General features: G+C 68.9%; 111 protein-coding genes, 1 tRNA gene, 1 other RNA gene and 1 pseudogene (2 of these 114 cut by a window edge). 35 read left to right on the top strand and 79 right to left on the bottom strand.

Features of this window, described 5'->3' with window-relative positions; all coding sequences use genetic code 11:
• A protein-coding gene (locus OED01_RS06685; protein WP_264157594.1) for a hypothetical protein crosses the window boundary here: on the top strand, nucleotides 1–184 show its 3' portion. It extends 113 nt beyond the left edge of the window; 184 of the gene's 297 nt are visible here — the last part of the coding sequence; the start codon falls outside the window, past its left edge; the stop codon is at nucleotides 182–184.
• 10 nt (nucleotides 185–194) lie between these two features.
• Here the strand turns inward: OED01_RS06685 and OED01_RS06680 are convergent, their stop codons facing one another.
• Genes OED01_RS06680 through OED01_RS06670 form a run of 3 tightly spaced genes read right to left on the bottom strand, consistent with a single transcriptional unit; the run spans nucleotide 195 to nucleotide 2810 of the window.
• Nucleotides 195–1373 (bottom strand): acetyl-CoA C-acetyltransferase, encoded by a 1179-nt coding sequence (locus OED01_RS06680; RefSeq protein ID WP_264157593.1) that lies wholly within the window; start codon nucleotides 1371–1373, stop codon nucleotides 195–197.
• Nucleotides 1370–2023, bottom strand: a complete 654-nt coding sequence (locus OED01_RS06675; protein ID WP_264157592.1) for a CoA transferase subunit B — start codon at nucleotides 2021–2023, stop codon at nucleotides 1370–1372. The genes OED01_RS06680 and OED01_RS06675 overlap by 4 nt, the downstream gene beginning before the upstream one ends.
• A gap of 1 nt (nucleotide 2024) precedes the next feature.
• On the bottom strand, nucleotides 2025–2810 hold the full coding sequence (locus OED01_RS06670) for a CoA transferase subunit A (protein ID WP_264157591.1): 786 nt from the start codon (nucleotides 2808–2810) through the stop codon (nucleotides 2025–2027).
• A 101-nt stretch (nucleotides 2811–2911) separates the two neighbouring features.
• Between OED01_RS06670 and OED01_RS06665 the strand changes: the two genes are divergently transcribed.
• Genes OED01_RS06665 through OED01_RS06650 form a run of 4 tightly spaced genes read left to right on the top strand, consistent with a single transcriptional unit; the run spans nucleotide 2912 to nucleotide 5935 of the window.
• Nucleotides 2912–3694 (top strand): IclR family transcriptional regulator, encoded by a 783-nt coding sequence (locus OED01_RS06665; protein WP_264157590.1) that lies wholly within the window; start codon nucleotides 2912–2914, stop codon nucleotides 3692–3694.
• A 40-nt stretch (nucleotides 3695–3734) separates the two neighbouring features.
• Nucleotides 3735–4181 (top strand): MarR family winged helix-turn-helix transcriptional regulator, encoded by a 447-nt coding sequence (locus OED01_RS06660; protein WP_264157589.1) that lies wholly within the window; start codon nucleotides 3735–3737, stop codon nucleotides 4179–4181.
• A complete protein-coding gene (locus OED01_RS06655) occupies nucleotides 4178–5410 on the top strand; it encodes an MFS transporter (protein WP_264157588.1) in 1233 nt (410 codons plus the stop codon). The genes OED01_RS06660 and OED01_RS06655 overlap by 4 nt, the downstream gene beginning before the upstream one ends.
• A 36-nt stretch (nucleotides 5411–5446) precedes the next feature.
• Nucleotides 5447–5935, top strand: coding sequence for a YbaK/EbsC family protein (locus OED01_RS06650; protein ID WP_264157587.1), 489 nt, complete (start codon nucleotides 5447–5449; stop codon nucleotides 5933–5935).
• On the opposite strand, the gene OED01_RS06645 is transcribed toward OED01_RS06650, so the two are convergent.
• The 3 genes from OED01_RS06645 to OED01_RS06635 form a co-directional block, all read right to left on the bottom strand.
• The gene (locus OED01_RS06645; RefSeq protein ID WP_264157586.1) at nucleotides 5922–6332 is read right to left on the bottom strand and encodes a protease inhibitor I42 family protein; all 411 of its coding nucleotides are present in this window, start codon (nucleotides 6330–6332) and stop codon (nucleotides 5922–5924) included. The genes OED01_RS06650 and OED01_RS06645 overlap by 14 nt on opposite strands.
• A 17-nt stretch (nucleotides 6333–6349) precedes the next feature.
• Entirely contained in the window at nucleotides 6350–7441 is a 1092-nt protein-coding gene (locus OED01_RS06640; RefSeq protein ID WP_413231613.1) for a PQQ-dependent sugar dehydrogenase, read from the bottom strand.
• 91 nt (nucleotides 7442–7532) lie between these two features.
• A tRNA-Lys gene (locus OED01_RS06635) sits at nucleotides 7533–7605 on the bottom strand.
• A gap of 141 nt (nucleotides 7606–7746) precedes the next feature.
• Between OED01_RS06635 and hisN the strand changes: the two genes are divergently transcribed.
• Both hisN and OED01_RS06625 read left to right on the top strand, forming a co-directional pair.
• Complete coding sequence (hisN, locus tag OED01_RS06630) at nucleotides 7747–8550, top strand: histidinol-phosphatase (protein WP_264157584.1); 804 nt, start codon at nucleotides 7747–7749, stop codon at nucleotides 8548–8550.
• 19 nt (nucleotides 8551–8569) lie between these two features.
• Entirely contained in the window at nucleotides 8570–9136 is a 567-nt protein-coding gene (locus OED01_RS06625; protein ID WP_264157583.1) for a hypothetical protein, read from the top strand.
• An 88-nt stretch (nucleotides 9137–9224) separates the two neighbouring features.
• On the opposite strand, the gene ssrA is transcribed toward OED01_RS06625, so the two are convergent.
• Nucleotides 9225–9594: a transfer-messenger RNA gene (gene ssrA / locus OED01_RS06620) on the bottom strand.
• 131 nt (nucleotides 9595–9725) lie between these two features.
• On the opposite strand from ssrA, the gene OED01_RS06615 reads away from it, so the two are divergent.
• Nucleotides 9726–10391 (top strand): SIMPL domain-containing protein, encoded by a 666-nt coding sequence (locus OED01_RS06615; protein ID WP_264157582.1) that lies wholly within the window; start codon nucleotides 9726–9728, stop codon nucleotides 10389–10391.
• 34 nt (nucleotides 10392–10425) lie between these two features.
• On the opposite strand, the gene hflX is transcribed toward OED01_RS06615, so the two are convergent.
• Nucleotides 10426–11937 carry a GTPase HflX gene (gene hflX / locus OED01_RS06610; RefSeq protein ID WP_264157581.1) on the bottom strand — a complete coding sequence of 504 codons (1512 nt, stop codon included), beginning with the start codon at nucleotides 11935–11937 and terminating at the stop codon, nucleotides 10426–10428.
• 71 nt (nucleotides 11938–12008) lie between these two features.
• Between hflX and OED01_RS06605 the strand changes: the two genes are divergently transcribed.
• Nucleotides 12009–12650, top strand: a complete 642-nt coding sequence (locus tag OED01_RS06605) for a class I SAM-dependent methyltransferase (protein WP_264157580.1) — start codon at nucleotides 12009–12011, stop codon at nucleotides 12648–12650.
• Nucleotides 12651–12654: 4 nt separating this feature from the next.
• Here the strand turns inward: OED01_RS06605 and OED01_RS06600 are convergent, their stop codons facing one another.
• The 16 genes from OED01_RS06600 to dapA form a co-directional block, all read right to left on the bottom strand.
• Entirely contained in the window at nucleotides 12655–13314 is a 660-nt protein-coding gene (locus tag OED01_RS06600; RefSeq protein WP_264157579.1) for an HAD family hydrolase, read from the bottom strand.
• A 13-nt stretch (nucleotides 13315–13327) separates the two neighbouring features.
• Nucleotides 13328–14200, bottom strand: a complete 873-nt coding sequence (dapF, locus tag OED01_RS06595; protein ID WP_264157578.1) for a diaminopimelate epimerase — start codon at nucleotides 14198–14200, stop codon at nucleotides 13328–13330.
• Nucleotides 14201–14226: 26 nt separating this feature from the next.
• Nucleotides 14227–14646 carry a GNAT family acetyltransferase gene (locus OED01_RS06590; protein WP_264157577.1) on the bottom strand — a complete coding sequence of 140 codons (420 nt, stop codon included), beginning with the start codon at nucleotides 14644–14646 and terminating at the stop codon, nucleotides 14227–14229.
• Nucleotides 14643–15104, bottom strand: coding sequence for an NUDIX hydrolase (locus tag OED01_RS06585; protein ID WP_264157576.1), 462 nt, complete (start codon nucleotides 15102–15104; stop codon nucleotides 14643–14645). Before OED01_RS06585 ends, OED01_RS06590 begins: the two co-directional genes overlap by 4 nt.
• A 9-nt stretch (nucleotides 15105–15113) precedes the next feature.
• Complete coding sequence (locus tag OED01_RS06580; RefSeq protein ID WP_264157575.1) at nucleotides 15114–15644, bottom strand: dihydrofolate reductase family protein; 531 nt, start codon at nucleotides 15642–15644, stop codon at nucleotides 15114–15116.
• Nucleotides 15641–16546, bottom strand: a complete 906-nt coding sequence (miaA, locus tag OED01_RS06575; protein ID WP_264157574.1) for a tRNA (adenosine(37)-N6)-dimethylallyltransferase MiaA — start codon at nucleotides 16544–16546, stop codon at nucleotides 15641–15643. The genes OED01_RS06580 and miaA overlap by 4 nt, the downstream gene beginning before the upstream one ends.
• Nucleotides 16547–16699: 153 nt before the next feature.
• Complete coding sequence (gene miaB / locus OED01_RS06570) at nucleotides 16700–18250, bottom strand: tRNA (N6-isopentenyl adenosine(37)-C2)-methylthiotransferase MiaB (protein ID WP_264157573.1); 1551 nt, start codon at nucleotides 18248–18250, stop codon at nucleotides 16700–16702.
• A 40-nt stretch (nucleotides 18251–18290) separates the two neighbouring features.
• Nucleotides 18291–19100, bottom strand: coding sequence for a regulatory protein RecX (locus OED01_RS06565; protein WP_264157572.1), 810 nt, complete (start codon nucleotides 19098–19100; stop codon nucleotides 18291–18293).
• Nucleotides 19100–20146 (bottom strand): recombinase RecA, encoded by a 1047-nt coding sequence (recA, locus tag OED01_RS06560; protein ID WP_264157571.1) that lies wholly within the window; start codon nucleotides 20144–20146, stop codon nucleotides 19100–19102. Before recA ends, OED01_RS06565 begins: the two co-directional genes overlap by 1 nt.
• A 265-nt stretch (nucleotides 20147–20411) precedes the next feature.
• Complete coding sequence (locus OED01_RS06555) at nucleotides 20412–20636, bottom strand: DUF3046 domain-containing protein (protein WP_264157570.1); 225 nt, start codon at nucleotides 20634–20636, stop codon at nucleotides 20412–20414.
• An 18-nt stretch (nucleotides 20637–20654) separates the two neighbouring features.
• A complete protein-coding gene (locus OED01_RS06550) occupies nucleotides 20655–20963 on the bottom strand; it encodes a helix-turn-helix domain-containing protein (protein WP_243225052.1) in 309 nt (102 codons plus the stop codon).
• A 162-nt stretch (nucleotides 20964–21125) separates the two neighbouring features.
• Nucleotides 21126–21608 carry a CinA family protein gene (locus tag OED01_RS06545; protein WP_264157569.1) on the bottom strand — a complete coding sequence of 161 codons (483 nt, stop codon included), beginning with the start codon at nucleotides 21606–21608 and terminating at the stop codon, nucleotides 21126–21128.
• On the bottom strand, nucleotides 21605–22186 hold the full coding sequence (gene pgsA, locus OED01_RS06540) for a CDP-diacylglycerol--glycerol-3-phosphate 3-phosphatidyltransferase (RefSeq protein WP_264157568.1): 582 nt from the start codon (nucleotides 22184–22186) through the stop codon (nucleotides 21605–21607). The genes OED01_RS06545 and pgsA overlap by 4 nt, the downstream gene beginning before the upstream one ends.
• Nucleotides 22186–24912, bottom strand: a complete 2727-nt coding sequence (locus OED01_RS06535; protein ID WP_264157567.1) for an FtsK/SpoIIIE family DNA translocase — start codon at nucleotides 24910–24912, stop codon at nucleotides 22186–22188. The genes pgsA and OED01_RS06535 overlap by 1 nt, the downstream gene beginning before the upstream one ends.
• 84 nt (nucleotides 24913–24996) lie before the next feature.
• Nucleotides 24997–26673, bottom strand: a complete 1677-nt coding sequence (locus OED01_RS06530) for a ribonuclease J (RefSeq protein ID WP_264157566.1) — start codon at nucleotides 26671–26673, stop codon at nucleotides 24997–24999.
• Nucleotides 26674–26741: 68 nt separating this feature from the next.
• Nucleotides 26742–27719 carry a 4-hydroxy-tetrahydrodipicolinate synthase gene (gene dapA, locus OED01_RS06525; RefSeq protein WP_264157565.1) on the bottom strand — a complete coding sequence of 326 codons (978 nt, stop codon included), beginning with the start codon at nucleotides 27717–27719 and terminating at the stop codon, nucleotides 26742–26744.
• A 54-nt stretch (nucleotides 27720–27773) separates the two neighbouring features.
• Here dapA and OED01_RS06520 point away from each other — a divergent pair, with 54 nt between their 5' ends.
• Nucleotides 27774–28310, top strand: a complete 537-nt coding sequence (locus OED01_RS06520) for an NUDIX domain-containing protein (protein ID WP_264157564.1) — start codon at nucleotides 27774–27776, stop codon at nucleotides 28308–28310.
• Between the two features lie 12 nt (nucleotides 28311–28322).
• Here the strand turns inward: OED01_RS06520 and OED01_RS06515 are convergent, their stop codons facing one another.
• The 3 genes from OED01_RS06515 to OED01_RS06505 are packed head-to-tail and all read right to left on the bottom strand — an operon-like array spanning nucleotide 28323 to nucleotide 30366.
• The gene (locus OED01_RS06515) at nucleotides 28323–29084 is read right to left on the bottom strand and encodes an SDR family NAD(P)-dependent oxidoreductase (RefSeq protein ID WP_264157563.1); all 762 of its coding nucleotides are present in this window, start codon (nucleotides 29082–29084) and stop codon (nucleotides 28323–28325) included.
• Nucleotides 29084–29560 (bottom strand): dihydrofolate reductase, encoded by a 477-nt coding sequence (locus OED01_RS06510; RefSeq protein WP_264157562.1) that lies wholly within the window; start codon nucleotides 29558–29560, stop codon nucleotides 29084–29086. The genes OED01_RS06515 and OED01_RS06510 overlap by 1 nt, the downstream gene beginning before the upstream one ends.
• Nucleotides 29557–30366, bottom strand: coding sequence for a thymidylate synthase (locus OED01_RS06505; protein ID WP_264157561.1), 810 nt, complete (start codon nucleotides 30364–30366; stop codon nucleotides 29557–29559). Before OED01_RS06505 ends, OED01_RS06510 begins: the two co-directional genes overlap by 4 nt.
• Before the next feature lie 96 nt (nucleotides 30367–30462).
• Here OED01_RS06505 and OED01_RS06500 point away from each other — a divergent pair, with 96 nt between their 5' ends.
• From OED01_RS06500 to OED01_RS06490, 3 genes are all read left to right on the top strand, one after another.
• Nucleotides 30463–30873, top strand: a complete 411-nt coding sequence (locus OED01_RS06500; protein WP_264157560.1) for a thioredoxin family protein — start codon at nucleotides 30463–30465, stop codon at nucleotides 30871–30873.
• Between the two features lie 23 nt (nucleotides 30874–30896).
• Nucleotides 30897–31481: a DUF4395 domain-containing protein gene (locus OED01_RS06495; RefSeq protein WP_264157559.1), complete on the top strand. Its 585-nt coding sequence runs from the start codon at nucleotides 30897–30899 to the stop codon at nucleotides 31479–31481.
• A 72-nt stretch (nucleotides 31482–31553) separates the two neighbouring features.
• On the top strand, nucleotides 31554–31979 hold the full coding sequence (locus OED01_RS06490) for an OsmC family peroxiredoxin (RefSeq protein WP_264157558.1): 426 nt from the start codon (nucleotides 31554–31556) through the stop codon (nucleotides 31977–31979).
• A 27-nt stretch (nucleotides 31980–32006) separates the two neighbouring features.
• Here the strand turns inward: OED01_RS06490 and OED01_RS06485 are convergent, their stop codons facing one another.
• The gene (locus OED01_RS06485) at nucleotides 32007–32450 is read right to left on the bottom strand and encodes a hypothetical protein (RefSeq protein WP_264157557.1); all 444 of its coding nucleotides are present in this window, start codon (nucleotides 32448–32450) and stop codon (nucleotides 32007–32009) included.
• Nucleotides 32447–33193, bottom strand: coding sequence for a 4-hydroxy-tetrahydrodipicolinate reductase (gene dapB / locus OED01_RS06480; protein WP_264157556.1), 747 nt, complete (start codon nucleotides 33191–33193; stop codon nucleotides 32447–32449). Before dapB ends, OED01_RS06485 begins: the two co-directional genes overlap by 4 nt.
• An 87-nt stretch (nucleotides 33194–33280) precedes the next feature.
• Between dapB and OED01_RS06475 the strand changes: the two genes are divergently transcribed.
• Nucleotides 33281–33748: a GNAT family N-acetyltransferase gene (locus OED01_RS06475; RefSeq protein WP_264157555.1), complete on the top strand. Its 468-nt coding sequence runs from the start codon at nucleotides 33281–33283 to the stop codon at nucleotides 33746–33748.
• Between the two features lie 11 nt (nucleotides 33749–33759).
• Here OED01_RS06475 and OED01_RS06470 read toward each other — a convergent pair whose 3' ends face one another.
• The 3 genes from OED01_RS06470 to OED01_RS06460 form a co-directional block, all read right to left on the bottom strand.
• On the bottom strand, nucleotides 33760–34362 hold the full coding sequence (locus tag OED01_RS06470) for a histidine phosphatase family protein (protein WP_264157554.1): 603 nt from the start codon (nucleotides 34360–34362) through the stop codon (nucleotides 33760–33762).
• 68 nt (nucleotides 34363–34430) lie between these two features.
• Nucleotides 34431–35459, bottom strand: coding sequence for an aldo/keto reductase (locus OED01_RS06465; RefSeq protein WP_264157553.1), 1029 nt, complete (start codon nucleotides 35457–35459; stop codon nucleotides 34431–34433).
• 210 nt (nucleotides 35460–35669) lie between these two features.
• A complete protein-coding gene (locus OED01_RS06460; protein WP_264157552.1) occupies nucleotides 35670–37946 on the bottom strand; it encodes a polyribonucleotide nucleotidyltransferase in 2277 nt (758 codons plus the stop codon).
• Nucleotides 37947–38266: 320 nt separating this feature from the next.
• On the opposite strand from OED01_RS06460, the gene OED01_RS06455 reads away from it, so the two are divergent.
• Complete coding sequence (locus OED01_RS06455) at nucleotides 38267–39577, top strand: UDP-glucose dehydrogenase family protein (RefSeq protein ID WP_264157551.1); 1311 nt, start codon at nucleotides 38267–38269, stop codon at nucleotides 39575–39577.
• 26 nt (nucleotides 39578–39603) lie between these two features.
• Here the strand turns inward: OED01_RS06455 and OED01_RS06450 are convergent, their stop codons facing one another.
• On the bottom strand, nucleotides 39604–41529 hold the full coding sequence (locus OED01_RS06450) for a GDSL-type esterase/lipase family protein (RefSeq protein ID WP_264157550.1): 1926 nt from the start codon (nucleotides 41527–41529) through the stop codon (nucleotides 39604–39606).
• A gap of 154 nt (nucleotides 41530–41683) precedes the next feature.
• Between OED01_RS06450 and OED01_RS06445 the strand changes: the two genes are divergently transcribed.
• Both OED01_RS06445 and OED01_RS06440 read left to right on the top strand, forming a co-directional pair.
• Nucleotides 41684–42304, top strand: coding sequence for a DedA family protein (locus OED01_RS06445; protein WP_264157549.1), 621 nt, complete (start codon nucleotides 41684–41686; stop codon nucleotides 42302–42304).
• 9 nt (nucleotides 42305–42313) lie between these two features.
• The gene (locus OED01_RS06440) at nucleotides 42314–42493 is read left to right on the top strand and encodes a DUF5302 domain-containing protein (RefSeq protein ID WP_264157548.1); all 180 of its coding nucleotides are present in this window, start codon (nucleotides 42314–42316) and stop codon (nucleotides 42491–42493) included.
• Nucleotides 42494–42558: 65 nt separating this feature from the next.
• Here OED01_RS06440 and OED01_RS06435 read toward each other — a convergent pair whose 3' ends face one another.
• Entirely contained in the window at nucleotides 42559–43203 is a 645-nt protein-coding gene (locus tag OED01_RS06435; RefSeq protein ID WP_264157547.1) for an FMN reductase, read from the bottom strand.
• A 1-nt stretch (nucleotide 43204) separates the two neighbouring features.
• Nucleotides 43205–44431 carry an LLM class flavin-dependent oxidoreductase gene (locus tag OED01_RS06430; protein WP_264157546.1) on the bottom strand — a complete coding sequence of 409 codons (1227 nt, stop codon included), beginning with the start codon at nucleotides 44429–44431 and terminating at the stop codon, nucleotides 43205–43207.
• A gap of 109 nt (nucleotides 44432–44540) precedes the next feature.
• Here OED01_RS06430 and OED01_RS06425 point away from each other — a divergent pair, with 109 nt between their 5' ends.
• Both OED01_RS06425 and OED01_RS06420 read left to right on the top strand, forming a co-directional pair.
• Nucleotides 44541–45680, top strand: coding sequence for an acyltransferase family protein (locus OED01_RS06425; RefSeq protein ID WP_264157545.1), 1140 nt, complete (start codon nucleotides 44541–44543; stop codon nucleotides 45678–45680).
• 65 nt (nucleotides 45681–45745) lie between these two features.
• Nucleotides 45746–46750: an isopenicillin N synthase family dioxygenase gene (locus OED01_RS06420; protein WP_264157544.1), complete on the top strand. Its 1005-nt coding sequence runs from the start codon at nucleotides 45746–45748 to the stop codon at nucleotides 46748–46750.
• A 110-nt stretch (nucleotides 46751–46860) separates the two neighbouring features.
• Here OED01_RS06420 and rpsO read toward each other — a convergent pair whose 3' ends face one another.
• The 4 genes from rpsO to OED01_RS06400 form a co-directional block, all read right to left on the bottom strand.
• The gene (gene rpsO / locus OED01_RS06415; RefSeq protein ID WP_144877366.1) at nucleotides 46861–47130 is read right to left on the bottom strand and encodes a 30S ribosomal protein S15; all 270 of its coding nucleotides are present in this window, start codon (nucleotides 47128–47130) and stop codon (nucleotides 46861–46863) included.
• A 192-nt stretch (nucleotides 47131–47322) separates the two neighbouring features.
• On the bottom strand, nucleotides 47323–47877 hold the full coding sequence (locus OED01_RS06410) for a YceI family protein (protein ID WP_264157543.1): 555 nt from the start codon (nucleotides 47875–47877) through the stop codon (nucleotides 47323–47325).
• Between the two features lie 137 nt (nucleotides 47878–48014).
• A complete protein-coding gene (locus tag OED01_RS06405) occupies nucleotides 48015–48383 on the bottom strand; it encodes an FKBP-type peptidyl-prolyl cis-trans isomerase (RefSeq protein ID WP_264157542.1) in 369 nt (122 codons plus the stop codon).
• A gap of 246 nt (nucleotides 48384–48629) precedes the next feature.
• Nucleotides 48630–50039, bottom strand: coding sequence for a PrsW family intramembrane metalloprotease (locus OED01_RS06400; protein ID WP_264157541.1), 1410 nt, complete (start codon nucleotides 50037–50039; stop codon nucleotides 48630–48632).
• A 59-nt stretch (nucleotides 50040–50098) separates the two neighbouring features.
• On the opposite strand from OED01_RS06400, the gene OED01_RS06395 reads away from it, so the two are divergent.
• The gene (locus OED01_RS06395; RefSeq protein WP_264157540.1) at nucleotides 50099–50968 is read left to right on the top strand and encodes a fumarylacetoacetate hydrolase family protein; all 870 of its coding nucleotides are present in this window, start codon (nucleotides 50099–50101) and stop codon (nucleotides 50966–50968) included.
• 21 nt (nucleotides 50969–50989) lie between these two features.
• Here the strand turns inward: OED01_RS06395 and OED01_RS06390 are convergent, their stop codons facing one another.
• Genes OED01_RS06390 through OED01_RS06375 form a run of 4 tightly spaced genes read right to left on the bottom strand, consistent with a single transcriptional unit; the run spans nucleotide 50990 to nucleotide 55093 of the window.
• A complete protein-coding gene (locus OED01_RS06390; RefSeq protein ID WP_264157539.1) occupies nucleotides 50990–52444 on the bottom strand; it encodes an aspartate ammonia-lyase in 1455 nt (484 codons plus the stop codon).
• A gap of 53 nt (nucleotides 52445–52497) precedes the next feature.
• Nucleotides 52498–53421 (bottom strand): phosphodiesterase, encoded by a 924-nt coding sequence (locus OED01_RS06385; protein WP_264157538.1) that lies wholly within the window; start codon nucleotides 53419–53421, stop codon nucleotides 52498–52500.
• A gap of 20 nt (nucleotides 53422–53441) precedes the next feature.
• Nucleotides 53442–53777 (bottom strand): peptidase, encoded by a 336-nt coding sequence (locus OED01_RS06380; protein WP_264157537.1) that lies wholly within the window; start codon nucleotides 53775–53777, stop codon nucleotides 53442–53444.
• Nucleotides 53774–55093, bottom strand: a complete 1320-nt coding sequence (locus tag OED01_RS06375; RefSeq protein WP_264157536.1) for an inorganic phosphate transporter — start codon at nucleotides 55091–55093, stop codon at nucleotides 53774–53776. Before OED01_RS06375 ends, OED01_RS06380 begins: the two co-directional genes overlap by 4 nt.
• Nucleotides 55094–55248: 155 nt before the next feature.
• On the opposite strand from OED01_RS06375, the gene OED01_RS06370 reads away from it, so the two are divergent.
• Together OED01_RS06370 and OED01_RS06365 are read left to right on the top strand one after the other, a co-directional pair.
• Nucleotides 55249–57345, top strand: a complete 2097-nt coding sequence (locus OED01_RS06370; protein WP_264157535.1) for a S9 family peptidase — start codon at nucleotides 55249–55251, stop codon at nucleotides 57343–57345.
• Between the two features lie 427 nt (nucleotides 57346–57772).
• Complete coding sequence (locus OED01_RS06365) at nucleotides 57773–58555, top strand: hypothetical protein (protein ID WP_264157534.1); 783 nt, start codon at nucleotides 57773–57775, stop codon at nucleotides 58553–58555.
• Between the two features lie 202 nt (nucleotides 58556–58757).
• Here the strand turns inward: OED01_RS06365 and OED01_RS06360 are convergent, their stop codons facing one another.
• The 7 genes from OED01_RS06360 to OED01_RS06330 form a co-directional block, all read right to left on the bottom strand.
• Entirely contained in the window at nucleotides 58758–59786 is a 1029-nt protein-coding gene (locus OED01_RS06360; RefSeq protein ID WP_264157533.1) for a 6-phosphofructokinase, read from the bottom strand.
• A 208-nt stretch (nucleotides 59787–59994) separates the two neighbouring features.
• Nucleotides 59995–62142, bottom strand: coding sequence for a DEAD/DEAH box helicase (locus tag OED01_RS06355; RefSeq protein ID WP_264157532.1), 2148 nt, complete (start codon nucleotides 62140–62142; stop codon nucleotides 59995–59997).
• Nucleotides 62143–62358: 216 nt separating this feature from the next.
• The gene (locus OED01_RS06350) at nucleotides 62359–63330 is read right to left on the bottom strand and encodes a bifunctional riboflavin kinase/FAD synthetase (protein WP_264157531.1); all 972 of its coding nucleotides are present in this window, start codon (nucleotides 63328–63330) and stop codon (nucleotides 62359–62361) included.
• Nucleotides 63327–63719 carry a hypothetical protein gene (locus OED01_RS06345; RefSeq protein ID WP_264157926.1) on the bottom strand — a complete coding sequence of 131 codons (393 nt, stop codon included), beginning with the start codon at nucleotides 63717–63719 and terminating at the stop codon, nucleotides 63327–63329. Before OED01_RS06345 ends, OED01_RS06350 begins: the two co-directional genes overlap by 4 nt.
• Before the next feature lie 100 nt (nucleotides 63720–63819).
• Entirely contained in the window at nucleotides 63820–64188 is a 369-nt protein-coding gene (locus OED01_RS06340; protein ID WP_264157530.1) for a hypothetical protein, read from the bottom strand.
• Nucleotides 64185–65078 carry a tRNA pseudouridine(55) synthase TruB gene (gene truB, locus OED01_RS06335; protein ID WP_264157529.1) on the bottom strand — a complete coding sequence of 298 codons (894 nt, stop codon included), beginning with the start codon at nucleotides 65076–65078 and terminating at the stop codon, nucleotides 64185–64187. The genes OED01_RS06340 and truB overlap by 4 nt, the downstream gene beginning before the upstream one ends.
• Nucleotides 65079–65099: 21 nt before the next feature.
• Nucleotides 65100–65738, bottom strand: a complete 639-nt coding sequence (locus OED01_RS06330) for a hypothetical protein (protein ID WP_264157528.1) — start codon at nucleotides 65736–65738, stop codon at nucleotides 65100–65102.
• Between the two features lie 79 nt (nucleotides 65739–65817).
• Here OED01_RS06330 and OED01_RS06325 point away from each other — a divergent pair, with 79 nt between their 5' ends.
• A complete protein-coding gene (locus OED01_RS06325) occupies nucleotides 65818–66693 on the top strand; it encodes an HhH-GPD family protein (protein ID WP_318841138.1) in 876 nt (291 codons plus the stop codon).
• A gap of 40 nt (nucleotides 66694–66733) precedes the next feature.
• Here the strand turns inward: OED01_RS06325 and OED01_RS06320 are convergent.
• From OED01_RS06320 to OED01_RS06290, 7 genes and pseudogenes are all read right to left on the bottom strand, one after another.
• A pseudogene (locus tag OED01_RS06320) lies at nucleotides 66734–66919 on the bottom strand (helix-turn-helix domain-containing protein); the annotation flags it as partial.
• A gap of 2100 nt (nucleotides 66920–69019) precedes the next feature.
• Nucleotides 69020–69445: a 30S ribosome-binding factor RbfA gene (rbfA, locus tag OED01_RS06315; RefSeq protein WP_264157527.1), complete on the bottom strand. Its 426-nt coding sequence runs from the start codon at nucleotides 69443–69445 to the stop codon at nucleotides 69020–69022.
• A gap of 70 nt (nucleotides 69446–69515) precedes the next feature.
• Complete coding sequence (infB, locus tag OED01_RS06310) at nucleotides 69516–72260, bottom strand: translation initiation factor IF-2 (protein WP_264157526.1); 2745 nt, start codon at nucleotides 72258–72260, stop codon at nucleotides 69516–69518.
• A gap of 59 nt (nucleotides 72261–72319) precedes the next feature.
• Nucleotides 72320–72592, bottom strand: coding sequence for a YlxR family protein (locus OED01_RS06305; RefSeq protein WP_264157525.1), 273 nt, complete (start codon nucleotides 72590–72592; stop codon nucleotides 72320–72322).
• 54 nt (nucleotides 72593–72646) lie between these two features.
• Complete coding sequence (gene nusA, locus OED01_RS06300; RefSeq protein WP_264157524.1) at nucleotides 72647–73633, bottom strand: transcription termination factor NusA; 987 nt, start codon at nucleotides 73631–73633, stop codon at nucleotides 72647–72649.
• A gap of 144 nt (nucleotides 73634–73777) precedes the next feature.
• Nucleotides 73778–75832 (bottom strand): PhoX family protein, encoded by a 2055-nt coding sequence (locus tag OED01_RS06295; protein ID WP_264157523.1) that lies wholly within the window; start codon nucleotides 75830–75832, stop codon nucleotides 73778–73780.
• 91 nt (nucleotides 75833–75923) lie between these two features.
• Complete coding sequence (locus OED01_RS06290; RefSeq protein ID WP_264157522.1) at nucleotides 75924–76940, bottom strand: LOG family protein; 1017 nt, start codon at nucleotides 76938–76940, stop codon at nucleotides 75924–75926.
• Nucleotides 76941–77060: 120 nt separating this feature from the next.
• Here OED01_RS06290 and OED01_RS06285 point away from each other — a divergent pair, with 120 nt between their 5' ends.
• Nucleotides 77061–78041, top strand: coding sequence for an ion transporter (locus OED01_RS06285; RefSeq protein ID WP_264157521.1), 981 nt, complete (start codon nucleotides 77061–77063; stop codon nucleotides 78039–78041).
• Nucleotides 78042–78047: 6 nt separating this feature from the next.
• Here the strand turns inward: OED01_RS06285 and OED01_RS06280 are convergent, their stop codons facing one another.
• Nucleotides 78048–79802, bottom strand: coding sequence for a proline--tRNA ligase (locus tag OED01_RS06280; RefSeq protein ID WP_264157520.1), 1755 nt, complete (start codon nucleotides 79800–79802; stop codon nucleotides 78048–78050).
• 39 nt (nucleotides 79803–79841) lie between these two features.
• Nucleotides 79842–80612 carry an isocitrate lyase/PEP mutase family protein gene (locus tag OED01_RS06275; protein ID WP_264157519.1) on the bottom strand — a complete coding sequence of 257 codons (771 nt, stop codon included), beginning with the start codon at nucleotides 80610–80612 and terminating at the stop codon, nucleotides 79842–79844.
• Nucleotides 80613–80663: 51 nt separating this feature from the next.
• On the opposite strand from OED01_RS06275, the gene OED01_RS06270 reads away from it, so the two are divergent.
• Together OED01_RS06270 and OED01_RS06265 are read left to right on the top strand one after the other, a co-directional pair.
• On the top strand, nucleotides 80664–82082 hold the full coding sequence (locus OED01_RS06270; protein WP_264157518.1) for an RNB domain-containing ribonuclease: 1419 nt from the start codon (nucleotides 80664–80666) through the stop codon (nucleotides 82080–82082).
• Nucleotides 82079–82927 (top strand): aminoglycoside phosphotransferase family protein, encoded by an 849-nt coding sequence (locus OED01_RS06265; protein WP_264157517.1) that lies wholly within the window; start codon nucleotides 82079–82081, stop codon nucleotides 82925–82927. The genes OED01_RS06270 and OED01_RS06265 overlap by 4 nt, the downstream gene beginning before the upstream one ends.
• Nucleotides 82928–82952: 25 nt before the next feature.
• Here OED01_RS06265 and OED01_RS06260 read toward each other — a convergent pair whose 3' ends face one another.
• Nucleotides 82953–83591 (bottom strand): HAD family hydrolase, encoded by a 639-nt coding sequence (locus tag OED01_RS06260; RefSeq protein ID WP_264157516.1) that lies wholly within the window; start codon nucleotides 83589–83591, stop codon nucleotides 82953–82955.
• A 106-nt stretch (nucleotides 83592–83697) separates the two neighbouring features.
• Here OED01_RS06260 and OED01_RS06255 point away from each other — a divergent pair, with 106 nt between their 5' ends.
• Nucleotides 83698–85158 carry an HNH endonuclease signature motif containing protein gene (locus OED01_RS06255; protein ID WP_264157515.1) on the top strand — a complete coding sequence of 487 codons (1461 nt, stop codon included), beginning with the start codon at nucleotides 83698–83700 and terminating at the stop codon, nucleotides 85156–85158.
• A gap of 401 nt (nucleotides 85159–85559) precedes the next feature.
• Nucleotides 85560–86081: an NUDIX domain-containing protein gene (locus OED01_RS06250; RefSeq protein WP_264157514.1), complete on the top strand. Its 522-nt coding sequence runs from the start codon at nucleotides 85560–85562 to the stop codon at nucleotides 86079–86081.
• A gap of 155 nt (nucleotides 86082–86236) precedes the next feature.
• Here OED01_RS06250 and OED01_RS06245 read toward each other — a convergent pair whose 3' ends face one another.
• From OED01_RS06245 to ispG, 4 genes are read right to left on the bottom strand one after another with little or no spacing between them, the layout of a single operon-like run.
• Nucleotides 86237–87109 carry an alanyl-tRNA editing protein gene (locus tag OED01_RS06245; RefSeq protein WP_264157513.1) on the bottom strand — a complete coding sequence of 291 codons (873 nt, stop codon included), beginning with the start codon at nucleotides 87107–87109 and terminating at the stop codon, nucleotides 86237–86239.
• Complete coding sequence (locus tag OED01_RS06240; RefSeq protein ID WP_264157512.1) at nucleotides 87109–87441, bottom strand: nuclear transport factor 2 family protein; 333 nt, start codon at nucleotides 87439–87441, stop codon at nucleotides 87109–87111. The genes OED01_RS06245 and OED01_RS06240 overlap by 1 nt, the downstream gene beginning before the upstream one ends.
• 21 nt (nucleotides 87442–87462) lie before the next feature.
• Nucleotides 87463–88065, bottom strand: coding sequence for an SIMPL domain-containing protein (locus OED01_RS06235; RefSeq protein WP_264157511.1), 603 nt, complete (start codon nucleotides 88063–88065; stop codon nucleotides 87463–87465).
• Nucleotides 88065–89216, bottom strand: a complete 1152-nt coding sequence (gene ispG / locus OED01_RS06230) for a flavodoxin-dependent (E)-4-hydroxy-3-methylbut-2-enyl-diphosphate synthase (RefSeq protein ID WP_264157510.1) — start codon at nucleotides 89214–89216, stop codon at nucleotides 88065–88067. The genes OED01_RS06235 and ispG overlap by 1 nt, the downstream gene beginning before the upstream one ends.
• A gap of 191 nt (nucleotides 89217–89407) precedes the next feature.
• On the opposite strand from ispG, the gene OED01_RS06225 reads away from it, so the two are divergent.
• Complete coding sequence (locus OED01_RS06225) at nucleotides 89408–91261, top strand: chorismate-binding protein (RefSeq protein WP_264157509.1); 1854 nt, start codon at nucleotides 89408–89410, stop codon at nucleotides 91259–91261.
• Between the two features lie 10 nt (nucleotides 91262–91271).
• Here OED01_RS06225 and OED01_RS06220 read toward each other — a convergent pair whose 3' ends face one another.
• A complete protein-coding gene (locus tag OED01_RS06220; protein WP_264157508.1) occupies nucleotides 91272–92588 on the bottom strand; it encodes a M50 family metallopeptidase in 1317 nt (438 codons plus the stop codon).
• 59 nt (nucleotides 92589–92647) lie between these two features.
• Here OED01_RS06220 and OED01_RS06215 point away from each other — a divergent pair, with 59 nt between their 5' ends.
• From OED01_RS06215 to OED01_RS06205, 3 genes are all read left to right on the top strand, one after another.
• The gene (locus OED01_RS06215) at nucleotides 92648–93220 is read left to right on the top strand and encodes a hypothetical protein (protein ID WP_264157507.1); all 573 of its coding nucleotides are present in this window, start codon (nucleotides 92648–92650) and stop codon (nucleotides 93218–93220) included.
• Nucleotides 93221–93341: 121 nt separating this feature from the next.
• Nucleotides 93342–94034, top strand: a complete 693-nt coding sequence (locus OED01_RS06210) for a YcnI family copper-binding membrane protein (protein WP_264157506.1) — start codon at nucleotides 93342–93344, stop codon at nucleotides 94032–94034.
• Nucleotides 94035–94175: 141 nt separating this feature from the next.
• Nucleotides 94176–95762 carry a Mur ligase family protein gene (locus OED01_RS06205; protein ID WP_264157505.1) on the top strand — a complete coding sequence of 529 codons (1587 nt, stop codon included), beginning with the start codon at nucleotides 94176–94178 and terminating at the stop codon, nucleotides 95760–95762.
• 52 nt (nucleotides 95763–95814) lie between these two features.
• On the opposite strand, the gene dxr is transcribed toward OED01_RS06205, so the two are convergent.
• Nucleotides 95815–96894 carry a 1-deoxy-D-xylulose-5-phosphate reductoisomerase gene (dxr, locus tag OED01_RS06200; RefSeq protein WP_264157504.1) on the bottom strand — a complete coding sequence of 360 codons (1080 nt, stop codon included), beginning with the start codon at nucleotides 96892–96894 and terminating at the stop codon, nucleotides 95815–95817.
• A gap of 21 nt (nucleotides 96895–96915) precedes the next feature.
• A complete protein-coding gene (locus tag OED01_RS06195) occupies nucleotides 96916–97863 on the bottom strand; it encodes an FKBP-type peptidyl-prolyl cis-trans isomerase (protein ID WP_264157503.1) in 948 nt (315 codons plus the stop codon).
• Between the two features lie 137 nt (nucleotides 97864–98000).
• Here OED01_RS06195 and OED01_RS06190 point away from each other — a divergent pair, with 137 nt between their 5' ends.
• Entirely contained in the window at nucleotides 98001–98780 is a 780-nt protein-coding gene (locus tag OED01_RS06190) for a lysophospholipid acyltransferase family protein (protein ID WP_264157502.1), read from the top strand.
• Here the strand turns inward: OED01_RS06190 and OED01_RS06185 are convergent, their stop codons facing one another.
• Entirely contained in the window at nucleotides 98781–99260 is a 480-nt protein-coding gene (locus OED01_RS06185) for an OsmC family protein (protein WP_264157501.1), read from the bottom strand.
• Between the two features lie 34 nt (nucleotides 99261–99294).
• On the opposite strand from OED01_RS06185, the gene OED01_RS06180 reads away from it, so the two are divergent.
• Nucleotides 99295–100290 carry an asparaginase gene (locus tag OED01_RS06180; RefSeq protein WP_264157500.1) on the top strand — a complete coding sequence of 332 codons (996 nt, stop codon included), beginning with the start codon at nucleotides 99295–99297 and terminating at the stop codon, nucleotides 100288–100290.
• 54 nt (nucleotides 100291–100344) lie between these two features.
• Nucleotides 100345–101457 carry an alanine dehydrogenase gene (ald, locus tag OED01_RS06175; protein WP_264157499.1) on the top strand — a complete coding sequence of 371 codons (1113 nt, stop codon included), beginning with the start codon at nucleotides 100345–100347 and terminating at the stop codon, nucleotides 101455–101457.
• A 21-nt stretch (nucleotides 101458–101478) separates the two neighbouring features.
• On the opposite strand, the gene OED01_RS06170 is transcribed toward ald, so the two are convergent.
• The 11 genes from OED01_RS06170 to atpE form a co-directional block, all read right to left on the bottom strand.
• Complete coding sequence (locus OED01_RS06170) at nucleotides 101479–104253, bottom strand: FtsK/SpoIIIE domain-containing protein (protein ID WP_264157498.1); 2775 nt, start codon at nucleotides 104251–104253, stop codon at nucleotides 101479–101481.
• Between the two features lie 70 nt (nucleotides 104254–104323).
• On the bottom strand, nucleotides 104324–105100 hold the full coding sequence (locus OED01_RS06165) for a PP2C family protein-serine/threonine phosphatase (protein WP_264157497.1): 777 nt from the start codon (nucleotides 105098–105100) through the stop codon (nucleotides 104324–104326).
• 183 nt (nucleotides 105101–105283) lie between these two features.
• The gene (locus tag OED01_RS06160; protein ID WP_264157496.1) at nucleotides 105284–106183 is read right to left on the bottom strand and encodes a DUF5684 domain-containing protein; all 900 of its coding nucleotides are present in this window, start codon (nucleotides 106181–106183) and stop codon (nucleotides 105284–105286) included.
• A 103-nt stretch (nucleotides 106184–106286) separates the two neighbouring features.
• Nucleotides 106287–107042 (bottom strand): YaaA family protein, encoded by a 756-nt coding sequence (locus OED01_RS06155; RefSeq protein WP_264157495.1) that lies wholly within the window; start codon nucleotides 107040–107042, stop codon nucleotides 106287–106289.
• Nucleotides 107043–107123: 81 nt separating this feature from the next.
• Complete coding sequence (locus tag OED01_RS06150; RefSeq protein WP_264157494.1) at nucleotides 107124–107384, bottom strand: F0F1 ATP synthase subunit epsilon; 261 nt, start codon at nucleotides 107382–107384, stop codon at nucleotides 107124–107126.
• Nucleotides 107385–107386: 2 nt separating this feature from the next.
• Nucleotides 107387–108838 carry a F0F1 ATP synthase subunit beta gene (atpD, locus tag OED01_RS06145; protein ID WP_264157493.1) on the bottom strand — a complete coding sequence of 484 codons (1452 nt, stop codon included), beginning with the start codon at nucleotides 108836–108838 and terminating at the stop codon, nucleotides 107387–107389.
• Between the two features lie 24 nt (nucleotides 108839–108862).
• A complete protein-coding gene (locus OED01_RS06140; RefSeq protein WP_264157492.1) occupies nucleotides 108863–109762 on the bottom strand; it encodes a F0F1 ATP synthase subunit gamma in 900 nt (299 codons plus the stop codon).
• A gap of 18 nt (nucleotides 109763–109780) precedes the next feature.
• Complete coding sequence (gene atpA / locus OED01_RS06135; RefSeq protein WP_264157491.1) at nucleotides 109781–111421, bottom strand: F0F1 ATP synthase subunit alpha; 1641 nt, start codon at nucleotides 111419–111421, stop codon at nucleotides 109781–109783.
• A gap of 47 nt (nucleotides 111422–111468) precedes the next feature.
• Entirely contained in the window at nucleotides 111469–112257 is a 789-nt protein-coding gene (locus OED01_RS06130; protein WP_264157490.1) for a F0F1 ATP synthase subunit delta, read from the bottom strand.
• Nucleotides 112257–112805 carry a F0F1 ATP synthase subunit B gene (locus tag OED01_RS06125; RefSeq protein WP_264157489.1) on the bottom strand — a complete coding sequence of 183 codons (549 nt, stop codon included), beginning with the start codon at nucleotides 112803–112805 and terminating at the stop codon, nucleotides 112257–112259. Before OED01_RS06125 ends, OED01_RS06130 begins: the two co-directional genes overlap by 1 nt.
• A gap of 27 nt (nucleotides 112806–112832) precedes the next feature.
• Nucleotides 112833–112932, bottom strand: the 3' end of a protein-coding gene (atpE, locus tag OED01_RS06120; protein ID WP_067198640.1) for an ATP synthase F0 subunit C. 137 nt of this gene lie beyond the right edge of the window; only the last 100 of its 237 coding nucleotides appear in the window; the start codon falls outside the window, past its right edge; the stop codon is at nucleotides 112833–112835.

Genomic DNA, 112932 nt, shown 5'->3' with positions numbered 1-112932 from the left:
CTGGGGCATAACGATGGCCCTCGCTGTCGGCGCCGTGGTCGACATGAGCCGCGAACGCCGCGGTGTTCCCGTCGACGCCGACTCACCGCAGTCGGTCAAGAAGGCGAAGAAGGCCCAGCGGCTGCAGTTCCGCTCGCAGAAGGCACTCGCCGACACGCAGGACCACGCGAAGGACCGCCGCTGACGTCGGCGCCTCAGCGCGTCAGGATGAGCGCCTCCCCCTGACCGCCGCCGCCGCACAGGCCGACCGCGACCGTCCCCGATCCCCTGCGCGCGAGCTCGTGCGCGAGATGGACGACCAGCCGGTTTCCGCTGGCTCCGATCGGATGCCCGATCGCGATGCCGCCGCCGTGGATGTTGACGATGTCGCTCGAGAGCCCGAGTTCGGTCTGCGACCGTGCCACGACCGCACCGAAAGCCTCGTTGATCTCGACGAGGTCGAGGTCCCCCGGGGCGACGCCCTGCTTCTCGCAGGCCCGCTCGATGGCCCGCGCCGGCTGCGCCTGCAGCGAGTTGTCCGGGCCGGCGGTCTGCCCGCTCGCGCCGACGACGGCCAGGATCCTCCAACCCTGGGCCTCGGCGTTCTCTCGCGTGGTGACGACGACCGCTGAGGCCCCGTCGGAGATCTGCGAGGAGTTGCCCGCGGTGATCGAGCCGCCCTCGGCGAAGGCCGCGCGCAGTCCGGCGAGCGCCTCGATCGTGGTCTCCGGGCGCACGCCCTCGTCCTTCGAGACCAGGATCGGCTCACCCCGCCGCTGGGGCACCTCGATTGTCACGATCTCGGCGTCGAACACCCCGGCATCCTGTGCGGCGGCCGCACGCTGGTGCGACAGCGCAGCCACGGCGTCCTGCGCCTGACGGGTGAGCTCGTATCGGGCGTTGTGCCGCTCGGTGGACGCGCCCATGCTCTCACGATCGTACGCATCCGTGAGACCGTCGAACGCCAGGTGGTCGAGCACCTCGACGCTGCCGTAGGTCCATCCGTCCCGCGATCCCATGAGCAGGTGCGGTGCGCGGGTCATCGATTCCATGCCTGCGGCGACGATCGTGGTCGCATCACCGGTGCGGATCATGCGCGCCGCGTCGATGATCGCCGTGAGGCCGGACAGACACACCTTGTTGACGGAGTGCGCCGGGACGTCCCATCCGATTCCGGCGCCGATCGCCGCCTGCCGGGCGGCGTTCTGGCCGGAGCCGGCCGCCAGGACCTGCCCGATGATCACGGCGTCGACGTCCCCGGGGTCGACGGATCCCTGCGCGAGCGCGCCGCGGATCGCGCACGCGCCGAGCTGAGGCGCCGTGAACGCGGCGAGTTGCCCCTTGAGCCGGCCCTGCGGGGTGCGGGCGGCGGCGACGATGACGATGTCGGTCATGACAGCTCCTTCAGCTCCGGTGAGACGGCGAGCGGCGGCTCCGTCGCCTCGAGGACATCCTGCACCGTGACCCCCGGTGCCGTCTCGACGAGCACGAGCCCGTCGAGGGTGACGTCGATGACGGCGAGGTCGGTGATGATGCGGTCCACGACGGCCCTGCCCGTGAGCGGCAGGGAGCATTCGTTCACGATCTTGGCCGAGCCGTCCTTGGCGACGTGCTCCATCAGCACGATGACCCGTCCGGCGCCGTGCACGAGATCCATGGCACCACCGGGCCCCTTGACCATCTTCCCCGGGATCATCCAGTTGGCCAGGTCACCGGATGCCGAGACCTGCATGGCCCCGAGGATGGCGGCGTCGATCTTGCCGCCGCGGATCATGCCGAAGCTCGTCGCCGAATCGAAGAACGCGGAACCGGGCAGCACCGTGACGGTCTCCTTCCCGGCGTTGATGAGGTCGGGGTCGACCGCATCCTCGCTGGGATACGGTCCGACGCCGAGGATCCCGTTCTCGGACTGCAGCACGACCGTGACGCCGTCCGGCACGTGGTTCGGCACGAGCGTCGGCAGGCCGATGCCGAGGTTGACGTACGAGCCGTCCTGCAGCTCGGCCGCGGCACGGGCGGCCATCTGCACTCTGGTCAATGCCATCTCAGGCTCCTTCCTCGGCGGCCGGAGCCGCCACGGTGCGGCGCTCGATCCGCTTCGGTATGTCGGTGCCGACCTCCACGATGCGATGGACGAAGACTCCGGGGAGGTGGACGCGGTCCGGGTCGATCTCCCCCGGCTCGACGAGCTGCTCCACCTGGGCGATGCACACGCGTCCGGCCATCGCGGCGAGCGGGTTGAAGTTGCGTGCCGCCTTGGTGAACACGAGGTTCCCGTGTCGGTCGCCGGCCGCGGCGTGCACGAGCGAGAAGTCGGTGGTGATCGCATCCTCGAGGACGAACTCCGCGAGGGTCCCGCCGACGTCGAAGGTCCGGACGTCCTTCGCCGGCGATGCGACGGCGACCGTGCCGTCCGCGTTGTAGCGGCGCGGCAGCCCGCCCTCGGCGACCTGCGTCCCGACGCCCGTCTGCGTGTAGAACGCCGCGATCCCCGAGCCGCCGGCGCGGAGCTTCTCGGCCAGCGTGCCCTGCGGCGTGAGCTCGAGCTCGAGCTCGCCGGAGAGGAACTGCCGCTCGAACTCCTTGTTCTCGCCGACGTACGACGAGGTCATCTTCCGGATGCGGCGAGCGCCGAGCAGGATGCCGAGCCCCCAATCGTCGACGCCGCAGTTGTTGCTGACGACGCTGAGATCCGTCGTGCCCTGCGCCATCAGCGCTTCGATGAGGGCGATCGGGTTTCCGGACAGCCCGAAGCCGCCGACGGCCAGAGAGGCGCCGTCGGGGATGTCCGCCACAGCGTCCTTCGCAGACGCCCATTGCTTGTCGATCACGCGTCACTCCTTCGTGGGTGTGATTTCAGCATCCGCCTCTCGCGCCCTGATCTGAAGCGAGTGCTTGTCATGTGGTCGGATCGGACGGTAGCGTCCACTATGTGGAACCAACGACGGTGCCTGGCGCACAGGCAGTGGCGAGGGCGGCCCATCTTCTGCGGCTGGTGACCGCCGGCGGAGAGCAGGGCGGGAGTCTCCAGGAACTCGCGCGGGCGGCGGATCTGTCGCGCTCCACCGCGCACCGCCTCCTCTCCGCGCTGCGGGCCGAGGGCCTCGTCGATCAGGACGAAGCCACGGCGCGCTGGATGCCCGGCCCCGAGCTCTACCTGATGGGAACCGTCGCCGCGGCGCGGTACGACGTCACCGCCCTGGCCAGGGACATCGTGCGCTCGCTGGCGGTGAAGACCGAGGAGAGCGCGTTCCTCTCCGTCCGACGCGCCGACGAGACGGTCTGCCTGCTGCGCGAGGAGGGCGCGTTCCCCATCCGCTCGTTCGTGCTCAGCGAAGGGGTGCGCTTCCCCCTGGGGGTCGCCAGCGCAGGCCTCGCGATCCTCGCCTTCCTCCCTGCCCACGATGTGGATGCCTATTTCGATCGGCATCCGGAGCTGGCCGATCGATGGGGCTCCGCCCACCGGCAGGGACGACTGCGGAGCAGACTCGCCGAGACGAAGGAGCGCGGCTACGCCGTCAATCCCGGTCTCATCGTCGAGGGCAGTTGGGGCCTCGGCGCTGCGGTGTTCGATCGGCAGGGGCGGCCGGAATGGGCTCTCAGCCTGACGGGTGTCGAGTTCCGGTTCGGACCCGACCGCATGGCGGAACTCGGGCGGACGCTGCTCGCCCACGCACACCAGCTGTCCGCGCGCATCGCTGCCGCGCGACGATGACTCGAACTCGATCCATACCAAGGGGTATATACTTGGTGGTATGAATCGCACGGATGTCGTCCCCTCCCTCGTGCTCTCGGCACACGCGCTGGCTCGCATCGCCGCACAGGATGCCGGCAACGAGGCGCCGTCGGCCCAGTGGCGTGTGCTGAGCATCCTGGAGCGCGAGGGCGGCATCCGTCTCGGCTCCCTCGCCCGGGCCGCGCGGACTACGCAACCGGGGATGACTCGACTGATCGGCGATCTCGAACGGGCCGGCCTCGTCGAGCGGTCCAGCGATCCCGTCGACTCCCGCGCCACCGTCGTGGACATCACGGCGGCGGGACGCGAGGCGGCGCGCGAGTGGCGCACCGAGTTCCGTCGGACCCTCGCCCCGAGGTTCGCGGACCTGTCGGATGCGGATTGGGATGCGCTGGCCCGTGCAGCCGAGATCCTCGCGGCGCACACGGTCGATTCCCCGGACACGAAGACAGGAGACAGTGAATGAGCAGCGCGACAGCGACCGGATCCGTCTGGCGTCAGCCCGCCCAGGTGTGGGCGGTGGCGTTCGCCAGCGTCGTCGCATTCATGGGGATCGGACTCGTGGACCCGATCCTCCCCGCCATCGCGGAGTCGCTCGAGGCGACCCCGACCGAGACCGAGCTGCTCTTCACCAGCTACCTGCTGATCACGGGCCTGGCGATGCTCATCACGAGCTGGGTCTCCAGCCGCATCGGCGCCAAGGCGACGCTGCTGATCGGACTCGCACTCATCGTCGTGTTCGCTCTGGCGTGCGCACTCAGCGGCAGTGTCGATGCGATCATCGGCTTCCGCGCCGGATGGGGTCTGGGCAACGCGCTGTTCATCTCGACGGCGCTGGCGACGATCGTCGGCTCGGCATCCGGCGGCAGCGCGGCGGCGATCGTGCTGTACGAGGCCGCGCTCGGGCTCGGCATCGCGATCGGCCCGCTGCTGGGCGGCCTGCTGGGCGAGGTGAGCTGGCGCGGCCCGTTCTTCGGCGTCGTCGCGCTCATGGCGATCGGATTCATCGCGGTGCTGACCCTGTTGCGCCCCGGGGCCGAGCGGCGTCAGCCGGTTCCGTTCTCCGCACCGTTCCGTGCACTCGGACGTCCGGCTCTGGCGATCCTCGCGGTGACCGCGTTCTTCTACAACATCGGGTTCTTCGTGCTGCTGGCGTTCTCGCCGTTCCCGCTCGGATTCGGGGCGATGGGCATCGGCTTCACCTTCTTCGGCTGGGGCGTCGCGCTGGCGATCACCAGCGTCTGGGTGGCGCCGTGGATGATGCGGCGGATGCGTCGCACCGCGATCATCCTGACGATCATGCCGCTGCTCGCCGTGGATCTGATCGTCGCCGGTCTCGTGGCGGAGACCGCCGCATTCCTGGTCGCGTGCATCATCGTCGGCGGACTGCTTCTGGGGATCATGAACACGGTGCTCACCGAGGCCGTGATGGAGGCGACCGATCTCCCGCGTTCCGTGGCCTCCTCGGCATACTCGTCCGTGCGTTTCATCGGCGGTGCCGTCGCCCCGCCGGTGGCCGCGGTGCTCTGGCACCAGTTCAACGCGACCGTCCCCTACCTCTTCGCCGCGGCGGCCGTGCTCGTCGCGACCCTGACGGTCTTCCTGGGGCGTCGCGTGCTCGCGCGCATCGACGACGAGGCGGACGACACCGCGACCGAGGATGCCGAGGCGATCCTGATCGGCGACGCCGCCTGACCTGAGCGTTCGATGCGGGGTCGGTAGCGTAGGCGCATGAGCGATGCGACCCGCCTGCCCGAACGTTCGCGTCTGGTGCACCGGCATCTCCTGGACGCCGGCGTCGACATCGAGATCCGTGTGCTGCCGGACTCGGCCCGCACAGCAGGTGAAGCGGCGTCGGCGATCGGGTGCGATGTGGCCGCGATCGCGAACAGCCTCGTGTTCGTCGCCGACGGAGAACCCGTGCTGGTCATGACCAGTGGCGGCCATCGGGCGGAGCCCGTCGTCCTCGCGCGACAGATCGGTGCGGACGAGGTCATGATGGCCCCGGCATCCGTCGTGCGCGAAGCGACAGGGCAGGCGATCGGAGGCGTTGCACCGGTCGGGCATCCGACCCGACTGCGCACCTATATCGACGAGACGCTGGCGGAGCACGGCGAGATCTGGGCTGCCGCAGGTCACCCGCACACGGTGATGCCGCTCACGTTCGACCTGCTGCGGGAGCTGACGGGCGGTCGCGTCATCGCCGTCACCGCACCGTGACCTCGATCATCGCAGTCTCCTGCTCTCCCGGATCCTCGGGCACCTCGCCGCGGAAGCGGTACTCGAACTCGACGGTCGTCCTGCCCTCGCCGACGGCTTCGAAGCGGTAGGCGAACCGGTTTGCGGCGCCCGTGCTGCCCTCCTCGCCGAGATACTCGGACGCTTCGACGCCCTCACCGAGCACGGCGGGGTCCGGCGGGGAGACGATCACCCAACCGTCACCGACGGACGAGTTGATCTCACCGAAGTCGACGACCAGGATGTCGCCGATGGAGAGGGTCGCGACGTCTTCGCTGTACTCGACGACGACCTCGTCCGAGGCCGCGCAGCCGCTGAGCGCCACCGCTGCCGTCATCGCGACGACCATGGCGGTCGCGAACCGCGTCATTGCGCGCATGGTGCCTCCTGCACCCATCATGGCTCAACAGGGACGCGGATGATGCGATCATCCCCGGCGCGCGGATCGCCTCGACCGTCGGTGTTGTTGGTGAGCAGCCACAGCGAGCCGTCCGGAGCCACGACGACGTCGCGCAGCCGTCCGTAGTCCCCGACGAAGCGCTCGGCGGACGTCGCCGGGTCCGCCAGTGCGACTTCGCGCAGGCGTTCGCCACGCAGGTTGGCGATGAACACGGTGCCGTCGACGATCGCGATCCCGCTCGGACTCGCATCGGCCGGCGCCCACTGCTGAATGGGGTCGATCAGTCCGGAGCGCTCGGCAGTGCCTTCCGCATCCGGCCATCCGTAGTTCCCACCGGATTCGATGAGATTGAGCTCGTCCCAGGTGTCCTGGCCGAACTCGCTCGCGTACAGGGCGCCGCTGTCGTCCCAGGCGAGCCCTTGAGGATTGCGATGCCCGTAGCTGTACACCGCCGACCCGGCGAACGGGTTGTCTGCCGGGATGTCCCCCGCCGGAGTCAGCCGGAGGATCTTGCCCGAGAGCGATCCCCGGTCCTGGGCGCTCTCGCGGTTCCCGGCATCCCCCACGGCGACGTAGAGCATGCCGTCCGGACCGAAGGCGATCCGTCCACCGTTGTGGTTGGTGCCCGCCTCGATACCGGCGATGATCGTCTCGACATCGCCCAGACCGAATGCGCCGACGCCGCCGGTCAGCTCGTACCGATCGACGCGGTTCTCCCGCGCGGTCGTGAGATACGCGTAGAGGTGACCGTCGTGGACGGCGATCCCGAGCAGACCTCCCTCGCCGCGCGGCTCCACGTCGGCGATCACTCCTGTTTCCCTGACGGCTCCGTCGTCGCCGATCTCGAGGATGCGCCCGGATCCCCGCTCGCTCACGAACGCCGCGCCCTCGTGGAAGGCCACCGACCACGGCACATCGAGATTCTCGGCGATGATCGATACCGCCGCGGGACTCGCTGCGTCCGTCGTCGGCCCGGGAGCAGGGCTCGTGCCATCCCCTGCCGTCGAACAGCCTGCCGCGATGATCAGGCCGACGACGAGTACGACGACGCCTGCAGAACGCGTACCGGGACGACTCTTCACCGGCATCCTCATCGAGCACCTCCCGCCGTCGTCGGCGAAACCCGGATAGAGCAGAAAAGCCCCAGACGACTGGCGAGAGTCTTCTGGAGCTGATCCGTGCACCCCCTGGGACTTGAACCCAGAACCCACTGATTAAGAGTCAGTTGCTCTGCCGATTGAGCTAGAGGTGCGTTGCCGGTCTTCCCCGGCCGAGGAATTACGTTACCAGGTTGTCGGCCGCAAATGAAATCGAGGGCGGCATGGCTAGGGAGAGGCTGTGAAGAGGGTCTTCGCACCGGGGGCGACCGCACCCTGACGACTATTCTGATGGGGTGACCGACTCCGCTTCCGCCGCCGATCTCCGAGGCGATCTCGACCTCGCCCTCCGCCTCGCACAGGCCGCCGACGAGCAGTCGTTGCCGCGTTTCGACGCCGCCGACCTCGAGGTCTCCCGCAAGGCCGACCGCTCCCATGTGACGGACGCGGACCTGGCGACCGAGCGCGCCATCCGCGCCGTTCTCGCGGCCGAGCGCCCTGCTGACGGCATCCTCGGCGAGGAGTACGGAACGGAAGGCTCCGCGCACCGGCAGTGGATCATCGACCCGATCGACGGCACCGCGAACTTCCTCCGCGGCGTCCCCCTGTGGGGCACCATGATCGCACTCGCGATCGACGGCGTGCCGCAGGTCGGGGTCGTCAGCATGCCGGCGCTCGGTCGCCGCTGGTGGGCGGCATCCGGACTGGGGTCGTGGACCGGGACCCCCGAGGCCCCCCGGGCGCTGCGCGTCTCCTCCGTCGACGACCTCGAGGACGCCAGCGTGAGCTTCCAGAGCATCGCGCAGTGGGCAGATGCCGGCAAGCTCGATGACCTCACGCGCCTCGCCGAGCGGGTCTGGCGCGACCGCGCCTACGGCGACATCTACGCGTACATGCTGCTGGCCGAAGGACGCATCGACATGGTCGCCGAGTTCGACGTGAAGGAGTACGACATCGCCGCAGCCGTGCCGATTGTCCGCGAGGCGGGCGGCCGCATGACGTCGTACGACGGCGTCGAGACCCTGTCGGCGCTCTCGGCGCTCGCGACCAACGGCGTGCTCCACGACGCCTTCCTCGAACTGCTGCACCCGTCCGACTGACGCCGACTCGACAAGGCCCGTGATGATCCCCCGCATCCCCCTCGCCGCTGCCATCGCCCTGCTGCTGGCCGTGTCCCTCGCGGCATGCGCGCAGGAGCCGGCCCCGGCGCGTACTCCGACCGCCACGCCGTCGGCCGTCCAGACCAGCGCCCCCGTGGCGGAGGAGCCCACCGCGGATCCGGAGCCCGCCGAGGCTCCGACCTGCGAGACGCTGATCACGCCCGACTACGTCAGCACGCTCTCGAACCTCGGCTGGAGCCCCAAGCAGAGCGAGTTCCGCGTCGGCGAGACCGTGATCGAGAGCGGCATCCAGTGCACCTGGGCCGCGTGGCAGGAAGTCTCCGACCAGGTCCAGTTCTTCGCCTGGGGTGAACTGGCTCCCGATCAGGCGACCGCGATCCAGAGCGAGCTGCTGTCCCAGGGCTGGCAGCGCGAGAACGAGGACGGCGCCCTGTACTTCACCGAGCCCGCGGAGTCGGCCTTCCAGACCGACGAGAACGGCTACGGCATGACGTATCAGTTCGGCGACGGCTGGGTGAAGTTCGCCGACACCAAGCAGAGTCTGATCCTGATCGATCGCCCCTGATCACGGCGGTGCCCCGATCAGAGACGAAGAGGCCCGCCTCCCCGGTAATCACCGGCGGAGGCGGGCCTCTTCGTTCGCGACAGCGGTTCGGTGGAGCTGGGGGGAATCGAACCCCCGTCCAACGCTGAGTCTCCACGCCTTCTCCGGGCGCAGTCTGTGCAGACGTTCTACTCGGCTCCGACCTTTGTCACAGACACCTAAGTCGACAAGCCCAGCCTGGGAAGAGTCCCGCGTGACGTCCAGACGCCATCACGCAGCAAGATTCCTAGATGACGCCAGGATCCGTATCGGAATCACATACGGCCTGACGGACTATCGGGCTCGCTTATGCAGCGAGGGCGAAGTCGTTGCGCTTTGTTTCGGCAACTATTGTTTTGCAGGGAGCGTTCACGAGATAACCCTGCATCCTCGGCCCGCTTCTCGTGGATTCACAGGCGCTGTCGAAACCGATCAGCCCCGTGGTCCTTCTTGCGAAGGGACCGCTGTCGCTCTGTGGAATTGTCAGCCGGATGCCGGAGCACCCGAGCATCTCAGACTACAACGCATTCGAGCACCACGCCATTCCCGGCCGCTCGCGTAGAGTCATCGCATGAGCGACGTCACCATCACCGTGCGCGGCCAGAGCGAAGAACGCATCGCACCGGAGCGCGCCACGATCCGAGTCTCCGTGCGCGCCGAAGGGGCGGAGCGCGCCACGGTCGTCGAGCACGCGCTGCAGCTCTCCGAGCCGCTGCGCGCGGGCCTGGTCGCACGAGCGGATGCCGCCACGATCGTCGAGTGGAGCAGCAAACGTCTGTCCGTCCGCGCCGAGCGCCCGTGGAATGCGGAGGGCAAGCGCCTCTCCCCCGTCTACTACGCCACGGTCGACTTCACCGCGACTTTCAGCGAGGCATCCGAGCTGTCGATCTGGGTGTCCGAGATCTCGGCCTGGGAGGGTCTGGAGATCGGCTGGGTCGACTGGCACCTCACCCCCGAGACACGGGCGCGGGTCGAGCGGGAGGTGGCGGCCGATGCGGTCGGCGTCGCCGTGACACGCGCCGAGGCGTATGCCGGCGCGCTGGGACGCTCGAGCGTCGTGCCGATCGAGATCGCCGATGTCGGATTGATCTCGAGCGGCCAGCAACCCCCGCAGGTCACCGAGTTCAAGGCGCGGGGTGCGGCCTTCGCGGCGGCGGATGCCGGGCCTTCGATGGAATACGAACCGGACGAGATCGTCGTCTCAGCCACCGTCGAAGCGCGCTTCAGCGCGAGTTGATCGGGCGTGAGCCGTGCTCACGCCCGATCAACCGTCAGTGCGTCTCGGCGAACGGTGCGAGCTCGGCCGCCAGCCGCTCGGAGACGCGCGCGTGCACGCTCGTACCGTGCTCGCCGTGCTCCGAGGACAGCAGCATCCCCGTCTCGTGGATTGCGGCGACGAGGTCGCCCCGGTCGTAGGGCACCAGCGCGTGGATCTCGATCGCCGGCTTCGGCAGCGCCTCCTCGACGGCTTCACGGAGCTCGGCGATCCCCTCGCCGGAACGCGATGACACGAAGTGCGCGCTCGGCACGAGGCCGCGCAGCACCAGTCGCTCGTCCTCGTCGATCAGATCGGCCTTGTTGAAGACCACGATCTCCGGCATGTCGCGTACGCCGACATCGCCCAGGACATCACGGACGGTCTGCAGCTGACCCGCAGGATCCGGATGGGAGCCGTCGACGACGTGGAGTACGACATCCGCTTCGCCGACCTCCTCCAGCGTCGAGCGGAACGCCTCGACGAGCTGGTGAGGCAGGTTGCGGACGAACCCGACCGTGTCGGTCAACGTGAACACGCGCCCGTCCGCGGTCTCGGTGCGGCGCACCGTGGCGTCCAGCGTCGCGAACAGCGCATTCTCGACGAGCACGCCCGCGTTGGTGAGCGCGTTCAGCAGGCTCGATTTGCCGGCGTTCGTGTAGCCGGCGATCGCGACCGACGGAATCGTGTTGCGCTTGCGCTCGGCGCGCTTGGCCTCACGAGCCGGCTTGAAGTCCCGGATCTGACGGCGCAGCAGCGCCATCTTCGTGCGGATGCGACGGCGGTCCAGCTCGATCTTCGTCTCACCTGGGCCGCGCGAGCCCATTCCGGCGCCGCCGGCACCGACCTGACCACCGGCCTGGCGGCTCATCGAGTCGCCCCAGCCTCGCAGACGGGGAAGCAGATACTCGAGCTGTGCGAGCTCGACCTGCGCCTTGCCCTCGCGGCTCTTGGCGTGCTGGCTGAAGATGTCGAGGATCACGGTGGTGCGGTCGATGACCTTGACCTTCACGACGTCTTCGAGGGCTCGCCGCTGGCTGGGGGCGAGTTCGGTGTCGGCGATCACGGTGTCCGCACCCGTCGCCGCGACGATGTCCTTCAGCTCCTGAGCCTTTCCGCGACCGATGTACGTCGCGGGGTCCGGGTGCGGCCGGCGCTGCAGCAGGCCGTCGAGCACGACGGCGCCAGCCGTCTCCGAAAGGGCGGCCAGCTCGCGCAACGAGTTCTCCGCGTCCTCCTGAGCACCCTGCGGGTACACGCCGACCAGCACGACGTTCTCGAGCCGCAGCTGCCGATACTCGACTTCCGTGACGTCCTCGAGTTCGGTGGAGAGCCCGGCGACGCGACGCAGTGCGTGGCGGTCGTCGAGGTCCCACTGGGCGCCGTCGGCGTCGGTGTGGGTCGCCGTCGCGGCATCCTGGATCGCCTGGGCGGCTCCGAACACGTGCGCTTCAGTGCGCTGTTCGGCGTTCGCCAGGATGCGCTCGACCGTCTCGTCGGTGCGCTTGTCGTTCGTGGTTTCCGTCATCCGTCCCTGTTCTCTGTTTCTCGCGTGGAGCGCCTTAACCTTAACCCCCACTGTCCGGTACGCTCGCCTCTATGGGGTCCGACCACTACTTCACTGCGGCCCCGGCAAGCCCCGAGAATCTGCGCACCATCGATGTGACACTGGCCGGTCGGCCGGTCACGGTGACGACAGCTGGGGGTGTTTTCAGCCCCGAGCGGCTGGATGCCGGCACTGCAGTCCTCTTCGCCAACATGCCACCTGTTCCGCCCGGTGGGGATTTTCTCGACCTCGGAGCCGGATGGGGTCCGATCAGCCTCACGATGGCGATGCTGGCCCCGCACGCCACCGTGTGGGCCGTCGACGTGAACGAGCGGGCGCTCGATCTCGTGCGACGCAACGCCGACGCCTTGGGCCTCGATAACATCAACGCGGTGCGCCCCGAGGATGTTCCCGCCGACGTGACCTTCCGCACGATCCGGTCGAATCCACCCATCCGGGTCGGCAAGGACATCCTGCACGACATGCTCGAGCAGTGGATCCCCCGTCTCGACGAACGCAGTGACGCATGGCTGGTCGTGCAGCGCAACCTGGGCGCCGACTCCCTGCAGCGCTGGATGGCCGCGACGTTCCAGCCCGGGTACAGCGTGTTCCGCACGGCCACCGGCAAGGGCTACCGCGTTCTCAAAGTGCGCAAGCACGGCACGCCGCCGACGGAGCCGATCGACGTGGCGTGATCCACTATCTCGTCGACAGTCCGAGCAGTTCGGGCAGGCGTTCCATGTCGTCGAAAACCGTGGTGTTCTCGCCCTCGAGCCATTCCGCCGGCGTGAGACCACCCGAGTAGCCGAACGCGCGCATCCCGGCCGCTCGTGCGGCCGCGACGCCGAATCGGCTGTCCTCGATGACGACGCACCGGTCGGGCGGCACTCCCATGCGAGCCGCGGCATGCAGGAACAGGTCTGGCGCCGGCTTGCCTTCTGCGACATCAGAGGCGCTGAAAATGCGGTCGTCGAAGCGGCGCAGCAGGCCCGTCAGCCCCAGACTTCGGCGGATCTTCGCGTGCGAGCCGCTGGATGCGACGCACGTGGCTGCCGCCGCCACGATGCGCTCGAGCGCCGAGACGATCCCGTCCACCGGTTCCAGGTCCCGCTCGAAGGTCTCGTCGTACAGAGCCTGATACGGCGTCTCCCAGTCGTCCGCGAGAGGCCGGCCCAGATGTGCCTCGACCTCCTGGCGGAAGTGCGCAGCCGACCGGCCGACGAAACGGTGCACGATCTCGGTTTCGGTGAGGTCCCATCCGAGTTCCGACAGCACGTGCCGATCGACCCGGACAGCGAGCTTCTCGCTGTCGACGAGCACTCCGTCGCAGTCGAAGATCACCAGCTCGACCGGACCCACGCCGACGCCGCTCTCAGACCAGGTCGATCTCGCCTCGGAACACGAGCTGCGCGGGCCCGGAGAGCGCGACGTGCTCCCCGTCCTCGGCCGGGAACATCCGGACGCCGAGCGTTCCGCCTGGCACCTCGACGCGCCAGTTGTCCGGCGCACGGTCGCCCGCCCAGTATCGGACGGCGAGAGCCGTGGCGGCGACACCCGTGCCGCAGCTGAGCGTCTCCCCGACGCCGCGTTCGAAGACGCGCATCGAGACGTGACCGATGCCGTCGCGCACCAGCGGCTCTCCCGGCACGACGAACTCGATGTTCGCCCCCGCGGGCAGCTGAGGATCGAGGATGGGCGCGTACTCGAGTTCGAGACTGGAGAGCTCCTGATCGGAGGCGAGCGCTACGACGACGTGCGGATTGCCGACATCGATCCCGGTGCTGGGACGCGCGACATCGAGCCCGCGGGCACGCACCAGCGGATCGGCTCCCGTCAGCTTCCAGCGGCCGAGATCCACCTGATAGCCGGTCTCGCTGCGCGTGACATCGCGCACGCCGGCGCGCGTGCCGATCGGCAGCGTCGAGCCGGGCTCGATGGTCGCGAGCCCCGCGCGCACCAGGTAGTGCGCGAACACCCGGATGCCGTTGCCGCACATCTCCGCGATCGAACCGTCCGCGTTGCGGTAGTCCATGAACCACTCGGCTGCGGGCTCCTCGGCCAGGGATGCCGCACCCTCGGCGATGGCGTTCGATCGCACGACGCGCAGCACTCCGTCGGCACCGATCCCGAAATGCCGGTCGCAGATCGCGGCGACCTGCTCGGGGGTCAACTCGAGTTCGCCTTCGGGGTCGGCGATGATGACGAAATCGTTGCCCGTGCCGTGACCCTTGGTGAATGCGACCATGGCTCCAGTCTATTGACCGTCGGCGGTCAGTCGGAGATCAGGCGCTTCCCGGTCAAGCTGACATCGAACCGTTCGTATCCGACCTGGTCGTAGAACGCCATGACTTCGTCGTTCTCCCTGCGCACCATGAGCTGCACCTTCGGGCAGCCCATCGACAGGAGACGCTGTTCCGCTTCCGCCAGGAGCGCACGGCCGATCCCCTCGCCCCGGCGATGTGCAGCACTGGCGAGATAGTAGATCCAGCCCCGATGTCCGTCGTAGCCCGCCATCACCGACCCGACGATCCCATCGGCATCCTCGGCGACCAGGAACAGCTCGGGTTGCACGGCCACCTTGCGTTCGATGTCGGCGTACGGATCATTCCATGGACGGACGAGCCCAGCCTCTTGCCAGAGAGCCACGACCGCTTCCGAATCCGGCCCTTCGAACGGGCGGATCGTCGTCAACGGTCGAACCCGAACGCCGAGTCGAGCGGAAGCCCGCCGGAGCGCAGGCCGGCCAGCACGGAAAGTTCGTAGTCCGGCACCTCATCCGGCAGAGCATCCAGCGACCACCAGCGAATGGCGGCTGCCTTGTGCGGCTCCTGGATCGTCGGCACTCCTCCCCAGGAGGTGGCCGTCCAGAACCACTCGATGCGTTGCTCGCGGGGTGCATCCGTGCCGTCGGTGCGCTGCATGACCGTCGCGAGCGTCAGATCCTCGGGCCGGAGGATCACGCCCAGTTCTTCGCGCGCCTCCCGCACCGCCGCCTGCCTGGCCGTCTCCCCCGGCTCGACGTGTCCGGCGGCACCGGCGACCCAGCATCCGTCCATGTATCCGGTGTTGTGCCGCAGCTGAAGGAGGACGTCTCCGCCCTTTCGGAGGAACACGTAGGAAGCGGGGATCAGTGAAAAGGAGTGTGCCACCTCGAGATCCTATTCGGCGGACAGGACCCGGTACCGGCCGCACAGGAAGTTCCTGTTGCGGGCGAACTCGACCAGCTCGAGGTCGAGCGATCGCGGCAGCACGGGCGCCCCCGCGCCGAGTGTCACGGGCGCGTACTGCAACCAGACCTCGTCGAGAAGCCCGGCATCCGCGAACTGCCCGGCCAGGTCTCCTCCGCCGACGATCCAGAGATCCTTGCCGTCCGCCGCCTCGCGCATCGCCGCATGGACCTCGCGCACGTCGGCCTGTGTGAAGCGCACCTCGCCGGTTTCCGGCGCAGCCAGTTCACGGTGCGTGAAAACCCACGTCGGCTGCGTGTAGCCCCACCGGCCCTCTTCATGGCGCATCACCCACTCGTAAGTGGACGCACCCATCGCCAGGGCGCCTATCGTCTCGATGAACGATGGGTACGCCATCGGCCCTTCCTCGTCGAAGTCCTGCTTGAGCAGCCAGTCGAGCGAGTGCTCCGGCGTCGCGATGAATCCGTCGAGACTGGTGGCGGTGAAGTAGTGGGTGGTCATCGCCTCAGGATGTCAGCGACCTCCGACATCGGCGAGACCCACTCGATGCCAGGGTAGCGCTTGAACCACGACACCTGACGTCTGGCGTACCGACGCGTCAGCGCCTGCGTCTCGGCGATCGCCTCGGTCTGCGTCATCGCGCCGCTCAGCTGCGCGAGCGCCTGGGCGTAGCCGATCGCCCTGCGCGCTGTGACGCCGTCCTCGAGCCCGCGTGCACGCAGGGCCGCGACCTCGTCGAGCATCCCCTGCTCCCACATCCGAACGACCCGACGATCCAGGCGCTCCACGAGCACGGCTCGGTCGACCGCCACCCCGAGAATCCGGGTGTCGGGATGCCACAGCACCGGCTGCTCGGGCAGTGCTGCGCCATGTGTTGCCTCGCCCTGCTCGAGGACCTCCAGGGCACGGACGATGCGGCGGCCGTTCTTCGGGTCCACGCGCGCCGCAGTGGCGGCATCCTGAGCCTGCAGGCGTGCGTACAGCACCCCCGCTCCCTTCGCTTCGAGTTCGCGCTCCAGCCGTTCGCGGACCGCAGCGTCTCTGGGCGGGAAGCGGAAATCGAAGATGACACTCGACACGTACAGCCCGGACCCTCCGACGAGGATCACGTCGCCCTCGCGGGAGTGGATGTCGGCGATCACGGACCGCGCCAGCGGCTGATACCAGGCCACCGCCGCTTCCTCCGTCACCTCACGCACATCGAAGAGGTGGTGCGGGATGCCCAGGCGCTCCTGCAAGGGCAGCTTGGCCGTGCCGATGTCCATGCCACGGTAGAGCTGCATCGCGTCGGCGTTGACGATCTCGGCCGGATTGCCGCGCGCACGGAGTTCGGCCGCCAGTCGCAGCGCGAGATCGCTCTTTCCCGTGCCCGTCGCGCCGACCACCGCCCAGAGCCGGGTCACGAAAGACTCCTGCGTGCAGAGCGCGGAGATGCGCAGCGATTTCGGAGAGATCCCGGAAGAACGTCCGAACGACGCGTACATCTCCGCGGCCGGCGTACGCGAGTATCGCCGTCCACCGATGCGACCGAGCGCTTCAGGGGCACCGGATGGGTCTCAGACTCCCACGCGAAGCGTCGGCAGGCCCAGCGACACCGCACCGGGCGCGCTCGATGCTCCAGCGGGCGTCGGCACGCCGCAGGACTCCGCCTGTGCACGGTCCCACGCATCCCCACCGCGCGTGCGGCGGATCTTCAGCGGCGCTCCCGTCGGATCGTCCGCGAGCAGGTGGAAGGGCGCTCCGTGCGTGACCGTCACCGTCACGACATCGCCGGGCCGCGGGATCTCGGAGCCTGGTGTCACCTCGAAGTGCACCAGACGGTTGTCCTCGGCGCGGCCGGTCAGACGGTGCGTCTCCGCATCCTTCTTACCCTCGCCGACCGAGACCAGCACCTCGACCTGCCGTCCGACCTGGTTCCGGTTCTCCTCCAGGGAGATGCGCTCCTGCAGGGCGAGCAGGCGGTTGTATCGCTCCTGCACGACCTCCTTGGGAACCTGGTCCGCCATGGTCGCGGCGGGAGTGCCCTCGCGGATCGAGTACTGGAACGTGAAGGCGTTCGCGAAGCGCGCCTGCTCCACGACCCGCATGGTGTCCTCGAAGTCCTCGTCCGTCTCGCCGGGGAATCCGACGATGATGTCGGTCGAGATCGCCGCGTTCGGAATCTGCTCCCGCACCCGGTCGAGGATGCCGAGGAACTTCTCACTCCGGTAGGAGCGACGCATGGCCTTGAGGATCCGGTCGCTGCCGGACTGCAGCGGCATGTGCAGCTGGGGCATCACGGAGGGGGTCTCGGCCATGGCGGCGATCACGTCATCCGTGAAGGCGGCGGGATGGGGGCTGGTGAAGCGGATGCGCTCCAGCCCGTCGATCTCGCCTGCTGCACGCAGCAGCTTGCCGAAGGCCCGACGATCGCCGAACTCGACGCCGTACGAGTTGACGTTCTGGCCGAGGAGAGTGACCTCGATCGCGCCGTCCTCGACGAGCAGGCGGATCTCGTTCAGGATGTCGCCAGGGCGACGATCCTTCTCCTTGCCGCGCAGGCTCGGCACGATGCAGAACGTGCACGTGTTGTTGCAGCCGACCGAGATCGACACCCAGCCGCTGTGCGCCGAATCGCGCTTCGTGGGCAGCGTCGAGGGGAACACCTCGAGGGACTCGAGGATCTCGAGCTCAGCGTCGCCGTTGTGGCGCGCACGCTCGAGCAGCCCGGGAAGCGACCCCATGTTGTGCGTGCCGAAGACCACGTCCACCCAGGGCGCCTTGTCGAGCACGGCGTCCTTGTCCATCTGCGCGAGGCAGCCGCCCACGGCGATCTGCATGCCCTCGTGCTTGTCCTTACGGCTCTTCAGGTGCCCGAGCGTTCCGTACAGCTTGCCCGCAGCGTTGTCACGGACCGCGCACGTGTTGATGATGACGACGTCGGCTTCCTCGCCGACTGCTGCCTTGATGTAGCCGGCGCTCTCCAGGGATCCGGAGAGACGCTCGGAGTCGTGCACGTTCATCTGACAACCGAAGGTGCGCACCTCGTAGGAGCGCTGTCGTCCGTCGTCGCCGGTAGCCGCAGAGGAGGGCGCGATGATCGTCGGTTCGCTGCGCGGAGTAGTCATGATCTTCCCATTGTACGAGCGGCCGATCGCTGCCCGGGCCTCAGTCGGAGTCGACGAACCGGACGCCGCCGCCGGGACCTCCTGAGCCGTTCTCCGCCAGCGCCGTCTTGGCCGCCTTCATCGCGACCGCGCCGTTGTAGCCCCGACGTGCCAGCTGCCCGACCAGGCGCCGCAGAGCGGTGTCGTCGTCGAGCCGTGCGAGGGATCTCGCCTTCGTTCGGGCGAAATCGAGCGCGCGTTCGGCGTCGTCATCCGGCAGCTCGTCCAGAGCTGCATCGATGACGTCACGAGGGATGCCGCGTTGGGCGAGTGCACGACTGAGCGCGACGCGGCCCTGGCCCTTGCGCTCCACCCCGGAGGTCACGAGATGACCGGCCAGGATCGCATCGTCCAGGTATCCGCGGCGACAGAAGTCATCGATGACGTCGTCGATCTGCGCGGCCTCGATCCGCTGCCCCTGGAGCTCATACCCCTTCAGCACAGCCCGTGCTTCCGCGATCGAGAGCGAGCGTGTGCGGAGCTTGCGCACGAGCGTCTCTTCGGCCTTCTCACGGATGCTGTCGGCGTCCAGCGTGTCGCCGCTGTCGGCGGCCGCCTCGCTCTGGTGCGGGCGCAACGCCCTCAGTTTCGGGGTGGCGCGGGCTTCGCCCCGGTAGGCGGGATGCTGTGCACTCGGCGTACCGGAATCGGCGTCGTCTCCGCCGGCCCATGTCGGATGCCAGGATTCGGCGGCAGGAGGACCCTCGACGGCCTCGGACCGGCGCTTCGCCGGCCGTTCTGGCGCTGCCTCCCGACCGAACAGCGGGATCACGGGGGCGAGGCCGTCCTCGCCCCCGATCTCACCGGTCATCAGGCCGGGCGGCGCTGAGCGAGCTCATCCGCAGCCTCAGAAGCCGCGGCACCGCCGATGCCCAGCTTCTGCTTGATCTGCGTCTCGATCGTCCGCGCGATGTCGGGGTTGTTGAGGAGGAACGTACGCGCGTTCTCCTTGCCCTGGCCGAGCTGGTCACCGTCGTAGGTGTACCAGGAGCCCGACTTCTTCACGATGCCGTGCTCCACGCCGAAGTCGATCAGGCTGCCTTCGCGGGAGATGCCGATGCCGTAGAGGATGTCGAACTCCGCCTGCTTGAACGGCGGAGCCATCTTGTTCTTGACGACCTTCACGCGCGTGCGGTTTCCGACCGCCTCCGTACCGTCCTTCAGCGTCTCGATACGACGGATGTCCAGGCGGACCGAGGCGTAGAACTTCAGCGCCTTACCGCCGGCCGTGGTCTCCGGGGATCCGAAGAAGACGCCGATCTTCTCACGCAGCTGGTTGATGAAGATCATGGTCGTGTTGGTCTGGTTGAGACCACCGGTGAGCTTGCGGAGCGCCTGCGACATCAGGCGCGCCTGGAGACCGACGTGCGAATCACCCATCTCGCCCTCGATCTCGGCGCGGGGCACGAGCGCGGCGACGGAGTCGATGACGACGAGGTCGATCGCGCCCGACCGCACCAGCATGTCCGCGATCTCGAGCGCCTGCTCGCCGGTGTCCGGCTGGGACACCAGCAGCGCGTCGATGTCGACGCCGAGCTTCTTCGCGTAGTCGGGGTCGAGCGCGTGCTCTGCGTCGACGAACGCGGCGATGCCGCCCTGACGCTGCACGTTCGCGATCGCATGCAGGGTCAGAGTGGTCTTACCGGAGGACTCGGGGCCGTAGATCTCGATGATGCGTCCGCGGGGCAGCCCACCGACGCCGAGCGCGACATCCAGCGCGATGGAGCCGGTGGGAATGACCTCGACAGGCGCGCGCTCGTCGCTGCCCAGTCGCATGACCGAGCCCTTTCCGAACTGGCGGTCGATCTGGGCGAGGGCCGATTCGAGGGCCTTCTCGCGGTCTGCGGGTGATGGCATGACGTGCTCCTTCTGTTCGCGCTGCTGCCGCCTGTAGGCTGTCGCGGCCTCCCCTGGATGGGTCGACTCTCCGACAAGGCGTATGGCTTTGCGCCATGTCCCCCACGGTAGGCGGGGCCTCCGACATCGCATCGCAGGGTCCCGAGAACTGTGGAAAAGATGGGCTGTTCACCACTTGTGCAGAACGATACGCGCATCTCGAACAGATCTTCGACGACACGCCGAATCCCGATCGAAGATCGCTACGCCGGCAAGACGGTGCGGGTCAGCCCCGCCGCGGCTCCAGGCGCCCGACGCCATGACGGCGTTCGACCGGGACGTCCGTCTCCTCACAGAGCGCGAGCCAGATGTCACGAGGCGGCACACCGGCGGCAAGAGCCTCGGACGCCGTGCGCGAGCCCACCGCGCCCAGGACCAGATCGTCGACGAGCGACGCGGATCGCGCGCCGAACTCCGCCTCGACGGCACGCAGGAACTCACTCCGTCGCATCGAGAGCGGCAGCCCGTGTCAGTGCAGCGAGAGTTCGGGCTCGATCGAGGCGACCAGGTCGTCCGGAACGACATCCGGGAACACCTGCAGGCCTTCGAGCACCGAGATGCGGTCGCCGACCTCACGCATGATAGTGGAGATGGGAACGTCGAGCGCTTCGGCGACCGAGGCGAGGATCTCGCTCGAAGCCTCTTTCTGACCGCGCTCCACCTCACTGAGGTAGCCGAGCGCCACAGAGGCCTTGCTCGCCACCTGGCGGAGCGTGCGCCCCTTCTGGAGGCGGAAGTCCCTCAATACATCGCCGATCTCCTGGCGTACAAGAATCATCGGAACCTCCTCTCGTTCCCCGTCGCCGAGTTCGACGCCGAGCGGATCGCCAGTCTAACCCGACCGGCTATGGAAAAAACTAGCGTTGATTTCTGTGGTTCGGTTGTGAGCGCAGCAGCCCGGGCATTCATCACACCAGTGACAACCCCGGCGAGGCCGGTCCTATTCCTGCAGTGCGCGGAGGGCCGCCGAGATCGCGGCGTCGACGGACTGACGACGGATCTCCTCGCGGTCGCCCCCGAACCGGAACGCGACCGAGTGCACCCCCGCCGGCGTCGCGACCCCCACGTGCACCGTTCCGACCGGCTGCCCGTCCGGTGATGCCGGACCGGCGATGCCTGTCGTCGAGATCCCGACGTCGGCCGGTCGTCCTTCGACGGACACCGTCTCGCGCACCCCGTCGGCCATCTCCTCGGCCACCCGCGGGTGCACCGGTCCGTGCTCTTCGAGCAGGCCGGCATCCACCCCGAGCGCCGTGTGCTTGACGGGTGTCGCGTACGCGACCACGGCGCCGTTGAGAACTGCCGAGGCGCCGGGTACCGCGACGATGGCGGAGCTCACCGCTCCCCCGGTGAGCGACTCCGCGATACCAAGGGTCCATCCGCGATCGATCAGCAGCGCGACCAGCTCCGATGCCTTGGTCATGCGGCATCCGCCGATCGAGAGCCGCGCACCTGAGCGACGACGTAGTCGATGCCGCTGAGCACCGTCAGCAGCAGAGTCGCGTACATGAGCGCGGTGCCGATGCCGGTCCACCAGTCCAAGCCGATGAACTCCTGCAGCGGCAGCAACCACCATCCGAGCGTCACACCCTGCAGTGCGGTCTTGATCTTGCCCATCCACGCCGCGGCGACGATGTGCTGCTTGGCGACGACGAAACGGTGCACCGTGATGCCCCACTCGCGCACCAGGATGATGATCACGACCCACCACGGCCACTCGCCGAGGATCGCGAGACCCACGAACCCGGCCCCGGTGAGCAGCTTGTCGGCGATCGGGTCCCAGAGTTTTCCGAAGTCGCTGACGATGTCGTACCTGCGGGCCAGATAGCCGTCCACCCAGTCCGTCGAGATGGCGAAGACGAAGAGCACGCCGGCGACCCAGCGCAGGGCGAGATCGTCGGATCCGTACGTTCCGCCGAGCAGCAGGAGGATGAAGAAGACGACGGCGAGCGGGATGCGCGCGATCGTGATGGCGTTCGGCAGCTGCCGTGGGATCGCCATCAGTCGCGACCCGTCAGGCCCCAGGCGTCTTCATCGCCCTCGGCCTCCACGACGGGCAGTCCTCGGAACTGCTCCTCGACGGGATCGTGCTCGCTCACCTGCTGGTCGGCGGCGGCGGGCGCCGCGGCCGGCGCGGACGCCGGCGGATCGTCGCCGCGGATGTGCGCGAGCACCTCGGGGAGCTGCTCGGCGGTCACCAGCACATCGCGCGCCTTGGATCCCTCCGAAGGCCCGACGATCTCGCGAGATTCCAGCAGGTCCATCAGGCGACCGGCCTTGGCGAACCCGACGCGCAGCTTGCGCTGCAGCATCGACGTCGACCCGAACTGCGAGGACACGACCAGCTCGGCGGCCGCGAGCAGCAGCTCGAGATCGTCGCCGATGTCCTCGTCGATCTCCTTCTTCTTGCCCTCGACGGCCTCCGCGACGTCCGGGCGGTATTCGGGGCGGGCCTGTGCAGTCACGTGCTTCACGACCGCGTCGATCTCGCTCTCGTTGACCCAGGCGCCCTGCAGACGGAACGGCTTGGACGAGCCCATCGGGGAGAACAGGGCATCACCCTGGCCGATCAGCTTGTCGGCACCCGGAGAGTCGAGGATGACCCGGCTGTCGGTGACGCTGGTGACGGCGAACGCGAGACGCGACGGCACGTTGGCCTTGATGAGGCCGGTGACGACATCGACGCTCGGACGCTGCGTCGCGAGCACCAGGTGGATGCCGGATGCGCGGGCGAGCTGCGTGATGCGCACGATCGAGTCCTCGACGTCACGCGGCGCGACCATCATGAGGTCGGCCAGCTCGTCGACGACCACGAGCAGGTACGGGTACGGCTTCAGGACCCGTTCGCTGCCGACGGGAACCTCGACCTCCCCGGCACGGACGGCCCGGTTGAAGTCATCGATGTGGCGGAATCCGAACGACGCGAGGTCGTCGTACCGCATGTCCATCTCCTTCACGACCCACTGCAGCGCCTCTGCGGCCTTCTTGGGGTTCGTGATGATGGGCGTGATCAGGTGCGGCACGCCGGCGTAGCTGGTCAGCTCGACGCGCTTCGGGTCGATGAGCACCATCCGCACGTCCGCCGGCTTCGCACGCATGAGCAGGCTGGTGATCATCGAGTTGACGAAGCTGGACTTACCGGACCCGGTCGATCCGGCGACGAGCAGGTGCGGCATCTTGGCCAGGTTGGCGACGACGATGTTGCCGCCCACGTCCTTGCCGACGCCGATCGTCATCGGGTGCGTGCTCTTCTGCGCCGCCGGCGAGCGGAGCACGTCTCCGAGCGCCACCATCTCCTTGTCGGCGTTGGGGATCTCGATGCCGATCGCGCTCTTGCCGGGGATCGGCGACAGGATGCGCACGTCGTTCGAGGCGACCGCGTAGGCGATGTTGTTGGCGAGCTGGGTGATCTTCTCGACCTTGACGCCGTGGCCGACCTCGACCTCGTACTGGGTCACCGTCGGACCGCGCGAGAAGCCGGTCACCTTGGCGTCGACCTTGAACTGCGTCAGCACACTCGTGATCTGCTCGATGACGCGGTCGGTGGCCTCGGAGCGCACCACAGGAGGGGGCCCCTCGGCGAGCACGGAGGTCGGCGGCAGATGGTACGGGGCCACCGGCGCCTGGCGCCCGCGGTCACCCGAACCCTCGGTGCCGAACCCGTCCAGGCCCGGCAGCTCCGGCTGCTCGCCGGTGTCACCGGTGTCGTCCATGAGTGCCGTCGACTGCTGCTCCGAGAGCATCGACGTCAGAGCCTCGACGTCGGTCAGCACCTCGGTCGCAGCATCCTGCGGGTCGGCGACGACTACGGCCTGGTCGTAGGCGGGGGTCGCGCGCGTCGGAGCCGTCTGCGTGGAGAGCAGCTCGGTCAGATCCTGCGATCCGGCGGAGGAATCCGGATCCTCCTCACGACCGGTCTTGTTCCGACGCCACCACGGCAGCACATCGGGGTCGTCCGTCTTGTCGGCGTCGTCGACCGTCGGCAGCTCCTTCGTGGGCTTCTCAGGTCGTTCCGCGTCGAACATCCACGCGTACAGGTCGCCGAGCCGCTGTCCGATGCGGTTCGGCGGCGTCTTGGTGAGGATCAGGATGCTGAGCACGATGAACAGGCTCAGCACGACGTAGGCGAGGATCGGCGACAGGAAGGCCAGCGGCTCCCCCAGCATCCATCCGAACAGACCGCCGCCCGCGCTCAGCGCCGGCATGCCGTCTCGTGGCTGCGGCTGCCCACCGGCGACATGACAGATCCCGGCGATCGACACCACCATGAGCGCGAAGCCGATGCCGATCCGGCCGTTGTCGTGCACCGACGACGGATGCCGGAACAGCCAGCCGGCCAGCAGAAGCAGCAGCACCGGCATGAGGAACGCCGTGCGTCCCACGAGAAGACCGACCGTGTAAGCGCTGATGTTCTGCGCGACCTCGTTGCCGATGAAGAACCACTCGTCGACGGCGCCGAGGCACGCCAGCAGCACGAGGAACAGCGGGAAGCCGTCGCGGCGATCGTCCTTTTCGAGGGTCTCCGGGCCGAACGCGCGGAACAGCCCGCCGACGCCGTGCGCCAGCCCTGTCCAGGCGCGGACGATGACGGGCGGCTTGTCCGCGTCGTCGATGTACCGCTTCGGCGCCGGTGCGGCCTTCGCAGACGACCGCGATCCCGTCTGCCGCTTCGAGCGCGCCGCAGCGCTCTCGGACGCGCGCTGGGTCTTCGTGGTGCTCCTGGCCATGTCCTCTACGGTATGTCCGGGGTCGGACATTTGCCCGCAGTGACGCGGCTTTCAGCCCGATCGCGGCCCGGCCGCGATCGGGGTTCAGGCCTCGATGACGAGCGGGACGATCATCGGGCGACGACGCAGCTTCTGGTTGACCCAGCGGCCGATCGTGCGTCGCACGACCTGCGACAGCGCGTGCGTGTCGCGCACGCCGTTGCCTGAGGCCTCCTTGAGGGCTGCGACGATCTTCGGGACGACGTCCTCGAACACCGCGTCGTCCTCCGCGATGCCGCGGGCGTGGATCTCCGGACCGGTGATGATGCGGCCGGTCGCGGCGTCCACCACGACGATGACGGAGACGAACCCCTCCTCGCCCAGGATCCGACGATCCTTGAGGTCGGCATCCGTGATCCCGCCCACCGTCGAGCCGTCGACGTAGACGAAGCCGATGTCCAGCTGACCGGCAACGCGGGTCTGGCCGTCCTTGAGGTCGATGATCGTGCCGTTGGTGGCGAGGATCGTGTTCGCCTCGGGGATGCCGGTCTCCTGCGCGAGCTTCGCGTTGGCGACCAGATGGCGGTACTCGCCGTGCACGGGCAGCACGTTCTTCGGACGCAGGATGTTGTAGCAGTAGATGAGCTCGCCGGCGGCGGCATGCCCGGAGACGTGCACCTTCGCGTTGGCCTTGTGCACGACGTTCGCGCCGAGCTTGGTCAGCCCGTCGATCACGCGGTAGACGGCGTTCTCGTTGCCGGGGATGAGGCTGGACGCGAGGATGACGGTGTCGCCCTCTCCGACCTCGATCGCGTGGTCGAGGTTCGCCATCCGGCTGAGCACGGCCATGGGCTCGCCCTGCGAGCCGGTCGACATGTAGACGATCTGGTCGTCAGGCAGGTCGCGCGCCTTCTTGTAGTCGATAAGGACGTTCTCCGGGACGTGGAGGTAGCCCAGCTGCTCGGCGATCGTCATGTTGCGCACCATGCTTCGACCGAGGAACGCGACGCGGCGGCCGTTCGCGTGCGCCGCGTCGATGACCTGCTGCACGCGGTGCACGTGGCTCGAGAAGCTCGCGACGATCACGCGCCGCGGCGCCTTGCCGATCACCTGGTCGAGCACAGGCCCGATCGACCGCTCGGTCGGCGTGAAGCCGGGGACGTCCGCGTTCGTGGAATCCACCAGGAACAGGTCGACACCCTCTTCGCCCAGGCGCGCGAAAGCGCGCAGGTCGGTGATGCGGCCGTCCAGGGGCAGCTGGTCCATCTTGAAGTCGCCGGTGGCCAGCACGAGACCTGCCGGCGTGCGGATCACGACGGCCAGGGCATCCGGGATGGAGTGGTTGACCGCGACGAAGTCGAGGTCGAACGGGCCGACCTTCTCCTGCTGGCCCTCCTTCACCGTGAGCGTGAAGGCCTTGATGCGGTGCTCCTTGAGCTTCGCCTCCACGAGGGCGAGCGTCAGGCTGGAACCGATCAGCGGGATGTCGTTCTTGAGCCGCAGCAGATACGGAACGGCGCCGATGTGGTCCTCGTGACCGTGCGTCAGTACGACGCCGACGATGTCATCGAGTCGGTCACGGATCGGCTCGAAGTCCGGCAGGATCAGGTCGACGCCCGGCTGGTGCTCCTCGGGGAAGAGCACGCCGCAGTCGACGATGAGGAGCTTGCCCTCGTATTCGAACACGGTCATGTTGCGACCGATCTCGCCGAGACCGCCGAGCGGTGTGACGCGCAGGGTCCCTTCCTCGAGAGGTGCTGCTTCAGCGATCGGGATGGACATGCTGTCTCCTCTGTCGGGCGCGTCGCGCGCCCGGTCGTGCGTCAGGCGCGCTCCGCGCCCGTGATGTCTCAGCGCGTCGTGCCGTGCACCTTCGGCAGCGCACCGCCCGCGGCCGCATTGCGGTCGGGGCGGAAGTTGGAGAAGTCGGCACCCGCCACGTCGGTGACGAGGGCGAGTTCGTCCTCGATCAATGCGGCCTCCCACTCCTCCGGCCCCACCAGGGGCAGGCGGACGCGGGGGCTCGAGATGCGCCCGAGCCCGTGCAGGATGTACTTCGCCGACACGGTGCCCGGCACGTGCGTCATGACGGCGCGCACGAGCGGTTCGAGCCGCTTGTGCTCGGCCGTCGCGGCAGCGAGATCCCCTCGGTTCACGGCGTCGATCATGGTGCGGTACGGAGTCGCGGTGATGTTGGCGGTGACGCCGATGAGCCCGGTCGCTCCGATCGCGAGGTGCGGCAACGCGTTCGCGTCGTCGCCCGAGAAGTACATGAGGTCGGTCTGGTTGAGCACGCGACTGACCTCGCTGAAGTCGCCCTTCGCATCCTTCACGGCGAGGATGTTCGGATGCTTGGCCAGGCGCAGGATCGTCTCGTACTGGATCGGCACGCCGGTGCGGCCGGGGATGTCGTACAGGATGACCGGCAGGTCTGTGGCATCGGCGACCAGGCGGAAGTGGGTCAGGATGCCGGCCTGCGTCGGCTTGTTGTAATACGGCGTGACGATCATGATGCCGTCCGCGCCGGCCTTCTCGCTGGCCTTGTAGAGCTCGATCGCGTGGGCGGTCTCGTTGGACCCGCCGCCCGTGATGATGCTGGCGCGGCCGGACGAGACGGACTTGCCGACCTCGACGAGCTTGAGCTTCTCGTCATCCGTCAGGGTCGAGGTCTCGCCGGTCGTTCCCGTCACCACGACGCCGTCAGCACCCGCGGTGATGACGTCATCGATGTGCTTCTCGACGGCGGGCCAGTCGACTTCGCCGTCGGCCGTCATCGGAGTGACGAGCGCGACGAGAACCTGTCCGAAAGGGTTGCCCGAGTGCGTCATGCTCCCAGCGTATCGGTTCGGCACCGCCGCCCGTGCGGGGATACACTCGCCCGCATGGCCTGGCAGACCGAGCATTCCCGCGTCGTCTACGAGAATCCGTGGATCTCGGTCCGCGAGGACGCGGTGACCGGCCCCGCAGGCCCCGGCATCTACGGCGTCGTCACGATGCGGCACCCCGCGGTATTCATCGTGGCTCTGGACGACCGGGAACGCGTGTGCCTGGTCGGGCTGGACCGGTACACGACCGGTCGCTCCGTCGAGGTCCCGGCGGGCGGCAGCGACGGTGAGGATCCGCTGACGGCGGCGCAGCGCGAGCTCCGGGAGGAGACCGGCCTCCAGGCGAACGAGTGGACGCCGCTGGGCACGATGAATGCCCTGAACGGTGTCACCGTCGCCCCCGAGCACGTGTTCCTCGCGCGCGGGCTCAGCACCGCCGATCAGGCCGACGCTCGTTCGGAGGAGGGCATCGACGAGGTGCTGTGGGTGCCTTTCGGCGACGTGCTCGACATGGTCGCCGACGGGCGGATCACGGACGGCGAGACGATCGCGGCGATCGCGTACGCCGGCATCCGTCTCGGGCGCTTCCGCTGACTCCGGCGCCCCTCAGACGCGACCGCGACGCGCGGCGCGCGACGTGAGCGACGCCGGGAGCACCTTCGTCAGTGCGACGATCGCCTTGTATCGCCACGACGGGATCGAGACGGCCCGCCCCCGCGCGGCGTCGTGCAGCCCTTCTCGCACCACGTCCGCGGCGTCGAGCCACATGATCGGCGGGATGCCCTCCTCGCCCTGAGGAAGTCCCATCCGCTCGTGGAACGTGGTGTGGGTGAAGCCGGGGCACAGCGCCGTGACGGTCACGCCGTCTCGCGCGTACTCGGCGTTCGCCCAGCGGCTGAAACCGATCAGCCAGGACTTGCACGCCGAGTATGTCGAGCGCGAGATGAAACCGGCAACCGACGCCACGTTGATGATGCGTCCGCCGCGCCCGCGCATGACGGCGAGGGCCGCGTGCATGAGGCGCATCGGCACCTCGACATGCAGCCGCAGATGCCGGACCTCGTCGTCGATGTCGTTGTCGGCGAAATGAAGTGGCAGTCCGAATCCGGCGTTGTCGATCAGCAGGTCGATCGGCTGCGCCTCGTCGCCGATGCGCGAGACGACCCGATCCAGATCGCCCTCGTCGAGCAGATCGGCCGCGAGCACCTCGACCGCCACACCGTGCTGTGCGCGCAGCTCGTCGGCGAGTGCGTCGAGCGCCCCGGCCGAGCGCGCGACCAGTACGAGATCCGCCCCTCGATGCGCGAGCTGCCTGGCGAACTCCGCCCCGAGGCCGGCGCTCGCGCCGGTGATCAGTGCGATGGGCATCAGCGCTCGTATCGCAGGAACCGGTAGCGGATGCCTGTGCGCGAGGTCTCCCAGTCTCCCTCGGAGACGAGGCGCCAGCCCGTCTTGTCCGGCGCGAAGGCATCGCCCGCGACGTCGAGATCGATCTCGGTGATCTCGAGGCGGTCTGCCTCTCCGATCACCTGGCTGAAGATCTCGGCACCGCCGATGACCCAGACCTCGTCGCGACCTCGGACGGCTTCCGACACCGTGGCTGCGCGGCGGGCCCCGTCCGCCGCCCAGTCCTGACGTCGGGTGATGACCACGTTCTCACGGCCGGACAGCGGCCGGAAGCGCTCGGGAAGCGAGTCCCACGTCTTGCGTCCCATGATGACCGGGGCGCCGAGCGTGACGTCCTTGAAGTGCGCGAGGTCCTCCGGCACGTGCCACGGCATGCCACCCTCGGCGCCGATCACTCCCCCGCGCGCCTCGGCCCAGATCAGACCCACCCAGGTCATACCGCCACCGCCGCGCGGATCGGCGGGTGGTGCTGGTAGTCCTCGATCACGAAGTCGTCGTAGACGTAGTCGAAGATCGATTCGGGCTTCCGCGCGAAGCGGAGCGCGGGGTACGGGAAGGGCTCCCTCGTGAGCTGCTCGCGGACCTGCTCGACGTGGTTGTCGTAGATGTGGCAGTCGCCCCCGGTCCAGACGAAGTCGCCGGGCTCGAGGCCGACCTGGTGGGCGATCATCTGGGTGAGCAGCGCATAGGAGGCGATGTTGAACGGGACTCCGAGGAACAGGTCGGCGCTGCGCTGATACAGCTGGCAGGAGAGTCTGCCGTCCGCCACGTAGAACTGGAACAGCGCGTGGCACGGCGCCAGAGCCATGTCGGGGATGTCCGCCGGGTTCCAGGCCGACACGATCAGGCGCCGGGAGTCGGGCGACTGCCGGATCTGCTCGATGACCTCGGAGAGCTGATCGATGTGGCCGCCGTCCGGTGTTGGCCATGACCGCCACTGCACTCCGTACACGGGTCCGAGGTCGCCCGAGGCGTCCGCCCACTCGTCCCAGATGGTGACGCCGTTGTCCTGCAGCCAGCGGACGTTGGAATCGCCGCGCAGGAACCACAGCAGTTCGTACGCGATCGACTTGAAGTGCACCCGCTTCGTGGTGATCAGGGGGAACCCCTGCGAGAGGTCGAACCGCAGCTGACGGCCGAACACGCTGAGCGTGCCCGTCCCGGTTCGATCGTCCTTGTGCGTGCCCTCGGCGAGCACTTCACGGAGCAGGTCTTCGTACGGCGTCGGGATGGCTTCGCGCATGCTCCACACGATACCCGCAGACCACCGACATGGACGCGTCGGTCACGCTTCGCAACAACGGCCCCCGGCTTCACGGAACGGCCGTACCCTCGATCCATGTCGCCCGCACTCGCCCTTGTCATCGCCGGTGCTCTGATCATGCTCGCCGTGATCGTCGGTGTCGCGCTGCGTCTCGCCGACGGGCACCGGCGCGGCGGCGGCCACCTGCGCTTCGATCCGGTCGACGCCGAGGGCTCCCTGGGCTCGCGGGCCACGCTCGTGCAGTTCAGCACCGAGATGTGCGCGCGATGCCCTCAGGTGCGCCGGATGCTGAGCAGCGTGGCGTCCGCACGGGACGATCTCGCGCACATCGAGGTCGATCTCACCCATCGTCCCGACCTGTCCAGCCGCTACCGCATCCTCCAGACGCCGACGACCTTCATCGTCGATGCGACCGGCGCCGTCCGAGCGCGATTCAACGGCGTGCCGCACCCGAACGCCCTCACCGAAGCCCTCGCCGGCGTCTGACGACGACGAAGACAAGGAACGACATGTCCCCCACGCCTCCCGCCGGCATCGACCCCCGCGGCCCGCGCTTCGCCGCCGGCATCACCGCCGCTCTGCTGCTCATCGCCGTGGTGCTCTCCCTGATCGGCATCTCGACCGCGCAGGATGTGGCGAGCTTCGGATGGTTCGCGTATCAACCGCTGTCGGGCGCGACGTTCGTGCCCGGCTCCGACTGGGTCATCGTCGTCGCCCCGCTCGCGCAGCGCGCCCTGGACCCCGGTCTCCTGCTGCTGGTCGTGATCGCCCTCCTGTTCCTCTGGGGCGTCGCCTGGCCGCGCACGGCACCCTGGGGTGTGGTGTTCCGGCGCTTCGTCCGTCCGCGACTGGACCCGCCGACCGAGCTCGAGGACCCCCGCCCGCCCCGGTTCGCGCAGGGTGTCGGCCTGTTCGTCGTCGGCACCGGGATCGTGCTGCACCTGCTCGGCGTGCCGTGGGCTCTGCCGATCGCGGCCGCGGCCGCGTTCATCGCGGCCTTCCTGAACGCGGTATTCGGCTTCTGCCTCGGCTGCCAGCTGTACCTGCTGCTGCAGCGTGCCGGACTGGTCGGCCGCGCAGCGCCGGTGGCCTGATCGCCCGGTTCCGTCGGCATCGACCGATCGCTAGGCTGGCCCCACCACCCGCCTGACCTTCGGAGGAACATCATGCCCGTCACCAGCGAAGCCACCACCACCTGGACCGGTTCACTCACCGAGGGATCCGGCACCGTGTCGTTCGCCACATCGCACCTCGGCACCTTCCCGATCGACTGGAAGTCCCGCAGCGAGGGCTCCGAGACGACCACGACGCCGGAGGAGCTGATCGCCGCGGCTCACGCATCCTGCTTCAGCATGGCGTTCTCGCATGCCCTGGCCGAGAACGGCACTCCCCCCGAGCGCGTCAACACCACCGCATCGGTCACGTTCAAGCCGGGCACGGGCATCACCGGCAGCCACCTCAACGTGAACGCGTCCGTTCCCGGGCTGTCGGCCGAGAAGTTCCAACAGATCGCCCAGGACGCGAAGACCGGATGCCCGGTGTCGCAGGCGCTCTCCGGCATCGAGATCACCCTCGAGGCCACACTCGCCTGAGTCGTCGTCCGCGGAGGGGCGGATCCGTCAGCGGGTCTGCTTCTCCACCCTGATGGCCTCGCGGATGCTGGCGCGGGCGTCCTTGCGACGCCCGGCCGCGTCCTGCACGACGCCGAGACGATAGTGGGCACGCCACTCCTCCGGCGCGGACTCCGCGGCGGCCCGATAGCGGGTCACGATGCCCTCGGCATCCGCCTCGGCGATCTTCCCGCGGGCCGTCAGCTCGGTCTCGGCCTCCGGCATGCCGCCCTCGGCGTCCAGCCGGCGCCCGAGGCGATCGGCCGACACCCCGAACTGGATCTCGCGGATCAGCGCCCAGACACCGATCAGCGGCAGAACGATCGCAGCGACACCCATGGCGATGGCGATCGGCTCGCCTGTGCCCATGAACAGGAACGCCTGCTGACCGGCGACGATGAAGTACAGGATCAGGCAGACGCCCATCAGGACGATGCCGATGCGTGCGGTCATGAACGGGCTCGGATGCCGATGTCGACCATGTTCTCCAGGCCGACGACCACCCCGCGCGCGCCGAGCGCGTACGGGACGGCGAGACGGATGCCCGGCGCATACGCGAGCGACGGTTCGACCGTGTCGTGGGTGAAGGTGAGCGACTCGCCCGGTCCGGACAGGACGACATCCTGCCGTGCGATCACGCCAGGACGACGCAGGGAGTGGATCGGAACACCGGCGACCTGCTGACCTCTGGCGCGTTGGTCGACGTGCGGAGCGCTCACCGGCCCCTGATCGGTTCGGGAGGCCGCGATCAGCTCTGCCGTGCGCACCGCCGTGCCGCTGGGGGAATCGATCTTCGTGTCGCGATGCGCCTCGACGATCTCCGCGGAGTCGAAGAACGGGGCGGCCGCGGATGCCAGGGCGGAGCCGAGCACCGAGCCGAGCGAGAAGTTCGGGATGAAGACCGCACCGGTACCGGCGGCCTCGACGAGCGGACGCACCAGAGCGATGCGCTCGTTCGACCAGCCGGACGTGCCGACGAGCACGTTGAGACCGCGCTCGACGGCTGCCCTGACGACCTCGACGCTGACCTGCGGGGTCGAGGCGTCGACGACGAGATCGGCACCGTCGAGCTCGGACCAGTCGCTCGTCGAGGTGAGCACGCGCGACACCTCGAAGCCCTCGAGGCCGTCGATCACGTCCCGGATGATCGATCCGAGCTTTCCGGTTCCGCCGACGAGTGCTACCTGCGTGGTCATGCTCCCAGTCTATTTCGCGGCCGTCACCGGCCGGGACACCGCGCGGAGCGCGCTCGGGACCCTCGCGACGCCAGTAGCGTTGGTGCCATGCTCGAGTTCCGCGACGCCTCCCCCGCCGACCCCGAATCGCACGCGATCCTCGTCGAGTACTTCGCGCTGCGCGCAGCAGAATTCCCCGGTGGCTCGTACACGCCGACCTTCCCGGCGCCGGGCGCGTTCATACCGCCCGCCGGCGTCTTCCTGCTCGCGGGCCCCGAGGAAGCAGCGGTGGGCTGCGGCGGCATCCGCAGGCTGGACGACTCGGATGCCGGCGTCCGCTACGAGGTCAAGCATCTGTTCCTGCGCCCCGAGGCGCGAGGGCAGGGCTGGGGTCGGGCGATCCTGGAAGAGCTCGAGCGCCGGGCCAGGGAGTTCGGCGCCACCGAGCTCGTGCTCGACACGCACCACACGCTCGAATCCGCCGGCGCGCTGTACGAGCGCAGCGGCTTCGAGTCGATCGAGGCGTACAACCACAACCCGAACGCGACGCGCTGGTACCGCAAACTCCTCCTCTGATCCGGCTCGTGTCACACCGGGACGGGGTCGGGAAGCCCTGTCCGCAGCTCGACGGGCAGATGACCGAGGTCGTTGTGCGTGAGCAGCGTCCACGGACGCCCCTGCTTCTGCGCGATCACCGTCAGGCCGCAATGCGCCTGGTTCAGCGTCATCCAGCGCCATTCCGGGGCGCCGAGGACTTCCCGTACGAACCAGGAGACGACGAAGTTGTGGGTGATGAGCACTTCGTGCACGTCGCCCTGCTTGCGCACGAGGAACTCGTTGACCGCGTCGGCCATCTGAGCGCCGCCCGCTTCGATCTCGGCATCCGTGATCGATCCGAAGAACGGCTCGAACGCCGCCGGCGTGTCCTCGGTGAGTCCGGTGGGCACGCAGTCGAACAGCAGCGCCGACGGCTCAGGGGCCACCGCGGGCAGTCGAGCCGAGATCGCTCGCGCCGTCTCGGTTGCACGCAACAGCGGCGAATGCCATACGGCGTCGAGCGGAAGTCCGGACAGCCGATCGGCGATCAACTCCGCCTGCCGCTGCCCCCGAGGAGAGAGGGGTCCGTCATCGACGCCGTGCTCGGCATCCTGATGTTCACCATGTCTGACCAGATATATGTAGTGCGTCACAACCCACTCGCTTCGTCGCCCGCCCCCTTCGGCAGGCCTGTCCAGCCTAGCCGAGCGGTTGCGGATGCTCAGTCGCCCGCGCGGGTGAGATCGGCGATCTGAGTGCGCGACAGCGCGACACCAGCGCCCTGCATGAGCTCATCGACGTGCTGGGTCGCGAAGGTGTTCACGATCGGCGCGACCACGGTCCGCTGCGCCAGCAGCCAGGCCACGGAGATCGCCGCGACCGGCACCTGCAGATCGTCCGCCACCTGATCGAGAGCTTTGAGGATGCGGTTGCCGCGGCGGTTCAGATGCTCGCGCAGCTGCACTCCGCGCACGCCCTGCGAGGCGAGCGCCTTGCTGCGATGGCGACCGGACAGAAAGCCGTGCTCGAGCGCGTGCGACGGCGTCACGGCGAGCGTCTGCGCGCCGGCGACCAGGCGCATGTCGCCCTCGAAGGGCTGCCGGCGCACGAGGTTGTACGGCGCATCGAGCACCTCGATGCGCGGGTAGCCCGCTGAGGCGAGGATGCGCGCTTCGACGAGGCGTTCCGGACTGAATCCGAACGCGCCGACGGCACCGATCTTGCCCGCTTCGCGCAGCCATTCGACCGTCGCCAGCGTGTCCTCGATGTTCGTCGTCGCGTCGAAGGTCGCGTCCAGGTACAGCACGTCGACCCGTTCGACGCCCAGTCGGGTCAGGGACCCTTCGACCGCCCTGACGAGGTTGACCGATCCGAGACCCGGATTGTCGGCGTGCGAACCGATGCGCGCGCTGAGCAGCATCCCGTCCCTGCGCCCGCGGGAGCGCAGCCACTGACCGATGATGTGCTCGCTGCGTCCACCCGAGAAGCCGTCGGCGGTGTGGATGGCGTTGCCGCCGAACTCCACGTAGCGGTCGAGGATCTCGTGGCTGGTCTCCAGATCGACGTTCCAGCCGAACTCGGCGGCCCCCAGCATGAGCGGGAACGTCTCGAATCCGGTCTCGCCGAGCGGAACGCGCAGCGACTCCCCCACGCCTGGGCCGACGACCGGGATCGGAGCGGACGGATGCTGCGCGAGCGCGCTCTGCGCCGCCTCGGGTGTCCCGGCGGTACCGACGCCGAATATCCGCATGCTCTCACCCCCGCGAGTCGACCTGCATTGCCATGCGCTGTATGCACCCCCCGGTGCTTTTCTTCGAGAGTAGAGGACGTTCGTCGACTCCCCCGCCGTTCCGGCGAACGGCGGGGGAATTCGCCATAACGTTTTCATCACGCCGGACACGACGAAGACCCGGATCCTCTCCTGTGCGGAGCAGACCCGGGTCTTCGACCGATCAGAGGATCAGGCCTCGGTGGCCTCGGCCTCGGGCGCCGCGTCGGCTGCCGGAGCGTCGTCCAGGACGGGCTCGAGCGACAGCTTGCCGCGGTCGTCGATCTTCGTGATCTTCACGAGGATCTTCTGGCCGACCGAGAGGACGTCATCGACGTTCTCGACGCGCTTGCCACCGGCGAGCTTGCGCACCTCGGTGACGTGCAGCAGGCCGTCCTTGCCGGGCAGCAGCGAGATGAAGGCGCCGAACGTGGCGATCTTCACGACGGTGCCGAGGAACTGCTCGCCGACCTCCGGGTTGGTGGGGTTGGCGATCGCGTTCACCTGCGCACGAGCGGCCTCGGCCGAAGGGCCGTCGGTCGCGCCGATGTAGACGGTGCCGTCCTCCTCGATGGAGATCTGCGCGCCGGTCTCGTCCTGGATCGCGTTGATCGTCTTGCCCTTCGGGCCGATCAGCTCGCCGATCTTGTCGACGGGGATCTGGACACTGATCACGCGCGGCGCGGTCGGTGCCATCTCGTCCGGCGTGTCGATCGCCGCGTTGAGGACGTTCAGGATCGTCAGACGCGCGTCCTTGGCCTGCGTCAGGGCGCCGGCGAGGACCTCGGACGGGATGCCGTCGAGCTTCGTGTCCAGCTGGATGGCCGTGACGAACTCGCTCGTGCCGGCGACCTTGAAGTCCATGTCGCCGAGGGCGTCCTCCGCACCGAGGATGTCGGTCAGCGCCGCGTAGCGGGTCTGACCGTCGACCTCGTCGGAGACCAGGCCCATGGCGATACCGGCGACGGGAGCGCGCAGTGGCACACCCGCGTTCAGCAGCGACAGGGTCGAGGCGCAGACGGAACCCATCGACGTCGAGCCGTTGGAGCTCAGCGCCTCGGAGACCTGACGGATCGCGTAGGGGAACTCCTCGCGGCTGGGCAGCACCGGCACGAGGGCGCGCTCGGCGAGGAAGCCGTGCCCGATCTCGCGACGCTTCGGCGACCCGACACGACCGGTCTCACCGGTGGAGTAGGGCGGGAAGTTGTAGTGGTGCATGTAGCGCTTGCTCGTCACCGGGGACAGCGAGTCGATCTGCTGCTCCATCTTGAGCATGTTCAGCGTGGTGACACCCATGATCTGGGTCTCGCCGCGCTGGAAGATCGCCGAACCGTGAACGCGCGGGATGACCTGCACCTCGGCATCCAGCGGACGGATGTCCGCAAGACCGCGACCGTCGATGCGGACGCTGTCCTTGAGGATGCGTCCGCGGACGATCTTCTTGGTGACCGACTTGTACGCCGCCGAGAACTCGAGGGTCGCAACAGCCTGCAGCTCGCCGGCCTCGACGGCCGCGAGCAGCTCCGCGTGGACGCGCTCCTTGATGGCGTCGTCAGCGCTCTGACGCTCCTTCTTGTCGGCGATCTGGTAGACGCCGACGAGGTCGTCGTATGCGCGCTGCGCGACGAAGTCGTAGGTCTCCTGGCTGTACGGCAGGAAGACCGGGTAGACGCCGGGCTCCTTGGATGCCGTGGCGGCCAGCTCGGCCTGCGCCTTCACCAGCTGCGCGATGAACGGCTTGGACGCCTCGAGGCCCTGTGCGACGACCTCTTCGTTGGGCTTGGTGGCGCCGCCCTTGATCAGGTTCCAGCTGTTCTCGGTGGCCTCGGCCTCGACCATCATGATCGCGACGTCTTCGGTGCCGTCGGCCTTGGTGACCACACGACCGGCGACGATGAGGTCGAACACGGCCTCCGACACCTGCTCGGCGGTCGGGAAGGCGACCCACTGGTCCTCGTGCTGTCCGTTACCGGGGATGAACGCCAGGCGGACGCCGGCGATCGGGCCGGAGAACGGCAGACCCGAGATCTGGGTCGAGGCGGATGCCGCGTTGATCGCGAGCGCGTCGTAGAACTCGCCGGGTGCGATCGAGAGGACCGTGATGACGATCTGGACCTCGTTGCGCAGGCCGTCGACGAACGACGGACGCAGCGGACGGTCGATCAGACGGCAGACGAGGATCGCCTCTGTGGAGGGACGGCCCTCGCGACGGAAGAACGAACCGGGGATCTTGCCTGCTGCGTAGGAGCGCTCTTCGACGTCGACCGTCAGCGGGAAGAAGTCGAAGCCTTCGCGCGGGTGCTTGCCTGCGGAGGTGGCCGACAGCAGCATGGTCTCGCCGTCGAGGTAGGCCGCGACAGAGCCCTGGGCCTGCTGAGCGAGGCGTCCGGTCTCGAAGCGGATGGTGCGGGTGCCGAAGCGGCCGTTGTCGAGAACGGCCTCGGTGGCGGTGATTTCAGGACCTTCCAAGAGGTCTCTCCTTCTTTGTTTCCTCTCGCGGGTCCGTGTGATCCGCGAGCGTGCATCGGAGCGGAGACGGAGAGTCCGGGCGCGCGGGCATTCCCGCGAATCTCACCTGCGCTGGCCACCAGTAGAAGACCACCCGACCGTTCGTGCCGAGGAACCCACCACAGGGGACCAGCTTCTCGCCGGTTCCACTCCCTGTCAGCGTACCAGCGAGAACTCGCGAATCCGCGATCACAGCGGAAATCCGAACCCGTCACCGCCCGGTCATGCCGCGTTCACTCCTCGGTCGTACACCGGTGCGGGCGCATCGATGACATGGGTTCATGCGCATGTCAGTGATCGGATGCGGTTATCTCGGTGCGGTCCATGCGGCCGCGATGGCGTCGATCGGGCACGACGTCGTCGGCGTCGACGTGGATGCGGCGAGGATCGCGGCTCTGCGCTCCGGTCGAGCGCCGTTCTTCGAACCGGACCTGGACGATCTGCTCGCGGCGGGGCTCGCCTCAGGGCGTCTGCGATTCACCGATGAGATGTCGGCCGCGAGTGGCGCCGACATCCACTTCCTCGCGGTCGGCACCCCGCAGCGCCCCGGCGCCCATGCCGCCGATCTGCGGTACGTGGATGCCGCGGTCGACGCGCTCGTGCCGTATCTGCGCCCCGGCGACCTGCTCGCCGGCAAGTCGACCGTTCCGGTGGGCACGGCGGCGGGCATCGCCGAACGCATCTCACCGTCCGGGGCCGTCCTGGTGTGGAACCCGGAGTTCCTGCGCGAGGGCTGGGCCGTGCACGACACGATCACCCCCGATCGCATCGTCGTCGGCGTGCCGGACGGCGCCGACGGCGAGCGCGCCGCGACGCGGCTGCGCGAGGCATACGGTACGGCACTCGAATCGGGCGCGCCTTTCCTGGTCACCGACCTCGCGACCGCCGAGCTGGTGAAGGGGGCGGCCAACGCCTTCCTCGCGACGAAGGTCTCGTTCATCAACGCGATGGCGGAGATCGCCGAGGCCGTCGGCGCCGATGTGACCCTGCTCGCGGACGCGCTCGGCCATGACACCCGAATCGGGCGCCGCTATCTGGGCAGCGGCATCGGCTTCGGCGGCGGATGCCTGCCCAAGGACATCCGTGCCTTCGCCGCACGGGCGGAGGAGCTCGGTCACGGGGACGCCGTCGGGTTCCTGCGGGAGGTCGACGCGATCAACCTGCGCCGCAGGGACCGAGCGGTGCAGATGGTCGTCGACGCTCTCGACGGCCGCGTGCACGGCACGCGCGTCGCCGTCCTCGGGGCCGCCTTCAAACCGTTCAGCGACGACATCCGGGATTCGCCGGCGCTCGAGGTCGCCGTCCGGCTGCGCGGTCTGGGCGCCGATGTCGTCGTGACGGATCCGGCCGCGCTCGAGAACGCGCGTGCGCTGCATCCTCAGCTCGCCTACGCCGACGACCGCGATGAGGCCCTGCGGGGTGCGGATGCCGTGGTCCTCGTGACCGAGTGGGACCTGTACCGCCGGGAGATGGACCCGGACCGCGCCGGTGCCCTGGTGGCCCGGCGGATCATCGTCGACGGCCGCAACTGCCTGGATCCGAGCAGCTGGCGCGCAGCCGACTGGCGGTATCACGGCATGGGACGCCGCTGAACGCACGCCCGCCGACCGACAGCGACTCAGCTCACCCGCGCCTGGCGCAGGCTGGTCGACCGGCCGATGTACACGTAGTCGTCGTGCTTGGCCACGCGCCCGTCACCGGCGACGCGTCCGCGCATCCTCCGCCACGCCCACGGCAGCGCATGGTCGCGCCACCAGGCCGCCCGCGTGCTCGACTCGGATTCGTGGAGCACGGCATCCAGGGCGCCGAGCGCCTCCGCGTGCGGCACGTCCAGCACCTCTCCGGCGCGATACGCGAGGAACCGGTGGCCCCGACTGCCGAGATGGACGAGGTCTTCGCCCCAGTTGGAGCGATCCGCGAGGGACGGATGCAGATCGGTGTCCAGCAGCATGGCTCCGGTGCGCTCCGCGATCTCCGCGAGCGCACCCGCGAACGCGCCGAACCTCCGCGCGAACAGCCCGGCGGCTCGGCGATCGGGAAGGAACGGCGTCACGAGCAGCACATCGGCGCCGTCGGCTCGGAGCGTGCGCACCGCACCCTCCAGCTTGTCCGCCAGTGCGGCGACGTCGGCGTCCGATCGCACCAGATCGTTCGCCCCCACCAGGATCGACACGAGGTCGGGGCGGAGCTCGCGCGCCCGCCGCAGCTGCTCACCGCACACGTCGTCGACGCGCCGCGAGCGCACGGCGAGGTTGGCGTAGTGCAGCCCGCCTCGCGCCGCGAGCAACAGCGCCAGCCGATCGGCCCAGCCGCGCAGCGCACCGTCCGGCGCCGGGTCGCAGAGCCCTTCGGTGAGCGAGTCGCCGAGCGCCACGAAACGGTTCCAGCGGCGCCCCGGGTAGGACACCGCGGGCTCCGGCCTACGCGTGCGCGGCGAGCGCAGCGACCGGTCGACGGCGTGGAGCGTCGCGGCCTCGCCGAAATGATCGAGAAGCTGAGTGCACACCGTCGACCAGCTGCGACCGGACACGGCGATGCGGCCTGCTTCGCCGAACGCGCGTCGCTTGCGCGCGTCGCCGGCCAGGTCTGCGACGCGCATGCGCAGGTCGTCCAGGTCACCGGGGCGGTACAACCAGCCGTCGATGCCCATCCGCACGAGATCCAGTGGACCTCCGCTTCCCGTCGCCACGATCGGCACGCCGCTGGCGTGCGCCTCCTGCAGCGTCTGCCCGAACGTCTCGCTCTCGCCCGGGTGCACGAACACGTCGAGCGACGCCATCGCGGTCGCGAGCTCGTCGCCTTCGAGGTGCCCGAGGAACAGCGCCTCCGGCATCATCGCCTCCAGGCGCGCCCTGGCCGGCCCCTCTCCGATGATGACCAGGCGCACTCCGGGAATCCCTCGCAGCGCGCGCAGATCCTCGACCTGCTTCTCCGCAGCCAGCCGTCCGACGTAGCCGACCAGCACCTCTTCGGCCGACGTCCGCCGCCAGCCCGCGTCGCGCCGACTCGGCTGGAAGCGTTCGGCATCGACGCCTCTGCCCCATCGCCTGATCCGATCGACGCCGAGACCCGCGAGCTGCTGCTCGGACTCCGACGACGGTGCGAGCGTGAGGGTCGCCCGACGGTGCAGGCGCACGATGTGGTTCTGCGCGAAGGTCGTCGTCGCCGCAAGGCCGTAGCGCTCGGTGTACGCGGCGACATCGGTCTGGTACGCCGCGACCGCCGGAACGCCGAGCCGGCCGGCCGCGAGCACGCCCCGCCAGCCGAGCGCGAACGGCGACGCGAGATGGACGACGTCGGGGCGGAAGCGCTGCAGGGACGCCGCCACGCGGTGCGCGGTGGCCGCGCCGACGCGCACGTTGCGGTACCCGGGCAGCGCGAGGCTCGGCACCGGCTCCACCCTCGCGCCGTGCAGCGACTGCGGAATGCCGACGGCATCCGGTGCGAGGATGTGGGCTGCGTGCCCCTCGCGCTCGAGATGACGCAGGATCTGCATGACGGATCCCGTCACGCCGTTCATGTGCGGAAGGAAGGATTCGGTCACGATCGCGACTCTCACCGTGCCAGGATCCCGCGCCGCTGCGGCCCGACCCGACCGCAGCACCCGTTGTCGCGCAGAGTTCACCCGTTGCACGACTGCCCGTCACCCGCTATCCCCGATTCGGTTCCCGTTCACCTCGCCGCGCCAGAGTGGCGGAGTGATCACGGATGGCGTCACCGAACTCGTCACAGGTCCCTGGGCCCTCGCGGTGATGTCCCTGCTGGTCCTCGGCGACGCGTTCTTCGTCGTCGTGCCAGGCGAGATCGCGGTGACGGCTCTCGGTGCTCTCGCCATCTCCACCGGCGCACCGCCGTTGTGGGCCGTGATCGCCTGCGCCGCCGTCGCGGCGATGTCGGGCGATCTGCTCTGCTATGCGATCGGCCGCTGGGCCGGGACCGAGCGCTGGCGATGGATGCGGTCCGAGCGCGTCCGGTCAGCGCGCCGCTGGGCCAGAGGGCGCCTCGAATCCGGCACGGCCGTCGTCCTGTTCACGGCGCGCTTCATCCCGTTCGCACGGCTCGCGATCAACGTGACCGCCGGCGCGACGCGCATCCCGCTCCCCCGCTACGCCGCTCTCGTGTCGCTCGCCGCGACGGGCTGGGCCGCCTACCAGGCCGCGATCGGAGCGCTCGTCGCGACGATCCTGCCCGGCGGCCCTGTGGTCGCGATCATCGTGTCCGTGGTCTGCGCCGTCGCGATCGGGGCGCTCATCGATCTGGTGCTCCGGCGCCGCACGCGTCGGAAGAGCCCCTCCCCTTCTGCGCCGCGGTCCGACTAGGCTGGCGGCATGAGCACGCCAGACGACGCCGTCTCCTCCTCGGACGAGATGAAGCGCAAGTTCAAGGAAGCGCTCGAGAAGAAGAACGCGCAGCATCGCCAGGGCGAGGCGCACCTGGACGGCGATTCCGCCATCCACGGGACGCACTCGGCCCAGACGCACCGCGAGTTCCGACGCAAGAGCGGTTGACCGCACAGAGAAGGCCGCCCCGATCGGGGCGGCCTTCGTTCTGTCCTGACGGGTGACGCTCCGTCTCACTCGCCGGCGAGACCGCCGAGCAGGTGTCCGAACGATCGCCCCTCACCCAGGTACGTCGCCGGATCGAAGGGGTCGCCGGTGACGGCGGCATCCTTGCGTGCGATGGCGTCGGCCAGTTCCCTGGCGCCCTTCTCGACGCGCTTGCCGAGCGGAGCGACCTCATCGCCTCCGCCGCCCCAGTCGCTGGATGCCGCGAACACGCCGGTCGAGACCGGCTCCGCGTGCAGGTACGCGAACAGCGGCCGGATCGCGTAGTCGATCGCAAGCGAGTGCCGAGCCGTACCGGCATTGGCGCCGAGGAGGACGGGTTTGCCCGTCAGCGAGTCGACATCGAGGACGTCGATGAACGACTTGAACAGCCCCGAATAGCTCGTCGAGAAGATCGGGGTCACGGCGATCAGGGCATCCGCGGAGACGACCGTGTTGATCGCCGTCTCCAGCGCGGGCGGGGCGAAGCCGGTCAGCAGGTTGTTCGTGATGTCGTGCGCGAGATCGCGCAGCTCGATCACATCGACGCTGACCTCGATGTCGCGCTCGGCGAGCAGCCGAGTCGTCTCGGCTGCCAGCCGGTCGGCGAGCATGCGGGTGGAGGACGGGTTCGACAACCCCGCCGACACGACCGCGATCCGACGCATGGTCATCTCAGGCCTCCTTCCGGCCGACGCCGAATGCGGCACCCGCGGGCTGCGGGGTGTCCTGGTACGGCGAACCCGCGGTGAGGTTGTCGCCGCGGTTCGCGCCGGGGCGCGCCTCCCGTGCGGGCCCGTCGCCGTAGGCTGCGGCGACCAGAGACGCGTGCGTCGGGGCATCCGGCACGGAGGCGGGACGATTCTCGGCCAACTCGCGCCGGAGCACCGGAACCACCTCTCCACCGAGGATGTCGAGCTGTTCGAGCACCGTCTTCAGCGGCAGCCCCGCGTGATCGATGAGGAACAGCTGACGCTGATAGTCGCCGAACGTGTCACGCATCGCGGCGTACCGGTCGATGACCTGCTGCGGCGAGCCGACCGTCAGCGGCGTCATCTCCGTGAAGTCCTCCATGCTGGGGCCGTGGCCGTACACCGGTGCGTTGTCGAAGAACGGGCGGAACTCGTTCACGGCGTCCTGCGAGTTCGCGCGCATGAACACCTGGCCGCCCAGTCCCACGATCGCGGTCTCGGGATCGCCGTGGCCGTAGTGCGCCCAGCGCTGGCGGTACAGCTCGATCAGCCGCTGGTAGTGCTCCTTGGGCCAGAAGATGTTGTTCGCGAAGAAGCCGTCGCCGTAGTACGCGGCCTGCTCGGCGATCTCGGGCGTGCGGATCGAACCGTGCCACACGAACGGCGCGACGCCGTCGAGCGGACGCGGTGTCGACGTGAAGCCCTGCAAAGGGGTACGGAACTTGCCCTCCCAGTCCACGACGTCCTCGCGCCACAGCCGGTGCAGCAGGTTGTAGCTCTCGATCGCGAGCGGGAGTCCCTGGCGGATGTCCTTGCCGAACCACGGGTACACGGGGCCGGTGTTACCGCGGCCGAGCATGATGTCGGTGCGACCGTCCGACACATGCTGGAGCATCGCGAAGTCCTCGGCGATCTTGACCGGGTCGTTCGTAGTGATCAGCGTGGTCGACGTGGAGAGGATGATCCGATCGGTCTGACCGGCGATCGCGGCGAGCGTCGTCGAGGGCGAGGACGACCAGAACGGCGGGTTGTGGTGCTCGCCGATGGCATAGACGTCCAGCCCCACGTCCTCGACGTGCTTCGCGATCGTGATTGCGTCCTTGATCTTCTGCGCCTCGCTCGGCGTCTCACCCGTGACCGGGTTCTGCGTGATGTCGCTGACGCTGAAGATGCCGAACTGCATCCCCGCGGTGACGGTCTGCTCGCTCATGTGATGCCTCCAGGACGGATGCCGAGGCATCCAGTTGTATTCGTTTGAATGTATCTGTGTCAACGCGGTGCGCACAACTTTATTCCCGAACCCCGGGTAGCCTCGGAGGATGAGCAGTGCCGCGCATCCTCCGACCGGCCCCGTCACCGGATCGATCCAGCGGCCTCGCCGTCGTGTTCCCTTCTGGGACAACGCCCGCTACGCCTGCATCGTGCTGGTGGTGCTGGGTCACGCCATCCAGCGTCTCACCTACGACTCCGACATCGCCATGGCGCTGTACCTGTCGTTCTACGCCTTCCACATGCCCGCGTTCGCGATCATCGCCGGCTACTTCTCGAAGTCCGCGCCGCCGACCAAGCGCCAGATGGCGCGGGTCATCACGGACATCCTGGTGCCGTACGTCATCTTCGAGATGCTGTGGACCCTGACGAAGTGGCTCGTGGAGGGTCAGGCGTCTCCGAATCTCACCGAGCCGTCCTGGACGCTCTGGTTCCTTCTGGCTCTCGGCATCTTCCGGCTCGTGCTCCCCTACCTCGCCCTCCTGCGCTGGCCGCTGCTCTGGGCACTGCTGATCTCGATCGGAGCGGGGTACCTGCCCAACGTCGACAGCACGTTCTCGCTCTCGCGCACGCTCGGCTTCCTACCGTTCTTCGTCCTGGGCTGGTGGCTTCGGGAGCACGACGTCGTCGACAGGTTCCGGCTGATCGACTTCCGGCCGTGGTGGCTGCGGCTGGTCGCCGTCGTGATCTTCGCGATCGACGCCTTCGTGGCTTGGAACTGGGTGGAGCTGTGGTCCAGCATCGACATGGACAAGTGGTTCTTCTACGACGACTCTTACGCGGACCTCGGCAACGACGCATGGTGGTCCGGTGGCGTGCGCCTCGCCCTGATCGGCGTCGGACTGCTGCTCAGCGCCGCGTTCTTCGTGCTCATCCCCCGACGGACGACCTGGTGGACGCAGTTCGGCCAGTACACGATGTACGTCTATCTGCTGCACTCGTTCATCCTGTACCCGTTCCGCGAATCCGGCATCCTGCGCGATGCCGAACCGACCTGGCTCTGGTTGCCCAGCGTCATCCTGCTGTCCGTGGCCATCGCGATCGTCCTCGCGACGCGGCCCGTCCGCTGGCTGTTCCGCCCGCTCGTCGAACCGCGCCCTGCGTGGCTGTTCCGGGACCGTTCGCTCGTCCCGAATCCGGATCGCCGCAACGACCCGACCGGCTCACGCAGGCCCAGAGCGCGCGAGTGACCGCCCCTCGGTAACGCGGCGCAACACGGCTCGCCCCGGCGGCCCGGCGCGCCTAGCCTCGGTTCATGGCAGACCTGAACCTCCCGATCCTCGACCTGTCGCGCCTCGATGCGGGCTCCGAGGCCGCCGCACGGTTCCGCGACGACCTGCGCGCAGCGACGCACGACGTCGGGTTCTTCTATCTCACCGGCACCGGCGTCTCCGCCGAGCTCACCGCCCGTCTCCATCAGGCCGCGAAGGAATTCTTCGCCCTGCCGGAGAAGGAGAAGCTCGCGGTCGAGAACATCAAGAGCCCGCACTTCCGCGGGTACACGCGCATCGGCGGAGAGCGCACGCAGGGCCAGGTGGACTGGCGTGAGCAGATCGACATCGGCCCCGAACGCGAGGCGGTCAAGGGCGGCCCGTCGTTCAACCGCCTGATCGGCCCGAACCTCTGGCCGAGCGCGCAGCCGGAGCTGCAGGAGATCGTCCTGGAGTGGCACGCGAAGCTCAGCGAGGTGGCCAGGAAGCTGCTGCGCGCCTGGGCGCTCGCGCTCGGCGCCGAGGAGGACTACTTCGAGGCGAACTTCGGCGAGCCGTCGACACTGATCAAGATCGTCCGCTATCCGGGCACGCACGAACCGGAGCCGCAGCAGGGCGTCGGTGCGCACAAGGACTCCGGAGTGCTGACCCTGCTGTGGGTCGAACCGGGCAAAGGCGGCCTGCAGGTCGAGCGCGACGGCGACTGGGTGTCAGCGCCGCCGGTGGACGGGGCGTTCGTGGTCAACATCGGCGAACTGCTGGAGTACGCCACGGGCGGCTATCTGAAGGCGACCAACCACCGCGTGATCTCGCCGAAGGCTCCGGATGAGCGCATCTCGGTGCCCTTCTTCTTCAACCCGGCCCTGGACCGCACGCTGCCGATCATCGACCTGCCGACGGAGCTCGCGGCGCAGGCCACCGGCGTCACCCAGGATCCGGACAACCCCATCCACAGCCTCTACGGCGAGAACGCGCTGAAATCTCGCCTGCGGGCGCATCCGGACGTCGCGGCCATCCACCACGCGGATCTGATCGCACTGTCCGTGTAGTCCCGCCGCCCGGGTGGACGACGCCGCCCGGACAGGACGAAGGCCTCCCCACACCGTGGGGAGGCCTTCTCAAGAATGTTCTGCGCGATTGTACGCTGGCTCGCTTCGCGTTATCGGCGAAGACCCAGGCGCGCGATCAGCGAGCGGTAACGCTCGATGTCGACGCCCTGGAGGTAGCCGAGCAGACGGCGGCGCTGACCGACGAGCAGGAACAGACCACGACGCGAGTGGTGGTCGTGCTTGTGCTCCTTCAGGTGCTCGGTCAGGTCCTTGATGCGCTGCGTCAGCATCGCGGCCTGCACCTCGGGGGATCCGGTGTCACCGGGGTGCGTCGCGTACTCTTCGATGATCGCCTTCTTGACGTCTGCTTCCAGTGCCATAGATTCGATCCCCTCTCTGCTTGTTGCGCGGCGCCCGACGCCTGATGCGTGGGCTCTCTTTATCCGCGGCCGATCGAACGGCAACTGAACGAGTCTACCAGGCCGAGAGCGGTCCGGCGACGCGGGCTCATCGCCCGGGATGCGGAGAACCCCGCGTCCTGGCGGACGCGGGGTTCTCCGTCGACGAAGCCGTCAGTCCTGCTGAAGCGAGCCCTGCAGGTCGAGGTTGATCGTGATGTCCTTGCCGACGAGCACGCCGCCGGTCTCGAGTGCGGCGTTCCAGGTGAGACCGAAGTCCTCACGGTTGATCGTCGTGGTCGCCGAAGCGCCGGCCTTGTAGTTGCCCCACGGGTCGACGCCGAAGCCGCCGAAATCGAGCGCGAAGGTGACCGGCTTCGTGGTGCCGCGGATCGTCAGGTCGCCGTCCACCAGGAAGTCGCCGTCCTCGAGGCGGGCGCCGGTCGAGACGAACTCCATGGTCGGGTGGTTCTCGGCGTCGAAGAAGTCGGCCGAGCGCAGGTGCGTGTCGCGCCCCTCGTCCTTCGTGTCCACCGAAGCGACATCGACGCTCGCGGTGACCTTGGCATCCAGCGGGTTCTCCGGAGCCACGAGCGTGGCGCTCTTCATTCCGAAAGTCCCGCGGACCTTCGAGATCATCATGTGGCGGACGCTGAAGGTCACCTCGCTGTGTGCGGGGTCCAGAACCCAGGTGCCTGCGCGGTAGCCGGGAATGTCGATGGTGCTCATGTGCTCTCCTCGAGAAGATCGGGCCGCATCCGCGGCGTTCGATACAGGGTAACTCGTATGCGTGTGAATGTATTCCGAACAACCGGTGACATGACGAAGGCCTCCGGCTCGATGCGAGACGGAGGCCTTCGAACGGTTCAGCCGACGGCGACCAGATCGATGATGAAGATCAGGGTCTTGCCGGAGAGGAAGTGCCCGGCGCCGGCGGGACCGTACGCGAGGTGCGGCGGGATGACCAGCTCACGACGACCGCCCACCTTCATGCCGGGGATGCCGTCCTGCCAGCCCTGGATCAGGCCGCGCAGCGGGAACTGGATGGTCTCGCCGCGGCCCCAGGAGGAGTCGAACTCTTCACCGGAGTCGAACTCGACACCGGCGTAGTGCACGGTCACGGTGTCGCCGGGCTTGGCCTCGGGGCCGTCACCCTCGATGATGTCTCGGACCACGAGCTCCGTAGGAGCGGGACCGGCGGGAGCGTCGAACTCAGGCTTCGTGCGATCAGTCATGCCTCCATCCAACCCGAGCCCACTGCGCCGGTCAACGTGACGAACCGTGCTCACAGCGAACAAAGACGAGACGCCCGCGTGAGGCCCCGGCGTCGGGCCGTCCTGGGCGCCCGAGGCCAGCCGAAGTACCTCTTGACAGCGTGACCGACCGGGTGCACCCTGGTCACAGATCAACTCAGCGCCCGGGAGTCTCGCAGGCATCGCCGCAGCACCGGGCGCTGAGTCTTGCTATGGACGGCCCACTGTTCAGTACGCGAGCAGCGCGGCCCTCGCCGCCCTCGTGCGCATCAGCAGGGCGCGCTCATCCTCTGCCGCGTAGCGGTCGCGACCGCTGATCGCGCGCTGACGGACGGCGGCGAGCGCCGTCGCATCCTTGATGAACCCGCGCATGATCGGGCGCCGGTCGCCGCGCAGCGTCGCCGCCCAGGCGAGCCCGACTTTGCGGCCGGCGCGCGTCGCGAGCATGTCGACCTCCTGCGGCGTGAACCACCCCGCGACCGCGTACTCGGACAGCCGTTCTCTGGTCAGGCGGGCCTCCTCGCGCTTGAGAGCGACGATGCCGAGGATGAATCCGACGAACAGCGGCACCTGCAGCGTCACGTACAGCACGAAGAAGTCGGCGAACGTCGCCGAGCCGTTCCAGAATCCGTGCAGCAGCATCGCGCCGAGCATGCCCAGCGCACCGGCACCGAGCACACCGGCGACCGATGCTCCGCGCCGTGCCGCGAGGCCGATCGCGAACCCGGTCAGCGCCGTGAACATGGCGTGCGCGAAGGGCGACATGAGCCCGCGCAGCACGAAGGTCATGGTGAGCTGCTCTCCCCCGCCCTCGAGCAGGCTGATGGCGAAGTACTGGATGTTCTCGGTGAATGCGAAGCCGGCGCCGACCAGCGCGCCGTAGACGATGCCGTCCACGGGACCGTCGAAGGTCCGCCTGGCCATCAGGTAGATGAGGAACACGCCGAGGCCCTTGAAGAGCTCCTCGACGATGGGCGCCTGGATCACCGCCGCCGCGTCGACGTCGTCGACGCCGAACATCACGTCGAACAGCAGGGTGAGACCGACCGCGGCGATCGCACCCCAGGCGATCGCGAAGATCACGATGCGCTTGGGCTCCGGCTCCCAGCGGTCGATGAGGCGCACGCCGAAGAAGACGATGGCGAGCGGGATCAGCGCCAGCACGAGCCCGATGATCGATGCCACGGAGCCGAGGGCCCAGACGAAGTAGCCGGCCAGCGCGAGCAGCAGGAAGCCGAGCACGCCGAACAACCAGATCGAGACCGTCCGCCCCTTCCGGACCGGCATCGGCAGCGCGGGGATCGCGGGTGCCGGGGCCGGAGCGGCCGGTGCCGCGGGCGGTGCGTAGAGGGCAGGCTGCGCGAGCGCGGACGCGTACACGGGTCGACCGAACGGCGCCGGCGTGTACTGCGGCTGCTGCGGTGGCGCGTAGGCCGCCTGCTGCGGCGCGGCGAAGCCCTGTCGGGGCGGAGCCGGCGGCTGGGTCGGCGGCGCGTACTGCGGCGGTTGCCCGTGCGACACCTGCGGAGCAGGTGCATGTCCCGGCTGGGGATTCGGCTGCGGCGGCGGCGGAACAGGCGCCTGCGCCGACGGCGGCAGGTAGGACTGCTGAGGCTGGTCGGATCCTCCGGTGGTCATGGATAGAGCCTAGAGGCACTGGCGCCCGCATCAGCCGGACCTCCGGGTAGCGTAGGAGCATGCGATTCGCCCATCTGGTGCGTTCCGACTCGCCCGACGCCGTGCTCGCGGTCATCGACGGTGCGGACGCGATCCTGGTCTCCGATCTCCTCGACGTCGCCCCTGCCACGCTGCAGCATCTCATCGACGCCGGCGACGAGGCGTTGGACGCGGTGCGCGCCGCGCTGGCGGCCGACGCCGCGCCGCGGCATCCGCTCACCGGATTCGGCTGGGCGTCGGCGGTCATCTCCCCACCGGTCGTCCTCGCGGTCGGCCTCAACTACGCGGCGCATTCGAGCGAACTCGGCCTCAAGACCGACACGGCACCGACCGTCTTCACTCTGTGGCCCAACTCGCTCACAGGGCACCAGCAGACCACCCGATGGCCGCGGTCGCTCAGCGAGTCCGTCGACTACGAGGCAGAACTGGGCGTGCTCATCGGGCGCGCAGCCAAGGACGTCTCCGTCGATGATGCGCTCTCCCACGTCTGGGGCTACACGGTCGTCAACGACATCACCGCCCGCGACATCCAGTTCTCGGAGGCGCAGTGGTCACGGTGCAAGTCGTTCGACGGCTTCACCCCGACCGGACCCTTCGTCGTCACGGCCGACGAGATCGCCGATCCGCAGGATCTGCACATCTGGACGATCGTCGACGGACGGACTGTCCAGGACGCGTCGACGGGTCAGATGGTGCGCTCGGTGGCCAAGCTCATCGCCCATCTGTCCCAGTCGATCACGCTGCTTCCCGGCACACTCATCTCCACCGGAAGCCCCGGGGGCGCCGGATACTCGCGCGACCCGCAGATCTTCCTCCGCGACCGTTCGACGGTCACCGTCGGCATCGACGGGATCGGCGAGCTCACCACGCACTGCCGGAGCCACGACTGATCCGGCAGCGCGGGCGCGGTGTCAGCCGCTGACCTCGGGCGTGATGATCGGGATCGCCTGGGTGACCGCCTCGAGACCCGACAGCCGAGCCGGCGAGAGCTGCTTGGTGACCTCGTCGCGCGTCATGAGCTCCGCCTCGACGACGAGGTCGGCGACGTTGCGGTTGGTCAGCAGAGCGGTCTTGGCCAGGGCGGCCGCCGCCGCGTAGCCGATGAACGGCGTGAGGGCCGTGATGACGCCGACGGAGGCGCCGACCATCGCACCGAGGCGGTCCGTGTTCGCCGTGATCCCGTCGACGCAGTTGACGCGCAGCGTCCACATCGCCTGCCGCATCCAGGTGATGGACTGGAAGATCGAGTGCGCGATGACCGGCTCGAACGCGTTCAGCTGCAGCTGCCCGCCCTCGACGGCCATCGTCACCGTCGCATCGGCGCCGACGACCGCGAAGGCGACCTGGTTGACGACCTCGGGGATCACCGGATTGACCTTGCCAGGCATGATGCTCGAGCCGGCCTGCTTGGCCGGCAGGTTGATCTCGCCGAGTCCGGCCTGCGGGCCCGAGGAGAGCAGGCGCAGGTCGTTGCAGATCTTGGACAGCTTGATGGCGTTGCGCTTGAGGGAGGACGAGAACGACATGAAGGCGCCGGTGTCGCTGGTCGATTCCACGAGGTCGGTCGCGGTCGACAGGTCGAGCTCGGTGATCGCACGCAGGTGCTTGATCACCGCCGGTGCGTAGTCGGGATGCGTCGTGATGCCGGTGCCGATCGCGGTCGCCCCCATGTTGACCTCGAACATCAGCGAGGCGTTCTCGGTCAACCGGCTGTGATCCTCGCCGAGGGTGGTCGCGAACCCGTGGAACTCCTGTCCGAGCGTCATCGGCACGGCATCCTGCAGCTGCGTCCGTCCGACCTTGAGGACGTTGTGGAACTCCCCCGCCTTCGCCAGGAACGATCGGCGAAGCAGATCGAGCTCCTCCAGCAGCGAGCGCAGCGTCAGCGACAGACCGACCTTGATCGCGGTCGGGTACACGTCGTTCGTGGACTGGCTGCGGTTCGTGTGATCGATCGGCGACAGGAACGCGTAGTCGCCCTTCGAACGGCCCGCCATCTCGAGCGCGATATTGGTGATGACCTCGTTGGCGTTCATGTTCGTCGAGGTGCCCGCACCGCCCTGGATGACGCCCACCGTGAACTGATCGTGGAACTCGCCGTCGATCACACGCTGGGCCGCCGCGTCGATCAGGTCCGCCCGCTCGGCGTCGAGCACGCCGATCTCCCGGTTGGCCCGTGCGCTGGCCTGCTTCACCATCGCGAGCGCCCGCACCAGATCCGGGTACACCGAGATCGGTCGCTTGCTGATCGGGAAGTTCGCGTCGGCACGGGCCGTGTGGATGCCCCAGTAGGCGTCCGCAGGGATCTCCATGCTGCCGAGCGAATCGGTCTCGGTACGGGTCAGGGCAGGCGCATCGGCGGCCATGTGTCACATCCTCGTGGGTCGTGGCTGAGTGGGAAGCGGGGGATGCTCCCAGTCTAGTCCGCCGCGCTGCGCCAGCCCGGCTTGCGGGAGAACGCCTCGAGGCGCTCCTCCGGGGTCAGCACCGCCATACGTTCCAGCCACGCCTCAGAGAAGATGTCGGCGGTCTCGGCCTGCGTCACGGGAACGACGGTGTGCGTGATCGTGTCGTCGCGGACGTGCACGAGCTGGAACGCCTGCGCCGCATCCATCCCGTTCACGTCCGGAGCGGGCTTCGCCACGTTCATCGTGTAGCACGTCGCGGACGCGACACTCACCGGGACTCCCGCGAAAGAGCCGTGTGCCGAGTAGTGCAGATGCCCCGCGAGGATGCCCCGCACGTCTGTGCCGCGGATGACGGCCTCGAGTTCGTCCTGGTGGCGCAGCTCGAGGATGTCGAACAGCGGCAGGTGGCTGGGGATGGGCGGATGATGCATCGCGAGCAGCGTGCCATGCGGTGCGGGGACGCTGAGCTGATCCGCGAGCCATGCGAGCTGGTCAGCGCCGAGGTCGCCGTGATGCCAGCCCGGCACCGACGTGTCGAGCGCGATCAGTCGGAGTCCGTCGAGATCCCACACGCCGGTGACCGGCTCCTCGGTGGCCTCGGCATCCAGCAGCTCCCGACGGAGCACCGGACGTTCGTCGTGGTTGCCCGCGACCCAGACGACCGGCGCACCGAGCTCGGCGGCGACGGGCTCGACGGCATCCCGCAGTCTGCGATACGCATCGGGCTCGCCGAGGTCGGTGAGATCCCCCGTGATCACGATCGCGGATGGCGCCGGATGGACGGCACGGATCGCCTCGAGCGTCCGAGCGAAGGAGCGCACGACGTCGAAGCGATCCGCCAGTTGTGCGCCGCCGGCGAGGAAGTGCGGATCGCTGACGTGGATGATCGTGTGCGACGCCGGTTGATGGCGACCGAAGACGTAGGGGCCGGGCATGGCCCCAGCCTACGTCGACGTCAGTGGCCGATGACGATGATCAGGATGCCGGCGATGACCGCAAGGGCGCACATCACGAAGCACGCGTAAGCGCCGACGAGGGACATGCGTTTCTGGCCCTCCGTGAGCGGGTTCTTCTTCGCCGCCTTCGCCGCCTGCTTCTCCGCGCGCCGGAGCTCCTTCTCGCTGATCACGGTGATCGCGTCGGTGAACTCGGCGGGGCTGACCACGGGCGCGTGTCCGCTGCGGACCAGGAGCCGGAGACCGAGCGCATAGAACGTCACGATCGCGGCCGCGCCGATGAGGGCCGCCCCGAACACCTGGAGGAAGGCGAACCAGTCGATGGAGACGCTCATTCGCTCTTCTCCTTGGTCGTCGTGGTCTGGTTCTTCTTCGCCTTGCTCTTCGCCTTGGCGTCGGCCTTCGCCTCGGCCTTGGCCTTCTGGCGAGCCTTCGCCTCCGCGCGGGCCTGCTCGATGCGCTGCTGACGGCGCGTCGGCGGCGGCGTGTCCGGAAGTTCGACCGCGTGGCCGGATTCGGCGACGTCACTCATCGCGTTGGCGTAGGTGACCGCGTTGCGGCGCGAGCGGAAGTAGAGGCCGAGGATGATCACGACCGCGAGCACGGCGTCGATCGCCACGCCCCACGGCCCGAGCCAGACGACCAGGAGGGCGGCGAGGGCGCCGACCGTACCGGCGGCCGGCAGCGTGAGCAGCCATCCGATCGCGATGCGGCCTGCGGTCCGCCAGCGCACCGTGGAGCCACGCCGGCCGAGACCCGAGCCGATCACCGAACCGGAGGCCACCTGCGTGGTGGACAGCGCGAACCCGAGGGCGCTGGAGGCGAGGATCGTCGCAGCGGTCGAGCTCTCCGCGGAGAAGCCCTGCGCCGGCTTGACATCGGTCAGGCCCTTGCCGAGCGTGCGGATGATGCGCCATCCACCGAGGTAGGTGCCGAGTGCGATCGTGAGCGCACAGGCCACGATCACCCAGAATTCGGGCTCGTGGTGGTCGGCGGACTGCCAGCCGATCGTGATCAGCGCGAGCGTGATGACGCCCATGGTCTTCTGCGCGTCATTGGTGCCGTGCGCGAGTGCGACCAGCGACGAGGTGAAGATCTGACCCCAGCGGAACCCGTCGCGGCCGTCCGGCTTGTTGTCGTAGCGACGCGTGATCGTGTACGCGATCTTGGTGGCGATGAACGCGATGATTCCGGCCGTCAGCGGCGCGATGAGCGCGGGGAGCACGATCTTGGACAGCACCATGCCGAAATCGATCGCGCCCAGGCCCGCACCGACGAGGGTGGCGCCGATCAGGCCGCCGAACAGGGCGTGGGACGAGCTGGACGGGAGACCGAGCAGCCAGGTCAGCATGTTCCAGGTGATGGCGCCGATCAGACCCGCGAAGATCAGCGCGAGGAACAGCTCGGCGCCCGAGTCGATGATCGCGTCTTCCCTGATGATGCCGCCGGAGATGGTCTTGGACACCTCGGTGGACAGGAATGCGCCGACCAGATTGAGCACCGCGGCCAGGAGCACAGCGGTCTTGGGCTTGAGAGCACCGGTCGCGATGGGCGTGGCCATCGCGTTCGCGGTGTCGTGGAAGCCGTTCGTGAAGTCGAAGAAGAGTGCCAGCAGGATCACCAGCACGACGATGAGGGCTGCGGTTTCCACCGTTCGCTTTCGGTCGTTCGGGAAGAGGGAGATGTCGACGGGATCGACGTGGTGAACGAAGAGTTCACCGTGGGTTTTACTTCCGTTTACCGGCCCCCGAGAATCCTCCCACCGTCCTCGGCGCCGGTCAACTCGGGCTCGGCTAACGTGGAACGGTGACCGACGCCCCCGCAGCAGCCCGCCGCTCCCACATCCGCACTCATCACGGCGACGTGTTCGACGATCCGTACGAGTGGCTCCGCGACAAGGACTCCCCCGAGGTCATCGCGCACCTCGAGGCGGAGAACGCGTTCACCGAGGAGGCGACGTCTCATCTCGCCGCGCTGCGTGAGCGCATCTTCGAGGAGATCAAGGGTCGCGTCCAGGAGACCGACCTGTCGGTGCCGACGCGTCGCGGCGACTGGTGGTACTACAGCCGCACCGAGGAGGGTGCTCAGTACGGCATCCACTGCCGGGCGGCGGCCGCGGCCGACGATTGGACTCCCCCGGTGCTCGAGGCCGGGATTCCCGTCCCCGGCGAGGACATCCTGCTCGACGGCAACGCCGAAGCGGACGGCCACGAGTTCTTCGCGCTCGGCGCCTTCGACACGACGGACGATGCGACGAAGCTGCTGTGGTCGACCGATTTCGACGGTGACGAGCTGTACACCGTGCGCGTGCGCGACCTGACGACGGGCGAGACGCTCCCCGATGAGATCGCGAACACCGGCAGCGCGTTCTTCACCCCGGATGGCACCGGCATCGTCTACACGACGCGCGACGACGCCTGGCGCCCCGACACCCTGTGGCTGCACCGGCTCGGCACCCCCGTGGCCGAGGACGTGAAGCTCTTCCACGAACCCGACGAGAAGTTCTGGCTCGGCGCAGGCATCACGCGCAGTCGGAAGTATCTCGTGATCGGTGTCGGCTCCAGCATCACCAGCGAGGAGTACCTGGTCGACCTGTCCGGAGAGCTGACCGCGGCACCGCAGCTGGTCTGGCCGCGTCGCGAGGGCGTCGAGTACTCGATCGACCACGCCGTCGTCGACGGCGAGGATCGGCTGCTCATCCTGCACAACGACGAGGCGCTCGATTTCGAGCTCGTCTCCGTCGCGGCATCCGATCCGCAGGGCGAGAAGCGCGTGGTCATCGCGCACGAGCCGGGTCGGCGCCTGCTCGGCATGGACGCGTTCCGCGACTTCGCCACCGTCGAGTACCGTCGGGACGGCATCGAGAGGGTCGGCCTGCTGGACTACTCGACGGATGCCGTCGACGAGCTGCGCTTCGACGAGCCGCTGTACTCGGCGGGCGTCAGCGGGAACCCCGAGTGGCACTCCCCCTTCCTGCGCCTGGGCTATGGATCGTTCGTCACCCCGGGGACGGTCTTCGACCTCGAGCTGGCGACGCGGAGGCTCGTCCTGCGCAAGCAGCAGCCTGTGCTGGGCGGCTACGACCCCGCCGAGTACGGTCAGCAGCGCGCGTGGGCCACCGCATCCGACGGCACGAAGGTGCCGACCTCGCTCGTCTGGAAGCGGTCCTTCGGCGCACCGGGCGACGCGCCGCGGCCCGTGCACCTGTACGGCTACGGCTCGTACGAGCATTCGATCGATCCCGGCTTCTCGGTCGCACGACTGAGCGAGCTCGACCGCGGCGTGATCTTCGCCGTCGCGCACGTCCGCGGCGGTGGCGAGATGGGACGCCAGTGGTACGAGGACGGCAAGCTGCTGCACAAGCGCAACACGTTCACCGACTTCATCGCCTGCGCGGAGCACCTCGTCGCCACCGGTGTGACGACACCCGATCGTCTCGTGGCGGAGGGCGGCAGCGCCGGCGGACTGCTCATGGGAGCGGTGGCCAACCTCGCTCCCGAGCTTTTCGGCGGCATCCTGGCGGCCGTTCCGTTCGTGGACGCCCTGACGACGATCCTCGACCCCTCGCTTCCCCTCACCGTGATCGAGTGGGACGAGTGGGGCGACCCGCTGCACGACGCCGACGTCTACGCGTACATGAAGTCCTACTCCCCCTATGAGAACGTGCGAGAGGGAGAGCGCTACCCGCGCATCCTGGCGATGACGTCGCTCAACGATTCGCGCGTCGCTTACGTGGAGCCGGCGAAGTGGGTCGCCCGGCTCCGAGAGGCAGGCGCATCCGACGTACTGATGAAGTGCGAGATGGTGGCAGGCCACGGCGGCGTCAGCGGCAGGTACAACTCGTGGCGCGAGCGCGCGTTCGAGCTGGCCTGGATGCTGGATGTGCTGGGGCTCGCCGAGTAGCGCCCATTCCGTCGGCGCCGTCCGCCTGCCCTGCGGCGACCGGTCACAGTTGTGGTGACTTCGCTACGCCTGCAGCCGCCTGAAGGGTGACCGTTGCCCAGTTCGGTCACGCTTCGGCAGGCCTCGGTGCCTCCGAACCCTGCCGAAGCGTGACCATCCCCTCGCCCTGCACAGGGTGGTACGGGATCGAGGTTCTCCCCGGACGCCGGGATCAGGCGCGTCGCTGCGGTGAAATGGGCGGATGCCCCGTGCCGATCCATTGCCCACAGCACTGCAAGGAACCGCGTTCGCGATCAGCCAGGCGAAGGATCTCGGCCTGACGCGTTCACGGCTGCGCGCGAAAGACCTCGTGATCCCGACGAGAGGTGTCCGTGCCGCAGCACGTGACGCTGTCGAGCCTCCGAGCGATGAAACGCCCGGACAGCGGATGGAACGACTCAAGACTGAGCTCATCCAGCGAGCGAAGGACAACGCTCCCGCGCTGACGCCGGAGCAGTTCTACACCGGAAGCACCGGCATGCTGCTGGTCAAGGCGCCGATCCCGTACACGACTGAGAGCCGGTTCGACCTCCACGTCGCGGCCCGGCACCCGGCAGGGATGCCACGACGCGAAGGTCTCACCGGCCATCGACTGGGTGCGCGTGACCCCGCTCCGTGGCGCGTCGAAGGGCTGCCGATCGAGCATCCGGCGCGGATGTGGCGTCAGGCCGCCGACGAATGGAGCGTCGATGACCTGATCATCGCGGGCGATAACCTCGTGCTCCCGAAGCGGCAGCTGCTGACGATCGATGATCTCCACGCGGAGATCGCCGCGCTGCGGCGCGGAAACGCCAAGCTCCTCAAAGCAGTGGAAGAGATCCGTGTGGGTGCCGAGAGCTCAGAGGAGTCGACGCTGCGCCTCGTGCTCGTGCGTGCGGGCCTGCCTCGCCCAGAGCTCAATTGGGACCTTCGCGCCGCGAACGGCCGATTCATCGCCCGGCTGGACATCTGTTGGCCCCGCCACAGGGTGGCGAGCGAGTACGACGGAAGAGTCCACGCCGAAGACGACAAGCAATTCGCGCGCGATGCCGACCGATGGGACGAGGTGCGCCACGTCAACTGGGATCTCGTGCGTATTCTCAGCCATCATGTGCGCCCGGACCCGCAGGTCGCGGTGGACAAGGTCGCGCGAGCGCTCTACAGCGCCGGCTGGCGCCCCGGCCGCGATTGACATCGACCCGGTAGCGCGCCGCTCCGTCGGTGACCCAACTTGCGAACGGTCACACTTGCGGCGGCATCCGCGGGGCTGAAGCCGCCACTGGCGTGACCGTACTCGCGAATGGTCACAGCTGGGGCGGCCTCAGCGCCGATCAACCCATCCGAAGCGTGACCGGTCGCACCGAGCAGCCCTCGCGCCGAGCCGCCCGCGGCGATCAACCGAAGAGCGCCGCGGCCTCGTCGTAGCGGTAGCGGGGCACCGTGTTCAGCTCACCGAGCGCGTCGGCGAAGGGCACCCGCACGATGTCGGTGCCCTGCATGGCGACCATCTGACCCCACGCGCCGTCGACGATCGCGTCGGCGGCGTGCAGGCCGAGGCGCGTCGCGAGGACCCGGTCGAAGGCCGACGGCGAACCGCCGCGTTGGATGTGCCCGAGGATCGTCGCCCGGGTCTCGATGCCGGTGATGCGCTCGATCTCGGGAGCCAGCTGGTCGCCGATGCCGCCCAGGCGAGGACGGTTGAACGCATCGAGGCCCTTGTCGCTGAACGCCTCGTCCATGCCCTTGAGCTTGAAGCCCTCGGAGACGACGACCAGGGGCGCACGGCCGCGGTCGTGGGCGCTGGTGACGAGCTCGGCGATCTCCTCGATCGACATCGGCACCTCGGGGATGCAGATGACGTGTGCACCGGCGGCCATGCCGGCATGCAACGCGATCCAGCCGACGTGCCGCCCCATGACCTCGGCCACCATGCAGCGCTGGTGGGAGTCGCCGGTCGTGCGCAGCCGGTCCATGGCGTCGGTCGCGATGTTCAGAGCGGTGTCGAAGCCGAACGAGTAGTCGGTCGCCTGCAGGTCGTTGTCGATGGTCTTCGGCACTCCGAGGACCTTGATGCCGTCCTTGGACAGCCGGTCGGCTGCCGCGAGCGTCCCCTCGCCGCCGATCGCGACGATGCCGTCGATCTTGTGGCCGTAGAGCGTCTTGGCGATGTTCTCGGCGCCGCCGCGCTCCCCCTCATACGGGTTGGTGCGGCTGGTGCCGAGGATCGTGCCGCCCACCTTGGACAGACCCTTCACCTCGTGGCGTGTGAGCGGCATGAAGTCGCCCTCGACGACCCCGCGCCATCCGTCCCGGATGCCCACGAACTCCAGATCGTACGACGTCGTGCCCTTGAGCACGATGCCGCGGATGACCGCGTTGAGGCCGGGGCAGTCGCCGCCTGATGTGAGGATGCCGATCTTCATGCTGCTGCCTTCACTCGTTCGGGTGGGAGGGGATGGACGAGGCGACGCTGCCTGCGATCGACACTACTGCCGAAGACACCATCGGCGCCATTCGAGGCGTCGAAAACAGCCGTTCTTGCCACCCCTCGATCACAATGTCGACGATTTTCCCGTTCGCGCCCGGAAACGCCCCGGAAATGCTCGCAAGAACCGTCGATCTTGAGGCCCGTTACTCGCCGCCCAGCGCCTGCCGCAGCAGATGCATCAGCGCCGCCATCTGCACGGATTCGCTCGCGGCCTCGACGACGGCCTCGCCGTCGAGTGCGCGGGCTGCGAGGCCCTGCTTCTGATCGATGAGCTCGGCGATCTTGGTGTCGATCGTGTGAGCCGCGATGATGCGCCATGCCGTGACCGGCTCGTCCTGACCGATGCGGTGCACGCGGTCGATCGCCTGCGTCTGCTCGGCCGCGGTCCAGCTGAGTTCGGCCAGCACGACGTTCGACGCCGCCTGCAGGTTGAGCCCGACACCGGCGGCGGTCAGCGAGCACACCGCGATGCCGACGCTCTCGTCGCCGTTGAAGTCGTCGATCGCCTGCTGACGTGCCGGCGTCGTCTGGTCGCCGCGGATCGAGACGTAGCGGATGCCGGATGCCGCGAAGTGCGCCTCCGCCTGGTCCATCACGTCGATGTGCTTCGCGAAGAACACGACCTTGCCGACCGAACGCTGCAGCTGCGCCGCGTAGTCCGCCGCGAGCTGCGCCTTGGCCTGACCGATGCGGCGCACCATCGTGAAGACGTTGTCGCCTCCGGTGCCGGTCGCCTTGGATTCTTCGAGCTCTCCCGTGGCCACCAGTCGGACGATGTCCTCGTCGATCTCGCCCTGGGCCAGCCCCCGGTCACCACGCGACTCGATGATCCGGCGGTACTTGGCCGCCAGGCGCTCACCGAGCTCGCGCTCGGCCTGTCGGATGCTGCGACCGTATTCGTCGTCCAACTGGACGGGCAGATCAGCGATCAGCTTGTCCGGCAGGTCGGCGGCGACGTCCTTCTTCTTGCGGCGGACGATGCCCATCGAGATGACCGCGTCCCGCGCCTCGGCGTAGAACGCCTTGTCCGCGGGTGTGAGCCCCGTGGCGTCGAGCTTCTCCATGAGCTCCGGACCTGGCTTGTCGCCGGTGGTCCAGCCCAGGAACCGCCAGATCGCGTCGAAGTCCTCGACGTCGTTGATCAGCGGCGTACCGGTCAGCGCCATCATGAGCGGATTGCCGCCTGGCGTCTGCGCGCGGACGCGCGATGCCAGCGCGAGCACGTTCTGCGAGCGCTGCGACGTGAGGTTCTTGATGAAGTGCGCCTCGTCCACGACCATGCCGCGCAGTCCGATCGAGCCGAGCCACGACAGGTGCCGGTCGAGGATCTCGTAGTTGACGATGAAGACGTCGGCGAACGCGTCGATGTCGGTGCCATCGCCCTGGATCACCGTCGCACGCCGCTGCGGCGTCCACCGTTCGACCTCGCGCGCCCAGTTCATCTTCACGACGTTCGGCACGACGACCAGCAATGGGTACGCGCCGGCCACGGATGCCGCGAGCACGGACTGCGCGGTCTTGCCGAGGCCCGGCTCATCGGCAAGCAGGAAGCTGCGGTGGCCGGCCTTGACCGATTCGAGGAAGCGGGACTGGTGCACCATGACCTCGAGCCCCTTCGGGGACACGTGGTCGTACTCGGGTGTCGGCGGCAGATCCATCGAGGCTGATGCCCCGCCCGCTCCGGTCTCGAACGCCTTGTAGAGCGGACCCATGAGTTCCCACCCGTCCAGACGACGGCGCGGCGTGGATGCCGGACGCGGCGTCAGGTCGGGGGCGAGGAACGGGTTGGCGAGCTGACGTGCCTCCACCGACGGCGGGGTGACCTGACGCTCGGCCGCGGCGGCGGAGACCACCGGAGTCTGCACGACCGGAGCGATGTCGGTGATGATCAGCTCTTCCGGTGCCAGTTCGGCGCCGGATTCGAGCAACCAGTCCCTGCGCATCCGCTTCGCGACCGGACTCGTCGCCGAGTCGACCTCGAGCAGCTGGATCAGCGACGTGTCCCGTGCGGCCGTCTTCGCGAGGATCGTCGCGACGCCGTCCAGGCGCTTGAGCAGCTCTGCCCGAGCGGAGTCGGCGATCTCGGCATCCGCCTTCACCCTGGCGCGCTCCTCGCGCACCAGGAAGGCGATGACCTGGAACTTGACCCGGTTCGTCGGGCCCAGCTTCCCGCGCTGCGCCTTCGCCTCCACCTCGCGGACCTTGCGCGCGAGGATCGGGATCAGCGGGGCCTCGTCGTCTCGACGGGACGTCTTCCTGCGCCGCGTAGCGGCGGTTGCCGTAGTCGGCATGCTCCTCCTGAGCGTGAATCGACGGAGTGCCGCAGACGGCCTCCGAGCCGTTCTCGATGTCCGCGTGTGGCGCCAGCCAGGACCGTGCGGACGGGGTGATACCCGACTCGCCCTCGTTCGTCACTTCGAACGTTCAGGTGAGTCTGGGGCCATTTTACGCCATCACGGGCGTGCCGAGCACAAGATGCTCCCGCAACGGCGCGTCGCATCGCCTCTTCAGGGATGCCAAGGCGCGGCGTCGCCGTCCGCAGCCAGCAGTTCGCGTGCGGCGTCCACATCCGCCGCCATCTGCACCTTCAGCTTCTCGATGCCCTCGAACGCGACCATGCCGCGCAACCGGTGCGTGAACTCCACGGTGACGTCGTGGCCGTACAGGTCGAGGGTCGTCTCATCGAGCACGTGCGCCTCGACCTGGCGGTGCAGGACGTCGTCGAACGTCGGGTTCGTGCCGACGGACACGGCCGCGGGATGCCGGATGCCGGTGTCGTGATCCACGAGCCACCCGGCGTACACCCCGTCGGCCGGCACGAGCGCATCGACGACGTCGGACAGGTTCGCGGTCGGGAAACCCAGCTCGCGTCCCCGCTTGAGGCCGTGGACGACCTCGCCGCGGACGTCCGGTGCACGACCCAGAAGGTCAGCGGCCTGCTCGACGTCGCCCTCGGCCAGGAGCTCGCGGATCCAGCTCGAGGACACCCGGCGGTCGGAGCCTGGACGGAACACGTCCTCGACCACGTCGACCGTGAAGCCGTGCTGCGGGCCGAGCCGACGCAGCAGCTCCGGATCGCCCGCTCCCCCGCGTCCGAATCGGAAGTCGCGCCCGACCAGCACGGTCTCGACCTGGAGCGCATCGACGAGGATCTGCCGCACGAAATCCTCGGCCTCGAGGCCCGCGAGCGCCTCGTCGAACCGCAGCACGAGCGTGGCGTCGAGCTCGAGGTCGCCGAGCAGCTCGAGCTTGCGCTCCGTGCTCACCACGTTCTCCGGGCATCGATCGGGGCGCAGCACCGCGAGCGGGTTGCGGTCGAACGTCACCGCGACCGCGCGGGCATCCGCCGCTGCGGCATCCTGCAGCAACCGGTCGATGACCGCGCGATGCCCGGTGTGCACGCCGTCGAACTTGCCGATCGCGACGACGGACGGGCCGAATCCGTCCGGTACCTCGGACGGATCGCGGAACACGATCATGCGGGGATCTCCGCCGGTCGATGCGTGCGCAGCCACCACAGGCCGAACGCCGGAAGCACCAGCGGGATGAACAGGTAGCCGCGACCGTACAGCGACCAGACGGTCTCGTGCTGGAACAGGTCGGGATAGATCAGGCTCAGGGTCCCGACGATCAGCACGCCGGCGAGCTCGAAGACGATCGCGATCCACGCGACCGTGTACCAGCCGCGCCGGTTCGACAGCACGAGCGCCAGAGTCGCGAGGATGTACACGACAGCGGCGAGCGCCGACAGCGAATAGCTCAGCGGCGCCTCGTCGAAGCGCTGCACGATCTGGACGAAGCTGCGGCCGGTGGCGGCCAGCGCCATCACGGCGTAGACGATCACGAGGACCCGGCCGATGCCGGTCATCCTGGTGCGGGTGGCGGTGGTGCTCATAGCGCCTTCCAGTTTAGGCGCGCGGATGCCGCGTGGACGCCGGGGTCCGCGCGTATCGCGTCCGCCGCGGCGCTCACGCGATCTGAACGGTCCAGATGACCTGCATGCGCCAGGCCATGATCGCGACCGACAGGGCCACGACGCCGAGGATCACGGTGCTCCACCGGCTGCGCTCCATGAGCGCCCAGATGACTCCGCCGATCGGCAGCATGACCGCGGAGACCAGATAGACCCAGAACTCCAGGAGATCCCCCGACGGCGGGTTGCCGACGAAGGGCGCCACGATGGCGACCACGACCTGCGCGATCAGCAGCAGCTCGACGATCGCGAGACTGCCGACGGTGAAGTCGCTGGGGCGACGGCCTGCGAAGCCGGCGACGAGACAGAACAGGCCTGCGGCGACGGCCACGGCGATCTGCAGGATCGTGAACCACAGGATCATCGGATCTCCTCCGGCATGTTCATGGCGCTCTTGATGTCCGCACCGCGGCGCTCCACGATGCCGACCAGCGACCCGTCCGGCGCGACGGCTGCGGCGGGGAACGCGTCCACCCGACCCACCTGCCCGACCAGCCGCTTGCCGTGGCGCAGGTCGCGCGCCTCGTCGTCGGTCACGTCGAGTCGGGCGAGCACCCGTGCCGCGGCATCCGCCGGTGTGATGGTCGCCGCGCCGACGAGATCGTCGGTCGTCACGGCATCCGCGACGTCGAACGGACCGATGCGCGTCCGTCGCAGTGCCGTCAGGTGACCGCCCACGCCGAGCTCGGTCCCGAGATCGCGGGCCAGCGCACGGATGTACGTGCCGGATGAGCAGTCCACCACGACATCCAGCTCCACGGCGTCGGCGCTGTCTCGCCGGTCGATCACGACGAATCGTGAGACCGTGACGTCGCGTGCCTTCAGCTCGACGGCCTCCCCGGCTCTGACCCGATCGTAGGCCCGACGCCCGTCCACCTTGATGGCCGAGACGCTGCTGGGCACCTGCGAGATCGCTCCGGTCAGGCCCGCGATTCCTTCGGCGACGCGCTCGTCGGACACAGCGGCGATCGCGGCGGCATCCGCACGCGCAGTGATCTCGCCTTCGGCGTCGTCGGTCGTCGTCGTCTGTCCGAGGCGGATCGTCGCGACGTACGTCTTGTCCGCGCCGACCACGTAGGTCAGCAGGCGCGTCGCCCCCTCGATGCCGAGCACGAGCAGTCCGGTCGCCATCGGATCGAGGGTGCCCGCGTGGCCGACCTTGCGGGTGCCGAAGGCGCGCCGCGTGCGCGCCACGACGTCATGGCTGGTGATGCCGCCCGGCTTGTCGACGAGCAGGATGCCGGGTGAGACCATTCCCCCAGCCTAAGGCGTGACTCAGCCGCACACCTCGTACGACGGTTCGTCGCGGGTGGTGACCGTCACCGCCCAGGCACGATCTCCCCCGGTGAGGAACTGGAAGAAGATCTCCCCCTCCGACTCGGACGGCACACGGATCCATTCGCCGTCGACGGCCGCGGTGCCCTCCTCGGCATCCGGGTAGGCGGCGAGGATCTCCTCTCTCGTCGCCCCGATACCGAGCCCCTCATCCGTCACAGGGCCGACGGCTCCCGAGATCGAGTCGGCCATTGCGGATGCCGAGATCTCCGAGATCGGAGCGCTCCGGTCCTCGGGGCCGCGTACGAAATGCATGCCGAACGATGTGTCCGGTGCGTTCCAGAAGGCCGCCCACGAGCACGAGGCGCCGTCGCTCATCCATGTGGTGGGCAGCTCGGCGAGTGTGGCATCGAAGTCGCCGCCGATGAGAACGGGACCGATGCCGTCCGCACTGACGGTCCACGTCGATGGGTCCTCAAGGTCCGGTTCGCTCTCTGCCGGCGATGCGCTCGGCGAGACGGTCGGCTGCGGCGCCGGCTCGGACGCGGTCGGCACGTCCCTCGGCCCGCCCGCCGTGGCGCATCCGGCGAGCAGCAGTGGCGCGATCAGCAATGCGACGACTCCGGTGCGCACTCTCATGACTGGTCTCCCTGCTCTCCCCCGCGAACGAGCATGATCGTCCGTCTAGGCTAACCAGGTGCCCGTGACGCCGACACCCCTGCCCGATCTCGCCGAGGTCTCGATGTGGTACCGGTCGCAGGCGCGCGATCTTCCCTGGCGCCGACCCGAGTTCCACGACGCCTATGCCGCGTGGGGAACACTCGTGAGCGAGTTCATGCTCCAGCAGACGCCCGTCACCCGCGTCATCCCGCATCTCGACGCCTGGCTGCGCCGGTGGCCGGACCCGACAGCGATGGCCGCGGCATCCCCCGCCGAGGTCGTGATGCAGTGGGCGAACCTCGGCTACCCGCGGCGCGCGCTGTGGCTGCACGGCGCGGCGATCGCGGTGACCCAGAGGCATGGCGGTGTCGTCCCGCGCGACGTCGCCGAACTGCTCGCGCTGCCGGGGATCGGCGACTACACGGCACGCGCCGTCGCGGTCTTCGCGTACGGCGACCGTCACCCCGTCGTCGACACCAACACGCGTCGCGTGCTCGCCCGCGTCATCGAGGGCTCGGCGCAGCCGGGCCAGCCCTCCCGACGCGATCTGGACACCATGACACGCCTCCTGCCCGAACAGGATGCCGAATCGGCCGTGTTCAACGCGGCGATGATGGAGCTGGGCGCCGTCGTGTGCACCGCGCGCGCTCCGAAGTGCGCGCAGTGCCCGATCAGCCGTTCCTGCCGCTGGTTCGCCCTCGGACGGCCGCTCGGTGAGGACACGCGCCGGCGCCAGGCGAAATACGAGGGCTCCGACCGTCAGGCCAGAGGCGCGGTGCTGCGCGCGCTGCGGCACGCACCGGACGGCGCGATGGCTCTGGAGGCGCTGATCCCGGACTGGCCGGATGCCGCGCAACGCGATCGCGCGATCGACTCGCTCGTGTCGGATGGGCTGGCCGAAGCCGCCGACGGCGTCGTGTCCCTGCCTCGTTGACGGGGCAGATGTGCTGGTCGGTGCGGTGCGCGAGCACGGTCAGCTCCACCCTGCTGCGGGCATCGAGCTTCGCGAACACGCGACCGACGTGGACTTCGACCGTACGGACGGAGAGACCGAGCTGTTCCGCGATCTCGCGGTTGGGTGAGCCGTCGACGACGAGCATGGCGACTTGGAGCTCGCGCTCCGTCAGAAGCGGGGCCCAGGCCGCTCGACACGCCGCCATCGGGTCCAGGACCGAAACGGGAATCGGCACCGTGTCGAATCCCGCGAGCCGCTCGATCTGCTCGCCGAGCCTTGCCAGTCTTCGACCCGCGCTGTCGCGCCAGGCATGCGCGCCCGCATCGGCGAACAGACTGTGCGCGGCGCGCAGATGGCGGCGGCCGGCCGCCCGATCGTCGCGGATCACGCACGTGGTGCCGAGCAGCATCTCCACGCGACCGCGTTCGAATGGAGAGAGAACCGCTCGCGTCCGCTCCGCGATATCGGGATACTCGCGCTGCCAGGTACCGTGCGATGCGGTGCGGATGCGGCGGAACAGTTGCAGCGCGAGCGTCTGATCCGGTGGCTCGACGACCTCCGGGTCGGCGTACGGGCCGAGTTCCTCCAGTCCCGGCACGGCCAGTGCGGGCTGGGGTCGACCGCGGTCGTGCCACAGCCGCAGCTGCACACCTGCATCCTGCACGGCGTCGGCGAGATACGCCTGCAGCGCGTGATCGACGAGGAGGTCGGGTCGGATACCGCGCGGCAGTGCTTCCGTGACGCTGCGCGTGACGGGGTCGATCTCGCCGCGCACGGCGAGGTCGAGGCGTCGCGCCAGGACGGCGCCGAGCCCGGCGAACGGCAGTCCGATCGGATGATCGATCATCGCCTCGTCCAACCGCGTGCGCGCGGACGCGATGTCGCCCTGCCAGACGCGCAGGAGCACGTCGACGACCGCACGGTAGGCCGACGCGAGCGGTGTGCGCTCGAACCCCTGCAGGAAGGGATCGGACTCTTCGGCGATCCCGGCCTCATGCCTGGACAGGATGCCCAGACCCCGCTCGATCTCGCCGTCGAGCGCGTGCCTCAGAGCCGCGGCGATGCCGTAGGACAGCCTGCCCTGCTCGAACGGCGCGCCCTCGAACTGCGCGTCCGAATCATCACCGCTGAGCAACCGGCACAGGGCGACGGCAGGTCCGCGGATCGCACCTCCGGCGCCGGCACGGACATCCGCCTCGCGCACCTCGGCGAGCCACATCCGCATGGCGGCATCCGCTCCGCGCTCGGCGGACAGCACCGCGGCCATGCCCGCCGCTCTCGCCCAGCCGAACCAGGCGCGCTCGTCGTCGTCGACTTCGGGACGATGGGCGGACGGGTCGGTCACCGGCAGCGAGCCGCGCAAGGACGTCTCGGCGATCATGAACGGAGCCAGAGCCCGCGCGCGGTGCTCGGGCGATCCGTTCGGGAACAGGCTTCCCAGCCATGCCACGGCATCCGCGACGAGTCCGGCGCACAGCGCGGCATTGCCGGCGACCTGCCGCGCCTCGTCTGCACGGACGCCCTCGGCATGATCGAACGCCTCGACCGCGACATGGAAGGCCGCGAGGGACTCTCCGTCCTCGGCGAGCCGTCGGGCGGCGGGCAGCAGCACCACCGCGACCTCGGGTCTCCGGGCCGTCGCCCCTCGGGCGATGTGCCACGCGGCGCGGACGGCGTCGCCTTCGCGCTCGTGGTACGCGGCCAAGCGACCGTGCACCGAGGATCGCTCGACGGGCGAGGCCGCCCCGGCGATCCAGTCGGCCATCGCAGGGTCCCGCATCGTCACGCGGCCGGCATTCACGATCAGGCACTCCCCCAGCGCGCCGGACGCGAGCGCGGCGGCGGAGAGCCCTGTGACCGCCAGCAGGACGTCGACCCGATCGGTGGTGTCCAGGGCCGCGATGATCAGGACGTCCCGTTCGGCATCCGTCAGGGTGGGGCCGTCGCCGATGTGATCCCTGGTGACGGGCAGGGGGACGGGCAGCGCACGCTGACCCTGACGCTGGCTCTCGGTCAACGTCAGGACCACGTCGTGGACGACGCGGGGCGACGATCCGATCCTCGCGTGGATGCCGGCGAGGACGTGCGGAGCGATGACGAGCCCCTGGGCGTGCAGCCGCCGAACGCCGTCGAGGACGACGTGCGCGTCCGGGGCGTCGAAAGGTCGGGCATCGGCGCGATGCCGCGTACCCGTGTCGACCATGACACCCTGCTCTCCCGACACCGCCGGGAGCGGGTCCGATCGACGACAGGGTAGCAAACGCCTGCCGGCTGCACGCGGGAGGCGTCGCGGTGGATCAGGGAATCAGTCTTCCTCGTCCTCTGTGCGGTACGGGTCGGCATCGCCCGCGTGCTTCGAGGTCGCGGCGAGCCTGGCCACCTCGGCGTCACGCTGCTGAGCTTCGCGCAGCAGCGCCGAGATGTGATCGGCGTTCTCCGGAAGCGCATCAGGGATGAACTCGAGCGTCGGTACCAGACGGGTGCTCAGCTGGCGCCCCACCTCGGACCGCAGCATCCCCGTCGCCGACGTCAGCGCAGCGGCGCTGGAGACGCGCTCCTCCTCGGTGCCGAGCACCGTGTAGAAGACGCTGGCGTGCTGAAGGTCACCCGAGACGCGGACGTCCGTGATGGTGACGTAGCCGAGGCGCGGGTCGCGCAGGCCCTTGTCGAGCCGCTCGGCCAGGATGACGCGGATGCGATCCGCCAGACGCGCCTGTCGTTCTCCAGCCATTTCCTTCTCCCTCGTTGAGACTCGTCGGGCGGGGATGCGATGCGCATCCCCGCCCGACGATCGGACTCGATCAGCCGCGAGGCTTCTCGACGAGTTCGATGGTCTCGATCTCGTCGCCGATCTGGATGTCGTTGTACTTTCCGAGGCCGATACCGGCTTCGAAGTCGGTGCGGACCTCGGTGACGTCGTCCTTGAAGCGACGCAGCGACTCGATGGCCAGGCCATCGGCGATGACGACGCCGTCGCGGATGACGCGGGCCTTGGCGTTGCGCGTGATCGTACCGGAGCGGACGATGACACCGGCGATGTTGCCGACCTTCGAGGAGCGGAACACCTCGCGGATCTCGGCCACACCCGACTGGACCTCTTCGTACTCCGGCTTGAGCATGCCCTTGAGCGAGCTCTCGATCTCGTCGATCGCGTTGTAGATGACGGAGTAGAAGCGGATGTCCACGCCCTCACGCGAAGCGCGCTCGCGCGCCTTCGTGTCGGGGCGGACGTTGAAGCCCACGATGATCGCGTTGTCGATCGTCGCCAGGTTCACGTCGGACTCGGTGATCGCACCGACACCGCGGTGGATGATGCGCAGCTGCACCGAATCATCGACCTCGATCTTGAGGAGCGACTCCTCCAGCGCCTCGACGGCACCGGACACGTCACCCTTGATGATGAGGTTGAGCGACTCGACCTTGCCCTCTTCGAGCGCACGGGTGAAGTCCTCGAGCGAGATGCGCTTGCGGGCCTTGGCCAGCTGGGCGTTGCGCTCTACCGCTTCACGCTTCTCAGCGATCTGGCGGGCCATGCGGTCCTCGTCGGTGACGATGAAGACGTCGCCGGCGCGGGGCACGGAGTTCAGACCCTGCACCTGCACGGGGCGCGACGGGTAGGCCTCGAGGACGGCCTCGCCGTTCTCGTCGGCCATCGCACGGACGCGGCCGTAAGCCGTTCCCGCGACGATCGCGTCACCGATCCGGAGCGTTCCGGACTGGATGAGCACGGTCGCGACGGAACCGCGGCCCTTGTCGAGCTTCGCCTCGATGGCGACACCGCGAGCGGCCTTGTTCGGGTTGGCCGTGAGGTCGAGACCTGCGTCGGCCGTGAGCAGGACGGCGTCCAGAAGGTCCTGGATGCCGGTGCCGGCACGAGCCGAGACATCCACGAACATGACGTCTCCGCCGTACTCCTCTGCGACGAGGCCGTACTCGGTGAGCTGCTGACGAACCTTGGCCGGGTTGGCCTCCGGCTTGTCGACCTTGTTCACCGCGACCACGATCGGCACGTTCGCCGCCTGGGCGTGGTTGAGCGCCTCGACCGTCTGCGGCATGATCCCGTCGTCGGCCGCGACCACCAGGATCGCCAGGTCGGTCACCTGCGCACCACGGGCACGCATGGCGGTGAACGCCTCGTGACCGGGGGTGTCGATGAAGGTGATCGCACGCTCGATGCCCTCGTGCTCGGTCCAGACCTGGTACGCACCGATGTGCTGGGTGATGCCACCGGCTTCGCCCTCGATGACGTTGGTCTGACGGATGGCGTCGAGCAGTCGGGTCTTACCGTGGTCGACGTGACCCATGACGGTGACCACGGGCGGACGGATCTCGAGATCCGACTCGTCCTCTTCGGCCAGCTCCTGCTCGAGGTCGAGACCGAAGCCCTCGAGGAGCTCCTTGTCCTCGTCCTCGGGCGAGACCATCTGGATCTTGTAGCCGAGCTCCTCACCGAGGACCTCGAACGTCGCCTCGTCCAGGGACTCGGTGGCCGTGGCCATCTCGCCCAGGTTGAAGAGGATCGTCACGAGCGTGCCGGGCTGCACGGTGTAACCGCGCAGGGCCTCGAGCTTGTCCGCGAAGTCCGCGATCGACGCGCCGCGGCGCAGTCGGATCGTCTCGCCGTTGCCCTTGGAGACGTTGACGCCGCCGACGACCGGCGCCGACCGCATCTCGAATTCCTGCCGCTTCGCCCGCCGCGACTTGCGCTGCTTGCTCTTGCCGCCTCCCTTTCCGAAGGCGCCGGCCGTACCACCACCGGGGCCGCGACCGCGGCCGCCGCCCCCACCGGGGCGACCGGCGAAACCGCCGGCCGGACGCTGGAAGCCACCGGCTCCCGCACCGCCGCCCGCACCACCGGGGCGACCGGGGCCGCCGGGGCGCTGCTGGAACGGAGCGCCACCGGGACGTCCGCCCTGGCCACCGCGCGGAGCGCCGGGGCGAGGGGAACCGGGGCGAGGAGCACCCGGACGCGGAGCGCCGGGGCGCGGAGCCTGCGGTCGCGGGATGTTGCCAGGGGTCGGACGCTGGCCCATGCCCTGTGCCGAGGCGAAGGGGTTGTTACCAGGACGCGGGCCTGCGGGGCGCTGCCCCATGCCCTGCGCCGAAGAGAACGGGTTGTTACCAGGACGCGGAGCGCCCGGCTTGGGTGCGGCCTTGTCGGCCGGCTTGGGTGCAGCCGGGGCGGGTGCTGCCGGGGCAGCGGCCGCGGGGGCCTCTGCTGCCGGGGCCGGCGCCGCAGGCTCTGCGGCTGCGGGCACCTCGGCCTTGGGGGCCGGCTTCGGACCCGGCTTGGGGCCGGGGGTCGGTGCCGTGGCACCGGGCTTGGGTGCGGGCGCAGCCTTCGGCTTCGCAGGCTCCGTCTTGGCCGCGGGCTTCGCGGCTCCGTCGGCCTCGATCGCCGCGCGCAGCTTGCGCGCCACCGGCGGTTCGATGGTCGAGGACGGGCTCTTCACGAACTCGCCGAGCTCCTTGAGCTTGGCGAGTGCGACCTTGCTGTCGACGCCGAGTTCAGCGGCGATCTCGTGCACACGTGGTTTGGCAGCCACAATTCTCCTGTCTGGGTCGGTCCACCCAGGCAGGGCAGACCACTAGTCGCGGACGGGTCTCATTTCGAGCCGTTCACTTTGTTTCCATAGCCGTTCAGCCGTTTCTCGATGGTCTGCGCGTCCAGCGGAGCTGAGACGCGGAGTGCTCGTGCGAAGGCCCGGCGCCGCAGCGCCTTGTCCAGGCACTCAGGTTCCGGATGCACCCACGCACCTCGTCCCGGAAGCACCGCGCGCTCGTCGATCACGAGGGCGCCGTCCTGGGCGACCACCCTGAGGAGGTCTGACCGGGAGGCACGTGCGCGGCAGCCGACACACGTTCGTACAGGTTCCATCTTACACCTCAGGGCCGATGCCCGAGCGACGTCGGCATGCCGTCGCCCGAGAGATCATTCGTCGAGGATGCTGTCCGGCTGGATGTCGATCTTCGCGCCCGTGAGTTTGGCGGCGAGTCGGGCGTTCTGGCCCTCCTTGCCGATCGCCAGCGAGAGCTGGTAGTCCGGCACCAGGGCGCGGACCGCCTTCGTGTTGGCATCCAGCACGAAAGCACTCGTGACCTTGGCCGGCGACAACGCGTGCGCGACGAACGTGGCCAGGTCGGGGTTGTGGTCGACGATGTCGATCTTCTCCCCCGCCAGTTCCTCGGTCACCGCGCGGACGCGGCGGCCGAGCTCTCCGATGCACGCGCCCTTGGCGTTGATCGCCGGGTCGTTCGCCGTGACGGCGATCTTGGTGCGGTGACCGGCCTCGCGAGCCAGCGAGACGATCTCGACCAGCCCGGCGGCGATCTCGGGGACCTCCAGCGCGAAGAGCTTGCGCACGAGGCCGGGATGGGTGCGCGACACCGTGATCTGCGGCCCCTTCAGCCCCTTCGCGACGCTCGTGACGTAGACGCGCAGACGGGTGCCGTGCGTGTACTCCTCCCCGGGGACCTGCTCCTCGGGCGGCAGGATCGCCTCGACGGAGCCGAGATCGACGTGGATCATCCGGGGGTTGGGCCCCTGCTGGATGACGCCGGCGACGATGTCGCCCTCCTTGCCGCGGAACTCGCCGAGCACCGCGTCGTCGGCGATGTCGCGCAGCCGCTGGCTGATGACCTGCTTGGCGGCGAACGCGGCGATGCGACCGAAGTCATCCGGCGTCGCGTCCTCTTCGCCGATCACGGCGCCGGACTCGTCGAGCACCGGCTGCATCACGGCGACGTGTCCGGTCTTGCGGTCCAGGTCGACGCGCACGCCGGCGGGGACGGCCCCGTCTTCGGAGACGTGCTTGCCGTAGGCGGTGAGGATGGCCTGTTCGATGATCGAGACGAGTTCGTCGAACGGAATCGCCTTCTCCTTCTCGAGCCCGCGCAGCAGTCCGAGTTCGATATCCATGGGCGTCTCCCTATTCAGCTCTTATCCGCGGCATCCCGCGGGCATCGGACCAGGATACCGGACGCGGGGCACTTCGGCCGAGTCCGCGGACGCCGCGACGCCCTCCGCCTCGCGGATGCGGAGGCGGAGGGCGTCGGTGGCGTGTCAGACCCGGTGCACCTGGACGACGGAAGGGCGCGGTGCGCCGGCGATGTCGCCGGGAGCAGACGATCCGTAGTCCGGGAACAGCGAACGAGGCGACTCGAACGTGCCGTCCTCGCCGGGGTGCTGCACGGCGACGAAGACGAGACCGTCCTTGTCGTGGATGACGGGGCCGCAGGTCTCGGCATCCCGGGGCACCGACAGGAACTGCTGCACGTGGCCGCGCTCGTCGCCGGTCAGCGGAACCTTGAACAGGCCGTCGCCGTAGCCGATCGTGCCGGGCTGCCCGTCCGTCGAGATCCACAGGTCACCCTCGGAGTCGAAGGCGAGGTTGTCGGGGCAGGAGATCGGCGAGACGAGCTCCTTGGGGAATCCGGCGAAGTACGCGCTGCCGAACGTGTTCGGGTCGCCGCACAGCAGCAGGACGCTCCAGCCGAACGTCGTTCCGCTCTGCCCCGCCGTCTCGGTGATCTCGAGCACGTGACCGTACCGGTTCCTGACGATCGGGTTGGCCTCGTCCGCCACGGTCCGCGCGGTGTTGTTGGTGAGCGCGACGTAGACCTTGCCCGTCACCGGGTTCGGCTCCACATCCTCCGGGCGGTCCATCTTGGTCGCCCCGAGGGCGTCCGCCGCGAGGCGGGTGTAGACGAGCACCTCCTCGGTGCTGAAGCCGGGCACGACCGACTCGCCGCCCCGGGTGAGCGCGAGCCATTCGCCGCTGCCGTCGAACGCGCCGTCGGACGGGAGCGCTCCGGTGCCGGTGATCTCCGCGGCTGGCGAGTCGCCGGTGAACTTCGCGACGTACAGGTCACCCTCGCTCAGAAGACGCAGGTTCTTCTTGCGCGAACCGGAGATACGGTTCTTCGAGACGAACTTGTAGAGGTAGTCGTTGCGCTCGTCGTCGCCCATGTATGCCACGACACGGCCGTCCTCGGCGACGTGCACGTTGGCGCCCTCGTGCTTGAAACGGCCCATCGCGGTGTGCTTGCGCGGTGTCGAGGTCGGGTCCTGCGGGTCGATCTCGACGATGTAGCCGAAGCGGTTCGGCTCGTTGACGTAGTCGGGGTCGTGCGCGTTGAAGCGGGGGTCGTACGTCTCCCACCCTGTGGACGTCGACGTGGTGCTCGAACCGCTGTAGCGCTTCTGCTGCGGGGTGTCAGCCGCCCAGGCGAAGTAGCCGTTGAAGTTCTCCTCGCCGGACAGGATCGTCCCCCACGGAGTGGTGCCTCCCGCGCAGTTGCCCAGTGTGCCGTGCACCCAGCGTCCCTCGGGGTCGGCTGCCGTCTTGACCAGGTCGCTGCCCGCCGCGGGCCCCGTGAGCTCGAACACCGTCTCCACCGTGATGCGGCGGTTGCGGCGGCCGTCGACGACATAGCTCCACGGCTCGCCGGTGCGACGACGCCGGATGTCGACCACCGAGAGACCCTGCGCCGCCTTGTAGATGTCGCCGCGTCTGCGCAGTTCGGCGGCATCCGTCGTCGACGGGAACATGATGCCCGGGTTGACGTACTCGTGGTTGTTCACGAGCACGCCGGTCTTGCCGCTCGGGTCGGCGATGATGTCGAGGTAGTCGCAGTTGTACCCGAACTGCTCCGCCTGCGCCTCAGGCGTCTGCGCCGAGATGTCGAAAGCCGGGGTGCGGGAGAACAGCGGGTCGCCCCACCGGATCAGCGGGTTCCAGGTGTACCCGGCCGGCACGGTGAACGCATCGACTTCTGCGGGCACCGGCGCGATCGCCTCGAAGGACAGTCCCGCACGCGCGGGGCGACCGAACGATGCACCGGATCCGGCGACGCCCGCAGCCTGCGGCGCCGAGGTCGGTGCGCCGCGCCCGACGCCGACCACGGCGGCGACGGCAGCGGCTGCGCCGAGTCCGAGCAGCGCACGGCGCGAGAACACCACGGACGCGATCGATCGGAAGTCCTCGTTCGAGGAGGTGTTGCACTCCGGCCCCAGACAGGCGTTCGCGCACTTGAGTTCGCAGGTCACCGCTGAGCGCTTCCCGCTCACGTGGGGGGCCATCGGCAGGCTGCGGCGGGGGATGTCGGTCAGGCTCATCATCGGTCCTTGTCGTCGGGTGGTGGTGCCCGAGACACGTTGCTCGCCTCGGATGACCGCCGAGTGAACGAGCGCTGAACCCTGCGTTTCCTCAGCCGGCGGACGCGAGCGCGTTCAGCGCGTCGATGAGGCGGTACAGCCCGCCGACCTCGCGTTGCCGGAGGCGCAGCGCGACCCTCGGAAGCTCGACGCGATCCCGATCGTTCACCTCGACGGGGAGAGGATCCGCGCGCTCGATCACGCCGGACGCGACGAACGGCGCGAACTCGTCGTTGAGCGCCTCGATCTCAGCATCCGTCGGCGCGTTCTTCAGGCGCAGCACCAGCAGGTCGTCCACCCAGCGCAGGGAGTCGTAGTTGCGCCAGAAGCCCGTGATCCTCGTGACGGCCTCTTCGGCCGAGTCCGTGATGAGCACACGATCGAAGTCGTGGGGCGAGATCACCCCGGCGGGGATCAGCTGGTCGACGACGAAGCGCTCCAGTCCGCGCCAGAAGGTGCCGCCCGGTGCGTCCAGGAGCACGATCGGCGTCGGCTCCGCCTTGCCGGTCTGCTGCAGCGTGAGCAGCTCGAACATCTCGTCCATCGTTCCGAAGCCACCAGGCAGGCAGATGAACCCGCTGGACTCCTTCACCAGCATGAGCTTGCGGGTGAAGAAGTATTTCATCTCGACCGACTGCGTGTCCTTCGCGACGACCGCGTTCGGCTTCTCCTCGAACGGGAGCCGGATGGAGACGCCGAGTGCCATCTTCTCCCCTGCGCCTTCGGCCGCGGCCTGCATGATCCCCGGACCCGCGCCTGTCACGACCATCCAGCCCCGTCGCGCCAGCTCCGCCGCCACGTCGCGAGCCGAAAAGTAGAGCGGATCGTCCTGGCGCGTACGGGCCGAACCGAAGACCGTGACCTTGGGCACGTCTGAGTACGGGGCGAACAGCCGGAAAGCATTTCCCATCTCACTGAGCGCCGACGAGGCGATCTTCAGATCCAGTCGATCGGTGCGGTCCTGACCCAGCTGGATGCCGGAGAGCAGGATGCGCGTGATCAGGGTGCGATTGCCGGTGATGCCCGCCTCGTCCAGAAGCGCGTCGATCCGGGTGCGGAGCTCGTCCATGGCTCTACTCTCGCACGGTCGGTCACCCGCGAGGGTGAGTCTGCGCGCGTGGGCGACGGCCGTGCTCCACAATGGTTGCCGACCGTGGCGCACGTGCCGCGTCGACAGGAGGAACGCCCCATGGGTGACGTCATCGACAGGATCCGGGCCCGGCGCCGAGCGCGCACGGAGCTGAAGAACCCGGCCTACGAGATCTTCATCGGCATCCTCTCGCTGCTGTCGATCGTGAACCTCGTGTTCGTTTACGCGCTGCACGGCGACACGGCCATGCAGATCGTCCTGACCGTGATGAACGCCCTGTTGAGCGTGATCTTCCTGATCGACTTCATCTATCGGATGGTGACCGCGGAGCAACGGTGGCGATACTTCTTCCGGGGCTTCGGCTGGGCGGACCTGCTGGCGAGCCTGCCGCTGCCGCAGCTGAAGGTGCTGCGGATCTTCCGGGTGCTGCGCGTGCTCCGGCTGATGCGCGATCTGGGTCCGCGGCGGATCGTGACGACGCTCGTCCGAGATCGTGCCAACAGCACGCTCATGACGCTGCTGCTGCTCGGGATACTGGTGCTCCAGTTCGGCAGTCTCTCCGTCCTGGCGATCGAGGAGGATGCCGACGGCGCCAACATCACGTCCGCGTCCGACGCGCTCTGGTACACGATCGTGACGATCTCCACGGTCGGCTACGGCGATCAGTATCCGGTGACCGACGCGGGTCGCATGCTCGGCGCTCTCATCATCATCGTCGGCGTCGGGATCTTCGGCACGTTCACCGGTTACCTGGCGAACCTGTTCCTCGGCCCATCGAGCGGCGTCGCTGCGGATCCTGCGGACGGCACCGGAGCGGATGCCGGAGCGGATGCCGGGATCGCACCGCCCGTCCAGAACGGTCCGTCCGCCGACGACACGGCGGTCGGCGTCGCCGCGGGCGCAGCCTCAGGCGCGGTGACGGCGGGTGCGGCCGCATCGGATCCACCCGCCGATCGCGCGGGTGCGACCGCCGGATCCGACGCCGAACGCCTCGCCGTCCTGCTGGCCCAGTCCGAGATGCTGACCGCCGAGATCAGGCGGCTGATCCATCGCGGGGCGGCCGGGGCCGACCCGCGATGAATCCGCTCAGGCCGTGAGCCGGGCGATCGCCTCATCGACAGACAGCGCATCGCGCTCACCGGTACGGCGGTCCCACAGTTCGACCTGGCCGTCGGCAGCGCCGCGGCCGACCACGAGCACGCGGGGAACCCCGACCAGCTCGGCATCGCCGAACTTCACGCCGGGAGACACCTTCGGGCGGTCGTCGTAGAGGACGTCGAGTCGGGCCCCCTCGAGGCGGGCGGCGACCTGCTCGGCGACCTCGAAGGCGACCTGATCGCGACCCGCGGCGACCACGTGCACGTCGAACGGTGCGACGGACGCCGGCCAGATCAGGCCCTTGTCGTCGTTGTTGAGCTCCGCGATGATCGCGAGGATGCGCGTGATGCCGATGCCATAGGAACCCATCGTGACGGTGACCAGCTTGCCGTTCTCGTCCAGGACCTTCAGTCCGAGCGTCTCGGCGAAGAAACGCCCCAACTGGAAGATGTGGCCGATCTCCATGCCGCGCGCGAGCTCAACGGGCCCCGATCCGTCCGGGGCGGGGTCGCCGGCGCGGACGTTCGCGATCTCGACGATCCCGTCGGCGAAGAAGTCGCGTCCGGCGACGACGTCGTAGGCGTGCTTCTGGTCGATGTTCGCCCCCGTGATCCATCGGGTGCCTTCGCTGACGCGGGGGTCGACCAGATAGCGGATGCCGGTGGCCGACTCCTCACCGAGCACAGCGCCGGTGGGCGACCACGGTCCGATGTAGCCGCGGACGAGAAGAGGGTTGTTCTCGAAGTCGTCCGGTGTCGCGGTCGACACCTCCGCGGGGGCGAAGGCGACCTCGGCGCGCTTCTCATCCACATCGCGGTCACCGGGGATGCCGACCACGACGAGTTCCCGCGAGCCGTCGGCGTGGGTCAGGGCGAGCACGACGTTCTTCAGCGTGTCCGCCGCGGTGTAGTCGCCTTCGAGCGCCTCGTTGGCGTGCGCGACCAGCGTCTCGATCGTGGGCGTGTCCGGGGAGTCGAAGATCGTCGCTTCGCCCACCGTGTCGAACGGCACGGAGTCCGGTACCGCCGTCGTGAACGCCTCGACGTTCGCGGCGTAGCCGCCGGCGGAGCGGACGAAGGTGTCCTCGCCGACCGGGGTGGGGTGCAGGAACTCCTCGCTGCGCGCGCCACCCATGAGTCCGTTGTCCGCGTTGACGATGACGTATTCGAGGCCGAGGCGCTGGAAGATGCGCTCATAGGCATCCCGCTGCTTCTGGTAGCTGACCTCGAGCCCGGCATCCGACGAGTCGAACGAGTACGCGTCCTTCATCGTGAATTCGCGGCCGCGCAGGAGGCCGGCGCGGGGACGCGCCTCGTCGCGGTACTTGTCCTGGATCTGATAGATGGTCAGGGGCAGATCCTTGTACGAGGAGTACAGATCCTTCACCAGGAGCGTGAACATCTCCTCGTGCGTGGGCGCGAGCAGATAGTCGCTGCCTTTGCGGTCCTGCAGTCGGAAGATGTTGTCGCCGTAGGATTCCCAGCGGCCTGATGCCTCGTAGGGGTCGCGCGGCAGCAGCGCGGGGAAGTGCACCTCGTGCGCGCCCGACGCGGCCATCTCCTCGCGGACGACGGCTTCGATCTTCGCCTTGACCTTCAGTCCCAGTGGCAGCCACGTGAAGATACCCGGAGCGGCGCGACGGATGTATCCGGCGCGGACCAGCAGCCTGTGGCTGGTGACCTCGGCGTCGGAGGGGTCTTCACGGAGCGTGCGGAGGAAGAAGTTCGAGAGACGAGTGACCACGCGACAAGTCTAGGGCGCGCGGCCACTCGTCCGATCCGATCAGTTCAGTGCGCGGGTGCTCGCCGGGATGACACCGTCGGCGTAGAGGCTCGATGCGAGATCCTGCAGCGCCGTGAGGGCGACGCGCTGGGTCGTCGGGCCGTAGGAGATGCGGGCGACGCCCAGCGCCTCGTACTCGGCGGCCGTGAGGGCGCCTGGCAGCCCGATGACGCTGACCCGGTTCTCGCCGATGCCGGAGACGAGCTGGCGTGTGACGTCGGCGTCCAGGATGCCGGGGACAAAGATCGTCGTCGCGCCGGCGTCGAGGTAGGCGCGGCCGCGTTCGATCGCATCCGCGATGCTCTCCTGGAGCGGACGGTCGCCTCCGCGCACGATCGCGTCGGTGCGGGCGTTGAGTGCGAAGGACACGCCTTCCGCCTCACCGGCCTTGACGATCGCCGCGACGTCCGAGACGGACTCGGCCAGCGGCTTCAGCCGGTCCTCGATGTTCGCACCGACCGCGCCGGCGGCGATCGCGAGGCGCGTCGTCTCCCCCGCGTCGCCGTACCCGTCGTCGAGGTCCGCGGTCACCGGGACGTCCACAGCCGAGGCGATGCGCGACACCATGTCGAGCATGATCTCGCGCGGAATCGTGCCGTCCGCATAGCCGAACGTGGCGGCGATCGAGTGCCCGGCGGTGGCGAGGGCCTTGGTCTCGCCGAGCGCGGCGACGGCCTGGGCCGATACGACGTCCCAGACGTTCACGACGCGGAGGATCTCCGGGGCGCGGTGGAGGGCGACAAGGGTCTTGGCTTTCTCTGCAACGGTCATGATCACACGCTAACGCCCCCTCGGGACGACGGCTCTGGATAGTCTCGATGCATGCCTCAGCGTCGCGCCCATGTCGCCCCGTCCGCCGCCCAGAGCGAGCTGGCCGCGGCGCTCGCCGGACTGCGAGCATCCCTCGATGCGCCGGTCGAGTTCTCCGCGCAGGCCGAGTCCGAGGCGGCATCGGCTTCGGCATCCGTTCCGGAGCTCGACCTGCGCGACGTGCCGTTCGTGACGCTGGACCCGCCCGGCTCGAAGGATCTCGACCAGGCTTTTCATCTCGCGCGCGCGGGTTCGGGTTTCGAGGTGCGTTACGCGATCGCCGACGTCCCGTCATTCGTCACGCCCGGTGGAGCTCTGGATGCCGCGGCGCGCCTGCGCGGCCAGACCCTGTATGCGGCGGATGGGTCGATCCCGCTGCATCCTCGGTCGCTCAGCGAGGATCGCGCCTCGCTCCTCCCGGACGTCGAGCGCCCGGCGCTGGTGTGGACGTTCGCGCTGTCCGGCGACGGCGATGTGACCGACTTCCGTCTCGAGCGGGCGCTGATCCGGTCGCGGGCGCAACTCGAGTACGCCGCACTCCAACGGATGCTGGATGCCGGGGAGGAATCTCCCGCCGATCTGCTCCGCGGGATCGGCGAGCTCCGCGTCGAGCAGGAGCGCGCGCGTGGCGGGGCGAGTCTCAATCTTCCCGATGAGGAGGTCGTGCGCGCCGACGACGGCACGTACCGGATCGAGCGCCGTCGGCCGTTGCCCGTCGAGGAGTGGAACGCGCAGTTGTCGCTGATGACCGGGATGACCGCGGCATCCGTCATGATCGATGCCGGCGTCGGCGTGCTGCGGACGATGCCGCAACCGGATGAGAAGTCGTTCGAAGCGTTCCGCCGGCAGACCGAGGCTCTGGGACGCCCCTGGACGAGGGGCGAGTACGGCGAGTACCTGCGCGAGCTCGACCGGGCGGATCCGCTGACGCTGCCCGTGCTCGAGGCCGCGGCGGCGCTGTTCCGGGGCGCGGGGTACGTCGTGTTCGACGGCGCCGCACCCGCGGATGCCGAACAGGCGGCGATCGCTGCCCCGTACGCGCACGCGACCGCTCCCCTGCGCAGGCTCGTCGACCGATGGGCTCTCGCGATCTGTCTGGCCGTCTCGTCCGGGCGGGAGGCACCAGGATGGGCCCGCGAGTCGCTGCCCGAGCTGCCCGGGCTCATGCAAGCATCCTCGCAGCGCGCCTCGAAGTTGAACTCCGCGACGATCAACTGCGTCGAGGCGGCGCTGATGACCCCGTTCGTCGGCTCACGGGTCGAGGCGAGTGTGATCGAGATCCGAGACGGAGACCGTGCGGCCGTTCAGATCGCGGACCCCGCCGTCACGGCGTCCGCTCCCGTCCCTGCCGGCTCCGCTCCGGGCGATATCGTTTCACTGACTCTGGTCCGCGCCGACATCACGAAGGGCGAGCTGGAGTTCTCGACGTGAGCGATCGGCCCGGGCGCCTGACACCGGCGCAGTGGCAGTGGGTCTCCGAGCGGATGCCCGACGCGCGAGTCGTTCGCGACATGTCCTGGGGCGTCGTGGAGTCGACGGTGCTTCACCTTCGGACCACGGACGGCGACGTCGTCCTCAAAGCCGGTGGCGCATCGAACCACCACTTCGCCCGCGAATGGGCCGCGCACCCGGCGTACACACATGATCTCGTCGCGACCGGACACGCGGCTCTCCTGCGCGACTCCGACCTGTCGCTGCGCGTGATGGTGCTCGACTACCTGCCGGGCGACCTCGTCGAGGGCACGGATGCCGAGCACGAGTCATCCACGTATCGGCAGGCGGGCGCGCTGCTGCGCCGGTTGCACGATCTCGAGTCGCGCATGGATGCCGACGTGCAGTCCGCCACGGCCGCTCGGGCGCTGAGATGGCTCGACGGTCCGCACCGCATCGACGAGACGGATGAGAGGGCGGCGCGAGTGGCGCTTGCGGCCGCTCCGACCGGCCCCGTCCGAGTGGTGCCGACGCACGGTGACTGGCAGCCGCGGAACTGGCTGCTCGACGACGGCACCGTGCGGATCATCGACTTCGGGCGTTTCGGCTTCCGTCCGCCGTCCAGCGATCTCGCACGCCTGGATGCTCAGCAGTGGCGCGGAAGGCCGGACCTCGAGCAGGCCTTCTTCGAGGGGTACGGCGAGGACCCGCGGGATCCGGACCTCTGGCGTTGGGACCGACTCAAGGAAGCGGTCGGGACCGCCTGCTGGGCGTTCCAGGTGGGTGAGGAGGACTTCGAGGCCCAGGGGCATCGGATGCTCGCCGAGGCGCTCGACGCGTTCTGAGGATCAGTGAGCCGATCCTTTCAGATCAGCTCGAAGCGAGAATCCGCGTGATCGCGGTGGGCACATCGGCCGCGGTGATCGTTGCGACGGTCCCGAGGTCGCCGGTAGGGTCATCCGCGATCCATGCCGTCTCGAGTCCCGCGGCCGCGCCGCCGAGGACGTCGGATTCGAGGCCGTCTCCGATCATCCAGCCACGCAGCGGCGCTCCGAGGCGACGAGCAGCCAGAGCGAAGATCGCCGGATCCGGTTTGCGGACGCCGGCCTCCGCGGAGATCACCCATCCGTCGACCGCGTCGCCGAGACCGGTTCGAAGGATCTTGCCCTCCTGATTGTCGACCTCGCCGTTGGTGACGATACCGATCGTCCAGCCCGCCGAACGCATCGCCGCGAGCGCCTCGAGCGCTCCATCGGGACAGGTCACGAACCGCGGCATCCGACGGCGATACGCCTCCCGCAACCGGATCGGGTCGTCAGACAAGGCGAAGGTGTCGACGACGTCCTCGAAGACATCCGCCTTCGAGCGCCGTTCGCCGAGGGCTGCCGCGAGGTATGCGATCTGGTCGGATCTCAGTTCGCGCTGCTCGCCGAACTCTCGAGCCCACCGCGCCGCCGCTTTCGCCTGATCGATCAACGTGCCGTCCAGATCGAACAGCGCGAGGGGCATGACGCCAGCGTACTCAGCGAAGGCGTTATGAATCCGTTACCGGCTATCGGCTGAATCGGACTCGAAAAAAGGTTCGAATGTCGGTGGCCTCGGGGATCATCGTCGTATGAGCTTCTTCACCGAGATCGACGAGCAGGTCACGACCCTGCGCGCGCTCCTCGGTGAGGATGCTGCGGCCACCGAGCTCCCCACGGCACTGCGTGCGCTCTCCGATGACGAACTCGTCGAGACGATGCGCGCGTCAGCTGCGCTCTCGCGGTGCCTCGACAGGGTCACCGCGCTGGGTGCCGGCATCGCCGCGGCGCGATCCGCGCGCGAGTCCGGACACGATGGCCTGGCGCAGCGGCACGGACATCGGAGCACCGTCGGACTCCTGCAGGACGTCACCGGGAGCACCCGTTCGGATGCCGCACAGCGGATCCGCGTCGGATCGGCGCTGCTGGGCAGCTCCGACCGCGACGCCACCGCGGGTGAGGCCCACGACGCGGCATCACCCGCGCACACCTGGCATGAGCCAGCCGACCAGGCGTTGCTGACCGGGCGCATCTCCGCCGCGCAGCACGACGCGGTCCTGCGGGGCCTGGGCGAGCCGCCGCACGAAGACGACGGCGATCGGGTGCCGGATGCCGAGGGCCTCGCCGCGTGGACGCTGGCCGTCGCGCAACTGGTCGATGAGGCGGCGCACCGCACGGTCGAAGAGCTGACATCGGCTGCGCGCACCCTGCGCGACATCCTCGACCCGGACGGCTCCAGGCGCCGCTTCCTGGAGCGGCACGAGAACCGCTCATTCCGCATGTGGACTGATCGCGACGGCGTCCACCACGGCGCGACCACCTACGACGACGAAGGCTTCGCTCTCGTGAAGACCATCCACGACGCCGCGTTGCGTCCGCGGCGCGGCGGGCCGCGCTTCGTCGACGATGCCGAGCAGGCAGCCGCGCAGACGCTCGCCGCCGACCCGCGCACCAACGACCAGCTCGCGTACGACCTGATGATCGATCTCCTCGATGCCGGGTCCCGGGCCGACGCTGCGACCGTCTTCGGCGTCAAGCAGGCCGGCGTCCGACTCGTGCAGACGATCGACCACGACGGCGAGCGCGGAGCCGCGCTGACCGAAGACGGCTTGATCGCTCTCCCCCGCGAGAGCGCCGAACAGCACATCTGCGACAGCGGAGCGCTCCTCGTGACGGTCGATCCGCGCGGGAACCCGCTGCGGATCGGACGTGAGCAGCGGCTCTTCACACCTCCGCAGCGCATCGCACTGGCCGTCCGAGACGGCGGATGCCGATGGCGGAACTGCGACCGGCCAGCCTCGTACTGCGAGGCGCATCACATCGATGAGTGGGCGGGAGGAGGACGCACGGACGTGGAACGCGGCATCCTGCTCTGCCGCTTCCACCACATGCAGCTGCATCACGGCGGATGGCGGATCACCCGCGACGGAACAGACGACTTCGTCTTGCGCGAACCGGGTGGTGCGACCGTCGCGCTGCCACCGCGGGTCGCCCTGCGCTACGCGTTCTCGGACATCGATCCGCCGCCGCGACGATTCGCGCCTGCAGCCTGACCCGTCTTCGCCGGGGCACGTGTCGGGTCTCCACACCGGTGGGCTGACGGACCTCTACGCGTGCGGCGTGACGCAGCTTCGCGGGCACAACCAGCGGACCCGAACTCGCGACCTGGCGGATCTCCGCACCGACGGGCCTACAGACATCCGCACACTCAGCCTGACGCGCCTTCGCGAACACAACCAGCCGAGCCGCGCTCGTCACCTGACGGATCAGCACTTGATGTGCCGGCATTCCGCGCCTGAGGCCTGACGTTCGTCGCGCGGGCGGCATGGCCGTTCACGGCCGCCGTCGACAGTGCGCGCGTCGGATTATCGACAACCCGACCCTGACGCTGTCGTTCCGGACCCGCGTCCGGAACGAGACGACGGTTCCGGTGCCCCGTCTCTAGGCTGACAACATGTCGTCGCCCCAGCCCACCGTCGTCGAGAAGGCCGTCTGCTACGTGATCGCCGACGGACATCTGCTCGTCTTCACGCACGATCACCAGCCGATGGATGTCACCGGCGTGCAAGTGCCCGCAGGCAGCGTCCACCCCGGCGAGACACCGGCCGACGCCGCAGTCCGCGAACTGCGCGAGGAGACCGGACTGCACGGCCGCGTCGAGCGCGCCCTCGGTGCGACCGACTACGACCTCGCGCCGTCGCGCGACGAGATCGCCCGGCGGCACTTCTTCCTGATGTCCGTCGACGTCACCGACATCAGCACGGTGTGGTCGGCCGGAGAGCACGACCCGTCAGACGCGGACGCCGACCACGCGTGGACCTGCCGCTGGATCCCGCTCGCGCAGGCACACGTGCTGGCCGCCGGACTCAGCGCGAAGCTCGGTGACGCCGTACGAACCGACCAGGCCATGGGAGACAGCCAAGTCGTGCGAGACACCTGGGCCGAACCAGCCGGCCCGGCCGTACGAGACGGCTAAGCCATGCGAGCCGCCAGGCTGTACGTGCAGGCCAGGCCATGGGAGACGGCCAAGTCGTGCGAGACACCTGGGCCGAACCAGCGGCCCGGCCGTACGAGACTGCTAAGCCATACGAGCCGGCTGTGCCGTGCGAGCCGCCCGGCCGTACGAGCCCTCTAAGCTGCCGGCGTCGCCACCGTCGTCATCACGAGCAGCTGCGGATCGGACAGATCCAACGACACGACGATCGACGCGAACTCCGACAGCGCATGCACATGAGTGCCACCGCAGGGAATCGACGCGGTCCCCTCGGGCAGCGCGCACTCCCATCGACGCATGTCGATGATCGTCGGCCCGTCTGTCACGATACGGCTCGAGGCGCCCGACGCGACCCAGGCCGACAACTGCTCGTTGATGCGCTGCTCGCGCTCGCCCAGCGACGCCGCGAAGCTTTCCGTATCGAACCCGGCACGACGCAGGCTCTTCCCCAGCCGGTACTCATCGACCGCGCCGCCCTCGTGGATCCGGCTCGTCTGGTTCGCCCGACCCTCGAAATCGGGGTTGCCGAGCGCGTCGGTTCCCGGATCCTTGCGCCACAGATCTGCGACGGCGAGATCCAGGGCGAGCGAGGCGAGATGGCACGACGTATGCCCCCGACTGAGTGCCGCCCGCAGCCCGGCATCCGCGCTCAACGAGACCTCGACGCCCGGTTTCAGCCAGTCGGGCGCATCCGGTGCCGCCAGCCGGTGACCGACCTGCCACGCCCATCCCACGACACCGCGCTTGACCGGGATCTCAGCGCCCACGAAAAACGCGCCGTCCTCGCTCTCGGCGACCATCACGGCTTCGACGACATCGGCCGACTCGTCGCCGGACGCGATGGTCCCGGCATCACCCGGCTGATCAGGCCAGGTGTGATCGATCGGGTGGAACGGCGTCGCATCGGTGACGACGATCGCGCCGCCCTGGTGCGAACGCACGGTGCGGACGATGCTCTCTCCCGCTGTCTCGCCCGATGCGAACGAGACCACGGTGTCCTGCGCGGCCATCAGTGGTTCGGGGGAATCGTGAAGCTGGCGAGACGGTCACCGTCTACGACGAAGATGCCGTTCGACTCGCCGTTGAACACGCGACTCGACCAGGCGAACCTCACGCTCGTCGTATCGCCCTCGGTCTCCGCGGTCAGCAGGGTCATCCGGGCACCGGCACCGATCGCGTCACTGCCCGCCCACCGATGCACGCCGTCGCGACCCCGCATCACCCGGCCCCAGTCGTCGATGAAGCCGTCTTCCGTGAACGCCGCCACGAACGCGTCCGTGTCCGCGGCGTTGATCGCGTCGACCATCGCCTGCACCGGCGCCGGAACAGTCAGTTCAGACATCCTCGTCCTCCTTCATGAACATCATTCGGTCTCGAAGTCGCCCGTGACCGCGACCCGCACGGTGATCTCGGGGATCGTGAGCTCTGGGCCACCACCGGACCCGCGACCGCCCTGCGGCGCATAGCCCTGGTCTTCACGGATCGCCACGACACGCTGCACCGTCTGTCCGAGTGCGGCCGCGAAATCGGCCGCCTTGGCTGACGCATCCTTCACCGCGACCGAGCGCAGGTGGCGAGTGACAGCGTCGCGCGTGACCTCCGTCAGCGCCCACGAGGTCGACACCGTCGCACCGAGCGCACTCAGCGCCGCCACGACGTCCGCCACCTCCGCGAGCCGTGACATCTTGATGCGGACCGTGCCACGGGTGAGATGGTCGCGGTGCTTCGCACCGTTCTTGTCGGTCCAGACGCGGGCGCTCGTGCTGAGGACATCCACCGAATGCCAGGTCGCGGCGCCGGACGCGCGCAGACGCACAGCCTCTTCGGCGAGCTGCGCGTGCACCCTCGCGCCCTGCCGGATCGACATGTCGCGATCCACGTGAGCGATCGCGACCTCCGCGCTCAGCGTCGCCCGTTCGGCGACGACGTGCTGCTCGCCGAGACCTGCGGCTGTGATCACCGCCATCAGACGGTCGTCACCTGAGCGGTGCCGAGCGGTGCATCCGGCCCCATCTCGGCGGCGATCCGGTTCGCCTCCTCGATGAGCGTCGCGACGATGTCCGCCTCCGGCACGGTCTTGATGACCTCGCCCTTGACGAAGATCTGCCCCTTGCCGTTGCCCGAGGCGACGCCGAGGTCGGCCTCGCGAGCCTCACCAGGACCGTTCACGACGCAGCCCATGACAGCGACGCGCAACGGCACCGTCATATCCTTGAGGCCCTCGGTGACATCCTCGGCGAGCGTGTAGACGTCGACCTGCGCACGCCCGCAGGACGGGCACGAGACGATCTCGAGCTTGCGCTCGCGGAGGTTCAGCGACTGCAGGATCTGGTGGCCGACCTTGACCTCCTCGGCCGGCGGCGCGGACAGGGACACACGGATCGTGTCGCCGATACCCTCACCCAGCAGGATGCCGAACGCCGTCGCGCTCTTGATCGTGCCCTGGAACGCCGGGCCCGCCTCCGTCACGCCCAGGTGCAGCGGCCAATCGCCCATCTGGGCCAGCAGACGGTAGGCCTGCACCATGATCACCGGGTCGTTGTGCTTGACCGAGATCTTGAAGTCGTGGAAGTCGTGCTCCTCGAACAGCGACGCCTCCCAGCGGGCGCTCTCGGCGAGCGCCTCCGGCGTGGCCTTGCCGTACTTCTGGAGCAGACGCGGGTCCAGGGAGCCGGCGTTGACTCCGATTCGCAGCGAGACCCCCGCATCCTTGGCGGCCTTGGCGATCGCGCCGACCTGATCGTCGAACTTGCGGATGTTGCCGGGGTTGACGCGCACGGCGGCGCAGCCGGCGTCGATCGCCTGGAAGACGTACTTCGGCTGGAAGTGGATGTCGGCGATCACGGGGATCTGACTCTTCTTGGCGATGATGTGCAGCACATCGGCGTCGTCCTGCGACGGCACCGCGACGCGCACGATCTCGCAGCCGGATGCCGTGAGCTCGGCGATCTGCTGAAGCGTCCCGTTGATGTCGGTGGTCTTGGTCGTCGTCATCGACTGCACGCTGACGGGGGCGTCACCGCCGACCAGCACCTTGCCCACCTTGATCTGGCGGGACTTCCGGCGCGGGCTCAGGACTTCGGGGACGCGGGGCATCCCAAGATTGACTGCTGGCACCCCACCAGATTACGCGGCCGAAACGTGGCCAGGCTGGATACACGCAGTGTGATAGTTTCGGCCCATGCTCGCGAACCTCACCTGGTGGCCCGCCTCCTAGGCGGTGTGTTCGCGTTCCCACGAATCCAGACCGCCCCCGGGGCGGTCTTTTCGTTGAGTCGCGCCGGATGCCCGATCCTCAGGAGACCCCGATGATTCAGCTGCCCGACCAGAGCGCCTCCTTCGTGCTCATCGCACGCGAGGGCTCCGACAGCGTCGAGCTGCTCACCGGTGACGTGGTCGATGTCGACCTGCTCGCCGACATCCCGCTGACGGCTGAGGGAACCCCGCAGGAGGTGTTCGCGCTCGTCCCGTATCGCCAGGTCCGCGAGCGCGGGTTCGAGGCGAGGGACGACGCGACCCCGTTGCGCTGCATCATCGTCGACCGTCATGACCATCTCCCGTTCGACGACGTGGTGGCTTCGCTCCCCCGCGAGCCGATCGCGCTGCGGGATGCCGGCTTCGACATCTCCGACGAGGACTACGCCGCCGTCGTCGAGCGCGTCATCGCCGAGGAGATCGGCCGGGGCGAGGGCGCCAACTTCGTGATCCGCCGCGACTACACCGCCCGTTTCGACGGCGACGACCGCACGGCGGCGCTCACTTGGTTCCGCGCCCTGCTCGAACACGAGCGCGGCGCGTACTGGACCTTCGCGGTCATCACCCCCGGCCAGATCCTCGTGGGTGCGAGCCCTGAGGCGCATGTCGTCGCCAAGGACGGCATCGTGACCATGAATCCGATCTCGGGCACCTTCCGCCATCCTGCCGGTGGCGCCACCAAGGAGTCCCTCGTCGAGTTCCTCTCCTCCACGAAGGAGACTGAGGAACTCTTCATGGTCGTCGACGAGGAGCTCAAGATGATGAGCGCCGTGTGCTCGGACGGCGGACGCATCACCGGCCCTCATCTCAAGCAGATGTCGCGGCTCACGCACACCGAGTACATGCTGCGCGGCTCCAGCCGGCTCGACCCCCGCGACATCCTCCGCGAGACGATGTTCGCGCCGACCGTGACCGGCTCCCCGATGCAGAACGCGTGCACGGTGATCCGCCGCCACGAGGCGAAGCCCCGCGGCTACTACTCCGGCGTCGCTGCGCTGTTCACGCCGAACGCGCACGGCGGTCACGACCTCGACGCGCCGATCCTCATCCGCACCGTCTACGCGCAGGACGGGTCGCTGCGCGTTCCCGTCGGCGCGACGCTCGTGCGCCACTCAGACCCGCACGGCGAGGTCAGCGAGACCCATGGCAAGGCGGCAGGCGTCCTCGGCGCGATCGGCGCCATCGATCGCGACGAGGTGGTGGATCCCGATGCCCCGGCGGCGCCGGTCGATCTCGCCGCGGATGCCGACGTCACCACCCTGCTGAGCGCACGCAACGCCCGTCTCGCCGAGTTCTGGCTCAACCCGCAGGGCGACGACACCGCCGGTCCGTTCGTCGGCCGCTCCGCACTCGTCGTCGACGCCGAGGACCGCTTCACGACGATGCTCGCGCACCAGCTGCGCCATCTCGGACTCGACGTCCGGATCCTGCCGTGGAGCGAGGCGACCGACGCGGATGCCGACGCCGCCGACCTCGTCGTCGCCGGCCCCGGCCCCGGTGACCCGCGCGACGATTCCAGCCCGCGCATCGCCCGCATGCGGCAGCTCGTCGCACGTCGCCGCGACAGGCAGCGCCCGTTGCTGGCCGTCTGCCTGAGCCACCAGATCCTCGCCGACGGCTTCGGGATCGACCTCGCTCCGTTGGACAGCCCGCACCAGGGGCTCCAGAAGGTCGTCCCCGTGTTCGGCGAGGACGCCTCGATCGGCTTCTACAACACGTTCACGGCCCGCGTCGCGCCCGGCACCGCACGAGTCGGCGAGGTCGAGGTCTCCGCGGATGCCGCGACCGGGGACGTCTACGCGCTGCGCGCGCCGCACGTCGCCAGCGTGCAGGGCCACCTGGAGTCGATCCTGTCGCGCGACGGCATCCGCACCCTGCAGCGCCTGATCGCGCACACCCTGGCCTGAGCGGCCGGTATCAGCCGCCGAGCAGGTCGATCGGGTTGAACACGTCGGCGATCAGCAGCAGCGCGCCCATCGCGATGAGCAGCGTCGCGACGACCACGGTCAGCGGCACCAGTCTCGTCGCGTCCACCGGCGCGGGGGGCGGCTGACGGAACAGCTTCGCCCAGGTGCGCCGGATGCCGTCCCACAGCGCAACCACGATGTGACCGCCGTCCAGGGGCAGCAGCGGGATCATGTTGAACACGAACAGCGCCACGTTCAGCGACCCGAGCAGGTTCAGGAGCACGGCGAACCGGTTCAGCACCGGCGCATCGGTCGCGGCGACCTCGCCGGCGAGTCGTCCGACGCCCACGACGCTGAGCGGCCCGTTCGGATCCCTCTCGCCACCGGTGAAGGTCGACACCGCGATGTCCCACAGCCGCACCGGGAGCGTCGCGATCATGGTCGTCACGCGACCGGCGGCCTGCATCGTCATGTCGAATCCGGCCGTCAGCGGCTGCTGCACGAAGCCCATCTGCGAACCCATGCCGACGTATCCGACCTCGGCGACGATCTCCTCGCCGTTCTCGTCGAGGATCGGCTGACCGGACGCATCCGTCATGGTGCGTTCCGCGGCGATCGGAGTGACCTCCAGCGGGACGAGTTCGCCGTCGCGCTCGACGACGACATCGAGCGACTCACCCGCCGAAGCCTGCACGATCTCGGTCGCCTCGGCGAAGGTCGCCACCTCGATGCCGTCGATCGAGACGATCACGTCGCCGGGCTGGACGCCCGCCTCGGCGGCCGGTGTCGCCGGGTCGTCAGCGGAGCACTCGGTCTGCGACGTGCCGGCGGGCAGCACGCACTCGGACACGGAGGCGATCGTCGTGGTCCCCTGTTGCAGCCCGATGCCGGAGACCAGCACGGTGAAGATGACGATCGCGAGCAACAGGTTCATCACCGGGCCGCCGAGCATCACGATGACCCGCTTGTACACAGGCAGCTTGTAGAAGACGCGGTCCTCGGCGCCGGCCGCGATGGTCTCATCGTTGGCCGAGCGCGCATCCTGGATCAGCGTGCGGAACAGCCCGCCGGCCGGCTTGTCGCTCGTCGAGGCCGGATACATGCCGGACATCGAGATGAAACCACCCAGCGGCAACGCCTTGAAGCCGTACTCCGTCTCGCCGATCCGCTTCGACCACAGCCGCGGGCCGAAGCCGATCATGTACTGCCCGACGCGCACGCCGAACAGCTTCGCAGGGACGAGATGGCCGATCTCGTGCAGCCCGATCGAGAGGCCGAGGCCGACGAGCATGAAGAGGATACCGACCACGTACAGCAGGATTTCCACCACATCACCGTACTGGTCCGTCACGAGGAATCCGCTGAGTCTGCGCATAGACTGCTCGGGTGACCTCTCGGCAGCTGCGAATCCTGCGCGCTGCTGCGGCGACTTCGACGGCGACGACGCTCGCTGCGGTCTCGCACACGATCGGTGGCGGGATGCCTCCGCATCCCCTCCTCGTCGTCGCTCTCTCGGTCCTGCTCATCCCGCTGGCCGCAGCGCTCATCGGGCGACGTCCTTCGGCGCTGCGCACGGCGCTCACGGTCGTCGTGTCGCAGTTCGTCTTCCACGTGCTGTTCCAGGTGCTCGCCGGAGTCCTCACGGATCCTGTCGCGCCGACGGCATCCCATGCGCACGACCACGTGCTGACTCTGGGCTCCGGCGTCACCGTCGCCGCACCCGACGCGGCGATGCTGCTCTCGCACGTCGTCGCCGGATTCGTGACGACGACGTTGCTCTGGCACGGAGAGCGGATGCTTCGCGGCATCGCCGGATGGGCGACGGCGCGACTGCTGCCTGCCCTGCCCGCGCTCCCCGTCCGCACGCGCGTCAAGCTCGCCCCGGCGGCGATCGTGCTCGCGGCCGGACTGACGCCGCTGACCACCGCCGTCAGCCGGCGCGGACCTCCTTCGTTCTGATCCGCACGTCCCGCAGCGCGTTCTTCCGGATGCGCCGCCTCGACGTGCGCCCGCCGCGACGCAGGCGGATTCCGGCACCGCGCACCGCGGTGACGTCCGATCAGATCCAGGAGATCCATCCATGTCCTCTTCCCTCCTCCGCCACAGTACGCTCGCCGCGATCCTCGGCACCGGCCTCGCGATCGCCGCTCCGGCCGTCGCCTCAGCGCACGTGGGCGTCAGCCCCGACAGCGTGACCGCCGACGAGTCGGCCGTGCTGACGTTCTCGTTCACGCACGGCTGCGAGCACTCCCCCACGACCGCGCTGCGGATCACCATGCCCGACGGCCTCGCATCGGTCTCCCCGACCGTCGACGCCGACTGGGAGATCGCCGTCGAACGCGGCGACGACGGCCTCGTCGACGTGGTCACGTACAGCGCCACGACGGCGATCCCGAGCGATCTGCGCGGCGCCGTCAGCATGCAGGTGCGGCCCGCAGAGGACGCGCCCGAGTCCCTCGCCTTCCCCGTCGAGCAGATCTGCGAGACCGGGTCGACCGCGTGGGTCGAGCTCGCCGAGCCTGGACAGGATCCGCACGCGCTCGATGCGCCGGCCCCGGTCGTCCGTCTGGCCGCCGCCGAAGACTCGGATGCCGAGCACGGCGAGCACGCCGCATCCGACGCCGCAGCATCCGACAGCGAGTCGTCCGATGCGGACGCAGCCGATGACGCCGCATCCGCCCCCGTGGCGGTCGTGCTCGGTGCAGGCGGACTCGTCGCCGGGGTCGCCGCCCTCGTCGTGGCGATCCTCGCCTACCGGCGCCGCGCGGCCTGAGGCGATCCGAACTCCTGCAGTTCGACAGCCCGCCCGGCCGAAGCCCGCCGCAACACGGCGGTTCCACGGTCCACGGCTGCGAAACTGCAGGAGTTCGGAGCACGCGGTGCGGCCCCGCCCGCGTGAGAAACTGGATACGACATGGCCACCGAACCCGCCTCCGCTCCCCTGCCGCCCGTCCTGCGACCCGAGAACCCGCCGCACCGGCCGCTGACGGAACTCGCCGAGCGATTCGGTCTCGAGGTCCGCGGGGACGTCGACGGCTTGTCCGCACGCGGCATCACGCTGGCGACATCGGACCTCAGGGCGGGCGAGATCTTCGTCGGCATCCACGGTGCACGCCGGCACGGAGCGGAGTTCGCGACGACCGCCGCCGATCAGGGTGCGGTCGCGATCCTGACAGACGACGCCGGTGCTGAGCTGACAGCTCCCAGCGGACTTCCCGTGCTCGTCGCAGCCGACCCCCGCGCGGCGCTCGGGGTCATCAGCGCCTGGCTGTACGGCACCGACCGCGACATGCCCCACCTGTTCGCCGTGACCGGAACGAACGGCAAGACGAGCACGTCGCACGTGCTCGAAGGCATCCTGGGTCAGCTCGGGGTCGTCACCGGGCTGAGCTCGACGGCCGAACGCCACATCGCCGGGCGCACCATCGTGTCGCGCCTGACGACGCCCGAGTCGTCCGAGATGCACGCCCTGCTGGCGCTCATGCGGGAGCGCGACGTCGAGGCGGTCGCGGTGGAGGTGAGCGCCCAGGCGCTCTCCCGGCACCGCGTCGACGGTCTCGTGTTCGACGTCGCCGGCTTCACGAACCTCACCCACGACCACCTCGACGACTACGGCGACCTCGAGACCTACTTCGAGGCGAAGCTGGCGCTGTTCCGCCCCGATCGCGCCCGCCGCGGTGTCGTGTGCGTCGACACGCCGTCCGGCTGGGACGTCGTCCGGCGATCCGAGATCCCGCTGGTCACGGTGGGCGCTCCTCAGCTGGCGGAGGACGCGGATGCCGCGGCCGCCGCCGATTGGATCGTGACGGTCCTCGACGAGGACCAGCGTGGCACGACCTTCACCGTCCGATCCCCCGAGGGCGCCGAAGTGACCACGACGATCCGCGTGATCGGCGCGCACATGGCGGCCAACACGGGCCTGGCCATCGCGATGCTGGTCGAGGGCGGGTATTCCTTCGAGCGCATCGCCGCCGCCCTCACGAGGGATGGAGCGGTCGAGGCCGCGCTCCCGGGTCGCACCGAACTCGTGTCGGGAGCCCACGGACCAGCGGTCTACGTCGACTTCTCGCACACACCGGATGCTTTCGAGAAGACCCTCGCCGCCGTCCGGAAGGTCACACCGGGCCGCGTCGTGATGATGTTCGGCGCCTCGGGCAACCGGGACACGCTCAAGCGCCCCGTGATGGGGCGCGTCGCCGCCGAGGGCGCCGACGTGGTGATCGTCACCGACCACCACCCGCGTTATGAGGAGCCGGCACCGATTCGTGCCGCGCTGCTCGAGGGTGCGCGCAGCGCGGCATCCGCAGCAGAGATCTTGGAGGTCGCCGCCCCCGAGGACGCGATCCGCACCGCCGTCGGAATGGTCGGCGACGGCGACGCGATCCTGTGGGCCGGCCCCGGTCACCAGGACTACCGCGAGATCGACGGGGTCCGCACGCCGTTCTCCGCGCGGGCTCTCGCCCGCCAGGCGTTGGCGGATGCCGGCTGGCCGGTCTCCTGACCTTCAGCTCGCTGAGTCGGACCGCGGGAAGTGCTGGCACCCAGGAGGGCGGTCAGGACGCGATGAGCCGATCGGCGCGCTCTCGCGCCCAGCGCTCGGCCTCGCTCAGGGATGCGACGGTCAGCTGGTCCGGCGGCTCGTGGGCGTCGACGACCGCGGCGATCGTGTCGACGATTCCGAGGAACGGCAGCCTCCCTTCGTGGAAGGCGTCGACCGCCTGCTCGTTGGCCGCGTTGTAGACCGCCGGGAACGTGGATCCGGCCCGCCCGACCGCCTTCGCCAGGCCGACGGCGGGAAACGCGTCGTCGTCCAACGGCTCGAAGGTCCACTGCGTCGCCTGCGTCCAGTCCATCGGGCGGCCGACGCCGCCGACGCGGTGCGGCCAGTCCAGGCCGAGCGAGATCGCGAGGCGCATGTCCGGCGGCGACGCCTGGGCGATCGTCGACCCGTCGATGAACTCCACCATCGAGTGCACGATGGACTGCGGGTGCACCACGACGTCGATGTCGTCGTAGTCGACGTCGAACAGCAGGTGCGCCTCGATGACCTCGAGACCCTTGTTAACGAGGGTCGCAGAGTTGGTCGTGACCACCCGCCCCATGTCCCATGTCGGGTGTGCGAGGGCCTCCGCCGGGGTGACGTCCGCCAGTTCCGCCCGGTTGCGGCCGCGGAACGGTCCCCCGGAGGCGGTGACGACCAGACGGCGCACCTCGTCCTTGGAGCCCGATCGCAGCGCCTGCGCGAGTGCGGAGTGCTCCGAGTCGACGGGGACGATCTGGCCGGGGGATGCCACGGCCAGCACGAGTTCCCCGCCGACGATGAGCGATTCCTTGTTCGCGAGTGCCAGCGTCCTACCGGCCTTCAGCGCTTCGAGGGTCGGCCCGAGTCCGATCGACCCGGTGATCGCGTTGAGGACGACGTCCGCCTCGACATCGCGCACGAGGGACTGCGCCTCGTCGGCGCCCAGCGCCGTGTCGTCGACGCGGAACTCCTCCGCCTGACGCGCGAGCAGTTCGGTGTTCGACCCGGCGGCGAGGCCGACGAGTTCGAAGCGCCGCGGATTGGCGCGGATCACATCCAACGCCTGAGTGCCGATGGAGCCGGTGGAGCCGAGGACGATGACGCGACGCATGCCGCCAGCCTAGCGGCGCCGTTACTGCTGGATCGCTGCCGTCTGGTTGGCGAGGATGTCGATCACGAACACGAGGGTCTGACCGGCGAGCTCGTGCTCGCTGGAGCCTGCCTCGCCGTAGCCCAGCGCCGGCGGGATGACCACGAGGACCTGCGAGCCGACCTTCTGGCCTTCGAGAGCCTGGATGAATCCCTCGACATAGGTGTTCCCGTCGATCTTGATCGGTGCACCGTTCTTCCACGACGCGTCGAAGACCTCTCCGGTCTCCCAGTTCACGCCCTGGTACTGCAGCAGCGTGGTGTCGCCGGCGGAGACGGGCATGCCGTCGCCCTCCTTGAGCACGGCGATCTGCAGCTCGGTGGGAGCCTCGGCATCCGGGATCTCGACGCTGGGCTCGCCGTCTTCGGCGAGTTTCACCGTGGGCATGCCCTCGACGGGCTCCTGCTCGGTGCCCCATGCGGCGGTCGGCGTCACGCCGAGGACGTCGATGATGTAGAACTGCGCAGCGGCCTGGTCGCTGGTCGGGAAGGCGACCGACAGCCGGGTGCCGACCGGGGCGCAGCCCATCACCTGTGCCAGCGAGGCATCGGCGGTGATCTGGGCGGGGAGGAGCTCGCCGTCCGTGTAGCCGGCGTCACCGAGACGCTCGCCCGTGGTCGCGTCGAACGCGCTCAGCGCGTACTCGACATAGTCGCCGTCCGCGATGCGGTCGCCGTCGCCCTCGCTGACGACGGTGCGCTGCAGCTCGTCCACGGTCTGTCCGAGCTCGAACGTCGCAGCGGACACCTCGCCGAAGGTGCCGTCGACCGTCACGCCGTCCGACGCCTTGCCGGATTCGGCAGCCACCGAGCAGAGGTCCTTGGACGCATCCGGGGTCTCCGCGGACTCCGGTGCGCTCGAGCCGCAGCCCGCGAGAAGCAGGGTCGCCGCGGCGAGGGTGGAAATCAGGGCGATCGGACGCGTGCGCACAGTGAAACCTCGAGTCAGGGATGGGAACGTCCCCCATCCTGGCGCATTCGCCTTTGCCCGCGCTGAGAGACACGGCGCGCCCACGCGCGAAGCGTTGCATTCCCGTAACGGAATGACGTCGGGCGTAGGCTGAACGGATGACCTCTGAGCCGTCCGACGCGCCCGAAACGTCGGTGGAAGAGTCCGATAGTCCCCGCCACGCCGGTTTCACGTACGCCCTCGGGCGTGCCGTCATCAGCCCGCTGGCACGCCTCGTGTACCGCCCCCGTGTCGAGGGCAGGGAGAATGTGCCTGCCACCGGACCGGTGATCTTCGCGAGCAACCACCTGTCGTTCATCGACTCGATCGCTATCCCGGTCGCCGCGCCGAGGCCCGTGCACTTCCTCGCGAAGTCCAGCTACTTCGAGGGCACCGGCATCAAGGGGGCGCTCAGCCGCACCTTCTTCGAGTCGATCGGGGCGATCCCCGTGCGTCGTGGAGCAGGTCAGGCGGCGCTCGACGCCCTCGAGCAGCAGCGCGTACTGCTCGACGAGGGGCTCACGGTCGCGCTGTACCCCGAGGGCACGCGTTCGACCGACGGCCGGCTGTACAAGGGCCGCACGGGTGTCGCCTTCCTCGCACTGCAGACCGGGGCGCCGGTCGTCCCCGTCGGCCTCATCGGCACCGACCGCGTGATGCCCAAGGGCGCCAAAATGCCGTCGCTGCGCGAGCGGATCACCGTGAAGTTCGGCACGCCGATCGACGTATCAGCGCACGGCCCGGCATCCAGTGGCAAGGCGCGTCGCCTGGCGACCGACGAGATCATGGCCGCGATCCACGCCCTTTCGGGACAGGAACTCGCCGACGCCTACAACGAGGCGCCTGCGCAGGGCACGATCGAGAAGATCAAGCAGGCGCTGCCGCACGAGCGGCGCTGATCAGGCGGATGCCGCGGTGACCGTCGCCTCGTGATGCACGGGGAAGTTCACCGAGTTCGCGATGAAGCACCACGCGTTGGCCTTCGCGTGGGCCTGCTCGGCAGCGGCGATCATCGACGCATCGGCGACGACGACCTCCGGATGCAGGACGACCTCGGTGAAGGCTCCGCCGCCCGCGCCGTCCTCGCGCATCGTGCCCGTCGCCCGATCGCGGTAGGACACGACGACGACACCGGAGGTGACGCACGCGTGCAGGTAGGACAGCAGGTGGCACTCCGAAAGCGACGCGAGCAGCAGGTCCTCGGGGTTCCAGCGCCCAGGGTCCCCCCGGAACGGCTTGTCCGACGAGGCGAGCAGTTCGGGTTTGCCGTCGATCTCGATCGTGACGTCACGGGCGTAGTCCCGGTAGCCGCTGGTCCCGGTTCCGCGGTTTCCCGTCCAGGTCGACGTCAGCTCGTAGTGGTGTTCGCCAAGGCTCATGTCCCCAGTCTGGCACCCGCGTTAGGCTTGTGCCGTGCTGGAAACTCTCACTGCTGCGGATGCTGTCGAACTCGCTGTCGTCGAACGGAGCGGCTTCGTCGAATCCCGGCATGTCGGGGCCGCCGTCGTCCTCTCCGCTGACGGGGAGGTCATCGCCCGCCACGGCAATGCGGAAGCTCTGATCCTTCCGCGTTCCAGCCTCAAACCGCTCCAGGCGGTCGCGTGCATCACCGCCGGGGCACCGCTCGAGGGCGAGCAGTTGGCCCTGTCGACCGCCAGCCACGTCGGCACGGACCGTCACGTCGAGACCGTCCGTGACGTGCTCGTCGCCGGAGGCCTGAACGAGGACGACCTCGCCTGCCCGCCCGCGTGGCCGAGCGACGCCGGTGCGCGTGACGATCTCGTCCGCGATCACGGTTCGCCCAGCCGGATCCGGATGAACTGCTCGGGCAAGCACGCGGCGATGCTCCGGGCCTGCGTCGCCACCGGGTGGCCGACCGAGGGATACCTCGATCCGACGCACCCGCTGCAGGCGCACATCCGCGAGGTGGTCGAGCGCCTCACCGGCGAGAAGGTCGGGCACACGGCGATCGACGGCTGCGGTGCGCCGGTCTACGCGATGACGCTCACCGGCCTTGCGCGGGCGATCCACCGCATCGGCTCGGCGTCCGAGCGCTCCCCCTTCGCCCTGCACCGGGTCGCGGGCACACTCGTGCGCGCCGTCCGTGAGAATCCCTGGACCATCGAGGGCCCTGGTCGTCCCGACACGATCGCGATCGAGAAGCTGGGCGTCTTCGCGAAGGGCGGCGCGGAGGGCGTCATGGTCATGGTGGCCCCGAACGGCGCCACCGTCGCGCTCAAGATGCTCGACGGCTCGGCTCGCGCCTCCACGATCGTCGCCGCGACCCTGCTCGCCCGTGCCGGCGCCCTCGCCGACGCGGACGTGCAGGCGCTGGCGGAAGCACTTCCCCTCGCCATCACCGGCGGCGGGAGCGATGTCGGGGTCATCCGCCCCGGCAGCGCCATCTGAGCCCCCACCCGGGGCGGTGAACCCCTCGATGAGGAGGGGAGGAAAGGAGCCACGATGAGGATCAGCGTCCCCACCGAGGTCAAGAACAACGAGTACCGCGTCGCGCTGACGCCATCGGGTGTGCACGATCTCGCGCGCTCCGGGCATGAGGTGATCGTGCAGTCCGGCGCCGGTGCCGGTTCGTCGATGCCGGATACCGAGTACGCCGACGCCGGGGCCGTGCTCGTCGACGATCCGGCCGAGGTCTGGGCGCGCGGCGAGCTGGTCATGAAGGTCAAGGAGCCGATCGCGAGCGAGTACGCGCACTTCCGCGAGGATCTCACGCTGTTCACCTACCTGCACCTCGCCGCCGACCGCCCGCTCACCGAGCGGCTCATGACGTCGGGGGTGACTGCCATCGCCTACGAGACGGTCCAGTTGGCCGGCGGCGGGCTTCCCCTGCTCGCGCCGATGAGCGAGGTCGCCGGACGACTCGCCCCGCTTGTGGGGGCGCACACATTGATGCGCTCGCAGGGCGGTCTCGGTCTGCTGATGTCCGGTGTGCCGGGCACACGCCCCGCCCGCGTGACGGTCATCGGCGGTGGTGTCGCCGGCGCCAACGCCGCGGTGATCGCGAGCGGCATGGGAGCGGATGTCACGATCTTCGACACGAACATCCCCCGGCTGCGGATGCTGGACGACCACTTCGCCGGCCGCGTGAAGACGGCGGCGTCCAACCCGATGGATCTCGGCCGAGCCGTCATCGACTCCGACCTCGTGATCGGATCGGTTCTCATTCCCGGCGCCCGAGCGCCCAAGCTGGTCACGAACGCGATGGTCGAGCAGATGCGGCCAGGGAGCGTGCTCGTGGACATCGCCGTGGACCAGGGCGGATGCTTCGAGGACACCCACCCGACCACGCACGACGATCCGACCTTCGCCGTGCACGGGAGCGTCTTCTACTGCGTGGCGAACATGCCGGGCGCTGTGCCGAACACCTCGACCTCGGCGCTCACCAACGCCACGCTGCCGTACGCCCGCGCGATCGCGGCAGGCGGATGGCGGCAGGCGCTGGCGAAGGACCCGGCCCTCGCGGTCGGCCTGAACGTCGCGGCAGGGGCGATCGTCAGCGCCGGCGTCGGCGCCGCACACGATCTACCGGTGACGCCGGTCGACGATCTGCTCTGAGCCGCACCCGCACGTGTACGCTCATCCGGCTCCCGTCTCGTGCGGCAGCACGACTCGGGACGGGGGCCGGCCGTCGAGCACCCGCCAGGCGCGCGACCGATGCGGGCGCGCGTACGGCGGCAGATCGCGCATGCCGACGAGGGTGCGCAGCTGAGCCGCGCACTCGGCGAGCACGAGCACCTCGCCATCAGCACGGACGCGCTGCCAGCGGATCCAGTCCCGTTGCCAGCTCTCGCCATCGCCGACGATGATGCATCCCGACGGACCGACGGCTGCCGCGTCGGGCGCTCGGTGAACGGAGTCGGGCGCCGAATCCACGCCGGGTGACGCCGGCCCGGCCGGGAGCACGGTCCAATCGGGCAACGCTGCGCGCAGTCCGTCGAGCAGACGCGTCGTGCCGTTGCCGATGACACCGACCAGACGGCGCTGGGGCTGCCACCGCTCGCCGTCGTCCCACCGGTCGTCGTCGATCGATTCCTCGACGGGGACCCAGGCCACCTGCACCTCCCGGGAAGCGAGATGACCGCGTCCTGGTGGACGATCACGCAGGAAGGACGCCGTATCGCCGCCTGCCGCGAGGTGCTCGCCTCTGGTCGGCAGGCGAAGCAGCATCCGCTCGGGGAGCGCGTCGAGCACCCGCGAAGCAGCTCCGGACGGTCGCCCTGCCGTGAGGACCACGCACCGTTCATCGGCACCCCGGACGAACTGCTCGAGGCGATCCGCGAACGCGAGCGAATAGTCCGTCGGATACCCGGCGAGCAGCCGGTCCAGATCATCGCACAGTATGAGACCGGCATCCGTCCCGCCCTGCTCGAGCATGGCCAGCGCGTCCCACGCGTGCTCGGGATCGGACGGGATGGTGAACGACGCCGGGTCCTGCGCGCGAAGCGTCCGCAGCAGAGCGCTCTTGCCGGATCCCGGTCCGCCGACCACGCCGAGCCCGCGTTCCCGTCCGGCGCGGAGCGTGATGACCGGCTGGCGCTGACGCTGGGGCTCGTCGGCGAGACCGATGACCACCTCGCCGTCGGTCGCACGCGGAAGGCGCTCGAGCGCGAGTCTCGCCGGCAGCGCCGGCAGCCACGGCCCGACCGGTCGTTCCGTATGCGCCCAGCGGGACGCGATCGCCTGCAGGTCGTCCGGTCCGGTCAGCGCCACCCGGATCGCACCGGGCTCCGCATCCTGCGGCCGGCGCACGAACGCGATACCGCGGGACAGCGCCCCTCCCGGCAGTTCTGCGGCCGCATCCGAACCGATCACCATCCGACTGTCGGCCGGATCCGCGACGCGCAGACTGATCCGCAGCGGACAGTTGGCCGCCAGCGCGTCCCTGATAACCCCGGCCGCGCGCTGGGTACCCAGGACCAGGTGCATGCCGAGTGCCCTGCCCCGTGCCGCGATGTCGGTGAAGACGGCGCCGAGGTCCGCGTGCTCCTGGAGCAGCGCGGCGAACTCGTCCACCACGATGACCAGACGCGGCATCCGCACCGCAGGGTGGGCGATGTCCCTCGCTCCGGCATCCGCGAGCACGCGTTCCCGTCGCCGCAGCTCGGCCGTGAGGCTCTCTACGCCTCGCCGAGCCCCCTGTTCGTCCAGGTCTGTCAGAACAGCCGTCACCTGCGGCAGCGCGGCGAGCGGATCGAACGCCGTGCCGCCCTTGAAGTCGGCGAGCACGAACACGACGTCGTCCGGTCCGTGCGTCGCAGCGATGGCGGCGACCCAGGTCACGAGCAGCTCGCTCTTGCCGACCCCGGTCATGCCCGTCACCATCGCGTGCGGGCCGTCCGTCACCAGGTCGATGACCTGCTCCCCCTCCGGCCTGCGTCCGATCGCGGCGGCCAGGCCGACCCCGTCCTCGACCGGGGCGAGGTCACCGAGTTGCACGAGGCGCGGCAACTCGGCGTCGGCGACGAAGCGATCGATGCTGGCGTTCGCGATCGCCTCCAGTTGCGCCGCGGAGAGGCATTCCGCCGAGAGCTGCTGCACCCCGTCGGCGGTGCGCAGCGTGGCATCTCCGGGGTCCGTGCAGTCGATCACGGTCGTGATGCCTTCCGGCACCGCATCGTCGGGCTCGCGGATCCAGATCACGGAGTCGGCGGCCGGTGCGCCGTCCAGCGCGATCCCGACAGTCCAGACGCCGCGCGGCGCCGTCCCGGCGTGCGCGAATGTCCAGCCCTGCGGCACCGGACCAGCCAGCGCCAGCCGCGACGGCCGGTGCCGCAGACACAACTGCGCGACCACGGCACGGGCGATCGAAAGTCCGACGGCCTGCGGAGCCCTGATGCACACGCCGCGTCCGAGCGGAACGACCACCGGTGCCTCCGGGATCATCGACGCGCGCCGGCGCATCTCCCGCCCTCGATCGTCGTCGGCACCGGTGACGCGGATCCCGCTCGGCCGCTCGCCCTGACCGAGCACCACCGGGGTGTCGGCATCCGCCGGCCTGTCCTCGTGCAACGGCTCAGCCGTCAGGCAGTGCGCGACATCGGGATGGCGCCGCCACAGCCGTGCGCGCTCCTCGTCCTGCCGCTCGACGAGCTCGGATTCGACGCGGGTCCAGTGCGCGTCGGACTCGGACCTCAGACGCCTGGTCTCCCGTCGACGCTGGCGGAGACCGTCGAGCAGAGAGCCGAAGATCATCAGCGGTCCGAGCAGCGCGAAGCACAGGGACAGGATCGACCCGGTGACCGTCCAGAGCAGCACCCCCGCAGCCACGGGCACCAGTGCGGCGACGAAGGGTATCGGCGGGCGCCGCGGCGGTTGCACGGCCGACGGCAGGGCGAGGGGTTCGGACGACATGCAGCCCAGCGAACACCCTCAGCGCGACTCGGACCGCGCTGTCCACATGCTCAGAACGGGATCGGGACGATCAGGCCTCTGTGGAGGGCGAGTGCTCGGTGACCTGCACGACGATAAGAGTGACGTTGTCACGACCGCCGTTCTCCAGCGCGGCATCCATCATGGCGTCCACCGCCGCGGCAGGGTCGGCGTGTTCGCGCAGGAAGTGCTGGATGCCGTAGTCGGTGAGCTCCTTGGTCAGACCGTCCGAGCAGATCACGAAGCGATCCCCGTCGTGGATCTCGATTCCGAGGTAGTCCGGTGCGAACAGCTCGCTCGCCCCGACGGCCCGGGTGATGACGTTGCTGTACGGGTGCCCCTCGGCCTCCTCGGGGCTGAGGCGACCCGAGGCGATGAGCTCTTGGACGACGGAGTGGTCCGTCGTGATCTGCACGAGCCGATCGTCCCGCAGCAGATACACGCGCGAGTCGCCGATGTTCAACGACACCCATCGGGGCGGATCCGCCGTGACGTCGATGTAGACGCCGGTCAGAGTCGTACCGGTCCCCTCATCGGTCGTGTCGGGGTGCGCGGCGATGTCGGCGACGGCCAGCGCCAGAGCGCTCTCGATCGACTCCGAGTCGACCGTCCCGTTCTCCACGACCGAGCGCAGGCGATCGACCGTGCTCTTGCTCGCGATCTCTCCCCCAGCATGGCCGCCCATGCCGTCGGCGACGACGAACAGCGGATACGCCGCCAGGAACGCGTCCTGGTTCGTGTCGCGTCGGCGACCGCGATCCGTCGCTCCCGCCCACGTCAGCGAGAACCGATCGTCGACGTCGAGCGTGTGCGCTGTACTCTCACCCACGAGATTCCTCCGGTGTTCCGACGGCGATCCGGGTGGCCGTAGGACTCCCACACATCGTAGTGGACACGGAACAGTGCGAGAACGCCATGCCTCAACGCTATCCCGTCCGGGGTGCGGCCGACGCCGGATACGCCGAGAGCCCCCGATCGGAATCGAGGGCTCTCGGGTGGGCAGTCCGTCAGGTCAGGCCGGCGGCTGGTTCGGGTCGGTCGGTGCCGGGGGTGCCGGCGGGGCTGCCGGAGGAGCCGGCGGCGCGGTGGGAGGCGTGGTCGGTGCGGCCGGCGGCGTGGCCGGGGCCGAGGGCGCGGGCGGAACCGGCGGGTTCCCGGGAGCGCCCGCGGGCGGAGCTGCCGGAGGAGTCGCCGGAGCGCTGGGCTGCTGCGGGTAGCCGGGCTGAGCAGGCTGACCGTAACCGGGCTGCGCGGGCTGCTGCGGGTAGCCGGGCTGAGCAGGCTGACCGTAGCCGGGCTGCGCGGGCGGAGCGTAGCCCTGCGGGGCGGCACCGTAGCCGGGTGCCGCACCGTAGCCCGCGGTTGCCGGCGGGTTCTTCGGCTGCGTGGGGACGCCCGCCCAGACAGTGTCGTCGGCGAGGAACTTCTGGCCGGCCCATGGAGCCCCGGGGACGTTCGTGTTCCAGCGCGACTTGTCGAAGGCCAGGATGCCCTCCCAGACCAGTGCGAGGAAGATGAACAGGACGACCCAGACGGCATCCTTCTGCAGCTTGAGCCCCACACGCCAGGCGGCCATGACCGTCAGCGCGAACACGGCGATCGGGACCACCCACGCCACGATGGCGAACAGGATGCCCAGGATGGGGATCAGCGTGAGGATCCCGAGGACCAGGCTGGCGCCGAGGCCGTAGAGGATCAGCCACGGCGACAGGTCGCCGAGCTTGAACAGGATCATGGTGTTGTAGATCGGCACCCACGCGCGCCACTTGCCCTGGACGCCCGCCTTCTCGAAGATCTTCATCAGGAAGATCGACGAGAGCACGTACGGGATGATCGAGATCAGCAGCAGGACGAAGAACGTCCCGATGATCGCGGCAGCCCAGGCTCCGCTGTAGTCGTCGTAGTAACTCATGGTCCCCTCCGGGTTCGAAAACTCGGCGCGTCGACGCCGCGCCCACCACCCTAGCGCGACGGATACTCGGGGCGCACGGGCGGGTCGGGATGTCGCGCATTGTTCACGACGCCGCGACGAGCTCCCAGACTCGGGCCTCGGATGTCTCCCTGAGGCGGATGCCGCGCCAGTGCGCCCAGTCGAGAAGGTCCTGCCCGGAGGAGGGTGAGACGCGGTCCTCGGCGAAGGCGCGCACGAACGCGCCCTTCGCCTTCTTGTTGAAATGGTTGAGGGCGCGGGTCGCCCCATCCGCGTCGGTCACCACCCTGACGTACGCAGACGGCACGGATGCCGGAATCGGGCCGAGTGCGACGTAGGCCTCGCTGCGCAGGTCCAGCACGAAGGGTGCCTCCTCCCCCGCCAGCGCGCTGGTCGAGGCCTCGGACCAGTGCCGCCGCAGCGGTGGGACGCCAGGAAGCGACGTGCCGGCGGCGAGCCGGTACAGCGGAATGGGGTCGAGAGCCGCGACAGGCCCGAACGGAGCGGAATGGATCAGGACGTGATCGTGCAGATGCGCACGGGCGGCGGCATCCAGCGACGGCGCGTCCAGCGCGTCGTACAGCACGCCGGTGTAGCGATCGATCGCCGCCATGGTCGGCGACGTCCGCAACGTACGGTTGTGGGCGATCTCGCCGAGCTGACGCGCGCTGAGCTTGAGCACGCGGCGTGCGGCGTCCTCGTCCGAGGCGAGGTCCACCAGCGCGTCGATGACGCTGTCGCGGTGGCCACGCAGGGCGGGCAGCGCGAGGTCCTCGACGCGCAGAGCGGGCAGGTCGCCACCAGGGCGCTTCGTCTCGGACGGCGGGAGCAGGATCTTCATGGGTACTTCCACAGCGGAAACGTCGAGGCGCCCGCCCCGGAGAACCGGAGACGGGCGCCTCGAAGAGGTGTATCGGTCGGATCAGGCGATGAGCGCGGCGTTACCGGCCACGATCGTCAGGGTGTCGCCCTCCATGGAGAGGAACCCGTCCTGCGCGTTGGCGAGCACCTTGGACCCGTCCTCACGGGTGATGCGCACCTCGCCCTGCGCGAGGATGGCGAGCACGGGCTCGTGACCGGTCATGATGCCGATCTCCCCCTCGACGGTCTTGGCGACGACGAGGCTCGCCTCGCCCGACCAGACCTCCGCATCCGCGGAGACAAGGCTGACGTTCAGGGCCATGATCAGGCGTTCTCCTTCTGGATCTGCGCCCACTTCTCCTCGACGTCGCTGATAGCGCCGACGTTGAAGAAGGCCTGCTCGGCCACGTGGTCGAACTCGCCCTTGGCGATCGCGTCGAAGGACTCGATCGTCTCCTTGAGCGGGACGGTGGAGCCCTCGACACCCGTGAATTTCTTGGCCATGTAGGTGTTCTGCGAGAGGAACTGCTGGATGCGGCGTGCACGCGACACGACGATCTTGTCCTCTTCGGAGAGCTCGTCGACACCGAGGATGGCGATGATCTCCTGCAGTTCCTTGTTCTTCTGGAGGATCTGCTTGACCGTGGTGGCGACGCGGTAGTGGTCCTCGCCCAGGTAGCGGGGGTCCATGATGCGCGACGTCGAGGTCAACGGGTCGATGGCCGGGTACAGACCCTTCGACGCGATCTCACGGCTCAGCTCGGTCGTCGCGTCGAGGTGCGCGAACGTGGTCGCCGGGGCCGGGTCGGTGTAGTCGTCGGCCGGGACGTAGATCGCCTGCAGCGAGGTGATCGAGTGACCACGGGTCGAGGTGATGCGCTCCTGGAGCACACCCATCTCGTCCGCGAGGTTCGGCTGGTAACCCACGGCGGAGGGCATGCGGCCCAGCAGCGTGGAGACCTCGGAACCGGCCTGCGTGAAGCGGAAGATGTTGTCGATGAACAACAGCACGTCCTGCTTCTGCACGTCACGGAAGTACTCCGCCATCGTCAGAGCCGACAGGGCGACGCGCAGACGCGTTCCCGGCGGCTCGTCCATCTGGCCGAAGACGAGGGCCGTCTTGTCGAAGACGCCCGCCTCCTCCATCTCACCGATGAGGTCGTTGCCCTCACGGGTGCGCTCGCCGACACCGGCGAACACGGAGACACCACCGTGGTCCTGTGCGACGCGCTGGATCATCTCCTGGATGAGGACGGTCTTGCCGACGCCGGCGCCGCCGAACAGGCCGATCTTCCCACCCAGCACATACGGCGTGAGGAGGTCGATCGACTTGATGCCGGTCTCGAACATCTGCGTCTTCGACTCGAGCTGGTCGAAGTTCGGCGCCTTGCGGTGGATCGGCCAGCGCTCGGTGATCTCGATCTGCTCGCCCGGCTCGGCGTTGAGGACCTCGCCGATGACGTTGAAGACCTTGCCCTTGGTGACGTCGCCGACGGGGACCGAGATGGCCTCGCCGGTGTCGCGCACCTCCTGGCCGCGGACAATGCCGTCGGTCGGCTTCAGCGCGATGGCGCGGATCAGGTCGTCGCCGAGGTGCTGCGCGACCTCGAGCGTGATCTCGGTCGACTGGTCGCCGATCGTGATCGTGGTCTTCAGAGCGTTGTAGATCTCGGGGATCGAGTCGTGCGGGAACTCGATGTCGACGACCGGGCCCGTGACGCGTGCGACGCGCCCGACGACCGCGGTCGCAGCATCAGCTGTGGCGGTGGGGGTCATATCTTCGTCTCTTTCTTGAGGTGCTTATTTGCTCGACGAGAGTGCGTCGGCGCCGCCGACGATCTCTGCGATCTGCTGCGTGATCTCCGCCTGACGCGCATTGTTGCGCAGACGGGTGTAGTCGGTGATGAGCTTGTCGGCGTTGTCGCTGGCCGACTTCATCGCCTTCTGCGTCGCGGCCTGCTTGGCGGCCGACGACTGCAGCAGGGCGTTGAAGACCCGGCTCTGGATGTACACCGGCAGGATCGCGTCGAGCACGGTCTCAGCATCCGGTTCGAATTCGTACAGCGGGTACACGGCACCCGCGGCATCCGACTCGTCCGACTCCGTGATCTCGAGCGGAAGCAGGCGCACCGTCTCCGGGCTCTGCGTCATCATGCTCACGAAACGGTTGTAGACGAGGTGGATCTCATCCACTCCCCCGCCGGCTCCACCGCGCGAGAAGGCCTCGAGCAGCGTGGCCGAGATCTCCTCAGCGGTAGAGAAGTGCGGGGTGTCGGTGTCGCCGGTCCACTCCGCGGCCGAGGCGATGCCACGGAACTGGAAGTAGCCGACCGCCTTGCGACCGATCAGGTAGAACACCGGCTCGCTGCCCTCGGAGCGGATGAGCTCCGAAAGCTCCAGCGCCTCTCGCAGGATCTGCGAGTTGAAGGCACCGGCCAGCCCCCGGTCGGACGAGAAGATCACGACCGCGGAGCGGTGGATCGTCTCGGGCTCACGGGTGAGCGGGTGGTCGACATTCGAGTACGTCGCGACGGCGGACACGGCTCGAGTCACGGCACGCGCGAAGGGAGATGACGCGCGCACGCGCGCCATCGCCTTCTGAATGCGCGAAGCCGCGATGAGCTCCATCGCCTTCGTGATCTTCTTGGTCGTCTGAGCAGAAGAGATCTTCTGCTTGTAGACCCTGAGTTGAGCGCCCATAAGTGCGTACCCCGCGCGTTACGCGCGACGACCCTTGACGATCTTCTCCTGGTTGACGTCCTCGGCGGCCGCAGCAGCGTGCTCCTCGTGACCCGGGGCGCCGATGGCCTGCCCCTTGCCGCCCTGGAACTCCAGGATGAACGCGTCCGTGGCCTTCTCGAGTTCGGCGACCGTGGCGTCGTCCAGGAGGTTCGTCTCGCGCAGCGTGTCGAGCACCTTCGTGTTGCGACGCAGGTGGTCGAGCAGCTCGCGCTCGAAGCGGAGGACGTCGGAGACCTCGATGGTGTCCAGCTTGCCGTTGGTGCCTGCCCAGATCGAGACGACCTGGTCCTCGACCGGGTACGGCGAGTACTGCGGCTGCTTGAGCAGCTCGGTCAGACGGGCACCGCGGGACAGCTGACGGCGGGACGCCGCGTCCAGGTCGCTCGCGAACATCGCGAACGCCTCGAGGGAGCGGTACTGCGCCAGCTCCAGCTTCAGCGTTCCGGAGACCTTCTTGATCGACTTGACCTGAGCGTCACCGCCGACTCGCGAGACGGAGATACCCACGTCGACCGCCGGACGCTGGTTGGCGTTGAACAGGTCGGACTGGAGGAAGATCTGGCCGTCGGTGATCGAGATCACGTTGGTCGGGATGTACGCCGAGACGTCGTTCGCCTTGGTCTCGATGATCGGCAGACCCGTCATGGAACCTGCGCCGAGCTCGTCGGACAGCTTCGCGCAGCGCTCGAGCAGACGCGAGTGCAGGTAGAAGACGTCGCCCGGGTATGCCTCGCGGCCCGGCGGGCGGCGCAGCAGGAGGGAGACGGCGCGGTAGGCCTCGGCCTGCTTCGACAGGTCGTCGAAGATGATGAGGACGTGCTTGCCGCCGTACATCCAGTGCTGGCCGATCGCGGAACCCGTGTAGGGAGCGATGTACTTGAAGCCGGCCGGGTCGGAGGCGGGAGCGGCGACGATGGTGGTGTACTCCATCGCGCCGGCGTCCTCGAGCGCACCCTTCACGGAGGCGATCGTGGAACCCTTCTGACCGATGGCGACGTAGATGCAGCGGACCTGCTTCGTCGGGTCGCCGGACTCCCAGTTGGCCTTCTGGTTGATGATCGTGTCGATCGCGATCGCCGTCTTGCCGGTCTGGCGGTCGCCGATGATCAGCTGACGCTGACCGCGGCCGACGGGGATCATCGCGTCGATGGCCTTGATGCCGGTCTGCAGCGGCTCGTGCACGCTCTTGCGCTGCATGACGCCTGGTGCCTGCAGCTCGAGCTCGCGGCGACCCTCCGCCGCGATCGCGCCGAGGCCGTCGATCGGGGTGCCGAGCGGGTCGACGACGCGGCCCAGGAAGCCGTCGCCGACGGGGACGGAGAGGACCTCACCCGTACGGGTGACTTCCTGTCCGGCCTCGATGCCGGTGAAGTCGCCGAGGACCACGACACCGATCTCGTGCTCGTCGAGGTTCAGGGCCAGGCCCTTGGTGCCGTCGCCGAACGTGACGAGCTCGTTCGCCATGACGCCGGGCAGTCCCTCGACGTGCGCGATGCCGTCGGCGGCGTCGATGACCGTGCCGACCTCGGTCGCCGCAGCGCCGCTCGGCTCGTATGCGGCGGCGAAGTCCTTCAGCGCGTCACGGATGACGTCGGGGCTGATCGATAGTTCTGCCATTGTCTTCCCTTTGTATCTGGGTGCGCGGTTCCCCGCGCGAAGTCGTGTTAGCCCGCGAGCTTCTGTCGAAGATCGGCGAGCCGCGCGGAGATGCTGCCGTCGATGACGTCATCGGCGACCTGCACGCGCAGGCCTCCGACCACGTGGGGGTCGATGATCTCGGTGAGGGTGACCTGACCGCCGTAGCGGCGGGACAGGCTGTCGATCAGGCGGGTCCGCTGCGCGTCGCTCAGCGTCTTGGCCGTGTGCACGGTCGCGACGATGAGGCCGCGCTGTGCGGCGACGATGCGGATGGCGCGGTTCAGCAGCTGACGCACCCGACGCTCACGCGGCTGGCGGACCAGCGACGAGATGATCAGGGTGACCGGAGCACCGGTGGCGCCGCTGATGACCTTCTCGACGAGGGCACCCTTGGCCTCGGCGTCGCCCAGGCGGCTGCCCAGGGCGAGCTCGAGCTCGGGGTTGCCGGCGACGACGCGCAGGAAGCCGAACAGCTCCCCCTCGATGTCGTCCTTCGGCTTCGCGATCGCCACCGCGCGGATGGCGAGCTCCTCGATGCCGTCGACGAGATCGGACGCGTCCGACCAGCGCTGCACCGCGAGCGAGACGAGTGCGTCCTGAGCGCTCGTCGACAGCCCGGCGAACACCGCCCGAACGACCTTCTCGCGTGATTCGGCCGTGGCAGACGGGTCTGCGAGCGCGCCGCTCAGCTGGGACGAACCGCCCACCAGCCGCGCGGCGGCGAACAGCTCTTCCGCGGTGCCCAGGGTCACGCCCTTGGTCTGCGAGAGAGCCGCCGTCGTCGCCGACAGAGCCTGAGTGGTCGCGCTGCCCATTACTTGGCCGCCTCAGATGCCTCGAGGTCTGCCAGGAAGCGGTCGACCACGGCCGTGGCGCGTGCGTCGTCGGAGAGCGTCTCGCCGACCACGCCACCGGCGAGATCGAGGGCGAGCGTGCCGACCTCGGAACGCAGCGAGACGAGAGCGGCCTGGCGCTCGGCCTCGATCTGCGTGTGCGCTGTCGCGGTCACGCGTGCGGCCTCGGCAGTCGCGGTCTCCTTGGCCTCGGCGACGATCTTCTTGCCGTCCTCGCGGGCGGCCTCACGGATCTCACCGGCCTCGGTGCGCGCCTCGGCGAGCTGGCGGGTGTACTCCTCCAGCGCTGCCTCGGCCTGCTTCTGAGCCTCATCCGCCTTGGCGATGTTGCCTTCGATGGCTGCGGAGCGCTCGTCGAGCACCTTCGTGAAGCGAGGAAGGGCGACCTTCCAGACCACGATGAGGATGACGACGAACCACAGGGCCGACCAGATGATGTCGTACCACGCGGGGATCAGCGGGTTGGGTGCTTCCTCCGCCGCGAGGGTTGTGACAAGAGCGTTCAGCATCCTGTCTCCTTCAGAAGTCGGTGCGGATTACGGGAAGGGGATGAATCCGACGGCGATGCCGACGAACGCAAGCGCCTCGGTGAAGGCGATACCGATCCACATGAGAACCTGCAGGCGGCCGGCCAGC

Origin of the sequence: Microbacterium sp. M28, assembly GCF_025836995.1 — a bacterium.
Classification (GTDB): Bacteria; Actinomycetota; Actinomycetes; order Actinomycetales; family Microbacteriaceae; genus Microbacterium.
Note: the sequence above shows the minus strand (reverse complement) of the source record. Positions and strands in the feature narration are given on the sequence as shown.

Coding starts and splice junctions, on each gene's coding strand:
- OED01_RS06475 (WP_264157555.1), top strand. CDS start 33,281: ATGCTCGAGTTCCGCGACGCCTCCCCCGCCGACCCCGAATCGCACGCG.
- OED01_RS06305 (WP_264157525.1), bottom strand. CDS start 72,592: ATGGAACCTGTACGAACGTGTGTCGGCTGCCGCGCACGTGCCTCCCGG.
- OED01_RS06240 (WP_264157512.1), bottom strand. CDS start 87,441: ATGTCTGAACTGACTGTTCCGGCGCCGGTGCAGGCGATGGTCGACGCG.
- atpA (WP_264157491.1), bottom strand. CDS start 111,421: ATGGCAGAACTATCGATCAGCCCCGACGTCATCCGTGACGCGCTGAAG.
- OED01_RS06260 (WP_264157516.1), bottom strand. CDS start 83,591: ATGCCCCTCGCGCTGTTCGATCTGGACGGCACGTTGATCGATCAGGCG.
- OED01_RS06530 (WP_264157566.1), bottom strand. CDS start 26,673: ATGTCCATCCCGATCGCTGAAGCAGCACCTCTCGAGGAAGGGACCCTG.
- nusA (WP_264157524.1), bottom strand. CDS start 73,633: ATGGATATCGAACTCGGACTGCTGCGCGGGCTCGAGAAGGAGAAGGCG.
- OED01_RS06435 (WP_264157547.1), bottom strand. CDS start 43,203: ATGACCATGCGTCGGATCGCGGTCGTGTCGGCGGGGTTGTCGAACCCG.
- OED01_RS06640 (WP_413231613.1), bottom strand. CDS start 7,441: ATGCCGGTGAAGAGTCGTCCCGGTACGCGTTCTGCAGGCGTCGTCGTA.
- OED01_RS06500 (WP_264157560.1), top strand. CDS start 30,463: ATGTCGCCCGCACTCGCCCTTGTCATCGCCGGTGCTCTGATCATGCTC.
- OED01_RS06650 (WP_264157587.1), top strand. CDS start 5,447: ATGAGCGATGCGACCCGCCTGCCCGAACGTTCGCGTCTGGTGCACCGG.
- OED01_RS06140 (WP_264157492.1), bottom strand. CDS start 109,762: ATGGGCGCTCAACTCAGGGTCTACAAGCAGAAGATCTCTTCTGCTCAG.
- OED01_RS06455 (WP_264157551.1), top strand. CDS start 38,267: ATGCGCATGTCAGTGATCGGATGCGGTTATCTCGGTGCGGTCCATGCG.
- truB (WP_264157529.1), bottom strand. CDS start 65,078: ATGGTCTCACCCGGCATCCTGCTCGTCGACAAGCCGGGCGGCATCACC.
- OED01_RS06190 (WP_264157502.1), top strand. CDS start 98,001: ATGACCTCTGAGCCGTCCGACGCGCCCGAAACGTCGGTGGAAGAGTCC.
- OED01_RS06555 (WP_264157570.1), bottom strand. CDS start 20,636: ATGCGACGGAGTGAGTTCCTGCGTGCCGTCGAGGCGGAGTTCGGCGCG.
- OED01_RS06395 (WP_264157540.1), top strand. CDS start 50,099: ATGCGATTCGCCCATCTGGTGCGTTCCGACTCGCCCGACGCCGTGCTC.
- OED01_RS06580 (WP_264157575.1), bottom strand. CDS start 15,644: ATGACCACCCACTACTTCACCGCCACCAGTCTCGACGGATTCATCGCG.
- dapB (WP_264157556.1), bottom strand. CDS start 33,193: ATGACCACGCAGGTAGCACTCGTCGGCGGAACCGGAAAGCTCGGATCG.
- OED01_RS06390 (WP_264157539.1), bottom strand. CDS start 52,444: ATGGCCGCCGATGCGCCTGCCCTGACCCGTACCGAGACCGATTCGCTC.
- OED01_RS06645 (WP_264157586.1), bottom strand. CDS start 6,332: ATGCGCGCAATGACGCGGTTCGCGACCGCCATGGTCGTCGCGATGACG.
- OED01_RS06205 (WP_264157505.1), top strand. CDS start 94,176: ATGGCCACCGAACCCGCCTCCGCTCCCCTGCCGCCCGTCCTGCGACCC.
- OED01_RS06340 (WP_264157530.1), bottom strand. CDS start 64,188: ATGATCCTGTGGTTCACGATCCTGCAGATCGCCGTGGCCGTCGCCGCA.
- OED01_RS06615 (WP_264157582.1), top strand. CDS start 9,726: ATGAGCGACGTCACCATCACCGTGCGCGGCCAGAGCGAAGAACGCATC.
- OED01_RS06155 (WP_264157495.1), bottom strand. CDS start 107,042: ATGAAGATCCTGCTCCCGCCGTCCGAGACGAAGCGCCCTGGTGGCGAC.
- miaB (WP_264157573.1), bottom strand. CDS start 18,250: ATGACTACTCCGCGCAGCGAACCGACGATCATCGCGCCCTCCTCTGCG.
- OED01_RS06235 (WP_264157511.1), bottom strand. CDS start 88,065: ATGGCGGTGATCACAGCCGCAGGTCTCGGCGAGCAGCACGTCGTCGCC.
- OED01_RS06535 (WP_264157567.1), bottom strand. CDS start 24,912: ATGGCCAGGAGCACCACGAAGACCCAGCGCGCGTCCGAGAGCGCTGCG.
- OED01_RS06385 (WP_264157538.1), bottom strand. CDS start 53,421: ATGCCCGGCCCCTACGTCTTCGGTCGCCATCAACCGGCGTCGCACACG.
- OED01_RS06255 (WP_264157515.1), top strand. CDS start 83,698: ATGAGCTTCTTCACCGAGATCGACGAGCAGGTCACGACCCTGCGCGCG.
- OED01_RS06485 (WP_264157557.1), bottom strand. CDS start 32,450: ATGACCGCACGCATCGGCATCGTCCTGATGGGCGTCTGCCTGATCCTG.
- OED01_RS06465 (WP_264157553.1), bottom strand. CDS start 35,459: ATGCGGATATTCGGCGTCGGTACCGCCGGGACACCCGAGGCGGCGCAG.
- OED01_RS06515 (WP_264157563.1), bottom strand. CDS start 29,084: ATGCCCATCGCACTGATCACCGGCGCGAGCGCCGGCCTCGGGGCGGAG.
- OED01_RS06275 (WP_264157519.1), bottom strand. CDS start 80,612: ATGACCGTTGCAGAGAAAGCCAAGACCCTTGTCGCCCTCCACCGCGCC.
- recA (WP_264157571.1), bottom strand. CDS start 20,146: ATGCCATCACCCGCAGACCGCGAGAAGGCCCTCGAATCGGCCCTCGCC.
- OED01_RS06510 (WP_264157562.1), bottom strand. CDS start 29,560: ATGACCTGGGTGGGTCTGATCTGGGCCGAGGCGCGCGGGGGAGTGATC.
- OED01_RS06405 (WP_264157542.1), bottom strand. CDS start 48,383: ATGACTGATCGCACGAAGCCTGAGTTCGACGCTCCCGCCGGTCCCGCT.
- pgsA (WP_264157568.1), bottom strand. CDS start 22,186: ATGGCGATCCCACGGCAGCTGCCGAACGCCATCACGATCGCGCGCATC.
- OED01_RS06440 (WP_264157548.1), top strand. CDS start 42,314: ATGAGCACGCCAGACGACGCCGTCTCCTCCTCGGACGAGATGAAGCGC.
- OED01_RS06330 (WP_264157528.1), bottom strand. CDS start 65,738: ATGAGAGTGCGCACCGGAGTCGTCGCATTGCTGATCGCGCCACTGCTG.
- OED01_RS06495 (WP_264157559.1), top strand. CDS start 30,897: ATGTCCCCCACGCCTCCCGCCGGCATCGACCCCCGCGGCCCGCGCTTC.
- OED01_RS06130 (WP_264157490.1), bottom strand. CDS start 112,257: ATGGGCAGCGCGACCACTCAGGCTCTGTCGGCGACGACGGCGGCTCTC.
- OED01_RS06565 (WP_264157572.1), bottom strand. CDS start 19,100: ATGACCGGTGAGATCGGGGGCGAGGACGGCCTCGCCCCCGTGATCCCG.
- OED01_RS06290 (WP_264157522.1), bottom strand. CDS start 76,940: ATGGACGAGCTCCGCACCCGGATCGACGCGCTTCTGGACGAGGCGGGC.
- OED01_RS06245 (WP_264157513.1), bottom strand. CDS start 87,109: ATGGCCGCGCAGGACACCGTGGTCTCGTTCGCATCGGGCGAGACAGCG.
- ald (WP_264157499.1), top strand. CDS start 100,345: ATGAGGATCAGCGTCCCCACCGAGGTCAAGAACAACGAGTACCGCGTC.
- OED01_RS06380 (WP_264157537.1), bottom strand. CDS start 53,777: ATGAGCGTCTCCATCGACTGGTTCGCCTTCCTCCAGGTGTTCGGGGCG.
- atpD (WP_264157493.1), bottom strand. CDS start 108,838: ATGACCCCCACCGCCACAGCTGATGCTGCGACCGCGGTCGTCGGGCGC.
- OED01_RS06360 (WP_264157533.1), bottom strand. CDS start 59,786: ATGAAGATCGGCATCCTCACATCAGGCGGCGACTGCCCCGGCCTCAAC.
- OED01_RS06655 (WP_264157588.1), top strand. CDS start 4,178: ATGAGCAGCGCGACAGCGACCGGATCCGTCTGGCGTCAGCCCGCCCAG.
- OED01_RS06675 (WP_264157592.1), bottom strand. CDS start 2,023: ATGGCATTGACCAGAGTGCAGATGGCCGCCCGTGCCGCGGCCGAGCTG.
- dapF (WP_264157578.1), bottom strand. CDS start 14,200: ATGGTCGCATTCACCAAGGGTCACGGCACGGGCAACGATTTCGTCATC.
- OED01_RS06550 (WP_243225052.1), bottom strand. CDS start 20,963: ATGATTCTTGTACGCCAGGAGATCGGCGATGTATTGAGGGACTTCCGC.
- OED01_RS06365 (WP_264157534.1), top strand. CDS start 57,773: ATGGAACGACTCAAGACTGAGCTCATCCAGCGAGCGAAGGACAACGCT.
- OED01_RS06250 (WP_264157514.1), top strand. CDS start 85,560: ATGTCGTCGCCCCAGCCCACCGTCGTCGAGAAGGCCGTCTGCTACGTG.
- rpsO (WP_144877366.1), bottom strand. CDS start 47,130: ATGGCACTGGAAGCAGACGTCAAGAAGGCGATCATCGAAGAGTACGCG.
- OED01_RS06210 (WP_264157506.1), top strand. CDS start 93,342: ATGTCCTCTTCCCTCCTCCGCCACAGTACGCTCGCCGCGATCCTCGGC.
- OED01_RS06430 (WP_264157546.1), bottom strand. CDS start 44,431: ATGAGCGAGCAGACCGTCACCGCGGGGATGCAGTTCGGCATCTTCAGC.
- OED01_RS06225 (WP_264157509.1), top strand. CDS start 89,408: ATGATTCAGCTGCCCGACCAGAGCGCCTCCTTCGTGCTCATCGCACGC.
- OED01_RS06680 (WP_264157593.1), bottom strand. CDS start 1,373: ATGACCGACATCGTCATCGTCGCCGCCGCCCGCACCCCGCAGGGCCGG.
- dxr (WP_264157504.1), bottom strand. CDS start 96,894: ATGCGTCGCGTCATCGTCCTCGGCTCCACCGGCTCCATCGGCACTCAG.
- OED01_RS06350 (WP_264157531.1), bottom strand. CDS start 63,330: ATGATCGTGTTCCGCGATCCGTCCGAGGTACCGGACGGATTCGGCCCG.
- OED01_RS06270 (WP_264157518.1), top strand. CDS start 80,664: ATGCCTCAGCGTCGCGCCCATGTCGCCCCGTCCGCCGCCCAGAGCGAG.
- OED01_RS06420 (WP_264157544.1), top strand. CDS start 45,746: ATGGCAGACCTGAACCTCCCGATCCTCGACCTGTCGCGCCTCGATGCG.
- OED01_RS06520 (WP_264157564.1), top strand. CDS start 27,774: ATGGCCTGGCAGACCGAGCATTCCCGCGTCGTCTACGAGAATCCGTGG.
- OED01_RS06355 (WP_264157532.1), bottom strand. CDS start 62,142: ATGCCGACTACGGCAACCGCCGCTACGCGGCGCAGGAAGACGTCCCGT.
- OED01_RS06345 (WP_264157926.1), bottom strand. CDS start 63,719: ATGACCGGCATCGGCCGGGTCCTCGTGATCGTCTACGCCGTGATGGCG.
- OED01_RS06295 (WP_264157523.1), bottom strand. CDS start 75,832: ATGAGCCTGACCGACATCCCCCGCCGCAGCCTGCCGATGGCCCCCCAC.
- hflX (WP_264157581.1), bottom strand. CDS start 11,937: ATGACGGAAACCACGAACGACAAGCGCACCGACGAGACGGTCGAGCGC.
- OED01_RS06425 (WP_264157545.1), top strand. CDS start 44,541: ATGAGCAGTGCCGCGCATCCTCCGACCGGCCCCGTCACCGGATCGATC.
- OED01_RS06160 (WP_264157496.1), bottom strand. CDS start 106,183: ATGAGTTACTACGACGACTACAGCGGAGCCTGGGCTGCCGCGATCATC.
- dapA (WP_264157565.1), bottom strand. CDS start 27,719: ATGACGCACTCGGGCAACCCTTTCGGACAGGTTCTCGTCGCGCTCGTC.
- OED01_RS06490 (WP_264157558.1), top strand. CDS start 31,554: ATGCCCGTCACCAGCGAAGCCACCACCACCTGGACCGGTTCACTCACC.
- OED01_RS06605 (WP_264157580.1), top strand. CDS start 12,009: ATGGGGTCCGACCACTACTTCACTGCGGCCCCGGCAAGCCCCGAGAAT.
- OED01_RS06660 (WP_264157589.1), top strand. CDS start 3,735: ATGAATCGCACGGATGTCGTCCCCTCCCTCGTGCTCTCGGCACACGCG.
- OED01_RS06150 (WP_264157494.1), bottom strand. CDS start 107,384: ATGGCCCTGAACGTCAGCCTTGTCTCCGCGGATGCGGAGGTCTGGTCG.
- OED01_RS06505 (WP_264157561.1), bottom strand. CDS start 30,366: ATGCGCGAAGCCATCCCGACGCCGTACGAAGACCTGCTCCGTGAAGTG.
- OED01_RS06125 (WP_264157489.1), bottom strand. CDS start 112,805: ATGCTGAACGCTCTTGTCACAACCCTCGCGGCGGAGGAAGCACCCAAC.
- OED01_RS06545 (WP_264157569.1), bottom strand. CDS start 21,608: ATGACCAAGGCATCGGAGCTGGTCGCGCTGCTGATCGATCGCGGATGG.
- OED01_RS06170 (WP_264157498.1), bottom strand. CDS start 104,253: ATGTCGTCCGAACCCCTCGCCCTGCCGTCGGCCGTGCAACCGCCGCGG.
- OED01_RS06400 (WP_264157541.1), bottom strand. CDS start 50,039: ATGACCACCGGAGGATCCGACCAGCCTCAGCAGTCCTACCTGCCGCCG.
- OED01_RS06285 (WP_264157521.1), top strand. CDS start 77,061: ATGGGTGACGTCATCGACAGGATCCGGGCCCGGCGCCGAGCGCGCACG.
- rbfA (WP_264157527.1), bottom strand. CDS start 69,445: ATGGCTGGAGAACGACAGGCGCGTCTGGCGGATCGCATCCGCGTCATC.
- OED01_RS06185 (WP_264157501.1), bottom strand. CDS start 99,260: ATGAGCCTTGGCGAACACCACTACGAGCTGACGTCGACCTGGACGGGA.
- OED01_RS06410 (WP_264157543.1), bottom strand. CDS start 47,877: ATGAGCACCATCGACATTCCCGGCTACCGCGCAGGCACCTGGGTTCTG.